87 protein-coding genes, 11 pseudogenes and 1 CRISPR repeat array (1 of these 99 cut by a window edge) are annotated in these 115,343 nt (G+C 40.1%); of the genes and pseudogenes, 58 read left to right on the top strand and 40 right to left on the bottom strand.

Features of this window, described 5'->3' with window-relative positions:
- Positions 1–84: 84 nt before the first annotated feature.
- Positions 85–978, bottom strand: a complete 894-nt coding sequence (locus WKK05_RS14960) for a transposase family protein (protein WP_341525207.1) — start codon at positions 976–978, stop codon at positions 85–87.
- Between the two features lie 66 nt (positions 979–1,044).
- On the opposite strand from WKK05_RS14960, the gene WKK05_RS14955 reads away from it, so the two are divergent.
- From WKK05_RS14955 to WKK05_RS14885, 15 genes are all read left to right on the top strand, one after another.
- Positions 1,045–3,750, top strand: a complete 2,706-nt coding sequence (locus WKK05_RS14955) for an amino acid adenylation domain-containing protein (protein WP_341531092.1) — start codon at positions 1,045–1,047, stop codon at positions 3,748–3,750.
- On the top strand, positions 3,747–8,594 hold the full coding sequence (locus WKK05_RS14950; RefSeq protein WP_341530417.1) for an amino acid adenylation domain-containing protein: 4,848 nt from the start codon (positions 3,747–3,749) through the stop codon (positions 8,592–8,594). Before WKK05_RS14955 ends, WKK05_RS14950 begins: the two co-directional genes overlap by 4 nt.
- Positions 8,591–10,003, top strand: coding sequence for a condensation domain-containing protein (locus tag WKK05_RS14945; RefSeq protein ID WP_341530416.1), 1,413 nt, complete (start codon positions 8,591–8,593; stop codon positions 10,001–10,003). The genes WKK05_RS14950 and WKK05_RS14945 overlap by 4 nt, the downstream gene beginning before the upstream one ends.
- Before the next feature lie 101 nt (positions 10,004–10,104).
- Positions 10,105–10,986 (top strand): cupin-like domain-containing protein, encoded by an 882-nt coding sequence (locus WKK05_RS14940; protein WP_341530415.1) that lies wholly within the window; start codon positions 10,105–10,107, stop codon positions 10,984–10,986.
- Between the two features lie 39 nt (positions 10,987–11,025).
- Positions 11,026–12,279 carry a diaminobutyrate--2-oxoglutarate transaminase gene (gene ectB, locus WKK05_RS14935; RefSeq protein ID WP_341530414.1) on the top strand — a complete coding sequence of 418 codons (1,254 nt, stop codon included), beginning with the start codon at positions 11,026–11,028 and terminating at the stop codon, positions 12,277–12,279.
- A 55-nt stretch (positions 12,280–12,334) separates the two neighbouring features.
- A complete protein-coding gene (locus WKK05_RS14930; RefSeq protein WP_341530413.1) occupies positions 12,335–18,397 on the top strand; it encodes an amino acid adenylation domain-containing protein in 6,063 nt (2,020 codons plus the stop codon).
- A gap of 75 nt (positions 18,398–18,472) precedes the next feature.
- A complete protein-coding gene (gene panP / locus WKK05_RS14925) occupies positions 18,473–20,152 on the top strand; it encodes a pyridoxal-dependent aspartate 1-decarboxylase PanP (RefSeq protein ID WP_341530412.1) in 1,680 nt (559 codons plus the stop codon).
- 47 nt (positions 20,153–20,199) lie between these two features.
- Complete coding sequence (locus WKK05_RS14920; protein ID WP_341530411.1) at positions 20,200–23,286, top strand: beta-ketoacyl synthase N-terminal-like domain-containing protein; 3,087 nt, start codon at positions 20,200–20,202, stop codon at positions 23,284–23,286.
- Between the two features lie 32 nt (positions 23,287–23,318).
- Positions 23,319–27,431, top strand: a complete 4,113-nt coding sequence (locus WKK05_RS14915) for an amino acid adenylation domain-containing protein (protein WP_341530410.1) — start codon at positions 23,319–23,321, stop codon at positions 27,429–27,431.
- 53 nt (positions 27,432–27,484) lie between these two features.
- Positions 27,485–28,861 carry a cytochrome P450 gene (locus tag WKK05_RS14910; protein ID WP_341530409.1) on the top strand — a complete coding sequence of 459 codons (1,377 nt, stop codon included), beginning with the start codon at positions 27,485–27,487 and terminating at the stop codon, positions 28,859–28,861.
- Between the two features lie 15 nt (positions 28,862–28,876).
- The gene (locus tag WKK05_RS14905) at positions 28,877–30,334 is read left to right on the top strand and encodes a cytochrome P450 (protein WP_341530408.1); all 1,458 of its coding nucleotides are present in this window, start codon (positions 28,877–28,879) and stop codon (positions 30,332–30,334) included.
- A gap of 226 nt (positions 30,335–30,560) precedes the next feature.
- Positions 30,561–31,928 (top strand): MATE family efflux transporter, encoded by a 1,368-nt coding sequence (locus WKK05_RS14900; protein ID WP_341530407.1) that lies wholly within the window; start codon positions 30,561–30,563, stop codon positions 31,926–31,928.
- Positions 31,929–31,953: 25 nt separating this feature from the next.
- Positions 31,954–32,826 (top strand): SDR family oxidoreductase, encoded by an 873-nt coding sequence (locus WKK05_RS14895; protein ID WP_341530406.1) that lies wholly within the window; start codon positions 31,954–31,956, stop codon positions 32,824–32,826.
- A 14-nt stretch (positions 32,827–32,840) separates the two neighbouring features.
- On the top strand, positions 32,841–33,878 hold the full coding sequence (locus WKK05_RS14890) for a methyltransferase (RefSeq protein ID WP_341530405.1): 1,038 nt from the start codon (positions 32,841–32,843) through the stop codon (positions 33,876–33,878).
- 910 nt (positions 33,879–34,788) lie between these two features.
- Positions 34,789–35,358: a PEP-CTERM sorting domain-containing protein gene (locus WKK05_RS14885; RefSeq protein ID WP_341530404.1), complete on the top strand. Its 570-nt coding sequence runs from the start codon at positions 34,789–34,791 to the stop codon at positions 35,356–35,358.
- A gap of 447 nt (positions 35,359–35,805) precedes the next feature.
- Here WKK05_RS14885 and WKK05_RS14880 read toward each other — a convergent pair whose 3' ends face one another.
- Positions 35,806–37,137, bottom strand: a complete 1,332-nt coding sequence (locus WKK05_RS14880; protein ID WP_341530403.1) for a nitric oxide synthase oxygenase — start codon at positions 37,135–37,137, stop codon at positions 35,806–35,808.
- A gap of 107 nt (positions 37,138–37,244) precedes the next feature.
- Between WKK05_RS14880 and WKK05_RS14875 the strand changes: the two genes are divergently transcribed.
- A complete protein-coding gene (locus tag WKK05_RS14875) occupies positions 37,245–38,138 on the top strand; it encodes a transposase family protein (protein ID WP_341525207.1) in 894 nt (297 codons plus the stop codon).
- A 160-nt stretch (positions 38,139–38,298) separates the two neighbouring features.
- Here the strand turns inward: WKK05_RS14875 and WKK05_RS14870 are convergent, their stop codons facing one another.
- The 10 genes and pseudogenes from WKK05_RS14870 to WKK05_RS14825 form a co-directional block, all read right to left on the bottom strand.
- The gene (locus WKK05_RS14870) at positions 38,299–38,562 is read right to left on the bottom strand and encodes a hypothetical protein (RefSeq protein ID WP_341530402.1); all 264 of its coding nucleotides are present in this window, start codon (positions 38,560–38,562) and stop codon (positions 38,299–38,301) included.
- A 114-nt stretch (positions 38,563–38,676) separates the two neighbouring features.
- Positions 38,677–38,823 (bottom strand): annotated as a pseudogene (locus tag WKK05_RS14865) (HU family DNA-binding protein); the annotation flags it as partial.
- Positions 38,801–38,941 (bottom strand): annotated as a pseudogene (locus tag WKK05_RS14860) (AhpC/TSA family protein); the annotation flags it as partial. The pseudogenes WKK05_RS14865 and WKK05_RS14860, both read right to left, overlap by 23 nt.
- Positions 38,925–39,134: pseudogene (locus WKK05_RS14855) on the bottom strand (IS66 family transposase); the annotation flags it as partial. The pseudogenes WKK05_RS14860 and WKK05_RS14855, both read right to left, overlap by 17 nt.
- Positions 39,128–39,310 carry a hypothetical protein gene (locus tag WKK05_RS14850; protein ID WP_341530401.1) on the bottom strand — a complete coding sequence of 61 codons (183 nt, stop codon included), beginning with the start codon at positions 39,308–39,310 and terminating at the stop codon, positions 39,128–39,130. The pseudogene WKK05_RS14855 and the gene WKK05_RS14850, both read right to left, overlap by 7 nt.
- Positions 39,311–39,356: 46 nt before the next feature.
- A complete protein-coding gene (locus WKK05_RS14845; protein WP_341530400.1) occupies positions 39,357–40,349 on the bottom strand; it encodes a phosphonate dehydrogenase in 993 nt (330 codons plus the stop codon).
- Positions 40,350–40,452: 103 nt separating this feature from the next.
- Positions 40,453–41,193: a phosphonate ABC transporter, permease protein PhnE gene (gene phnE / locus WKK05_RS14840; RefSeq protein ID WP_343224892.1), complete on the bottom strand. Its 741-nt coding sequence runs from the start codon at positions 41,191–41,193 to the stop codon at positions 40,453–40,455.
- Between the two features lie 272 nt (positions 41,194–41,465).
- On the bottom strand, positions 41,466–42,401 hold the full coding sequence (phnD, locus tag WKK05_RS14835; protein WP_341530398.1) for a phosphate/phosphite/phosphonate ABC transporter substrate-binding protein: 936 nt from the start codon (positions 42,399–42,401) through the stop codon (positions 41,466–41,468).
- Between the two features lie 47 nt (positions 42,402–42,448).
- On the bottom strand, positions 42,449–43,222 hold the full coding sequence (gene phnC / locus WKK05_RS14830) for a phosphonate ABC transporter ATP-binding protein (RefSeq protein WP_341530397.1): 774 nt from the start codon (positions 43,220–43,222) through the stop codon (positions 42,449–42,451).
- Positions 43,223–43,400: 178 nt separating this feature from the next.
- On the bottom strand, positions 43,401–44,048 hold the full coding sequence (locus WKK05_RS14825; RefSeq protein ID WP_341530396.1) for a class I SAM-dependent methyltransferase: 648 nt from the start codon (positions 44,046–44,048) through the stop codon (positions 43,401–43,403).
- 499 nt (positions 44,049–44,547) lie between these two features.
- On the opposite strand from WKK05_RS14825, the gene WKK05_RS14820 reads away from it, so the two are divergent.
- The 4 genes from WKK05_RS14820 to WKK05_RS14805 all read left to right on the top strand — a co-directional run bounded on the left by WKK05_RS14820 (position 44,548) and on the right by WKK05_RS14805 (position 50,185).
- Entirely contained in the window at positions 44,548–45,510 is a 963-nt protein-coding gene (locus tag WKK05_RS14820; RefSeq protein WP_341530395.1) for a phosphate/phosphite/phosphonate ABC transporter substrate-binding protein, read from the top strand.
- A 13-nt stretch (positions 45,511–45,523) separates the two neighbouring features.
- Positions 45,524–48,253 carry a response regulator gene (locus WKK05_RS14815; RefSeq protein WP_341530394.1) on the top strand — a complete coding sequence of 910 codons (2,730 nt, stop codon included), beginning with the start codon at positions 45,524–45,526 and terminating at the stop codon, positions 48,251–48,253.
- A complete protein-coding gene (locus WKK05_RS14810) occupies positions 48,250–49,689 on the top strand; it encodes a response regulator (RefSeq protein ID WP_341530393.1) in 1,440 nt (479 codons plus the stop codon). Before WKK05_RS14815 ends, WKK05_RS14810 begins: the two co-directional genes overlap by 4 nt.
- A 244-nt stretch (positions 49,690–49,933) precedes the next feature.
- Complete coding sequence (locus tag WKK05_RS14805; RefSeq protein WP_341530392.1) at positions 49,934–50,185, top strand: hypothetical protein; 252 nt, start codon at positions 49,934–49,936, stop codon at positions 50,183–50,185.
- Positions 50,186–50,213: 28 nt separating this feature from the next.
- Here WKK05_RS14805 and WKK05_RS14800 read toward each other — a convergent pair whose 3' ends face one another.
- Positions 50,214–50,810, bottom strand: coding sequence for a hypothetical protein (locus tag WKK05_RS14800; RefSeq protein WP_341530391.1), 597 nt, complete (start codon positions 50,808–50,810; stop codon positions 50,214–50,216).
- Between the two features lie 676 nt (positions 50,811–51,486).
- Here WKK05_RS14800 and ltrA point away from each other — a divergent pair.
- Positions 51,487–53,259: a group II intron reverse transcriptase/maturase gene (ltrA, locus tag WKK05_RS14795; RefSeq protein WP_341525366.1), complete on the top strand. Its 1,773-nt coding sequence runs from the start codon at positions 51,487–51,489 to the stop codon at positions 53,257–53,259.
- Positions 53,260–53,507: 248 nt separating this feature from the next.
- Positions 53,508–53,972: a hypothetical protein gene (locus WKK05_RS14790; protein ID WP_341530390.1), complete on the top strand. Its 465-nt coding sequence runs from the start codon at positions 53,508–53,510 to the stop codon at positions 53,970–53,972.
- Between the two features lie 619 nt (positions 53,973–54,591).
- Here WKK05_RS14790 and WKK05_RS14785 read toward each other — a convergent pair.
- The 3 genes from WKK05_RS14785 to WKK05_RS14775 form a co-directional block, all read right to left on the bottom strand.
- On the bottom strand, positions 54,592–54,903 hold the full coding sequence (locus WKK05_RS14785) for a hypothetical protein (protein ID WP_341530389.1): 312 nt from the start codon (positions 54,901–54,903) through the stop codon (positions 54,592–54,594).
- A 574-nt stretch (positions 54,904–55,477) separates the two neighbouring features.
- Entirely contained in the window at positions 55,478–56,641 is a 1,164-nt protein-coding gene (locus WKK05_RS14780) for a hypothetical protein (RefSeq protein WP_341530388.1), read from the bottom strand.
- 84 nt (positions 56,642–56,725) lie between these two features.
- A complete protein-coding gene (locus WKK05_RS14775; RefSeq protein WP_341530387.1) occupies positions 56,726–56,890 on the bottom strand; it encodes a hypothetical protein in 165 nt (54 codons plus the stop codon).
- Between the two features lie 182 nt (positions 56,891–57,072).
- Here WKK05_RS14775 and WKK05_RS14770 point away from each other — a divergent pair, with 182 nt between their 5' ends.
- The 6 genes from WKK05_RS14770 (at position 57,073) to WKK05_RS14745 (ending at position 60,349) form a co-directional block, all read left to right on the top strand.
- Positions 57,073–57,243, top strand: coding sequence for a hypothetical protein (locus tag WKK05_RS14770; protein WP_341530386.1), 171 nt, complete (start codon positions 57,073–57,075; stop codon positions 57,241–57,243).
- A 34-nt stretch (positions 57,244–57,277) separates the two neighbouring features.
- Positions 57,278–57,409, top strand: a complete 132-nt coding sequence (locus WKK05_RS14765; protein ID WP_341530385.1) for a hypothetical protein — start codon at positions 57,278–57,280, stop codon at positions 57,407–57,409.
- 30 nt (positions 57,410–57,439) lie between these two features.
- Entirely contained in the window at positions 57,440–58,225 is a 786-nt protein-coding gene (locus WKK05_RS14760) for an MGMT family protein (RefSeq protein ID WP_341530384.1), read from the top strand.
- Between the two features lie 170 nt (positions 58,226–58,395).
- Positions 58,396–58,590 (top strand): hypothetical protein, encoded by a 195-nt coding sequence (locus WKK05_RS14755; RefSeq protein ID WP_341530383.1) that lies wholly within the window; start codon positions 58,396–58,398, stop codon positions 58,588–58,590.
- 120 nt (positions 58,591–58,710) lie between these two features.
- On the top strand, positions 58,711–59,061 hold the full coding sequence (locus WKK05_RS14750; protein WP_341530382.1) for a hypothetical protein: 351 nt from the start codon (positions 58,711–58,713) through the stop codon (positions 59,059–59,061).
- 238 nt (positions 59,062–59,299) lie between these two features.
- Positions 59,300–60,349: a J domain-containing protein gene (locus tag WKK05_RS14745; RefSeq protein ID WP_341530381.1), complete on the top strand. Its 1,050-nt coding sequence runs from the start codon at positions 59,300–59,302 to the stop codon at positions 60,347–60,349.
- Between the two features lie 255 nt (positions 60,350–60,604).
- Here WKK05_RS14745 and WKK05_RS14740 read toward each other — a convergent pair whose 3' ends face one another.
- Positions 60,605–60,940: a transposase gene (locus tag WKK05_RS14740; RefSeq protein WP_341531091.1), complete on the bottom strand. Its 336-nt coding sequence runs from the start codon at positions 60,938–60,940 to the stop codon at positions 60,605–60,607.
- A 130-nt stretch (positions 60,941–61,070) separates the two neighbouring features.
- Here WKK05_RS14740 and WKK05_RS14735 point away from each other — a divergent pair, with 130 nt between their 5' ends.
- A complete protein-coding gene (locus WKK05_RS14735) occupies positions 61,071–61,976 on the top strand; it encodes an amino acid ABC transporter substrate-binding protein (protein WP_341530380.1) in 906 nt (301 codons plus the stop codon).
- Positions 61,977–62,351: 375 nt separating this feature from the next.
- Here the strand turns inward: WKK05_RS14735 and WKK05_RS14730 are convergent.
- Positions 62,352–62,504, bottom strand: a pseudogene (locus WKK05_RS14730) (HU family DNA-binding protein); the annotation flags it as partial.
- Positions 62,505–62,771: 267 nt separating this feature from the next.
- Here WKK05_RS14730 and WKK05_RS14725 point away from each other — a divergent pair.
- Positions 62,772–64,067, top strand: a pseudogene (locus WKK05_RS14725) (IS4 family transposase); the annotation flags it as partial.
- 45 nt (positions 64,068–64,112) lie between these two features.
- On the opposite strand, the pseudogene WKK05_RS14720 reads toward WKK05_RS14725, so the two are convergent.
- A pseudogene (locus WKK05_RS14720) lies at positions 64,113–64,256 on the bottom strand (HU family DNA-binding protein); the annotation flags it as partial.
- A gap of 486 nt (positions 64,257–64,742) precedes the next feature.
- Between WKK05_RS14720 and WKK05_RS14715 the strand changes: the two are divergent.
- The 5 genes from WKK05_RS14715 (at position 64,743) to WKK05_RS14695 (ending at position 70,659) form a co-directional block, all read left to right on the top strand.
- The gene (locus WKK05_RS14715) at positions 64,743–64,877 is read left to right on the top strand and encodes a hypothetical protein (RefSeq protein WP_341530379.1); all 135 of its coding nucleotides are present in this window, start codon (positions 64,743–64,745) and stop codon (positions 64,875–64,877) included.
- A gap of 263 nt (positions 64,878–65,140) precedes the next feature.
- Positions 65,141–66,745, top strand: a complete 1,605-nt coding sequence (locus WKK05_RS14710) for a GAF domain-containing SpoIIE family protein phosphatase (protein WP_341530378.1) — start codon at positions 65,141–65,143, stop codon at positions 66,743–66,745.
- Positions 66,746–66,749: 4 nt separating this feature from the next.
- On the top strand, positions 66,750–69,539 hold the full coding sequence (locus WKK05_RS14705; RefSeq protein WP_341530377.1) for an ATP-binding protein: 2,790 nt from the start codon (positions 66,750–66,752) through the stop codon (positions 69,537–69,539).
- A 63-nt stretch (positions 69,540–69,602) separates the two neighbouring features.
- Positions 69,603–70,214, top strand: coding sequence for a response regulator (locus WKK05_RS14700; RefSeq protein WP_341531090.1), 612 nt, complete (start codon positions 69,603–69,605; stop codon positions 70,212–70,214).
- 52 nt (positions 70,215–70,266) lie between these two features.
- Positions 70,267–70,659, top strand: coding sequence for a response regulator (locus tag WKK05_RS14695; protein WP_341530376.1), 393 nt, complete (start codon positions 70,267–70,269; stop codon positions 70,657–70,659).
- A gap of 680 nt (positions 70,660–71,339) precedes the next feature.
- Here WKK05_RS14695 and WKK05_RS14690 read toward each other — a convergent pair.
- Positions 71,340–71,477: a hypothetical protein gene (locus WKK05_RS14690; protein WP_341530375.1), complete on the bottom strand. Its 138-nt coding sequence runs from the start codon at positions 71,475–71,477 to the stop codon at positions 71,340–71,342.
- 1,117 nt (positions 71,478–72,594) lie between these two features.
- On the opposite strand from WKK05_RS14690, the gene WKK05_RS14685 reads away from it, so the two are divergent.
- From WKK05_RS14685 to WKK05_RS14655, 7 genes are all read left to right on the top strand, one after another.
- Positions 72,595–74,232 carry a hypothetical protein gene (locus WKK05_RS14685; RefSeq protein WP_341530374.1) on the top strand — a complete coding sequence of 546 codons (1,638 nt, stop codon included), beginning with the start codon at positions 72,595–72,597 and terminating at the stop codon, positions 74,230–74,232.
- 38 nt (positions 74,233–74,270) lie between these two features.
- Positions 74,271–75,539 carry an ATP-grasp domain-containing protein gene (locus WKK05_RS14680; RefSeq protein ID WP_341530373.1) on the top strand — a complete coding sequence of 423 codons (1,269 nt, stop codon included), beginning with the start codon at positions 74,271–74,273 and terminating at the stop codon, positions 75,537–75,539.
- 24 nt (positions 75,540–75,563) lie between these two features.
- Entirely contained in the window at positions 75,564–76,274 is a 711-nt protein-coding gene (locus tag WKK05_RS14675) for a class II glutamine amidotransferase (RefSeq protein WP_341530372.1), read from the top strand.
- Between the two features lie 3 nt (positions 76,275–76,277).
- Positions 76,278–77,087, top strand: a complete 810-nt coding sequence (locus WKK05_RS14670; protein ID WP_341530371.1) for a hypothetical protein — start codon at positions 76,278–76,280, stop codon at positions 77,085–77,087.
- Between the two features lie 104 nt (positions 77,088–77,191).
- Positions 77,192–78,070, top strand: a complete 879-nt coding sequence (locus tag WKK05_RS14665) for an EamA family transporter (protein ID WP_341530370.1) — start codon at positions 77,192–77,194, stop codon at positions 78,068–78,070.
- A gap of 469 nt (positions 78,071–78,539) precedes the next feature.
- Positions 78,540–78,662 carry a hypothetical protein gene (locus WKK05_RS14660; protein WP_341530369.1) on the top strand — a complete coding sequence of 41 codons (123 nt, stop codon included), beginning with the start codon at positions 78,540–78,542 and terminating at the stop codon, positions 78,660–78,662.
- A gap of 151 nt (positions 78,663–78,813) precedes the next feature.
- A complete protein-coding gene (locus WKK05_RS14655; RefSeq protein ID WP_341530368.1) occupies positions 78,814–79,122 on the top strand; it encodes a hypothetical protein in 309 nt (102 codons plus the stop codon).
- A 498-nt stretch (positions 79,123–79,620) separates the two neighbouring features.
- Here the strand turns inward: WKK05_RS14655 and WKK05_RS14650 are convergent, their stop codons facing one another.
- Positions 79,621–80,250, bottom strand: a complete 630-nt coding sequence (locus WKK05_RS14650) for a pentapeptide repeat-containing protein (RefSeq protein WP_341530367.1) — start codon at positions 80,248–80,250, stop codon at positions 79,621–79,623.
- Positions 80,251–80,418: 168 nt separating this feature from the next.
- Positions 80,419–80,655, bottom strand: a complete 237-nt coding sequence (locus WKK05_RS14645) for a hypothetical protein (protein WP_341530366.1) — start codon at positions 80,653–80,655, stop codon at positions 80,419–80,421.
- A 534-nt stretch (positions 80,656–81,189) separates the two neighbouring features.
- Here WKK05_RS14645 and WKK05_RS14640 point away from each other — a divergent pair.
- The 5 genes and pseudogenes from WKK05_RS14640 to WKK05_RS14620 all read left to right on the top strand — a co-directional run.
- Positions 81,190–82,047, top strand: coding sequence for a sodium dependent transporter (locus WKK05_RS14640; RefSeq protein ID WP_341530365.1), 858 nt, complete (start codon positions 81,190–81,192; stop codon positions 82,045–82,047).
- Positions 82,044–82,448 carry a DUF202 domain-containing protein gene (locus tag WKK05_RS14635; RefSeq protein WP_341530364.1) on the top strand — a complete coding sequence of 135 codons (405 nt, stop codon included), beginning with the start codon at positions 82,044–82,046 and terminating at the stop codon, positions 82,446–82,448. Before WKK05_RS14640 ends, WKK05_RS14635 begins: the two co-directional genes overlap by 4 nt.
- Positions 82,449–82,478: 30 nt before the next feature.
- Positions 82,479–84,833 carry an arylsulfatase gene (locus WKK05_RS14630; protein ID WP_341530363.1) on the top strand — a complete coding sequence of 785 codons (2,355 nt, stop codon included), beginning with the start codon at positions 82,479–82,481 and terminating at the stop codon, positions 84,831–84,833.
- Positions 84,834–84,982: 149 nt separating this feature from the next.
- Positions 84,983–85,387: a hypothetical protein gene (locus tag WKK05_RS14625; protein WP_341530362.1), complete on the top strand. Its 405-nt coding sequence runs from the start codon at positions 84,983–84,985 to the stop codon at positions 85,385–85,387.
- A gap of 36 nt (positions 85,388–85,423) precedes the next feature.
- A pseudogene (locus WKK05_RS14620) lies at positions 85,424–85,600 on the top strand (transposase); the annotation flags it as partial.
- A gap of 212 nt (positions 85,601–85,812) precedes the next feature.
- On the opposite strand, the gene WKK05_RS14615 reads toward WKK05_RS14620, so the two are convergent.
- Together WKK05_RS14615 and WKK05_RS14610 are read right to left on the bottom strand one after the other, a co-directional pair.
- Complete coding sequence (locus WKK05_RS14615) at positions 85,813–85,989, bottom strand: hypothetical protein (protein ID WP_341530361.1); 177 nt, start codon at positions 85,987–85,989, stop codon at positions 85,813–85,815.
- 31 nt (positions 85,990–86,020) lie between these two features.
- A complete protein-coding gene (locus tag WKK05_RS14610; protein ID WP_341530360.1) occupies positions 86,021–86,917 on the bottom strand; it encodes a class I SAM-dependent methyltransferase in 897 nt (298 codons plus the stop codon).
- Positions 86,918–87,218: 301 nt separating this feature from the next.
- On the opposite strand from WKK05_RS14610, the gene WKK05_RS14605 reads away from it, so the two are divergent.
- Entirely contained in the window at positions 87,219–87,449 is a 231-nt protein-coding gene (locus tag WKK05_RS14605; RefSeq protein ID WP_341530359.1) for a pyridoxal-dependent decarboxylase, read from the top strand.
- A gap of 342 nt (positions 87,450–87,791) precedes the next feature.
- Here WKK05_RS14605 and WKK05_RS14600 read toward each other — a convergent pair whose 3' ends face one another.
- Positions 87,792–88,214 carry a hypothetical protein gene (locus WKK05_RS14600; protein WP_341530358.1) on the bottom strand — a complete coding sequence of 141 codons (423 nt, stop codon included), beginning with the start codon at positions 88,212–88,214 and terminating at the stop codon, positions 87,792–87,794.
- Positions 88,215–88,516: 302 nt separating this feature from the next.
- On the opposite strand from WKK05_RS14600, the gene WKK05_RS14595 reads away from it, so the two are divergent.
- On the top strand, positions 88,517–88,678 hold the full coding sequence (locus WKK05_RS14595) for a hypothetical protein (protein ID WP_341530357.1): 162 nt from the start codon (positions 88,517–88,519) through the stop codon (positions 88,676–88,678).
- Complete coding sequence (locus tag WKK05_RS14590) at positions 88,679–88,810, top strand: hypothetical protein (RefSeq protein ID WP_341530356.1); 132 nt, start codon at positions 88,679–88,681, stop codon at positions 88,808–88,810.
- 136 nt (positions 88,811–88,946) lie between these two features.
- Here WKK05_RS14590 and WKK05_RS14585 read toward each other — a convergent pair whose 3' ends face one another.
- Positions 88,947–90,029: a nitronate monooxygenase family protein gene (locus tag WKK05_RS14585; protein WP_341530355.1), complete on the bottom strand. Its 1,083-nt coding sequence runs from the start codon at positions 90,027–90,029 to the stop codon at positions 88,947–88,949.
- Between the two features lie 238 nt (positions 90,030–90,267).
- Here WKK05_RS14585 and WKK05_RS14580 point away from each other — a divergent pair, with 238 nt between their 5' ends.
- Entirely contained in the window at positions 90,268–91,116 is an 849-nt protein-coding gene (locus tag WKK05_RS14580) for a CmcJ/NvfI family oxidoreductase (protein ID WP_341530354.1), read from the top strand.
- 240 nt (positions 91,117–91,356) lie between these two features.
- On the opposite strand, the pseudogene WKK05_RS14575 reads toward WKK05_RS14580, so the two are convergent.
- The 8 genes and pseudogenes from WKK05_RS14575 to WKK05_RS14540 form a co-directional block, all read right to left on the bottom strand.
- Positions 91,357–92,101, bottom strand: a pseudogene (locus tag WKK05_RS14575) (transposase); the annotation flags it as partial.
- Positions 92,102–92,190: 89 nt separating this feature from the next.
- Positions 92,191–92,681 (bottom strand): annotated as a pseudogene (locus WKK05_RS14570) (DUF6444 domain-containing protein); the annotation flags it as partial.
- A gap of 132 nt (positions 92,682–92,813) precedes the next feature.
- Positions 92,814–93,533: pseudogene (locus WKK05_RS14565) on the bottom strand (IS1 family transposase).
- Between the two features lie 227 nt (positions 93,534–93,760).
- Positions 93,761–94,997: pseudogene (locus WKK05_RS14560) on the bottom strand (ISAs1 family transposase).
- A 171-nt stretch (positions 94,998–95,168) separates the two neighbouring features.
- The gene (locus WKK05_RS14555; protein ID WP_341530353.1) at positions 95,169–96,053 is read right to left on the bottom strand and encodes a DUF1186 domain-containing protein; all 885 of its coding nucleotides are present in this window, start codon (positions 96,051–96,053) and stop codon (positions 95,169–95,171) included.
- 257 nt (positions 96,054–96,310) lie between these two features.
- Positions 96,311–96,550 carry a hypothetical protein gene (locus tag WKK05_RS14550; protein WP_341530352.1) on the bottom strand — a complete coding sequence of 80 codons (240 nt, stop codon included), beginning with the start codon at positions 96,548–96,550 and terminating at the stop codon, positions 96,311–96,313.
- Between the two features lie 11 nt (positions 96,551–96,561).
- Positions 96,562–96,837 (bottom strand): HU family DNA-binding protein, encoded by a 276-nt coding sequence (locus WKK05_RS14545; RefSeq protein ID WP_341530351.1) that lies wholly within the window; start codon positions 96,835–96,837, stop codon positions 96,562–96,564.
- A 288-nt stretch (positions 96,838–97,125) separates the two neighbouring features.
- Complete coding sequence (locus WKK05_RS14540; protein WP_341530350.1) at positions 97,126–97,263, bottom strand: hypothetical protein; 138 nt, start codon at positions 97,261–97,263, stop codon at positions 97,126–97,128.
- A gap of 49 nt (positions 97,264–97,312) precedes the next feature.
- Here WKK05_RS14540 and WKK05_RS14535 point away from each other — a divergent pair, with 49 nt between their 5' ends.
- From WKK05_RS14535 to WKK05_RS14515, 5 genes are all read left to right on the top strand, one after another.
- Positions 97,313–97,729, top strand: coding sequence for a hypothetical protein (locus WKK05_RS14535; protein ID WP_341530349.1), 417 nt, complete (start codon positions 97,313–97,315; stop codon positions 97,727–97,729).
- On the top strand, positions 97,719–97,943 hold the full coding sequence (locus tag WKK05_RS14530) for a hypothetical protein (RefSeq protein WP_341530348.1): 225 nt from the start codon (positions 97,719–97,721) through the stop codon (positions 97,941–97,943). Before WKK05_RS14535 ends, WKK05_RS14530 begins: the two co-directional genes overlap by 11 nt.
- A gap of 4 nt (positions 97,944–97,947) precedes the next feature.
- Entirely contained in the window at positions 97,948–98,943 is a 996-nt protein-coding gene (locus WKK05_RS14525; protein ID WP_341530347.1) for a hypothetical protein, read from the top strand.
- A gap of 331 nt (positions 98,944–99,274) precedes the next feature.
- Positions 99,275–99,453: direct repeats of the CRISPR family, unit length 37 nt; unit sequence ATGACCGAACCTTTGATGCCAGTAGGCGTTGATCACT.
- 210 nt (positions 99,454–99,663) lie between these two features.
- Entirely contained in the window at positions 99,664–102,000 is a 2,337-nt protein-coding gene (locus tag WKK05_RS14520; protein ID WP_341530346.1) for a response regulator, read from the top strand.
- Positions 102,001–102,526: 526 nt separating this feature from the next.
- Positions 102,527–105,907, top strand: a complete 3,381-nt coding sequence (locus WKK05_RS14515) for a PAS domain S-box protein (RefSeq protein ID WP_341530345.1) — start codon at positions 102,527–102,529, stop codon at positions 105,905–105,907.
- Positions 105,908–106,559: 652 nt separating this feature from the next.
- Here the strand turns inward: WKK05_RS14515 and WKK05_RS14510 are convergent.
- The 3 genes from WKK05_RS14510 to WKK05_RS14500 form a co-directional block, all read right to left on the bottom strand.
- Positions 106,560–107,042 carry a hypothetical protein gene (locus WKK05_RS14510; protein WP_341530344.1) on the bottom strand — a complete coding sequence of 161 codons (483 nt, stop codon included), beginning with the start codon at positions 107,040–107,042 and terminating at the stop codon, positions 106,560–106,562.
- Between the two features lie 110 nt (positions 107,043–107,152).
- On the bottom strand, positions 107,153–107,713 hold the full coding sequence (locus WKK05_RS14505) for a hypothetical protein (RefSeq protein ID WP_341530343.1): 561 nt from the start codon (positions 107,711–107,713) through the stop codon (positions 107,153–107,155).
- Positions 107,714–107,839: 126 nt separating this feature from the next.
- Complete coding sequence (locus tag WKK05_RS14500; RefSeq protein ID WP_341530342.1) at positions 107,840–108,292, bottom strand: cupin domain-containing protein; 453 nt, start codon at positions 108,290–108,292, stop codon at positions 107,840–107,842.
- Between the two features lie 181 nt (positions 108,293–108,473).
- Here WKK05_RS14500 and WKK05_RS14495 point away from each other — a divergent pair, with 181 nt between their 5' ends.
- Both WKK05_RS14495 and WKK05_RS14490 read left to right on the top strand, forming a co-directional pair.
- Entirely contained in the window at positions 108,474–110,048 is a 1,575-nt protein-coding gene (locus tag WKK05_RS14495) for an ATP-binding protein (protein ID WP_341530341.1), read from the top strand.
- 109 nt (positions 110,049–110,157) lie between these two features.
- Positions 110,158–110,529, top strand: coding sequence for a response regulator (locus tag WKK05_RS14490; protein WP_341530340.1), 372 nt, complete (start codon positions 110,158–110,160; stop codon positions 110,527–110,529).
- A 120-nt stretch (positions 110,530–110,649) separates the two neighbouring features.
- Here WKK05_RS14490 and WKK05_RS14485 read toward each other — a convergent pair whose 3' ends face one another.
- The 3 genes from WKK05_RS14485 to WKK05_RS14475 form a co-directional block, all read right to left on the bottom strand.
- Positions 110,650–112,806, bottom strand: coding sequence for an NHLP family bacteriocin export ABC transporter peptidase/permease/ATPase subunit (locus WKK05_RS14485; protein WP_341531089.1), 2,157 nt, complete (start codon positions 112,804–112,806; stop codon positions 110,650–110,652).
- A gap of 116 nt (positions 112,807–112,922) precedes the next feature.
- Positions 112,923–114,362 (bottom strand): NHLP bacteriocin system secretion protein, encoded by a 1,440-nt coding sequence (locus tag WKK05_RS14480; RefSeq protein WP_341530339.1) that lies wholly within the window; start codon positions 114,360–114,362, stop codon positions 112,923–112,925.
- Positions 114,363–114,471: 109 nt separating this feature from the next.
- Positions 114,472–115,343: the 3' portion of a hypothetical protein gene (locus tag WKK05_RS14475; RefSeq protein WP_341530338.1), read on the bottom strand. It continues 253 nt past the right edge of the window; 872 of the gene's 1,125 nt are visible here — the last part of the coding sequence; its start codon lies off the right edge, out of view; it ends in the stop codon at positions 114,472–114,474.

The following is a 115,343-nucleotide window of genomic DNA, read 5'->3' as shown; positions in this document are numbered from 1 at the left end:
ATAAGGCTTTGAGATAGTTAGTGATAATTTAGAGGCATAAAAATTAACTCCTAATTTCTAAAAATTTATGATTTTTGCTACTAGCTAAGTTGGCAGAACTAAGCTACCAATTCTTAACCTAACTAATCCGCAAACTGTTAAAATAATCTGCTCATACGTCTCAAGCTTTAAGCGAAATCTTTGTGAGGCTATGCGGAATATTTTAAGTAATCGAATCAAATGTTCAATGAATATCCGATTACTAGATAAAGCCTTATTTTCATCTTTTTGCTGTTGAGTTAATTCTCGTTTTGGTTTCTTTTTATGAGGAGTAGTGATATTCTCACCTCCTTGAAAGCCTTTATCACCTGAAAAGGGTTGAGATTTATCAAATTTATTTTGAGATTGACGAAACAATTTTATATCTGCTGTTGGCCCAGGAACACCTACTTCTACCTCTACAATATCTTTGCCTTCTGGTATGCCAATTATCAGACTTTTTAATGTATGTTGTCTCTTCTTTCCAGAAAAATATTTCTGTTGCTCTTTTTGGTCAGAATCCCTATATATTGGCTGTTCTAAGCTATCGACTAATAGCCTAAAATTTGTTAATACTTCTTGAACAAATAGTAAATCACTTTCATTATTTGATACTTGTTCTAATAAACTAGCAGGTAATATATCACGAAGAATTGGTATCCAGTCGTGAAATGTATCATTAGCTTCGGTTTTGGAAACACCAAATAGCATTCCTAATACTTGGAATGTTGGCATCTGTCTTAGATAAAATAGACATAAACATACTTGTTCTTCGGTTGATAACTTTTCGGGACGACCACCACCAGCCGCATTAATTCTAATTTTATGACTCTCTTGTTTAGCTTTGATGTATCGATTTCGTTTTAAGGCGCAATTTAGCAGTGATTGCAATTGTTCGTAACTAATCCCTAAAATCTGTTTTGTTCGTAGTGGATACTTTTGTATATAATCTAAAATCATAACTAATTGTGGAAAATGGTAAACGCCCAATCTAACGTTTTACCATTTTTCTTTTCCTAAGTTAATATTTCGGACAAGTTTAATGAGAAATTAGAGTGGCCATCAGAATCAGAAATTCAACGTCTGTGCATAGATACAGAAGAACTAGCAAACGAAACTAACCAGCCACTACAACCAGCCCAAACACCTGATGATTTAGCCTACGTCATTTACACCTCTGGTTCCACCGGCTTACCCAAAGGCGTGATGATTACCCATCGCAACGTCGTTAACGTCGTTGTTCACACAAATCAACGCTTCAATATTGGTAGCCAAGATAGAATTTTGGCTGTGACGGCTTTAAACCATGACCTGTCTGTATATGACATCTTTGGTTTGTTATGTGCAGGTGGGGCAATTGTTATACCCGATGCTTGTGGTGTAAAAGACCCGACGCACTGGGCAGAGTTGATGGTGCAGGAAAAAGTGACTCTGTGGAATTCTGTACCCGCAATGATGCAGATGTTGGTGGAATATGTTGAGAGTCAATCTGTAATCATACCTGCAAGCTTGCGTTTGGTTATTATGGGTGGTGATTGGTTGCCAGTTTCTCTACCGAATCGCCTCAAAGCTTTAGTACCAAAAGTACAAATATTGAGTATTGGCGGCCCTACAGAAACAACCATTTGGAATATTGGTTATTTAATTACAGAGGTTAACCCAAATTGGAAGAGTATTCCTTATGGTAAACCGATGGCAAATGCTAAATACTATATTTTGAACGAAGCCTTAGAAGATTGTCCCGTTTGGGTTCCTGGCCAAATGTACTGTGCTGGCGTGCAGGTTGCTCAAGGCTATTGGCGTGATGCAGAAAAAACAGCTGCCAATTTCATTACCCATCCTCGGACGCAAGAACGCATTTACTGCACAGGTGACCTCGGTCGTTATTTACCTAATGGCAACATTGAATTTTTAGGACGGGCAGATTTCCAGGTCAAAATCAGGGGTTATCGCATTGAATTAGGTGAAATTGAAGCAGTTTTGAAACAGCATCCAGGCGTGAAAGATGCGATCGCTGTTACGGTTCCAGCAGCGGAACAATCTCATCAACAAATCATTGCTTGCATAGTGCCAGAAAAACAGCAAGCAGAGACGCTATTTGAAACAGAAATGGCAGACACTGCCGACGACACACAACAGCTATGGCAGAATTTGGTTGAACAAGGAGCGAACATCGCTCAACAAAACTTGGATGCTGTCAAACCGGAAGCCTTTGCTGCCTTCTGGCAACAATATCTAGACCCACTCTACACCTACGCTGTTAGTATTGCCTTACAGAAGTTTGGAGTTTATACCCAACTAGATGAGGCGTATTCCCTCGATGAATTGATGCAGCGAGGCCAGATTAAACCCCGCTATCGAAAATGGCTGAGTCGCGCCCTATCTTTCTTAGTAGACCTGGGATGGTTGCAAATACGTGGTGACAAGTTTGCTAATACTCGACTTCTGCCTACTAGCTTTCCGACAGAATTGTTAACCAAGATTTTATCAGAAGCAGCGCCAATCCTTGACTACAACCAAAATACAGTGGCACTGTTGGTCAATTCGGCAAAAAATCTAGCAGCAATTCTCACAGAAAACATTCACTCGGCTGAGATTATTGCTACAGAAGAAATTCCTGCGCTCTATCGCAAGGAATTTCAAATTGGTAGTTTAGTGATTCGGGAAATTTTGCGTAACCTTGCCCAATCTTGGAAGTCAGCAACTAACCTGCGAATTCTAGAAATTGGGGCTGGAACTGGTGCTGTCACTAGGGAAATACTTTCGGTATTACCTCCTGAAAAAACCACCTATGTTTATACCGACATTTCACAGTATTTTTTGCAGTTAGGACAACAAGATTTTGGTAACTATTCTTTCCTAGAAACTGGTTTATTCAACCTAGAACAGTCACCCCAAGAGCAAGGCTATGAACTCCACAGTTTTGATGTAATTATCGCTGGTGGTGTGATTCATGCTACTCGCAATATTCAAGAATCTCTAGAGAATGTGCGATCGCTTTTAGCCCCTAATGGTTTACTGCTGTTTGTGGAACCAACGAAACTGCATCCATTTTGGGAGCTATTTATGGGGTTGCAGCAAGGTTTTGATCGCTTTGAAGATACCTCACTGCGGTCTAATCCTCTTCTCTCGCCAAAGCAGTGGCAAGAAGTTTTGTTAGCGCAAGGATTTACAGATTGTACAGTTTTTAGTAAGCCAGGCTCTATTGCTGACTTTTTGGGAGTTTATACTTTTATGGCGCGGGGGTCTGCATTTGTGCAGAAGTTTAAAAAGCAGGAATTCAGAAGCTTTTTAGAGAAAAAATTACCAGAGTACATGGTTCCTAGCGAATTTATTCTCCTAAATACTCTGCCCCTGACAGCGAATGGTAAAGTAAATCGCCAAGCGTTACCTCAGTTACAAAATCTGCGGACGCAATTCAAAACAAGCTATGTCATGCCGCAAACTGAAGCTGAGCAAGTCATTGCCAGTATTTGGCAAGAGGTTTTGCGAGTTGAAAAAGTGGGGATTGACGATAACTTCTTTGAATTAGGGGGAGATTCTCTACAAGCGACGCAAGTTATCTCTCGAATGCGTGAGAAATTTCAAGTTAATTTACCCGTGCAGAATTTAATTCAAGCACCAACTCTAACTAGCTTGGCGAAGTCTATTGAAGAGATTCAGCAAACAACTCAAAAACTCCAAGCTCCGATTAATGAGGCATTAGATAATCGAGTGGAGATTGAGCTATGAAACCAATTCAAGAGTTTTTATCTGAGCTTAGTAATTTAGATATCAGGCTGTGGTTAGACGAACAACGCCTGCGCTGTAACGCTCCTAAAGAAGCACTAACACCAGATTTACAAACAGAGATAGCTGCACGCAAAGCAGAAATTATCCAGTTTCTTAAGCAAGTTAACTCTGCTACTAGTTCCAGTTTGGAAACAATCAAACCAGTTCCACGGAATCAAAACTTACCTTTGTCTTTTGGTCAACAAGGACTCTGGTTTATAGACGAATTAGAAGGTGGCAGTACTGCTTATAATCAAATATTTGCGATTAAGTTGCAAGGTGTATTAAAAGTAACCATTCTTGAGCAAGCACTTACAGAAATAATCCGGCGGCACGAAATTCTCCGCACTACATTCAAAACCATAAATGGGCAAGCTTTCCAAGCGATTGCTCCTGAACCCAATTTTACACTGGCAGTAGAAACCCTGCAATGGCCAGAACTACAGCAGTTTGCTGTGGCTCAATCCCAGTGTCCCTTTAATTTGGCAGAGGGGCCATTACTGCGAGTCACCCTAGTTAAACTTGCTCCTAAAGAATATGTGTTGCTGTTTGTCATCCATCATGCGATCGCTGATGCTTGGTCAAGTACAATCATCATCCAAGAACTAGCAGCAATCTATGAGGCCTTTTCTCTAGGTAAGCCGTCACCTTTACCAGAGTTACCCATCCAGTATGCTGACTTTGCTTATTGGCAGCATCACAAGTTGCAGGAGTCATTGCCAGAACAACTACGCTACTGGGAACAGAAACTCAACGATATACCACCTGTATTACAATTACCAAGCGATGGCCCGCGATTAGCGGTGCAAAGTTTCCAGGGATCTGTCATCACCCTAGAACTAAATAAAGACTTAACTGCCAAGCTAAAACAACTGAGTCAGCAGTCAGGGGTAACTCTATTTATGACCCTGTTGACGACATTTAACACACTCCTATATCGATATACTAACCAGGCTGATATCTGCGTCGGTACAACCATTGCTAATCGCCACAGCCGCGAATTAGAATCACTAATTGGTTATTTTCTTAACACCCTCGTTATGCGTACTGACTTGTCGGGCAATCCGTCTTTTCGAGAGTTGTTGCAGCGAGTGCGGGATGTCGCTTGGGAAGCATACAATCACCAAGACTTACCCTTCGATCAGTTGGTAGCAAAATTACAGCCAAAGCGGGATTTATCCCATACACCATTATTTCAGGTGATGTTTGTCTTGGAAAATGCACCCAAACAAGAAGTGCAGCTTTCAGGACTCACCCTCAGCTTCTTGGAAATACCATTAGCGTCGGCTAATTTTGATCTCAGTTTGGCGATGCGAGAAACTGAGCAGGGGTTGTTAGCGAAGTTTGAGTACAACACAGACTTGTTTGATACTGGCACGATTACCCGAATGGCTGGACATTTCCAGACTTTGCTCTGGGGAATTGTGACTAATCAAGAGCAGCCTATCTCGGAATTAACCCTACTAACTGCAACTGAGCAGCATCAGTTATTAGTAGAGTGGAATAATACTCAGTCTGAGTATCCCCAAGATAAATGTATTCATCAACTATTTGAGGCTCAGGTAGAGAAAACACCTGATGCTGTGGCAGTAGTTTTTGACGACAAGCATCTGACATACCAGGAATTAAACCATCGAGCTAATCAACTAGCACACTATCTACAAACATTAGGAGTAGGAAAAGAAGTACTCGTAGGGGTTTATGTGGAACGCTCCCTAGAAATGGTTGTGGGACTATTGGGAATTCTCAAAGCAGGTGGAGCTTACGTACCATTAGACCCAGCATATCCCAAAGAGCGTTTAACCTTTATGCTCTCGGATACACAGGTATCAGTGTTGTTAACCCAATACAGACTGATAGATGCTCTTCCAATACATAATGCACGTGTAGTTTGTTTAGACAAAGACTGGGAAGAAATTTCTCACAAGAGTCAGGCAAATCTAGTTAATAATGTTACAGCGCAAAATTTAGCCTATGTAATTTATACATCAGGTTCCACAGGTAAATCTAAAGGAGTGATGATTGCTCATCGTAGCTTGGTAAATGCATCTCATGCTTGGGAAAATGCATATCAGCTAAGTTTCCTGACCAGTCATCTCCAAATGGCAAGTTTCTCTTTTGATGTCTTTTCTGGGGATTTAATTCGCGCTCTTTGTTCTGGTAGTAAGTTAGTGCTGTGTCCACGAGAGTGGCTTTTGGAGCCGGAAGATTTGTATGAATTGATGCAGCAAGAGAAGGTTGATAGCGCAGAGTTTTCTCCAGCCGTTCTCAGAAACTTAATTCAGTATCTAGACAGAACCCAGCAAAACCTGCACTTCATGCGGTTGCTAGTAGTAGGTTCTGATACCCTATATATTAAGGAATTTGAGGAAATTAAGCGTTTTTGCGGTTCTGAAACTCGCTTGATTAATTCCTATGGGGTAAGTGAAGCCACAATTGACTCTACGTATTTTGAAAGTACTTTAGTTAATTTAGCTGTAAATGGACTAGTCCCAATTGGACGACCATTTGCTAACACACAAATTTATATCCTTGATCAGCATCTGCAACTAGTTCCCCTTGGCGTTACTGGTGAACTCTACATCGCAGGTGTCGGTCTTGCAAGAGGATATCTTAACCGCCTCGACTTGAGCGAGCAAAAATTCATCCCTAACCCCTTTAGCAATGAACCAGAAAGTCGCCTGTACAAAACCGGAGATTTAGTCCGCTATTTAACCGATGGCAACATTGAATTTCTCGGACGGATTGACGATCAGGTAAAAATTCGTGGCTTCCGCATCGAAATCGGAGAAGTTGAGGCAGTACTCAGTCAACATCCCCAAGTGCAGCAGACAGCAGTAATTGTCCGCGAAGACCAACCAGGTAATAAGCGCCTAGTGGCTTATGTTGTACCTAAACAGGAACAAGTCACTGCAAATGAACTCCGTCGCTTTCTAAAAGAGAAACTACCTGATTTTATGGTTCCAGGAATCTTTATGAACCTGGAAACATTACCTCTCACCCCTAACGGCAAAGTTAATCGCCGTGCTTTACCTGCGCCAGATACATCTAGCCTCACGCAAGAAACTAACTTTGTACCGCCTCGCAACAGTACAGAATTGCAACTGGCACAAATTTGGTCAGAGGTTTTAGGCATCCAATCCGTTGGCATCCGAGATAATTTCTTTGAGTCAGGCGGGGATTCAATTATTGCTATTCAAATCATTGCCAAAGCTAACCAAGCTAATTTGAAGCTGACAACAAAACAATTATTTCAGCATCAAAACATTGCTGAATTGGCAACTGTAGCAGTTCCGAAGCAAGCAATCCAAGCTGAACAAGGACTTGTTACAGGTACAGTATCCTTAACACCTATTCAGCATTGGTTTTTTGAGCAGCATCTACTTGATCCACACTACTGGAACCAGACGTTTGTGCTGGAAATGCCACAAGCTCTTGACTTAGACTTATTAGAGCAAGCATTACAGCAGTTACTATTACATCACGATGCTTTGCGTTCGTGCTTTGCACGTCTCCCCTTCTCTACGAGACGCTACGCGAAGGGAGAATCGCGGTTTGAGGAAACAGAGTTTGGCTGGCAGCAGGTACTAGCCGGTTGTGATCCGACAGTGGCGTTAACACGTTTCGATTTTTCAGAATTTGCCAAGACAGAACAAGAACAAGCTTTTCAAGACAGTAGCACAGAATTACAAACCAGTCTTAACCTGTCAACTGGGCCAGTAGTGCGATTTGCTGTTTACGACTTTGGAGTGCAGCAACCGCGCCGCTTGCTACTAATCATTCATCATTTAGCTGTAGATACTGTCTCTTGGCGAGTTTTACTAGAAGATTTGCAAACAGCCTATCAACAGCTAAATCAAGGGAAAAAGGTACAGTTACCAGCCAAAACAACTTCTTTCAAATACTGGTCAGAACATCTGCATGAGTACGCAAAATCTGTTAACCTGCAAAAAGAAAAAAATTACTGGTTAACCCAGTGCCAAAAGCAAATAACCCCTCTGCCAGTAGATTTTCCTGATGGTGACAACATAGTTGCTTCTGAGCGTAACGTTGCGATCGCTCTCAGTGTAGAACAAACCCAAGCCTTACTCCAAGAAGTACCGCAAGCTTATAACACCCAGATAAATGATGTGTTACTCACAGCACTGGTACAAGCTTTTTCTCAATGGACAGGTACACGTTCTTTATTAGTATTACTGGAAAGTCATGGTCGAGAAGAAATTTTTGACGATTTAGATTTGTCTCGTACCGTCGGCTGGTTTACATCTATGTTCCCTATACTTTTAGATTTAGGAAAATCTGCTCATTCTGGGGAAGCATTGAAGACAATTAAAGAGCAACTACGAGCTATTCCTAATCGTGGGATTGGTTATGGTATTCTTCGTTATTTGAGCCAGGATGATGTACTACAAAATTTCTCAGAACCGGAAGTTGTCTTCAACTATTTAGGTCAATTTGACCAAACATTTTCCACTTCATCGCTATTTAGATTTGTCCAAAACTCTAGTGGATTAATGAGCAGTCCACGCAATAAAAGAAGCACCTTGCTAGAAATCAACGGTTTAGTAGTTAATAATAAACTGCAATTTGACTGGGCATTTAGCAAAAATATACATCGGCATTCCACTATCGAAAATCTGGCTCAAGAGTTTGTCAAAGCCTTAAAAGCAATCATCACTCATTGCCAGTCTTCTCAAGGAAAAAATTACACACCTTCTGATTTTCCAGAACTAGATTTAAGCCAAAAAGGGCTGGATCAGTTTTTGGCAAAAATTAATCGCAAAGGCAAGTCAAAAGTTATATGAATACAGAAAACATTGAAGATATCTACGAACTGTCACCGCTACAGCACGGTATTCTTTTCCATTGTATCTATGGTTCTGAAGTGACACTCTATTTTTCTCAATTGGGTTTTACTTTAAATGTACGTGATAGTTTAAATTTGGCTGCTTTTGAGCGTGCTTGGCAGGAAGTCGTGGCTCGACATACCATGTTACGTACTGGCTTCTATTGGGAAGATATAGACAAACCTCTACAAGTTGTGTATCGCCACGTCAAATTACCCATAGAGCAGTATGATTGGCGAGGAATAGAACCAACAGAACAGCAAAAGCGTTTAAATGATTTTTTAAAGAGCGATCGCGAACAAGGCTTTGATTTATCCCAAGCTCCTTTGATGCGTGTAACTTTAATTCACTTTGATGACCATACTTACCAATTTGTTTGGAGTTCACACATGATTATTGTGGATGGCTGGTCATCACCGTTAGTAATTAAAGAAGTTATCGAATTATACACAGCCTATAGTCAAGGTCAAAATATCAACTTAGGACAAGGGAGCATTTTTAGAGACTACATTGCTTGGTTACGACGACAAGATTCATCAAAAGCTGAGGATTTTTGGCGCGGGATGCTTAAAGGGTTAAAAGCACCCACTCCCCTCACCAATCTCTATGTTGATAACTTATATAACCCAGAAGAAAGATACGATGAGCCACAAATAAAACTATCAAAAGCAACCACAACCAAATTGCAGTCCCTAGCAAGACAGCATCACCTAACGATTAATGTCATCGCTCAAGCTGCTTGGGTTTTGCTGCTCAGTCGCTACACCTGTACTACCGAAGTAGTTTATGGTTGTACGGTTTCTGGCCGTCCAGTGGATTTAAAAGGCTCAGAGTCAATGGTGGGGATGTTAATTAACACTTTACCCGTTAGAGTTAAAGTAGATGGAGAGCAGTATTTACTACCTTGGCTTCAACAATTTCAAGAGCAATTAGTTGAAATTCGTCAGTATGAATACACGTCGCTCGTAGATATTCAACGCTGGAGTGAATTACTTCCAGGAGCGCCTTTGTTTGATAGTATTTTTGTCTTTGAAAATCAACCAGTAGATGATATTATTCAAGAATCACAAGAGCAAGAACAGAGCATAGAACTCAGTCTTAATCTTTACAAAACAAACTATTCTCTTAACTTAGTTGGTTATCCTGGCTCACAATTACGTATAGGAATTAGCTACGACTTTCGCAGTTTCGATAGTGCAACAATTAACGGCATACTAAGGCATTTCGAGATATTACTCGAAAACATAGCAACAAATCCCGAAGTGCGCCTTAAAGATTTGTCGTTACTGACTGAGCAAGCACGACATATCAGCTTAATGTTGGAAAAAGAAGCAACATTTAATTTCGATTTAGCTGTGTGTAATTAAGCCTTTGTTTATCTCAAACAGAAGCATAGAGATAAAGAGCTATAGATAAAGCAACTACAATCAGCATTTGGGTAATAACTTTAATAAAGTAGAAAAAAGTTATGCTGACTATTCCTTCAACTATTGACCGACGTTTTAAACTTTCAGGCGAGGAGTTTTTATCAGAGTATGTGAATAAATCTAAACCAGTGATTATTTCTGGAGTGATTCAAAATTGGGATGCCTTTACTAAATGGTCATTGCCATATTTTCAATCGATTGCTCCTGGCTTAAAAATATATGCTAAACACTTTCATAAGGGTAAAATTGAAATAGAAAATTTTACTTTTCAGGAATATGCAGATATTTTAGAGAAATACGAGCAGGGCAGAAATCAAAATCAACCTCCTTATTGCCATGATCTGCCATTGTTTAGTTTAATTCCGGCACTTGTTAAAGATGTTCACCCATTTGCTTTAGATTACTTGCCAGAATGGTATACTTATCAATGGTGGCGCTACTGCCAATTTTTTATTGGCGCATCTAACAGCCTAACTCCTCTACATTTTGATTGTCTGCTAACCAATAATCTGTTTTTTCAAATTGTTGGATCTAAACAATTTACTCTCTTCTTACGTGAAGATTCTAAATACTGTTATCGATATGACTGGCGTTGGTTTAAAGTTGATCCAGAGCATCCAGATTTAAAGCAACATCCGCTATATAAAAATGCAACTCCTATTAAAGTCATGGTGAATCCTGGAGATATTTTATATATGCCTCCTGGTACTTTGCATCATGTAAGAAGCTTTGATACATCAATTTCTTTTAATATTGATTGGCACACACAGCATAGTGTATTGCAAGGTTTAGCTGCTGGTTTAAAAGGTATGCCAGCAAAGAATGTCTATTACAACTTTTTGTTGGTACTGGGTTTAATATTTAAAGTGCCACCGCAACTAGTGTTTAGGTTTTATAAATCTTATTTGAATTACGTTTCTTGAACCCAATAATTTCATTTAATTACAGATAGGAAAAATTCAATGAATATCTTTGAAACACGAGAATCTAATGTTAGAAGTTATTGTCGAAGCTTTCCAATCTTATTTCATCGAGCTAAAGGTTCTTTTATCTATTCAGAATCAGGAGAGGCTTACATTGATTTTTTGGCAGGTGCAGGTGCTTTAAATTATGGACACAATAATGATTACATCAAACAAAAGGTTATATCATATTTAGATGCGGATGCGATCGCACATGGTTTAGACTTTCATACATCTGCAAAAGAACAATTTATATCTAAGTTTTCCGAAACAGTATTAACTCCCAAAAACTTAGACTACCGACTTCAGTTTTGTGGGCCTACAGGTACGAATGCTGTTGAAGCTGCATTAAAACTAGCAAGAAAAGTTAAAAAAAGACCAGGCATATTTTCATTCATGGGAGCCTATCATGGCATGACATTAGGTAGCTTATCCATTAGTGGAAATCGTGACATTAAAGCTGGGGCATTTGGTACATCAAATAATGTTACATTTATGCCATTTCCCTATGGATTTATGGAAAATTTTGACACAATAGATTTTATAGAATCAGTCCTCAATGATGTTAATTCGGGAATTGAAAAACCAGCAGCTATAATATTTGAAACGGTGCAAGCAGAAGGTGGAGTGATTGTAGCACCAATAGAGTGGATGCAAAGACTGAGAAATTTATGCGATCGCTATGATATTTTGTTAATTTGTGATGATATTCAAGTAGGCTGTGGTAGAACTGGGCCATTCTTTTCTTTTGAAAGAGCAAATATTATTCCTGACATGGTAGTACTTTCAAAGTCTATCGGTGGTTACGGTTTTCCTATGTCGTTATTATTGTTTAAACCAGAGTTAGATATTTGGGAACCTGGCGAACATAATGGAACTTTTAGAGGTAATCAATTAGCATTTGTCGGTGGTACTGCTGCTCTCGAATATCGAGAAATTGCAAATCTTGAACAAGAAGTTAAAATCAAAGAATCTTTCTTACAGAAATTTTTAACGGAGAAAATCGCCTCAATTAATGAAAAAATAAAAATCCGAGGATTAGGTTTAATTTGGGGTATTGATATTGCCAATTGTGGTGATGCTAGTGTAGCGAAGAAAATTAATTCCCGTTGTTTTGAATTAGGATTAATAATTGAAAAAGCTGGCAGGAACAATACTGTCATCAAAATCTTACCTCCTTTAACAATTGAAATTCCTACGTTGGAGCAAGGGTGTTTTATTATTAAACAAGCCTTTGATGAATGTCTAGCTTAAATTTACAGTTTAAGTCAAATATCTCATAAAATAATTTTCTGCAAGGTAAGAAATAATGCTTAAAATTCAAAATAGATATACGCTGGATGCCGAAGAATTATTTGCTCAAAAAATTTATTTATTGAATCAGTTATCTGGTGAGTTACCAGAAACAAACTTGATTACAGACTATGTTAGGCCGATAATTTATACTGGGAAAAATAAATCACTTAATTTCCAGATGTCGAATGATTTATCGGAAGCTATTATCAAACTTAGCAACAATTCTTATTTATCAATATATTTAATTTTATTGTCTACATTCAGTATATTAATTCATAAATATACTGGGAATACTGATAATATTATTGGTTCTCCTGCTTATCAATTAGAAAGTATGGATGCAACTTTAAATAAAATCATACCCTTACGTATTAGTGTCGAGGATAAGCTAACTTTTAAAGATTTACTTCTTCAAATTAAAGAAATAACAATAGACGCATATAGCCACCAAAATTATTCTGTCGAGGAATTAGCTAAACTCTTAAATTTACCCAGTAATCAGAATCGCCACTTATTCTGTGACATTGTTATTTTGTTAGAAAATATTCACAAACAACATAATTTTGCAGATATCACTAACGATTTGACATTTGCATTTAATACAGTTGATAATCTTATACTTGGCAGAATAGATTATAATGAAAGTCTTTTTAAAGAAGATACTATTAAATCTTTTGTCAAATACTATTTGAATGTTCTTGAGTGTGTTGTTAACAATTTTAAAACTAAGATTAGAGATATCTCTTTTTTGAAATCAGATGATCAGTACCAGCTATTAGAAAAATTTAATAATAAGACAAAACAATACCCTATCACTCAGACGATTGATCAACTATTTGAAAAGCAAGTAAAAGAAACACCTAACAGGATTGCAGTTGAATGTGAAAATAGTCATCTAACATATCAAGAATTAAATGAAAAATCCAATCAACTTGCTAGATTTTTACAGGATTTAGGAATTAAAAAAGGAGAAATCGTCGGAATTCTCAAAGAGCGGGATATCAATTTTTTGATAGGGATACTAGCTATACATAAGGCTAGTGGAGCCTATGTGCCGATTGATAGCCAGTATCCACCTGATAGAATTAAATATATGGTATCTAACAGTGAAGTCAAAATAATTTTGACAGACTCTGACTGTTTAGATATTTTTAAAGGCTTAGAAGAGAATAATCTACATTTGCAATCATTAGTCTGTTTAGATGCTTCACAAAGTAAATCTAAAATCAATGAAATCAATATATACAATCAACATGATTTTGATCATTTACCAAAGAGTAATTTAGCAGCAAGCAACACCGGAATAGCTCCAGCTTATATGCTGTATACATCTGGTTCAACTGGATTACCGAAAGGTGCAATAGTCAGGCATGACGGTGCTATTAACCATATATATGCTCAATTCGATGAACTGGAGTTAACAGCAGATTTTTGCTTTCTGCAAAGCGCACCTTCTTCTACTGATATTTCCGTCTGGCAATTTTTAGCTCCTCTTCTCATTGGCGGTAAGACAGTTATAGTAGATACGGAATCGGGGTTTATTCCTGAAAAGTTATTTAAAGTTTTACAAGAAAACAGAATCACTGTTGTTGAATTAGTCCCAGCAGTATTTGGAGGATTAATAGATTATATTTCCCAATTACCAAACAATCAAAGACATTTACCAGATTTAAAGTGGATGATGGTAGTTGGCGAACCAGTATCGGTAAAGCGGATAAATCAATGGTTGAGTTTGTATCCCTCAATTAGGATAGCTGATGCTTACGGGCCAACAGAAGCTGCGGACGATATCACCCAGTTTATCATTGACAAACCTTTACCAGAGAATCAAAAAACTGTTTCTATTGGTCAGCCATTAACTAACTTAAATATCTATATTCTCGACCGAGAAATGCAATTAGTACCAATAGGATTTCCGGGAGAGATATGTGTATCAGGAATTGGCGTAGGAGATGGCTATTGGAAAAATCCAGATAAAACAAAACTTAGTTTTGTTTCTAATCCCTTTTCTAATCCTACAAAAAAATCACCAGAAGGTAATCCAGATTTAATTTATAAAACTGGAGATTTAGGTAGATGGCTACCTGATGGCAATATTGAGTTTCTCGGACGCATAGATAACCAAGTCAAGATTCGCGGTTTTCGGGTGGAACTTGAAGAAATTGAAGCACTGCTGCGTCAGCATTCATCTGTACGGGAAACTGTGGTTATCGTCCGGGATAATACTGGTGAAAAACGTTTGGTAGCTTATCTAGTTCCTCAAACTGAAAGTCAGCATTCGCCAGAAGATTTAGTGTCAGAACTACGCCAGATGCTCAAACAAAGGTTGCCGCAGCACATGATGCCATCAGCTTTCATGTTGCTAGAAGATTTACCATTAGCTCCCAGTGGTAAAATAGAACGTCGCGCCTTACCTGCACCTGACTTTACACAACTTCAAAAAGACAGTACTTTTGTTGCTGCTTCCACTCCTATTCAAGAGATGCTGACGGGAATTTGGACGGAAGTTCTTGGTCTTGAGAAAGTAGGTATTCATGACAACTTCTTTGAATTGGGAGGTCATTCCCTGCTGGCTACTCGCGTCATTTCTAAAGTGCGCCAGCTTTTTGAGGTTGAATTGCCTTTGCGTCGATTGTTTGAGCAGCCAACAGTAGGGGGATTAGCAACAGTAATTGAGAAAGCTATCAAGACAGGCATAGGTTTAGAAGCTCCTGCTATTGAGCGCATTTCTAGAGATGAGGAATTAAACTTGTCTTTTGCTCAACAACGTTTGTGGTTCCTTACTCAGCTACAACCAGATAGCCCCTTCAATAATCTATCTGCGGCCTTTCGCTTACAAGGTCAACTTAACGAACAGGCGCTACAGCAAAGCCTCAACGAAATTGTCCGTCGTCATGAAGTCTTACGCACCACTTTCAAGACAATTAGCGGCAGACCCATACAAATCATTTCATCAGAGGCAACACTTTTGCTGCCAGTGGTTGATTTGAGTGATTTATCTGCTGATTTACAAGCAGCGAAAGTTGAACAAGTATCACAGATAGAGGCGCAACAACCCTTCAACCTCCAGACTGACTTGATGATACGGGCGAAGTTACTGCGCCTTGGTGAACAAGAATATGTGGTGCTATTGACTTTGCATCATATTGCCTCTGATGGTTGGTCAATAGGTGTATTTGTCCAAGAACTTTCCAAACTTTATCAAGCTTTCTGTACCGGGCAACTTCCTAATTTACCAGAACTACAAATTCAATATGCAGACTTTGCAGCTTGGCAAAGACAGTGGTTGGTGGAAAAAGTTCTAGAGTCTCAACTTGCTTACTGGCGGCAACATTTGGAGGGCGCATCTGCATTACTAGAGTTACCCACCGACCATACAAGGCCTGCTGTTCAGTCCTTCCGGGGTGCTAACTATGCTTTTGAAATTTCTCCAGAACAAACTGCTGCACTTAAAAGTTTAAGCCAGGAACAGGGATGTACCTTGTTTATGACGCTGTTGGCGGCTTTTAAAACGCTGCTATATCGTTATACAGGTAGCGAAGATATTGTTGTGGGTTCTCCCATCGCTAACCGCAATCGCGCTGAAATAGAAGGTCTAATTGGCTTTTTTGTCAATACTTTAGTGTTGCGAACTAAGCTTGAAGGCAATCCCACCTTTGAGGAATTATTGAGTCGAGTGCGTGAGGTAGCTTTAGGAGCGTATTCTCACCAGGATTTACCCTTTGATGTGCTGGTGGAAGAATTGCAACCACAGCGTTCCTTGAGTTATGCACCCTTATTCCAAGTAATGTTTGTGCTGCAAAATGCACCAATGTCAGAAATAGAGTTGTCAGGTTTGAACTTGAGCCTGCTGGAAAACGACAGCGCCACGGCTAAGTTTGATTTGACTTTGTTTATGGAAGATACAGCTTCAGGTCTTGTGGGGACTTTTGAGTACAGTACTGACTTGTTTGAGACTGATACCATACAGCGAATGGCAGAGCATTTGCAGACATTGTTATCGGGAATTATTGCAGATTCCCAGCAGCAACTTTGGGAGCTACCATTGTTAACTGAAACTGAGAAGACGCAGTTAGCAAAATGGAATGATACTCAAACTGAGTATCCACAAACACAGGGCATTCATCAGTTATTTGCAGCGCAAGTAGAACGCACACCCGATGCTGTGGCTGTAGTTTGTGGAGAAGAAAAGTTAACTTACAGGGAGTTAAACCAGCGTGCGAATCAACTGGCGCATTATTTGCAAAAGCTGGGTGTAGGGACAGAGGTACTGGTGGGAATATGTGTAGAACGTTCCCTGGATATGATAATCGGGCTTTTGGGAATTCTCAAGGCTGGTGGCGCATATGTACCATTAGACCCAGCATATCCACAACAGCGGTTAGCTTTTATGTTGGCGGATGCAGGAGTGTCATTTGTCATTTGTCATTCGTCATTTGTTAATAAGTTTGACAAAATGACAGTTGTCTGCGTAGATACTGATTGGAATAAGATTACTCAAGCTAGTCAAGAGAATCCTGTAAGTGAGACTAAATCTGACAATCTTGCTTATGTTATCTACACCTCTGGTTCTACTGGCAAACCGAAAGGAGTTTTGGGGTTACATCGAGGTGCTGTCAATCGTTTTCATTGGATGTGGCAGACTTATCCGTTTACAGAGGGGGAAGTTTGTTGCCAAAAAACATCTTTAAACTTTGTAGACTCAGTTTGGGAGATTTTTGGGCCATTACTGCAAGGAGTAAAGACAGTAATTGTAGGCGATCGCATTGTCAAAGATCCACACCAATTTGTAGAAGTACTTGCTAAACATCATGTCACCCGGCTTGTACTTGTTCCCTCATTGTTGCGTGTCTTGTTAGACATCAGTGGGGACTTGCAAGAAAGACTACCAACATTGAAGTTTTGGGTAACTAGCGGCGAAGCTCTCACCATTGACTTGTTACACAAATTCCGGCAGACACTACCTGATAGCACCTTTTTGAATCTCTACGGTTCTTCAGAAGCATCTGCTGACGTTACTTACTACAGTGTAACTCCTACAGAGCAACTTCCTGAGAAGGTGTTGATTGGTCGGGCGATCGCCAACACACAAATCCATGTGTTAGATCAACACCTCCAACCTGTTCCTATCGGCGTAGCTGGTGAACTATATGTCAGCGGTGCAGGATTAGCCAGAGGTTATCTGAATCAAGCAGAAATGACTCAAGAAAGATTTCTCTTGAAGGCAGAAGGCAGAGGAGAAAGCTATACTCAGCACTTTCATGATAAAAGGTTTTATAAAACAGGAGATTTAGCGCGTTATCGTAGGAATGGTAACTTAGAATTTCTCGGACGCGTTGATCACCAAGTCAAGCTGCGGGGTTTCCGCATTGAACTAGGAGAAATTACAGCAGTCTTAAACCAAAATCCTAAAGTACGAGAGGCTGTTGTTGTAATTAGAGAAGCTGAACTTAACCAGCAGTTAGTGGGATATGTTGTTGCTAATTCCCAACAAGTAATAACTATTAGCGAATTGCATCATCTGCTGAAAGAAACCTTACCAGAATTTATGGTTCCATCAGCCTTTGTGATCTTAGAAAGATTACCACTACTGCCTAATGGTAAAGTCAACTATCAGGCACTTCCTTCACCACAAGGCGTGCGTCCTGAACTAAAACAACAATTACAACTTCCTCAAACTGAGGCTGAGCAAACCATTGCCAATATTTGGCAAGAAGTCCTACGGATTGATGAAGTAGGCATACATGATAATTTCTTTGAACTTGGTGGTCATTCATTACTTTTGATTCAAGTTCATAGTAAATTACAGCAAAAATTTCAACAAGATTTTTCTTTAGTTGAGATGTTTCAATATCCCACTATTAGCCATTTAGCCAAGTTTTTGAGTCAAGAGTCGAGTTCACAATTATTTGCGCTAAAAACTACTCGTGAATTTGAAAGTAGGTCGGCATCTCTACAGCGAAGAAAAGAAGTTAGGCAACAGTATCGAAAATCTCACACAGATTCGAGCCTTATTCATACGGTAGTTCCCCCTGCTGAGGAAAGTGGCGTGCATCTGCACGAAGAGGATAAGTAAGAGAATTTGGAAGCGCCATTGAGGTAATTAGTTCTGCTTGTTGGTGGAGTGCAAAATATTTAAGGTAATATCAAGATGACATTAAGCAAACCAGAAACGTCAAAGCCCAGTTACTTTATTGAGACTGAGGAAGCATTGCATTATGAAATTGAAAAACAAGTAATGCAATTATTTGACATATCTAATCAATCAAATTCTATAGAAGCAAATATAAATGATTTGATTGATAGTTTTTCTGACACGTTTTTAAGCATTCAAGATGCTAATAGTAAGATTGATTTAGATTCATTAGCAGAGCAGTTTTGTGATAGCAAAATTCCAGGTAAGCCTGCTAATATAGAAAACTATTTAGAATACTTAAATAATTATGTAATTGCTCATTCAATACATACTTCTGCTCCCCGATTTATTGGTCACATGACCTCAGCGCTGCCCTGTTTCATGCGACCGCTAGCTAAATTAATGACAGCGATGAACCAAAACTCGGTGAAAATCGAGACTGCCAAAGCTTTGAGTTTTTACGAACGTCAAGCTTTGGCAATGATGCATCGCCAAATTTACAACTTTGCTGATAGTTTTTACAATCAACATATTCAAAATAGTCAAAGTACACTGGGAATTTTGACATCTGGTGGGACAACAGCAAATATTGCCGCTATGTGGTGCGCTCGTAATGCTGTTTTAGGTGCTAAAGATGATTTTTTGGGAGTAGAAAAAGAAGGTTTAACAGCAGCATTAAATTTCTATGGCTATAAAGGAGCCGTAATAATTGGCTCTGAGTTAATGCATTTTTCTTTTGATAAAGCAGCAGATTTGTTAGGTATTGGTAATCGTAGTTTGATTAAAGTTCCGGTTGATAGTAACAACCGAGTGAAAGTGCGATCACTACGTCAAGCTGTGGCCAAATCTCGTGAACAAAACTTGTGTATACTAGCGATTATTGGCATTGCTGGCACTACAGATTCTGGTGGAGTAGATTCGCTGTTAGATATTGCAGAAATCGCCCACGAAGCTAATGTTAATTTTCACGTAGATGCTGCTTGGGGAGGGCCGCTGGTTTTTTCTCAACAACATCGACATAAACTTGCAGGTATCGAACAAGCTAATTCAGTCACTATTGATGGACATAAACAACTTTATCTACCAATGGGCATTGGTATGCTATTTCTAAGTGAACCACAAATGGCACAATCCATTGAAAAACAAGCCAGTTATACCATGCGTAAGGGATCATTCGATTTAGGTAAACGCGCTTTGGAAGGTTCTCGTCCCGGTATGGCATTATTTTTGCATGCTGGACTGAATTTAATTGGTAGTAAGGGATATGAATTTTTAATTGATGAAGGTATCAGGAAAACTCAATATATGGCTGCTCAAATTTGTGCTACGTCTGAGTTTGAATTGTTAGCAGAGCCTGATACAAACTTGATAGTATATCGCTATATCCCAGAGTCATTAAGAGAAGCTACTGTTAAACAAAAATTGACAGAAATAGACAATTTACTGATCAGTAAATTTAATCAACGCCTGCAAAAAATGCAGCGTCAAGCTGGAAGGACTTTTATTTCAAGAACGACAAAAACAACTGAGTGTTTTGGTAAAGAAATTCCTATTATTGCCTTGCGTGCAGTGCTGGCTAATCCATTGACTACCAAAGATGATATTGATACAGTATTAAACGACCAAATGCAGATTGCATCAGAGATTTGCATATCAGATTTAGCAGATATAGAGAATATTTTTCAATTGCAGTAATGGTTGCTTTATATAGCAGTTATGCAGAATTCAGAAGGTAAAATATTATGGGTATGTCGGATGAAATAGCAATAATTGGTATGGCTGGTCGTTTTCCCGGCGCAAACAATATTGATATTTTTTGGCAAAATTTGCGAGATAGTGTAGAATCAATTACTTTTTTCAATGATGAAGAACTACTATCAGCAGGAATTAAACCAACAGTACTGAATGACGCCAGTTATGTAAAAGCGTGTGGTGTATTAGAAGATATAGAGTTATTTGATGCTAATTTTTTCGGCTTTACTCCCAAAGAAGCAGAATTAATCGATCCGCAACACCGTCTATTTATAGAATGTGTTTATGAAGCATTAGAAAATTCTGGCTACAATTCTGAAACTTATCCTGGTCAAATTGGCATTTTTGCTGGTGCTGCTTTAAGTTCTTACTTATTGAATAATTTATTTTCCAACTTTTATCCTCATTGGGATTCGCTAAAATCAGTCGACTCATTCCAAATGTTTATTGGTAATGATAAAGACCATTTACCCACACAAATTTCTTACAAGTTAAATCTAAAAGGCCCAAGCGTTAATGTTCAAACTGCTTGTTCTACATCATTAGTTGCTGTTCATTTTGCCTGTCAAAGTTTGCTAAATGGCGAAAGTGATATTGCTCTGGCTGGTGGTGTGTCTATACATTTGCCACAAAAAGCTGGTTATTACTATGAAGAAGGGGGAATTTTGGCGGTTGATGGTCACTGTCGAGCCTTTGATGCCAACGCTAGTGGTACTATTTTCAGTAACGGTATGGGTGTGGTAGTCCTGAAGCGATTAGAAGATGCTTTAACCGATCGCGATTATATTCATGCAGTAATTAAGAGTTCAGCAATTAATAATGATGGTTCTCTAAAAGTTGGTTATACAGCGCCTAGTGTAGACGGGCAAAGAGCAGTAATTTTAGAAGCACTAGCATTAGCTGATGTTGACCCTGAAACTATTTCTTATGTCGAAACTCATGGTACAGGAACTTCTTTAGGAGATCCGATAGAAATTGCCGCTCTCACACAGGCTTTTCGTGCTAGTACTGATAAAAAAGGCTTTTGTGCGATCGCTTCTGCAAAGACCAATATTGGACACCTCAATACATCCGCGGGTGTGGCTGGTTTAATCAAAACCGTTCAAGCCTTGAAACATAAACAAATACCTGCCAACTTACACTTTAAAACTCCCAATCCCCAAATAGATTTTGCTAACAGTCCCTTCTACGTCAACACAACACTCTCAGAATGGCAAACTAATGGGACACCGCGTCGGGCTGGAGTCAGTTCTTTTGGTATTGGCGGAACTAATGCTCATGTGATTTTAGAAGAAGCCACGAATTTAAGGATGCAGGAGTGCAAGGGCGCAGGGGTGCAGAGAAGAGATTATCTGTTGTGTTTGTCGGCTAAAAATCAGAAGGCACTTGAGCAAGCAACAATTAATCTTGTTACACATTTACAACAGCATCCTGAACTGGATTTAGCTGATGTTGCTTATACCCTCAGTATTGGGCGGCGGACTTTTGAGTATCGCCGTATGGTTGTTTGTCGTGATATTGAAGATGCACTCAAGGCATTAATAATCTTAGATCCACAACGCGTTTTCACTTATTACCAAAAGTCTAGTAATCGCCCAGTTATTTTTATGTTTTCTGGGCAGGGCGCACAGTATGTAAATATGGCGCGAGAATTGTACGGAGTTGAGCCAGTATTTCAAGAGCAAGTAGATATCTGTGCAGACATTCTTAAACCCCACTTGGGATTAGATTTACGTCAGTTAATTTATCCCAATGAACAACAAACACAAACAGCCTCAGCACAACTGCAACAAACAGCCATTGCTCAACCTGCATTATTTGTGATTGAGTATGCCATAGCCAAGTTATGGGTCTCTTGGGGAGTGCCTCCCACTGCCATGATTGGGCATAGCATTGGTGAGTATGTGGCTGCTACTTTAGCTGGTGTGTTTTGTTTAGAAGATGCCTTGGCTTTGGTTGCAACTAGAGGGCAAATGATGCAACAACAGCGTGTGGGAAGTATGCTGGCGGTTTCATTACCAGAAACAGAAGTACAACCCTTTTTAGGTAAAGAGCTTTCTCTGGCTGCAATTAATAGCCCATCTGCTTGCGTCGTTTCTGGGAAAACAGAAGTTGTAGAGGCGCTACAAAACTATTTAGCTTCTAAAAATATAGATTGCCGCCTTCTGCATACATCTCATGCTTTCCATTCTCAAATGATGGAGCCTATTTTGGTAGCCTTCACTGAACAAGTTAAAAAAGCTAACCCTAAGCTGCCCAAAATACCTTTCATTTCTAACCTTACTGGTACTTGGATTAAACCTGATGAAGCTACAAATCCATATTACTGGAGTCAACATCTACGCTCTTGTGTCAGATTTTCGGATGGAATATCTGAGTTATTAAAACAGTCAGAAGGAATTTTTATAGAAGTTGGCCCAGGTCGGACATTAAGCGCTTTAACAAGGCAACATTTACCAACTGATACAAAACAATTGGTATTAACTTCTCTACACCATATCAAAGAACAACAAACGGATTTTTCTTTTATATTAAATACATTAGGTCAGCTATGGATAGCAGGAATAGACATAGATTGGTCGGAATTTTACAGTCAAGCGCAACCTCATCGTGTTCCTTTACCTACTTATCCTTTTGAGCGCCAACGTTATTGGATCGAGGCAAAAATTCCATCATTATTATCAAGCAAAGAAAATCAAGATTTTTCTAACTCTGCGAGTTTAAAAACAATAGATGTACAAGAAGCAACTACGCATTATTCTAGACCAAGTATTGTTAATTCCTACGTTGCTCCTATTAATGAATTGGAAGAACTCATTGCCAAAATTTGGCAAGAAGTTTTAGGAATTCAACAAGTTGGGATTTACGATAACTTCTTGGAATTAGGGGGAGACTCTTTGATTGCAACTCAACTTGCTTCTCGGCTACAAGCAAATTTTCCTGTAGAATTACGACTCCGCGAACTTTTACTACAAGCCTTAACTGTCGCTAAGCAAGCAGAAATGATTGAAGAACTCTTACTAGAAAAAATTGCAGAATTATCTGAAGATGAAGTTCAAAGTATTTTAACAACGTAAGTACCTCTACTCTGGTTTAATAATTATTTATTATGGATAACTCTACCTTATCACCTGGTAAAAAAGCCCTTTTTGAAAAATGGAAGCTAGGTAAATTTAAAACCGAAACTATTCCTCAGCGCCAAGACTATCAGCCTGTATATTTGTCCTTTTCTCAACAAAGACTATGGTTTATTGACCAACTTTATCACGGCAGTTCTTTCTATCATGTCTCTAGTGCTTTGCATTTAAAAGGATTACTAAATGTAACGGCACTTCAGCAAAGCCTCAACGAAATTCTCAAACGACACGAAGCATGGCGTACCATTTTTGTGGCAGGAGGTGAACAGCCGACACAGATAGTTTTATCTCAATTAACTTGGGAGCTAGCTGTAATTAATGTTGAGCTTTTATCAGATAAAGATTGGCAAAAAGAAATTAAACGAATAGCTATAAAAGAAGCACAAAAACCTTTCAATTTAGCTAATGCGCCATTAGTAAGAGCAACTTTATTGCGCTTGAGTGAGGCAGAACACATATTACTTTTAACCATACATCATATAATCACAGATGGATGGTCTATGGGTGTGTTCGCACAAGAATTAGCAACGCTGTACACTGCTTTTTGTGCGGGTAAACCTTCTCCCCTCCCAAAACTCCCGATTCAGTATGCAGACTTTGCTATTTGGCAACGCGATCGCCTCAAAGGAGAACTACTTAACACTCAACTTAATTACTGGAAGCAGCAATTAGCCGGTCAGCTTCCTATACTTCAGTTACCTACAGATTATCCACGTTCTGCTATTGCTAGTTTTAAAGGTGCAAAACAATACTTTACTTTATCTCAAGAATTGACAAAAGCATTAAATGAGTTGAGCCAGCAAGAAAGATGTACCTTATTTATGACTTTGCTGGCAGCATTTAATACATTACTTTATCGCTACACAGCACAAAAAGATATTTTAGTAGGTTCTTCTATTGCTAATCGTAACCGTGCTGAATTAGAAGGTTTACTTGGTTTATTTGTAAACAATTTAGTATTGCGTAATAACCTAAGTGGTAATCCTACTTTTAGAGAACTTTTAGGTCGGGTGCGAGAAGTAACTCTCAATGCTTACGCACATCAGGATTTACCTTTTGAAAAATTAGTCGAAGAATTGCAACCTGAGCGAGATTTAAGCCGTAATCCTCTGTTTCAGGTAATGTTTATCCTCCAAAATGCACCGGATTTTGTTGAAGAAGTTTCTGGCTTAACTCTGCGTAGTTTAGAGATTGATCACGGTACATCTGAATTTGATATTTCTGTATCAATCTCCGAATCGGAACAGGAGCTAAGTGGATTTTGGGAATACAATACAGATTTATTTGATGCAATCACAATTCAAAGATTTATTGAGAATTTTCAAACTTTACTAGAAAGTATTGTTGTAAATCCTGAGCAAAACATATCAAAATTACCATTATTAACAACCAAAGAACAAGAGCAATTATTAGTAAAGTGGAATAACACTAATGCCGATTATCCTTATGATGCATCTTTACATCACTTATTTGAGCAGCAAGTTAACAGATTTCCCGATGCTTTAGCATTAATTAGTCAATCAGAACAGCTAACTTATCAACAACTCAACCAAAAAGTAAATCAGCTTGCTCATTATTTAAAAAAGTTGGGAGTAACTACCGAAACTATTGTAGCTATTTGTCTAGAACGTTCTGTAGATATGATAGTAGCGATTCTAGCGATTTTGAAAGCTGGCGGTGCTTATTTACCACTAGACCCTAATTATCCAGTTGAACGCCTTCAGTTTATGCTGGTTGATTCTCAAGTGTCATTGATGATTAGTCACACATCATTAATTAATCGTTTGGGAAAAGTAAAAGCGATCGCTTTAGATACTGATTGGGAAATTATCCAACAAGAAAGTCACGAAAATCCTCTCAGTACATCTAGCGCGAATCATCTAGCTTATGTGATCTACACCTCCGGTTCAACCGGAATTCCTAAAGGTGTTCTAGGGACTCATCGTGGTACAGTTAACGGCTTACACTGGCTATGGAAAACCCATCCGTTTGCGCCAGGGGAAGTTTGTTGCCAGAAAACAGCCATTAGTTTCGTAGACTCAGTATGGGAAATTTTTGTCCCCTTATTGCAGCAAATTCCCACCATTATTATCCCCGATGCGATCGCCAAAGACCCCCAACTTTTACTCGAAACTCTGGCTGAATACCAAGTTTCACGCCTTGTGCTTGTCCCCTCATTACTGCGGCTACTTCTAGATAATTACGGACACATCACTCAAAATTTGTCCCATCTTAAACTTTGGATTGCTAGTGGAGAAGTATTATCTATCGATTTAGTAAATAGTTTTCAACAGTTGTTACCAAATGCAAAATTAATTAACCTTTATGGTTCCTCGGAAGTCTCAGCTAATGTAACTTATTACGACACAAGTTTATTAAGTGAGAAAACTCCAACAGTTCCCATAGGTTACCCCATAGACAATACACAAGTTTATGTCTTGGATGATCATTTGCAACTTGCTCCCATTGGCGTAGTTGGAGAATTATATATTGGCGGCGATGGATTAGCCAAGAGTTATTTGCATCGTCCACAACTGACTCAAGAAAGATTTATTGATAACCCCTTTAAAAAGCCTGAAATCAGAAGTGTGAAGGATGAATTGGATCAATCAGATAGACTTTACAAAACTGGTGATTTAGTACGCTATCGTAACAACGGTCAACTAGAATATTTCGGTCGCCATGATGACCAAATAAAAATTCGTGGCTTTCGTGTAGAGTTGGGAGAAATTGCAGCAGCGATCGCTCAACATCCATCTGTGCAAAATTCTGTTGTTATCGCTCATAATGATGCTCAAGGGGATAAAACTTTAATTGCTTATGTAGCCACACAAGAAAAAGATATAATTCCACAGTTACAAGAATACTTGCAGCAGAAATTATTAAATTTCATGATTCCATCTGCTTTTGTATTATTGGATGAAATACCGCTTACACCAAATGGTAAAATAGACAAGCAAGCACTTTCAACTCATGATGTAATTCGTCCCAAATTCAATAAATCTTTTGTTGAGGCTACGACTTTTACAGAATTAGCCTTAGTAAGAATCTGGGAACAACTTTTCAACACAAGCCCCATTGGAATTACAGATAACTTTTTTGAATTAGGAGGGCATTCCTTTTTAGCTGTGCGCTTAATGGCACAAATTTACGAGCTATTTGGACATAACCTTGCCCTATCTACCCTTTTTGAGAATACAACAATTGAAAAACTCGCAAAAATTGTTAGCCAACCAGTAAGTTTAAGTTCAAATTCCCTATTAGTAGCAATTCAATCTTCCGGTTCCTATCTTCCCTTCTTCTGCGTACACGCAGCTGGGGGAGATGTTAACAACTATTTAATTTTAGCCAGTAAATTAGGTAGAGAACAACCATTTTATGCTCTAGAACAACCCCCTCATCGGCAAGAATTCCATACTCTTTCTGTAGAAGAAACAGCAACTTACTACCTCAAAGAAATTCGTACTGTACAACCCAAAGGGCCTTACCTTTTAGGAGGTTGGTGTTACGGTGGTGTAATTGCCTTTGAAATAGCACAACAACTACAAAAACAAAATGAAACCGTTGATTTACTGGTGGTAATTGACGCAATATTGCCAAAAACTATCATCCAGCCAACCAAAGATGATGATGCTAAATTAGTCCTGCGTCTGGCTGAAGCTATAAAAAACTGGTTTGGCATAGAATTTGCAGTTTCATATACTGAACTGCGAGATTTACCAATAGATGAGCAATTCCATCTATTATTTAGCAAAGCGAATCTCAAAATTAGCGATGCAGAAATGGAACAACATCTGCAAAGTTACAAGCTATTTAAAGCGCATATCCAAGCCATGCGTAATTATACTCCCCAGATTTATCCTCATCAAATTACATTATTGAAAGCCAGCGATATAATTGCCCACGACTTTGAAAGTCAAGAGTTCCATACAGATGATCCTTTATTAGGTTGGGGTAAATGTTCTCAACAACCCATCAATATGATAGAGATTCCTGGTAATCATTTTTCTATCTTTAGTGAACCTTATGTCCAAGAACTAGCCAATAAATTAAAAAAATCTCTCATTCATGCTCAAAAATTCTAAATCATTCCTCAACAACTTCTTATCCTCTTTGCGCCTCTGCGTAAAATTTCAAAATGAAAATACCTGAAGTAAATTATATTCCTCTCTGGCTAAACATTATTAAAATAGCCAATGATCCTCTAAATCATCTCGATGCTATAGCCAAACAATATGGCGATATTTTTATCATAAAATTTGGTTCTACACCAATAGTATTTCTTAGCAATCCCCAAGCAATTAAACAGATTTTTACCAATACAAAAGAGATTAATTCTCCTGGTGAATTAAACGAAGAAATGGCATTAATCACCGGAAACCAAGGCTTACTACAGCTCGATGGCTTACGTCACAAACATCGACGTAAACTGATTATGCCAGCTTTTCACGGTATTAAAATGCAAGCCCAAGGAAAGCTAATTTGCGACCTGACAAAGAAGGTCATGGATCAACATTTGGGAAGAAAAACCTTCATAGCCTATCCCACCATTGAAGAAATTACCTTACAAGTAAGCATGGAAGTTGTGCTGGGCTTACGTGAGGGAGAACGCTACGAAAAACTCAAGCACCTACTTCCTAACATACTTAAGAGTATGCGATCGCCCATCATGCAGATTACCTCCATTTTCCCATTTCTGCAACGGGATTTAGGAAGATGGAGTCCGTGGGGATACCTCATGCACCTCCGTCAGGAGATTTTTCAACTGCTCTACGCCGAAGTTCAAGAACGTCGCCAACAAGCAGACACTTCCCGCACAGATATCCTATCCGAGTTAATATTTGCTCGTGATGAGATGGGTGAACTCATGACAGATGAAGAAGTACGTGACCTGTTACTCTCACCCTTATTCGCTGCTCAAGATGCTTCTGGCGTTGCAATCACTTGGTTATTGTACTGGGTTCATCACCTACCTCAAGTTCGTGAACAATTGCTCCAAGAACTTGCTAGCCTTGGTGACTCTCCTGACCCCATGAGCATTGCCCAACTTCCTTATCTCAGTGCTGTTTGTAACGAAGCTCTGCGGATTTACCCAACTCAATTATTCACCTTTCCCCGTCGAGTAGAATCACCAACTGAACTTATGGGCTATGCCTTGAGTCCAGGAACTCTACTCATGGGCTGTATTTATCTCACGCATCAGCGTCAAGATTTATACTCACAACCCAAACAATTCCAACCAGAACGTTTTCTCGAAAAACAATACTCACCCTACGAATTTTTCCCCTTTGGTGGCGGCGCTCGTACCTGTATTGGCGCAGCCTTAGCCGTATTTGAAATGAAACTACTATTAGCAACTATTCTCTCAAACTATCAATTAACACTAGTTAAAAAACAACCAGAGCAACCTAAATTTGAAGGTCTCATGTGTTATCCAGCTAGCGGTGTCAAAATGCGTATCTCTGCAAAAACTCCGCGACCCTCTGCGGAAACCTCTGCGCCCCTCTGCGTTTAAAAAATATAACCCACTATGAATCTACCTCAAGGCCCAAAACTCCCCGCTTGGTTGCTGAGAATGCAATTTGCAGCCGATCCCCTTAATTTTCTAGATAAAATGAACCAACGTTATGGTGACATTTTCACTATCATGTCTGATTCTACACCCCTGGTATTTGTGGGTAATTCTCAAGGAATGAAGCAGATTTTTACCAATACAACAGAAATTATCGCCTCTGGAAAATTGAACGAAGAAGCAGCGCCATTAGTGGGGAAAAACGGATTACTTCTGCTCGATGGTTTACGCCATAGATATCGGCGCAAACTCCTGATGCCTCCCTTGCACGGTACTAAGATACGAGCCTACGGACAAGAAATTTGTGACTTGACAGAAAAAGTCATGAGTCAGCTGCCCATTGGCAAATCTTTTTTAGCCTACCCAACCATGCAAAAAATTACCCTTGAGGTAATTATAAATACTTTATTCGGCTTACATGAAGGCGATCGCTACGAGAAATTTAGGCAATTGCTTGCTAATTTAATGAATTATGCGCGATCACCCTTTGTGGAAATACCCTTATCCTTTCCCTTCTTGCAACAAGATTTAGGGCGGTGGAGTCCGTGGGGTTACTTTCTTTATCTGTGGCGACAATTTGACGAGCTACTTTACGCCGAAATTAGCGATCGCAAAGCGCGTCCTGCGCCTGACTCTCTTTTAGGGAGTGGGGGCTGTCCGAACGAAGTTCGGACAGGGGCGCATACGGGCGATCGCCACCAGCAACCAAACTCTTCTGCTAATGATGTCCTCTCCGAGTTAATATTTGCCCGCAACGAAACGGGTGAATTGTTGACAAATGAAGAAGTACGCGATTTATTTCCTTCATTATTATTCGGTGGTCGGGATGCTTCTGCAACTGCAATAACTTGGGCATTGTACTGGGTTCACCGCCTACCCACAGTCCGCGAACAATTACTCAAAGAAATCAAAAGCTTGGGTGATTTTCCCGACCCAATGAGCATTGCCGAACTCCCTTACCTCAATGCTGTATGTAATGAAATCTTGCGGATTTATCCAACTCAAGTGGTAACATTTCCCAGGAGAGTAGAATTACCAACTGAGCTGATGGGCTATAACTTGAGTCCTGGAACAGTCATCATCGGCTGTATCTATTTAACACATCACAATAAATATTTATACCCGGAGCCACAACAATTCCAACCAGAACGTTTTTTAAAAAAACAATATTCTCCCTACGAATTTCTGCCTTTTGGTGGCGGCGCTCGTCGTTGTCCTGGGGAAGCTTTGGCTTTCTTTGAAATGAAACTAGTATTGGCAACTATTCTTTCACACTATCAATTAGCGTTGACCAATACACAATCAGAAAAACCCCAGCCACAAGGTGCAAACTATCCTCCAGCTAGCAGATTAAAGATGATGTTGTGCGAAATTAAACAACATCAAGAACAGCAACAACAGGGAATTCGTTGTTAATTACAGCAGTTTGTAAGAAAAGGCAGTGTAATATCTGAATTTAAAATCTAGATATAAAGACTTTTTAATTTTGACTTCTGAAGTCTGCTGTAAATTGAGCATCTAAAGATGGGTTTTAATCCAAATTTTATGCAATTATACAAATTACAAATACTTTATACTTTTGTAATTCAAAAAAGCTTCAACTACCAAGACTTGCATACTAAGTCACAAATTAGCAGCTAATATGACTACCGAACCGCAATCAAAAATTGCTCATGAAATACTAAATAGTAATCTAATTCAATTGATGGTGAAATTCACTATCCCCGGTATTTTAGGAATGCTATTGATTGGTTTTAATACTTTTTTAGATGTCTTATTTGCTGGACAACTGATTGGTGAAACTGCGTTAGCAGCCATCTCTTTAGCACTACCACTTACTTCTATTGTAGTTGGTTGCGCTCATTTGGTAGGAGTGGGTTCTGCCTCAGTTCTCAGCCGAGCGATGGGAGCAGAAGATGTCAAAACTAAGTCCAGAATTTTTGGTACTTTAGTAATCATGAGTGTGATTATTGCCTTTTTTATCACCATCTTAGGCTACTTTGGTAGTGAATCATTAATTGCATTCATGGGAGGAGAGGGTGAAGTAGCAGCCTCTGGTGCAGAATATTTTCAAATTTATAGTCTTGGATCAGTGTTTTATATCTTAGCTGTAGCTTCTAGTCAGTTGATTAAAGCAGAAGGTAAAATCCGGTTGTCTATGATTTTTGCCGGAATCTTTGTGATTGTTAACGCTATTTTAAATCCGATATTTATTAGTGTTTTTAACTGGGGCATTCGAGGAGTAGCACTTGCAACAGTAATTGCTATGTTAGTTTATAGTATTTTGAATGCTATTTATTTTCTCTCAACTAAAAGTTCAATTCCTGTTTCCATTCAAAAATTGACTCTAGCAATAGACTTAGTGCCAGCAATTCTATCGGTAGGATTAACCGCCCTATTAATGGAAATAATTAGCTTAGTAGAACAATCTGTAATTTTTAAATCTATTGCTCAATATGGAACTGATCACGATATTGCCGTTGCTGGTGCAACGCTGAGAATATATGCTTTGGCATTTATTCCTATAGAAGGTTTTGTGCAAGCTTTACAGCCAATAATTGGCATGAATTATGGAGCAAAAAACTATTCCAGACTCAAGCAAGCATTTTTCACTTTTGGAATTGGTGGAACATTATTTTTAGGATTAATTTGGTTGCCTTTACACTTATTGCCAGCAACATTTTTAGGTATATTATTACCATCAGTAAACTTTAGTAATGATGATTTAGTGAACTTTCAAATTATTAACTCACTACTACTAATTTTGCCTTTAGGTTTTTGTAGCGTCACTTTATTTCAATCCATTGGTAATGGTAAGGCAGCAGGTCTATTGATTTTAGCGAAAACTCTCTTTTTTCTTATTCCATTTGTATTGATATTATCAGCATATTTAGGTGTTAGGGGTGTGTATTATGGAATGTTATTTTCAGATATTTTGGTAGTTTTAATTTCTTTATTAATCACTTGGCTAGAGTTTAAAAAACTTGGTAATGAAATCCGATTAGTATAAGTAAAATTCAACATTAGAAAAATAAATGAATCAAAAAAAAGAAGGTGCTGTAGTAATTACAGGAGCATCTACAGGAGTGGGCCGAGCAACTGCACTCTTGTTAGATAAGCAAGGTTATCAAGTATTTGCAGGAGTTCGTAAAGAAAGAGATGCTGAATTAATTAAGCTAAATTCATCAGTTAATTTAACACCAATTATTCTCGATGTAACCAAAATAGAACAGATTAAATCTGCCACAGAAATTGTCTTATCAACCATTGGAGAAAAAGGATTACTTGGATTAGTAAATAATGCCGGAATATTAGTAGATGGGCCATTGGAATATCTGGCAATAGATGAGCTAAGATGGCAATTTGAAGTCAATGTAATTGGACAGGTAGCTGTTACCCAAGCTTTTTTACCAATGATCCGCCAAGCCAAAGGACGGATTATTAATATTGGCTCTGTTTCTGGCAAAATTTCTTCACCGTTTTTCTCAGCATTGTGCGCTTCCAAGTTTGCCTTAGAAGCACTGACTGATTCTTTAAGAATGGAATTACATCCTTGGGGAATTGAAGTGATTTTGGTTGAGCCTGGCTCAATCGCTTCCGCAGCGCCAGACAAAGTAGAAGCAAGTTTGCAAAAAAAACTAGCCAATATGTCACCTATAGCTAGAGCTATGTACGGTGATATTTACAAGTTTTCTTTAGAGCAGTTAATCAAGTCAAATCGGATGGGAATAGCACCGGAAGAAGTTGCAAATGTGATTCAGAAAGCTTTAGAAGCTAATAAACCTAAAACTCGCTATTTCGTATCTAAGGAAAAAGTGATTTTAAATTTGCTCTTGATGTTGGCGAAGATTCTTCCAGACAGGGTTTGTGATGCAATTCAACTCCAAGACTTGGAATTAAAAAATTAATAACGAGGTTAGTCATGACTGTATCAGAATCTATATATGCACCTAGCAATACACCATTTCAAATGTCTGCAATGGAATGGATACACGCCTACTGGATGTCTCGATGTGTTTACGTAGTGGCTAAACTTGGTATTGCAGATATACTTAAGGACGGCCCTCAGCACTGCGACGCTTTGGCGACTGTCACCAATAGCCACAGCGATGCACTTTATCGCATATTGCGAGCCTTGGCGAGCGTTGGCATTTTTGCAGAGATTAAGCCGCGTTATTTTGTGCTAACTCCACTAGCAGATTGTTTGCAAAGCAACGCCCCTGACTCGGTTCGGGCAATGGCAATTTTGCGGGGTGAGGAGCATTATTACAAAGCTTGGGGAGATTTAATGTACAGTTTGCAGACTGGAGAAAGTGCCTTTGAGCGTTTGTATGGCATGGATTTGTTTCAGTATAATGACCAAAATCCTAGCCAAGGTGAAATTTTTGATCGAGCGATGGCAGAGTCAGAAGAGACAAATTCCTTGGTTTTAGAGGCTTATGATTTTTCTTCCATTGGTAAGTTGGTTGATATTGGTGGTGGTAAAGGCCGCTTACTGGCTATCATTCTCCAAGCTTACCCTAGTATGACAGGGATGCTATTTGACCGACCAGATGTGATTGAGCGAGCTAAAAATTCTTGGGATTTAGCCGTAAGCGATCGCTGCGAATTTATTGGGGGAAGTTTCTTTGACGCTATTCCCACGGGAGGAGATGCTTATATTCTCAAGCATATTATTCAAGACTGGGATGATGAGCGATCGCTAGCTATTCTTCAACGCTGTTATCAAGTTATGAAAACGCAAAGTCGATTATTGGTAATAGACTTTGTAATTCCTCCAGGAAACGAGTTTTATGGCAGTAAATTTATAGACGTCAATATGTTAACAATGTGTCCTGGTGGACGTATTCGTACTGAAGAGGAATTTCAAGAGCTATTTAAAACCGCAGGGTTCAAAATTACTAAAATTATCCCAACTGAATCAGAGGTTAGCATTATTGAGGCAGTTAAAACTCTGTAGGTTCAAGGGGCGACAATCATCACAAAACCAAGCCAGATAAAGGTTTTGGAGGTACAGACCCCCTGAAAAAATCGGCTGCTTATTGAGAATGAACTGTATGAGGGTAGTAGACCAGTCTATGGAAATCAGTTTTGTGGTAAAAAAGAACGGTCTCGTAATTTGACTAAAACCGTCATTATAATGCTGGCATCATTCTACCAAAACTTTTTAGAAAAATACCTGAATAAAGCACAGTTAATCACCCTAAAGATGTTGGTGTGGTTACTACTCTCATCAAAAACAAGTGAAGATTATTGACTGGCAGCGACACTACCATTACCAATACAACAAAACAGTCGTAGACGGTATTTACAAAGATTTTTAACACTGAATGCCTTGAGTGTAGTATTGTTATGGTTTCCAATTATTGAAGCCCTAATTAACCAACATTTTAAACTGGGGTCACAATTAACCATTGTGATGGATAGAACACATTGGAAAGAAAATAATGTGTAGATGGTGAATGTGATTTACCAAAAAAGAGCGTGGTCAATATATTGGTGTTTGTTAGAGAAAGATGGTTGCAGTAACCTCACTGAACAGAAAAAAGAGTAACTTTAATTATTTATTGAGTAAGAGCTTGTAACGAAGCAATCTTACTTTTTTGGGTGAGAAATGCTTTCTCAGTAACCTTTATAGATAGAAAATTGTAGAAATTGTTTCTTGCCAGGTTCTAAGGAGAAAAGAGGTTCATGAGAAAATGTAGATCATCAAAATTTCATAATCAAGTTATTTTTATAAAGAAATATCAACATCTAAGGATAAATACTTAAACCTTAACCTTAACACTCAATAATGTGGTTTGAAATCAAAATATGTCTTCAGACAAGATACTTCTGAATCATAACTCAACAAATAGGAAGATATTCTGATGAAATTGCAACAATTTGCTTCCATAGGTGCGATAGTTCTAGCAACGATACTCTTTATGAGTGACAAGAGTCAGGCGTTTACAATAATTAGGCAGGATGCGAAGCTTGCAACGCCTGCATTAGGAACTCCTGTAATTGGCGAAAGCAGCGACGCTGGGCTGTCTAAGCCCGGTGATGTGGCAACCCTTTCTTATACACCAAGTTCTAGCTCCTCTGTGTATGCTAAGAACGACAGTACTTACAATTTCACCAAGTTTATTTACACCATTCTGCCTGGGCAAGATGCTTTCTGGGATGCCGCTTCCACGTTTGATTTTTTCAGCAGCAGTGAGGTTTCCGCTGATGGCAAAACTCTAACATTGAGTGATGGAGTATTTAGCGCTGGGGCAACAGCCCTTTTCAGTGCAGTCAGCCTTACCAATGATCCTTTGAATGCTAGGACTCCGACCCTAGTTAATGTGACTTTTGATGGTACACCTGTCCCTGAGCCCATGACAATTATAGGTACTTTGGCTGCGGGTGCTTTTGGTGTTGCATTAAAGAGAAAAAAGCTAGCTCTTACTAAGTAAAGCTTAGATGAACATCAGAGAAGCAGGTCTATTGCAAAAGCTAACTGCATAGATACACAAGCAATACAACCCTTATGCAGGAAATTTCTAACGCCTATATGAGGGTTGTTAACATAGATACAGAATAGGCTTGTTAATTTTCAATTTGCGTGGAATCATCGAGCTTGTCATTTGCCGTCACTTAACTCTTCAACTAAAATCTATAAGTAAAACCTCATAATTGAAGTTCTGAAAGGCTTTCAGCGATTGGTTTCTCCTAAAGTGGCAGAAGAGAGCTAGATTTGTCTATCCAAATCTAGCTCATTTCTATAAAAACTGCTCTTCCGTTTCCCAGTCTACCCCGCTATACCTTTGCCACTCTTGTAGTTCATCGCTCTGGGCTTGCGTTTCTTGAGAGGGATTAGTGTTGTGCTATACAAAGGCGTTTACGAAATAAGCTTGAGAAATTTAGACACTCAACGGTTGCGACTCCTCAATTGCTGCTTGCTCATTGGTTGATTGCTTGACTCTATTAAGCCATTTTTCGGCCTTTGAGTAATTATCTTTTTGTACCTGCTTGATTACTTGCTGGAAGTGTAATTGTACACCCCAAACATCTGCATGGAAACGGTTCTCTTTCTTCATTCGCTCAAAGAATTCTACCGCTTCAATGTGGGAGAGTTCACCAACCGTTTTAGCTATCACTAAAAACACCTCAAACACGTCATCAGCCATTTTGGCATCACCACAGACGTAGTAATTACATTGCGGATGATTCAAGAAATCCCAGATTTGTTCAGCTTTTTCTGCCATTAGCCCCTGAACATAGACTTTTCTATCTGTCAAGCGCGAAAAGGCAACTTCTAGGTTAGTCAGCACACCTTGATTCTGCCAATTTCCCAGTTGTTCGCCATAGAGAAAGTCATCATGATTGCGACAGCCAAAGTATAAGCAGGCATCTCCTAGCTGTGTCCCCTGGGTCTGTATAGCTTCACGATATTGGAGGAAGGCAATTAGCGGTGATACTCCTGTGCCAGGCCCCACCATCAGCATTGGTGCTTGTGGATCAGCAGGAGGACGGAAACCAGAAGTGCGAACGCCAATCCGCACTTTTGAGCCAGGTTCTAGCCCCGCTAGGTAGTTAGAACAAAGCCCTTGCCGCACTTTACCTGTGTCAGTTTGAATTTGCAACACACCAACTGTAATTTGAATCTTTTGAGGATGGAGAAGTGGACAAAACCGGACGTGTTCTCCCAGTTCGCGGAACATTTCATCTGGGTCGGTGACGTGACGGCGATCGCGCACTACCATATTATTCCAGGCAATCCGCCCTACACACTTGGAAGCATTACGCCAAGCTAACTGTGTCCCATAGGCCAATTCTTCGTAAGTGTGAGTATAAGTGCTTGTAGCTTTCACTTCGTCCTTAATTTCTTGCCATCGCCGTTCCTTATCTTCTAGTTCCCAAGCTTGTTCAGATGCAATTACCTCTAAAAATTGTTTTGCTTTTTTAAGTAATCGTTCATCATTAAGCTTAGGCAGCTTAATCACATTAATGACTCGCTCCATCAACGTTGCCCAACCCTGGCTCAACTCTGGTGTAAAGTCTGGGATATGCTTTTCCATCAAAGCAATCATGCAGTCTGTAATTGCCGGATAGGCGCAGGTGGGTACATCGGCACTACCATGTACCTGCCCCAAGAAGCGCAGTTCACGCAACATCTCATCGCTACTGCCACTTTTGAGGCAATTCACCAGAAATTCTAGTGCCTGGAACAAGTGGAGCGAAAGATAATCCATCCAAACCTGCCGTGCTTTTACCCAATAAACTTGTCCGAAATATTAACTTAGGAAAAGAAAAATGGTAAAACGTTAGATTGGGCGTCTACCATTTTCCACAATTAGTTATGATTTTAGATTATATACAAAAGTATCCACTACGAACAAAACAGATTTTAGGGATTAGTTACGAACAATTGCAATCACTGCTAAATTGCGCCTTAAAACGAAATCGATACATCAAAGCTAAACAAGAGAGTCATAAAATTAGAATTAATGCGGCTGGTGGTGGTCGTCCCGAAAAGTTATCAACCGAAGAACAAGTATGTTTATGTCTATTTTATCTAAGACAGATGCCAACATTCCAAGTATTAGGAATGCTATTTGGTGTTTCCAAAACCGAAGCTAATGATACATTTCACGACTGGATACCAATTCTTCGTGATATATTACCTGCTAGTTTATTAGAACAAGTATCAAATAATGAAAGTGATTTACTATTTGTTCAAGAAGTATTAACAAATTTTAGGCTATTAGTCGATAGCTTAGAACAGCCAATATATAGGGATTCTGACCAAAAAGAGCAACAGAAATATTTTTCTGGAAAGAAGAGACAACATACATTAAAAAGTCTGATAATTGGCATACCAGAAGGCAAAGATATTGTAGAGGTAGAAGTAGGTGTTCCTGGGCCAACAGCAGATATAAAATTGTTTCGTCAATCTCAAAATAAATTTGATAAATCTCAACCCTTTTCAGGTGATAAAGGCTTTCAAGGAGGTGAGAATATCACTACTCCTCATAAAAAGAAACCAAAACGAGAATTAACTCAACAGCAAAAAGATGAAAATAAGGCTTTATCTAGTAATCGGATATTCATTGAACATTTGATTCGATTACTTAAAATATTCCGCATAGCCTCACAAAGATTTCGCTTAAAGCTTGAGACGTATGAGCAGATTATTTTAACAGTTTGCGGATTAGTTAGGTTAAGAATTGGTAGCTTAGTTCTGCCAACTTAGCTAGTAGCAAAAATCATAAATTTTTAGAAATTAGGAGTTAATTTTTATGCCTCTAAATTATCACTAACTATCTCAAAGCCTTATAATTACGTATTTACGAAGATATCAAAGTTTTGCCCCAAAGCTTTGAACAGTCTGGCTTTGGAATTTTCGGACAAGTCTAATGATGAGGGCGCATTCCTATATCTGCGAAAAACTTGCCGTAGTCCTCAACGGTTTTGAAACCATGCGATCGCTCTGGTGGCACACCCATTAGCGGTTCTGCCACAATGTTTTGAGTCTCAGGTTGAAGTTGGTGGATGGAGCAGTCTAACAACTCATAGAAAAAGTCTGCTACGCTATCGAGTGCTTCTCCAAACATTTCACTAAGGTAGCAAGGCACAGAGCGACTGCGCTTCCATAACATCTGCAAGCCAACACTCACGTTCCCCCTGTCATTGCCCCACGCTGCCTTTATAAGAGCGATGGCTGCGCCAACGCCAAAGGCGAACGCTACAGCTTTGCAGTGATTCGATTGCTAGTGGTAAAGCCAACGCATCTATGGTGCTACTTTTTCTTTGAACAGCTTCCCAGGAGAAAACGCAGGAACTTTGGTAGCTGGGATAGTCATTGGCTCATTCGTTTTGGGATTACGCCCCTCACGTTGGGAGCGATCGCGTCGTTCAAATGACCCAAAGCCAACGAGCCAGAATACCGCGATCGCGATGTTCGTAAATTAATTGTCCTTCTTCATCAAATAGAAAAGTTCCACCTCGTTGCGTCAAATAAGATGAATCTGGGACAGCCTGGTTTTCTTTTAGGATGTAAGGATTCTTCTTGGGGTGGTACTTCTTTGTTTTTGCTCTTTTTCAGAATGTCCCTAGATGGTGGTTTCGATGAAGTCTTGCTATCTAAATCTCTGCTGACTTTTAAACGTTCTACTTCTTGCTGTAGTTCTAAGATGATTTTCTGTAATTCACGTATTACCTTGTTCTGCTCAATAATTATTTCTACCAGTTGTTCTTTTGATAACTCTTGAGTTCATCTAATAAAGCTATGAAGTTCTTACCACTTTCACCCTGCGGGTTCGCAGTCGCTTCAAGTCGGCAAAGCTGCCCAACGCGCTGCTCACCATATAAACTATCTGTCAGTACTAAGTTAAAGTTAAAACCCATTGATTCTAGTTTTTTCATCAAAATTGTAGTCTTTATTGCTTAAGTATTCTCCAATTTACTAATTTTAACTTGGACAATTGATTGCTCCTTGAGGAGAATGACCTTGTAAGGCTTGTAAAATATTTTGAGATGCTTCTATAGCGATGTCATATCGTAAATCATCCACCGCCGATCCTAAATGGGGAGTAAAAAAGGTTTTGTCTTGTTTCTCTAACAAAGATGGAGGAATTTTCGACGGGCGATCGCTCCGGGCCCAATCTTCTAGTTCAAAGACATCAGCTGCATAACCTGCTAAATGTCCAGAGGCTAAAGCATCACTCACCGCTTGTTCATCAACTACTGAACCGCGACACGGATTGATTAAGAAACTCCCTGGTTTCATACGTGCTAAAGATGTTTCATTTATCAGATGAAAGGTTTCTGGTTGCAGAGGAACCATTAGGACAACAAAATCACTGGTTGCCAATAGCGTATCTAGGGAAACCTGTGACAAGCACCAAGCGGCTACTTTTTCCTTGGGTAAAGGTATCGCATCGGTGTAAATCAAGTTCATTTCAAAACTGGAAAGCCGTTGAGCGAGGGCTTGCCCTAGACTGCCCATACCAACGATTCCCAGTGTCCGGTTTGCTAATCCCATACCGTATAGATGGGGTCGCCAACCTGCAAACGTGCCTTGACGAATCAAGCGATCGCCTGGCAACATCTGACGGGCTAATCCGATAATCAGTCCAATGGTCAACTCAGCTGTTGGCACAGCCAACAAACTAGGTACGATAGTGAACCAAATACCTTGACGAGTGCAGGCATCAACATCAAAGTTATCGTAACCCTTCAATGCTCCGGCGATAATCTTCAATTTTGGACAAGCTTTCAGAAACGCCTCATCGATTCGATCTGGCATAAAAACCATCAAAGCTTCAGCATCCTGCGCCAACTTGAGAATTTCTTCAAGCGGTAAAGTCTCTCTAGTTGGATTTGCAACGACCTCACAATACTCACTTAAGTTTGTAATAATTTCCGAGTGAACCCAGTGGGTAATAACAACTTTGGGTTTCATCAGCAACCTCCTAGTACCGCAAAGCGGAATTAAAAATTAAAAATGAATACAGCATAAGCCTTTTGTTAATTTGGAATGAGTGGTTTATTTATGCCGTGCTGTACTAAACTAAACGTTTTCTAAGATAACTACTAAAACCATCAACCAGAATGACCATAAACAAAATTACTAGCAACACTGCTGAAACTTCCCGATAATTGATCAGGCGAAGTGCGCCAATTAGCTCAAACCCGATGCCACCAGCCCCTACTGCTCCCATAACCGTGGAGGCACGAAAATTATATTCCCATCGATAAAGGGTCAGATCCATCATTTGTGGTAATACCTGCGGCAAAATTCCGTGATAGATCACTTGCACCTTGTTGGCTCCAGCAGCCCTTGCTGCTTCTAGTGGTGCTTCGTTGACCAGTTCAATATATTCTGCAAAGAATTTGCCGACCATGCCAATCGAGTGAAATCCCACCGCCAAGGTTCCGGGTAATGCCCCAAAGCCAACAGCTGCTACAAAGATAATACCCATAATTAGCTCTGGCACAGAGCGCAAGCCGTTGAGAATCAGCCGTGAAACTTGAAATAGCAAGGGATGGGGAGTTGTATTATGAGCCGCTAATAAAGATAAAGGCATCGAGAAGACAATAGCGATCGCTGTGCCTGCAACGCTCATCGCCAGCGTATCAAATAAAGGTTTGACCCAGTTTCGGGCATCACTAAAATCTGGAGGCAGCATTTGATGCAGCAAGTTTAAGATACTGGGAATCCCATCCGAAAGCCGTTTCTCGTCCCAAAGCCCAACCAGAAAGCAACATATAGCTATGGCCAAAAGTGCGATCGCCCAGGTTACTATCGTTCGATACCATTGCCGCCGTTGTTGTTTCAGTAGGTGATCAAAAGCTGGTTGGGAATTAGGAAGTGTCACGTCGCTTCGCTCCAAATTCAAAATATCAGAATACAGAATTCAGAATTCAGAATTCAGAATACTCTACTCATAAAGGGATAGAGTTTCAATCAAGAAAACTATTTATAACAAAGTAGTGAGTAAAAACAGAATTCATACTGAATTCTGATTCACTTCGACTAAGCTCAGTGACCACCTGAGTTCTGAATTCTTCTTATAAATTACTTCTGCAACTTGGCGATATCAAGATTAAGAAGTTTTGCTAAGTCTCTGATGCTATCATAATCTTTATCTTTCGCGGCTCCAAAACCATCAGCTTTGAAGGGTTTAAGAACCTCTTTATCATTCAATGCAAGAAAGGCTGCACGAATTTTTTCTTTTAGTGGCGGTGCTAAATCAGAACGCATTGTCCAGGGATATTCAGGATACTCTTTAGACTCTGCAATCACCTTGACTTTACTAGAATCAATTACTTTGCGTTCAATTAAGGATTCAAAGATGGGTTTACTCAAGCCACCAACTTGAGCATTACCATTTTGAACTGCCAATGCTACAGCATCATGTGAACCTGTGAACGCCTCTTGGTAGTCTTTTCCACCGGGTTGCAATCCGCTAGTTGCCAGCATTGATTTAGGAATCAAATGACTGGAAGTAGACGCTTGGTCTCCAAAGGCTACTGTTTTACCCTTGACTTCTGCTAGTGACTTGACACCGCTAGCTGTGTTAGCAATGATCACAGACTGATAAGTAGTTTTACCGTTTTTCTTCAAAGCTGCAAATGGCTCAATATCACTCTTTGTTTTTGCCAAAACGTAAGAGAGTGGCCCAAAATAAGCTAAATCAATACGCTTGTTACTTGCTGCCTCAATCATCGAGGAGTAGTCAGTTGTAACGACAAGTTCAATATGTTTTTGTAGCTTTGTCTCAAGATACTTTTTAAATCCTTCATTTTTTTTAATCAAACTTGAAGGAGATTCATCAGGTAATAAAGCTACTTTTAGGGTTTGAGGGTCAGCCGAATCTGATGCGACTACTGGACTATTGCCAGAAGCTGATTGCTTATTTGCAGATTGGTTGCTGGGACTTTGACAACCGATTAAGGTAGCCATGATTAGTGTCATTGAGACAAGCGATCGCTTATTTAGTAAAACAGTCATTGAGGTTATCCTAAATTAATATAAAAACAGTACAGGAAATTTAGCCATCAGGAATTAATAGTTTCCTCAAAGCCTTGATCGTGAGGACTATCTTTGTCACTATAAAGTTGCTTTAATTCGTAGCTACTGATATCTGCTGGCTTACCATCTAAGGCAACCGTTCCCTGAGATAACCCAATAATTCGATCCGCGTAAATTCTTGCGAGATCGATCTGGTGCAGACTGAGGATTGCGGAAATTCCATCTTCTTGACAAGTCTGACGCAGAAATGAGAGGACTTTATGAGCGCTAGTAGGATCGAGACTAGCAACAGGCTCATCGGCCAAAATCAATTGTGGTTTTTGTGCTAAGGCGCGTGCGATACCAACTCGTTGCTGTTGACCTCCGCTAAGAGCATCCACTCGTGTTAAAGCTTTATGCAAAAGCCCAACCCGGTCTAAACATTCTAAAGCAATATACTGATCTGCTTTGGGCAAAGGAAAGAAACTTCGGAGTGTTGAATGGTACGCTAAACGACCCACTAATACATTCCCAAGAGCCGTTTGCCGACTAATAAGTTGATGCTGCTGAAAAATCATCCCTGTGCGCTTGCGATGTTCATACAACACCTTACAATTATGTAGATTTCCTAATCCTTCAACTATCACAGTACCAGTTGTAGGGCGATTAAGATAGTTAAGACAGCGCAGTAAAGTTGATTTACCAGAACCAGATGCTCCCAAAATAACAGTGAATTGCCCTTTGATAAAGCTAAGAGAAATAGGTTTAATTCCTACTACTCCGCCTTTATAAGTCACACTTAAGTGGTCAAGCTGAATCATATTTCCTAGCCATTTTAGGGACAAAACCTAAACTTTATAGTCAACTATAGGAATCGTATTTGATTTTTGAAATTATCTACGTGGGCGGGGAGTCGGGAATAAGGAATTAGGCTTTTCGATATGTACCGGGCTTTTTCAGCAATCAATTATTAGTCCTATATTGTTATAGAAAATTGGTTTAAGTTTTGACTTTAGCTGTAGCTACCATCAATCCCCATACAACACCAAAGCGAATTTTGGTCGCACGACAAACCATAAAATTTTCATCATTAAGCAGGTAGTGAAACTGATTTTGGGTATAACACTGCTTATAAGCCGGATCAAAAACCTTAAGTACTAAATCACAGATTTTACAAACTAAATAATCTTTACACCAATCTAGAATAATGACTTTACCATCAGCCTTTAAGACACGTCTCATCTCTTTTAATACAACAAGTGGCTCATCAAAATAATGAAATGAATTAGCAGACACAATCACATCAAAACTATTACTACCAAATGGCAACCTTGATGCACTTGCCGTCTGAAATGATACTTGAGGATAAGCACTAAATTTGAGTTTAGCGTAGGCGTAGCCCGTCGTAGACATCGCCAGCATTTCCTCTGAAATATCTATACCGACAATTTGTTGCGATGAATACTCAGTTAGTAGTAAACGTTCAAACTCACCAGTACCACACGCAATATCAAGTACAGTATCTGTTGGTGATATTTCTACCCAGGTTTTAAGGAAAGACAGTGTGTTAACTATATAATTTCTCCAACGTAGATCGTAAACGGCGGCTAATTGGTTGTACTGTTTGCGAACTGTGGTTTCAGTCATGCTGGTTTCTATAATCAGGGTTTCAAGTTGGCTTATCTTTTTAAGAATTGTATTGTAATATACACCGTATTGGTTTAACAGAAGTAATTCCTATTAGGCAATCTCAATATCATTGAAGAAGAATTCAAAAGCCAAAATTCAGCAATCTTGACTTTACGTTTGTTTTGAGATGGTAAGAATAATTAACGCCTTCAGAAGAAAGGAATTAAAATGATTTTCCAACAGAATCGCATAACGCTTCTCCATTTACCAGTAGTGTGAAAAACACTGAGCGATCGCTAATTTAATTTGGGTCCTGAGTGCTGTAAGCGGTAGCGGGAAGTTTAGCCAGTGCTAAGTAAAAAATACTAGTCTATAATCCCCAATCCCTTGTTGATGTGTTCTGGTGTATGTAGTTCATGATGGCTATTTACTTTTCAAGTGGGAGAATGTACACCATTTTGGGATTAATAAATGTGAAACCTCTCTGAACAGAACAGGCTCCAAAAGGATAAAAACCATGCACCAGCAACTTTTTTACAAAGTTGTAACCAATATTTTTGGTAGAAAGACTACTTTTTTTACTTCAGTATTAGCGATCGCCATATTTGGCATGGCCTGTACTCCAACTCGTGAAAGTTCATCTGCAACTCAACCAAATACTGCTCAGTCGCCTGCTAGCACGACCACCGGAGAAGAACAAGCAACCATTACAATGGCGGTGATTCCCTGGCAGGTTTCAGCCGAACAAGAAAAGAAACTCGAACCTTTGGCTGACTATTTGTCTAAGGCACTAAAACGACCCTTTAAATTTGAAATTACTAAAGACTACGAAACAGCAATTGATTTATTGGTTAAAAAAAAGGTGGACATTGCCTACCTTGCACCTACCAGTTATATCGAAGCTCATCGCCGCGATCCTAATGTTGAGCCATTGGTTGCTCAGATTAATAAAGAAACAAAGCGACCTTGGTACACAGCTGTAATTATTGCCAACAAGACAAGTGGGATCAAAACCCTCAAGGATTTGAAGGGTAAGCGATTTGCTTTTGTCACCAAGTTATCGACATCTGGATACGTCGTACCAACAGTTCATTTTCAGGAAATAGGTATTAATCCGGAACGAGACTTTAGCTCAGTAATCTTCGCTGGCAGCCATGATAAAACAAAACAAGCTTTAGTCAGTGGAGAAGTAGATGCGATCGCAGATGATCGCCGCTCTTATACCGATCAAGTCAATGAAGGGAAGATTGATCCCAAAAAATACATAATTGTCTGGGAATCTGTCCCGCTTCCTAGCGTGCCTCTTGTTGCGTCTAGTAAAGTCTCCACCGAGTTGAAAGATAACTTGAAAAAGGCATTGATTGACGCTCCAGCCGGTCTTGTAGACCCTACAGGCGGTATTGGAGTTGGCTACACTTTGGTGCAAGACGGAGATTACGACATCGTTAGAAAGTTGCAAAAACGAGTTTCCAACAAATGAGGCTAACCAAGATATGCGGATAACGACCAAATGTATTGGGTCCTCTGTGATCGTTCTGGGATTGGTTGCCTCTACCCAAATTGGAGGCGACCTCTTTATCAGGCAAGCAGAACAAAAATCACAAGATACCCAGGCAAAAACTACTCAGGCTTTGACGACTATCCTGCAAATAAACGTCTCTTTGAATAACGAAGTAGCCGCGCTTAAGGATATGATCTTGCTCAGACGCGATGCTTCCAATCTAGTGAAATATCAGGAAGCTCTATCTGGATTTACTAAAAATTTGGCTGAGTTAAAAAATTTAAAGCCAGAAATAAATTCAGAGTTAGTCAAGATCAGCGATCGCCATAGCTTGCTTGCTAATCTAATAATCGAATTAACTAATCAATCTAACACAGATAAGCCCTTAGAATTAGCTGAATCCCAACAGGATTTTCGAGTAATCAACGCTTTTTCTCGCGATATTGAACTCTACTTAAAGTTATTAACTCAAAAGCTTCAGCAACAGGATACTTTAGCGAAGCAAGAATTTAATAATTTTAAACAGACTACTCAACTTGCCAGACAAATTCTGCTTTTGTCCATTCTTCTAGTTTTTGTAGGTCAGTTATTGCTAATCCTTTTACCAGTAATTCGCTCGATTCAAAAGCTACAACAGGGAGCAGCAAAAATTGGAGATGGAAATTTAGAATACCGCCTGAATATTCACACCGAAGACGAAATTCAAGAACTTGCAGAAGCTTTTAACCGAATGGCAGGAACTCTAGCTGAGTCCTATCGCTCCCTAGAGTTAAAAAAAGAACTTGCCGATACGGCAAATCGTGCCAAAAGTGAGTTTTTAGCTAACATGAGCCATGAGTTACGAACTCCTCTTAACGGTATCCTGGGTTATGCTCAAATTCTCCAACGAGATAAAACTTTAACTGATAAACAGCAAGACGGCTTAAGAATTATTCACCAATGTGGTTCACACCTATTAACACTAATTAACGACATTCTAGATTTATCCAAAATAGAAGCCCAGAGAATGGAACTTTACAAAAGTGACTTTCATTTTCCAGCGTTTCTCCAGAGTGTAGTAGAAATTTGCCGTATTCGTGCTGACCAAAAAGGCATTTCATTCATTTACCAACCAACTTCAGAACTACCTATTGGCATTTGGGCAGATGAAAAACGATTGCGACAAGTCTTAATTAATCTACTAGGTAATGCCATTAAATTTACCGAGAAAGGAGGAGTGAGATTTACTATTAGTTTTGTTGACCAATTCTTAGTAAATGAAAGTGATCAAAAACCAATTCATAAAATTCGATTTCAAATCATCGATACGGGAATTGGCATGAGTCAAGAACAAGTAGCAAAAATATTTTTACCATTTGAGCAAGTCGGAGAGGTTAAAAAGCAATCAGAAGGTACTGGATTAGGTTTAGCTATTAGTCAGCGAATTGTGCAATTAATGGATAGTACAATCCAAGTAAAAAGTGAAATAGGTCAAGGCAGCACTTTTTGGATTGACTTGGATTTGCAAGAATCAGTGGATTGGATGGAATCAGCTAGAGTCATGTCTGCTGACAAAATTGTCGGAATTGCCACTGGTCAAAGGAAAATCTTAATTGTGGACGATAAGTGGGAAAACCGTTCTGTTGTTATAAATCTACTAGATGAAATTGGATTTGAAATTATAGAGGCAAGTGACGGCCAAGAAGGCTTAGATAAAGCTATGCAATTTCTACCTGATTTAATCATTACAGACCTGACAATGCCCGTAATGGATGGCTTTGAATTAACACGCCGCCTCCGTCAGCAAGAGGAGTTTCAGGAGTTGATCATCATAGTTTCATCTGCTAGTGTGTTTGAATCTGATCAACACAAAAGTTTAGGAGTTGGTGCAGATGATTTTCTACCTAAACCTGTACACACTGATGATTTACTTCAGAAGTTAGAAAAATATTTACAAATTAAATGGGTTTATGAAACTGTACCAGAAAAACCTGTAAATGGGACACTAAATACTATCCATAACAAAAATAGTTCTATCGTAACTGCTGAAAGTACAATTGTTGGGATTACTGGCAATAAGCGGAAAGTTTTGATTGTAGATGACAATGAGGAAAACCGTTCTATTATTGTTAATTTATTAAGTGATATTGGTTTTGAAATAACCGAGGCAACTAATGGTCAAGACGGCTTAGCTCAAACAGTCGAGTTTAAACCTGATTTAATTATCACTGACTTGTTTATGCCAGTCATGAATGGCTTAGAAATGATCCGTAACTTGCGTATGTTGTCATTTGATAATTTACCAATAATTGTTTCATCTGCCAGTGTATTTGAATCTGACCAGCATGAGAGTTTAGAAGTAGGAGGCGACGAATTTCTGCCTAAACCAGTGCAAGCTACTGAATTGTTTCAGAAGTTACAGAAGCACTTAAAATTTGAGTGGATTTATGATTTTCCCCAGAGTCAAGAAGGAGTAAAGGAAACCCAAAATCTAAAAGTTATTTCTGCTGATTCCTCACTATCAAATACTTACTTAATTTCTCCACCACCTGAAGAAATCGAGAAACTATTTGAGTTGGCGATGAGAGGTAATATCAAAGGCATTCGAGAGCAAGCCCAAAAATTGAAACTTTTGGATGAGAAGTTTATACTATTTGCCGAACAATTAGAGCAACTTGCTAAAAGCTTTCAAATTGAAAAAATTAGGGAATTTATCCAACCATATCGAGGAGAAGAACAATGAATATACCTGTTATGGAGACAGGGGTAATTTTGATTGTGGATGATAATCCCAATAATTTGGAAGTACTATCTGAAACATTAATGGATACAGGTTGGGAGATATTGATTGCTGTGAATGGTGAAGGAGCGATCGCTCAAGCTGAATACGCTTGTCCTGATATCATACTTTTAGATGTAATGATGCCTGGAATTGACGGATTTACAGCCTGCCAGCGTTTAAAGTTAAATCCTGTAACCTGTGATATCCCCATAATTTTTATGACAGCTCTCTCTGAAACTGTCGATAAAGTAAAGGGTTTGAGTTTGGGAGCAGTAGATTACATTACTAAACCGTTTGAGCATGAAGAAGTACTGGCTCGTATCAAGACACATCTACAAATCCGTAATCTAACTAAGCAACTCCAAATTCATAATCAGCAACTTCAACAAGAAATAGCCGACCGTCTTGCAGTCGAAACCAAGTTACAAAAGCTAACTCAGGAGTTAGAGCAAAGGGTAGATGAACGTACTTTTCAACTATCTCAAGCACTTCATAATTTTCAGCAAGCTCAGGTTCGTCTGATACAACAAGAAAAGATGTCAACCCTTGGTGAATTGGTTGCTGGAATTGCTCATGAAATTAACAATCCAGTTAACTTCATTTTAGGAAATCTTAATCACGCCTCAGAATACACCCAAAATTTTATTGATTTATTTAAACTTTATCAACAATATTATCCCAATCCTGAAGGAGAAATTCAGCAAAAAATAGATGAAATTGATATTGATTTCTTAATGCAAGATTCTCCGCAAATTATGTCATCTATGTACAAAGGAACAAAGCGCCTAGCACAGATGATTCATTCACTTAGGCATTTTTCACGTCGGGATGATTCAGTAGTACAACCTATAGATATTCATGAAGGTATTGATAGCACGCTATTGATTTTACAATATCGCTTAAAAGCCAACTCAGAACGTTCTGAAATTCAGATTATTAAAGATTATGGAACTTTGCCACCTGTAGAATGTTTTCCAGGCCCACTGAATCAAGTTTTTATGAATCTCCTTGCTAATGCAATAGATGCTATAGAAGAGTCATTGATAACTAAGAGCAACTATGTTGCAAACCTTCCCCAAATTGCAGCAAATGGCGTTAATTTGTTATCGGTAGAGGATAACGGAAAAATCACGATTCGCACTGCTATACATCAACAAAGTTCAGTTGTAGTAATTAAAATTGCCGATAATGGCATCGGTATGACAGAAGAAGTCAAACAACGGTTATCTGAACCAATGTTTACTACCAAACCGGTAGGAAAGGGCACAGGGTTGGGTTTATCTATAAGTCGGCAAATTATTGAGGAGAAACATGGTGGGACTCTTTCTTTTGTCTCTGAGCCGGGGAAAAGCACAGAATTTTGTATTGAAATTCCTGTACTAAGTCAAAAAGCATAAATAACTACGCAGTTACAAAACAGTATAATCAACGTCGAAATACGGCGTGATCGCGAATCTCTACTTGGGGGATTTCTAGGATCGTTACATTATTATAGATACAGAGGCAGCTGATGATAATGAGAGTGAGTCAGTAATCGAGTCGGTTAAAGCCGCCTCTGTTGAATTGTACGCTAGTGAATGTCAGGCATCGCTAATTCTGTTGAACTCTCCCAAACTGAACTCAAAAAGCTGCAAGATAAACGTGCCAAAACCAAAACTGACTACCAAAAGCTTGTTGACTCATTGGGTGAGGCTGTTGGCTGTGTTTGTGGCTGCTTGTAGGGAAGGGAGGAAGCTGGAGGCGCAGCAGGTAAAATCTAGTGTGGTTGCTTGGTTTGAATGGGCAAGGCAGCAGCGGATTGTGAAAGCGATGTCAGGTGAGGTGGTGTATACGCCAGAAGGTGAGGCGGTGGAGTTGCTTTCGATGATGCGGCGGTATCCAGTGCGGGAGTGACATCAAAAGTTTCTAGCGATCGCTCTTCTCAATAACGACAATAAGCCAGGCTGCTTAATCTAGGAGTATTTGCTAAGTCAGTATTGGCTATCCAGCCATTACCTGATAACTCTCCAGGGAAACTTCTAGAAAGGTCGATTTCTACCCAAATATAATTTTCAGATTTGTATGACTTAACTATATTACCTGTAACCAAGTTCACAAACACGATTGTGTTTGGAGAAAGTGTTGTAATAAAATCACCTTTTGTACTTGGTTGGCGACGTATAGTTTTAGTTTGTAAAATTTGCCGACATACACTGCCAATAGTAGGTTTACTCAAAAGGTTTTGAGCGTTATTATTCGTCTGACAATATTTCAGCACAGCAGTTTGAATAAACCCTGAAGTCGGAGATTTAATTCTAACAAATCTATCTATCCTAGCTGGTATATATGCTAAAAAAATATTTGTTCGTGCCGATAATATTCTGATGGCATTGGATAATACTGAAGGTTCTTTGAAAATTGGAGTATCTACTTTAGTTGCACGACAATTCGATTGTGAGAAATTAGAGGGAATCTGTGTGATTTGAGCAAATACAGGTACATTCAGAGCGAACGTAGCAATCTTTACTAAGATAAACATATATAATAACTTCTGAAAATTCACGGTTTGTCCTTAATATCACTTACGGAAGACTGTACTTTATATTTGCAGTTCGCTAGTGTGATTCGTTCTGTCGAAACGAATAGAAATAATCGGGGATGACAGGCAAGGGAAATATTCGGGAGAAATTCCGACAGAACCTTGACAACTCAATTTTTCGTGATGGTGTAATTCCATCCCTCCAAGTGCAGGAGTGAAAGCAAGTCCCCCATTTCAGCAAAGGGGTTCTTTGTTGGGATGAAGCGGGGAATCATGGCGGTAACTGCAAGCCTAATGTGGAATCCCGCCTAGCATAGCTGGTCATGGGTAGGAATACGAATCTCTTGACTGAATCATCGTAATGCAAAACAAGCCAAAAGGCTGTCAGGCTTGTCCCAAAAGGGAAAGGATAAGTGGTTGGCTGATTAAGCGGCAGACCAATATGCACTCACAATAAACCCGGTGAAGAGAGAGAACCCTAAAACCAGCGACAAACGAAAAATTGGGAACGAAGTAACCCCCTGATGCGCTCTCAGGAAATGGTCGATTTCCTGAGTAGGTAGCCAGCCGCAAGCCTTCAAGGGGAAGGATTGCCTCAGAAGCCAAAGCCTTTGGGAAAGCCAGAGGATATGCAGACGGAGGCACGGTGACTTGGATTGTAGAGGTACTAGTAGCAATGTACACATCTAAAACGAGTTTCAAGACTACGGTGGAATGGAATGCTATCCCCTGGCGAAAGCTGGAAAGGAAAGTATTCAAGTTGCAAAAGCGTATCTACAAAGCCTCTCAGCGTGGTGATGTCAAAGCAGTTCGTCAACTTCAAAAAACGTTGTTGCACTCCTGGTCAGCAAAGTGTTTGGCGGTTCGTAGGGTAACACAAGACAACCGAGGTAAGAAGACGGCAGGAGTGGACGGGTTGAAAAACTTGTCCCCAAAAGCACGTCTTATCTTAGTACATTCCCTGAAGCTAGGTGAAAAAGCCGCTCCCACTCGAAGGGTGTGGATACCAAAACCCGGCTCAAAGGGAGAAAAAAGACCCCTTTCTATACCCACTCTGTACGACCGCGCCTTGCAATCGCTAGTAAAACTAGCCCTAGAACCTGAATGGGAAGCTCGCTTCGAGCCAAACTCATTCGGTTTTCGACCAGGAAGAAACGCCCATGATGCGATTAAGGCAATATTCAACACTATTAAGTTTAAACCTAAATATGTGTTGGATGCCGATATTGCGAAATGTTTTGACAAAATTAATCACAATGTTCTGCTGTCAAAATTAAATACATTCCCTACCATTTGCCGACAAATTCGTGCATGGTTGAAAGCGGGAGTGATTGATTTCTCTGAATATGCTTTAAGAGAGAAATCTGACAACATAACATCAATGGGTGTTCCACAAGGGTGTACGATTTCGCCATTATTAGCGAATATAGCCCTTCACCGCATGGAAAATCGAATTAAACAAGTTGCTCTTACTTTACCTGGACGTAAAACAGGGAATTGTAAAGCAATAAGCTTAATCCGGTTTGCAGATGATTTTGTGATTCTGCATAAAGACCTTGCCGTTATCCAAAGATGTCAGCAGATTATGGCAGAGTGGTTAAACGAATTGGGGCTAGAATTAAAACCAAGTAAAACCCATATTTCTCATACACAAAATATGTATGAAGGTAACGTTGGTTTCGACTTTTTGGGTTTCACTGTTCGACAATTCCCGGTAGGAAAATATCATAGTGGTAAAAGCTCAAACGGAAAATTACTTGGTTACAAAACTCTTATTACTCCAAGCAAAACAAAGCTGAGGACACACACGCAGAAGATAGGTAAATTGATTGATGGGCATAAATCAGTACCACAATCTGATTTAATCGCTCATCTGAATCCCGTCATCCGTGGATGGACAAACTACTACTCAGGTGTCGTCAGTAAACGCATATTTAATCAGGCTGATACAACTTTATTCAGCCAGCTAAAAGCATGGGCAGAACATCGTCACCCTAATAAATCTTCCCGATGGAGTTGCCAAAAGTATTGGCAAACTGTAGGGTCTGATAATTGGGTATTTAAACCCCATAACCAGAAGATTCGCTTACTCAAGCACCGTGAAACTCCTATTGTGAGACACATACAAGTGCAAGGAATCCGTAGCCCATTTGATGGTGACTGGGTGTACTGGAGTTCCAGAATGGGTAAACATCCTGAAGCGCCAACAAGGGTGGCAACACTTTTGAAGATACAAAAAGGAAAGTGTACTCATTGTGGACTGTTTTTTCACCATGAAGACTTGATGGAAATCGACCATAAAATCCCCCGCTCCCAAGGCGGTAAGGATAGTTATGATAACCTTCAATTACTTCATGGACATTGCCATGATGCTAAAACGGCAGCCGATAAAGTTGCTGTTACAGTTCCAGAAATAGATGAGGATTATCTCAACTGTAATCCCTTTTAACTTGGAATTTATAGGTGTGTTTGTCAAGCACCAAATCATCGAGGAGCCGTGTGAAGTTAACGTTTCATGCACGGTTTTGTAGCCGAGTCAGGGGGGTGACTTCCTGGCTTAGGCATCCCTCTACTGAGAATACCTGAAAGTGAAGGCGTTGGAGCGATCGCTATAGTAAATTTTTAACAGTCTGTTAGCCCCATCTCTTCAATATCCACACTATGAAAATTACTTAATTGAGCAACTTAAGTATTTTCTTGATTTACATTGCAAAGTTGCCAACGCCAAGGATGTTGATGGATTTGTTCGCTGGAGTTGAGGTGACGGGAACTGAGCCGGTTGTTCAAGTGGTAAGCGTTAGCCATGCCGTTAGGCTTATCGCCGATTTCTCAAAACGCAATGCATCTCATATTAAAGGTATCTTAAATCTCACCATCCCCCTTGACGAGTCCCCAATCTGGATTTTAGGGCAGTATTTCTCACAACTTGGTTTATCTACCGAATCGCGGCGACCTGTGGAATCCGGGAAGCGTGTTAGGTACTATCGGCTCAATACTGAGGATGTCGTGTTTACTCAACAGGTATTGGAGTACCGCCAAAGGCAACGGGAAGAGAAGGAACTCAAGCAGCAGCAGGAGCAAGAGCGTCATGCAGCTTACGCAGCTAGGATGCAAGCTCAGTACGGAGGCAGGGGAGCAGGGGGCAGGAGGAAGAAAACATAGCAAAAGGAAAAACTTTACCGCAAAATTCTCTCCCTTGCTCCCTGCCCCCCGCCCCCTTGCCTGATTTCGCGCCGTCTATACCCCCCAATAGTGAAGATGGAAGCAATAATTGGGGGGGTATAGACGGACAATCAAACCACGAATAAATACTTAACGATAATTGGTGGAACAGAGTAAAATATTACGCTCAATTAGTGACTAAGTAAGTAAAATACGGAATGCTCACAAGTAACCAGCAGTGGGGTGTGATGCTTGAGTTCGAGGAGGTCAGCCCAGACAGATTTGCTCAACTGGTGTCAGATGCGCCACAGTGGATGGAGTGGATAGCTTGATCTGCACCAGGTATAGACTAATTAACTATTGTTGGTCGGCGTATCCATTACGAACGATATAGTTTGACCTACTTTGCCTGTTAAACACGCATCATCAGCAGAATTTTTCACCGTCGCAAGAGCGACGGTGAAAAATTCTGCTGGTTTTTAGAATCCGATAAATCAACTCGGCATTAGCTTCCGAAAGGGCGGTATACGCATTGCAAAAAGCCTTTTGTACTGGTTGGAGTATTGCTAATGGCAGTTGGAAAAAACAACTGCAATCTTTTCCAGCTAACATTTTAAAGCTAGTTATTTTCAATTTCTTTGACACATCCCAATTTTATTTGTAAATCATTTCTATAACTGTCACACAGATGACCAGATATTGCCTTCAAATGAGCTTTGAAAGCTGCTTTCCTTTTGATATACTCTTCAATCCCAGTAACGCTTTCTCTCAATTTCTTTAGCTCTTCCACTTCTTGCTGAACATTTACTGTTTCTTTGTAATCAAAAACTGTATTATTTGCTACTATTTTTACTGATTTTACTTGAGTAAACTGCGTCCACAGTCCTGACTGATTGGTAAGCTGTAAATTCATTGCATTTACATTAGTCATGGTTTTCTTAACCAAATCTGGAGAGAGTTTTTACTTGACAATAACTTACAACTAACAGTTTATTTAACAGCCTGTCAACGATTTTAAAAAAGCTCCTACTTTTCCTACTTTTCCTACTTTTCTCCTCTTTTGGAGTCGCGGCAGCATTTGCACTGCTATTAAGTGTGCTATCACAATCAAATTTTGCCAGATTTCTAGACTTTTTAAAAATATCGTTTATTCCTTAAGAGTCAAAACACTTTTAATGTAATTGCGATCGCCATATTCGCCGTTAAACACAGTGTTAAATCCAGCATTCCGCACTTCAAGATATAATCGGGAGTAGAGGTGACAGCAACTGAGCCAGTTGTTGAAGCGGAGAAATTTACTCAGTTGGTGACAGCTGCTCCCAATTGGGTGGAGTGGATGGGGTGAAAAATTTGGTTATTATTGCGATACACTCACTTGTTCCTTATAGCTAACTTAAATTAGTTCCCCAAACCCTCACTCTACAGCAAGGGTTTTAAGTTGGGTAAGGTCACCAAATAACTATTGCGACATTAATTCAACATTACTGATTAGAAAACGCCTAGTATTACGGGGACGGAACCGCTACTCGATTGCTAGGAACAATTTGTGGCTGATATGAAAATACTTCTCGGCTACGAGGATCGACACCCACCTTGAGCCACTGTACGTCGTTGGTGCCGTTTCCCTGATTGTCGCCAAATGTCTCAACGCGAGTGAAATTCTCTAGCCGTCTTCCTTGAGAATCTAGAAATGGCTTGTCTATGCGGAAGTAATGCGAATCGCCGTGTACATATGCAACTGGCTTACGGAAAGCAATCACCTCATCGCGCAACGCTAATAAAAAGTCTTTGAAACCATCAGGCTGCCCATCGGTTTGCACGAGCGTCCTTGGATTACGCAAAGGCGCTCTGGTGGAGTCGCTCAGATCCCACCCCGGATCTGCCTGAGAGATTAACATCACCCCAGCTGAGTTACGTTCTTTTGCCACTCTAAAAGACTCTTTGAGCCATGCAATATTCGCTGCGTTTCGCGCCGCGTACTCCTCTGGGTCAGGCACACTGTCGCATAGATTGTTGCACGAGCCTTGGATGTTGAATGTCGCATAGGTTACCCTGCCAACCGTCCAGCGGCGGTTTTCAACACAGGGTACTGCACCGTTGACACCGAGGCACAGTGGTAGCGTCTGCACCTCCTGAGCTAGCCGACGTTGCCCCAGAGAGAAATTCGTATTGAAAAATACCTGACGCTCGTAGTCAAGGCGCTCTAGTGAGTTAAATCCGCCATTTGAAGGGCGATCGCAGTCTGTCCAATCGTTATCCCCTGGAGTGAAGGCTGCTGGTGCCTCCAGAGTGCTGAAGTAACCGAGCGCCTTGGTGTACAGTGCGTTGTCACAAAGGCTATTAGAACCGGCTTTAAGATCACCATCATGGACAGTGAAAGAAAGTTTCTGCGAATTCATGTCCTCGATTAGTCTTGTTACCCCAACTTCCTGCGCAGCTGAGTAGGGTAAATCACCCCAAAGTCCAATATAGTATGGCGCGTTCGCGTTCGCGTTCTCGTTCTCTCCAGCTACTACCAAATTGCTGCTGACAGATGTCAAAAACGGTAAGGTTAGACCCAGTAAACACATTTTCCGTAGCAAATCTACAATACCGATGCGTCGAAACACTGAGTAGTTAAACTTGGCCATCATCATATCCTCAATATATTGCGGAATCCGTGAGAGCATTTTGGATAAATAGTTTTTGCACACACCATTCCAATCAGCAATTTAGACTACCGGATTGTTGATAGCAGATAGGTTATGAATGGGTTATGAGTGGGATATAAGGGAAGAGCGATCGCCCGCCCGAAAGTTAGTTATTGAGGTCAATTGGATGAAAGCTTGGCTGTCTGACACTAACGAGTGATCAGCAGTGGGGCGTGATGTTAGAGTTCGAGTCGGTTGAATCGGAGAAGTTTGGTCAATTGATTGCATCTGCTCCTGATTGGGTGGAATGGATGGGGTGAGAAAGCCCTTGCTACAAAGAAAGCTGCATCTCCGACAAAATAAGGAATCGCGTTGTCTGTTTACTTGCTTTTCACCAACGACTGATAATTAAATCTCTACTGGTTCTTGGTCAAATTTTCGCATCGATAGAGAAGGTAGGATCATACACATTGCCCAACAGAACGGGGCGAATTGCTCCCAAAAAAGCGACTAACCCTTGTCCCAATGCACTATATGTGCTAGAGGTGTTTTTAATTGAAGGCCCAATTACAGAGGAATTTGCAGTTCTAAATCTAGTGGTTTCTCGAAAAATTGAGATTGAAGGCAGCAATACTTTGTAGGATCTACATAAAATTATTTTCAAAGCATTTGACCTTGTTTATTGAAGCACGTACTATTCAAACTACTCTGTGGAATTTTATCATCGGACAGCAACATCCAGAGAGTCTTGAGCGTTTAGAAACTAGGCTGCAATGGCTTCACACTCGTTTCCGTGATTGTTATTAATTTATAAGTTTTGAAACTGAATAATTATTTATGCCTATTGAAAAGGGTTCTGTTTTAAATCTTTTTGTTAAACAGCAACATAAAGCAGCAATGAAAGAAGTTGAGGAAATCAACTTAAAAAGAGGTCATGGTATTGAAGGAGATATTAATGCAAATCCTAGCAGCCCTAGACAAGTCTTAGTTATAAGATATGAAAATATTGTAGATTTGGCAATTCCACCAGGAGGATTACGAGAGAATATTGTCATAACTGGGATAAAACCTGAGAATTTTGCTCCTGGTTCTCTCATAAGTTTTGATAGTGGGGCTGCTATTCGTTTGACTTTCCATTGTGAGCCATGCAAACATATAGCCCATTTGGTTGATTCCTTAAAGCGTCTTCAAGCTAAAAGAGGCATTTTAGGTGTGGTTATCAATTCAGGTATAATTAATGTTGGAAATCATGTTCAGATTCAAACTGATAAATTTCCTGCCTTGCCTGAAAGTCCTTATGCACGATTTCTTGAATTTATCGTCAAAGTACCAGCAGGCAAAGTAGTAACTTACAAACAGATAATTCAAGCTATCGGAGTAGATAACAGCTACCTGAGAGCTATTCCTATTTATCTGAAAAAAACATCTGCTGATGATTACCCAATTCATAGAATTTTAGATTCTCAAGGTTATTTAATAAAATATACTCCCAATCAAAAGCATAAATTAGAGTCTGAAGGTATTCAAATTCTGAATAAATTAGATTTAGCTACTAGTTCAATTAGATATTCTGTAGATTATAGTAAATATTCAAACAAAGATATAAACATTTATCTTGATTAAAAATATAAGTTACTTTTAAATATCGATATTAACTAATTTAGAAAAATATAAAAATTTAATCATGGGAAACTATAGATAAGTTCGACTAATTCTAATTCTACACAATTTTTGTTTGCCAGGATTGAGACGATGTTATTAAGATTGCTATAAATAAAATAAAAGAGAAAAGTATGATTGACCATAATCGCCTCTTTAAAGAATTATTATCTACATTTTTTATTGAGTTTCTCAATTTATTTCTACCTCAAGTAGCCAGCCAAATAGACCGCGATTCCATTCAGTTTTTACCCCAGGAAGTATTTACTTATGTTACCTCTGGAGAGAGAAAAGAAATTGACTTACTCGCAATCTGCTGTATTTTTTAATTCACGTTGAAAATCAGTCTTATACTCGGTCAGAATTTCCCAAGCGGATGTTTAAATATTTTGCACGTCTTTTAGAGAAATATGATTTACCGATTTACCCGATGGTAATTTTTTCATTTGATGAACCACTACGCGCCGAACCTCAAAATTATCGTGTTACGTTTGCTAGCGACGCTTAAGTTAGACCCAGCACGTATGCAATTGATTTCTGAATTTGTTGATACGTATTTACGGCTGGATGATACCGAGAAACAGGTCTTTCAAGCGGCAATCAGTACAATGGGGTTAGAGGAACAGGAGGAAATTATGGAGATTGTCACCAGTTGGCAACAGGAAGCTTTGGAAAAAGTTGCAGTAAACTTATTGCGCGAGGGTATAGCAACTGAAGTTATTGTGCGAGTCACAGGGTTAACTTTAGAGCAAGTGCAGCAGTTACAGATACAGCTGTCTCAAGAAAATCAACCTCAGTAAACTTTTTGTGCTAATTTACACCAAAAAAAATACTCTTTTGTGTTTCCAAGACTGATATCACTCGAAAGCCGCCGATTCGTATACTTACTTATGGCGGACACTCAGATGCTTTGATAAAAAAAAACTATAAAAAGCTTAGTATTGGGCTGCGGTGTATGATCATTGAGGTGTCTTTTTTCGCATTGTCTTAAGTACTTTGAAAGTTATATTTTAAACTTTAAATTTACATACGTGTTTCATGCCTCGAAAAACTACAGTTTCATCGCAATCAATTAAAGCAACCCCCCTGGCTCTGTCTCAATTACATATCCGCTTAGAGTTTCTGGAAAAAGAACACCAATCGCTACTTAAGCAGATCAAGAGAAAGCGCACAGAACTAAAGAACTTTGTCGAACAGATGCGTTGTTTTGGCACAGAATTTATCAATAGAGCTACTCCCAATTTCCAAAAAATGGCTGAGTTAGACCAGGAAATCCATGCTCTGTTTGAGGAAATTTTTACTACTAGAAAGTTTGGTAAGCAAACCCTTAAGAATATAGAAGCAGTTTACCGTAACTTACAGATAACTGGAGTCATCACTGTAAAACCCAATAGCCAACAGTTAGATACAGAGTTAGACGAATCATTTGAAAATGAAGATTCCCAATCAGATTTTTCAAGCTCTACTAGTGAAGAGCAGCATCAATATTGGCAATCGCAACAGCCTGTAGAATCTCCCTCTGTAGCCAGAACAGATGACCAAAGAAAAATTCGTCAAACATTTTTGAAATTAGCTGAAATCTTTCACCCTGATAAAGCCAGAGACAGTGAAACACAGAAGTATCACACAGAAATTATGAAATCAATCAATAAAGCCTACCAAGAGGGGGATTTAGCAAGACTTCTTGAAATTGAACGAAGTCACCAATCTGGGGAAGTAATTGACAATAATAGCGAGGATGATTTAACTCGTAGATGCCGAACTCTAGAACAGCACAATCAAATTCTCCTGGCTCAATACGAAAACTTGAAACAGGAACTGCGTTTGACAAAAAATACTCCAGAAGGAACGATGGTTACTGATTCTCGGAAAGCTGCTAAAAAAGGTATTGACGCTATGGCTGCGATCGTAGAAACAATGGAATCTCAAATTAACGTCGTTTCTGGGATTCGGGATTTTGTTAAGGATTTTAGAGAACAGAAAATCACTATTAAAGAATTTCTCGCTGGCCCACCACCTCTGTACTCCTTAGACGAGTCAATTATGGAAGATATTTTGGAGCAGATGTTGTCACAATTAATGAGATAGTAATTGATTTTTACTAAAAATTAAGAGGATGTTTTAAAAGCGTGGGTTCTTGTACAAAAGCTCACATTGATAATGTGGTAACAAGCGCCAATATTGACCATCTAGCGGCACTGTTCATAATCTATACTCAGGCTAGGAGAATTGATAACTCTTAGTTAGACGCGATTAGATAAATAAAAAATCTATGTAAATATAGCTGAGACAACTTGCTAGATGTTAGAGGATGTCTGAAAAGTTTTTAATGGGTGATTTTAATCACGCAAGTTGTTTGAGCATCAGACGAATCATCGCAATGTCAACAAAAGTTTCTGTTGTTTCTGGTAAGATTTCATAATCCTTACTTAATCGCCGACACCAGTTAAACCAACCAAAAGTCCTCTCAACAAGCCAGCGTTTAGGTAATACGACAAAACCCTTCTGTTCTTCGTGGCGGGTAACAACACTTAAAATCCATCGATAGGCATCAATAACCCAATGCTGAAAATTTTGCCCCCGATATCCGCCATCAACCCAAATCTTGATTAAACGACGGAAGCGATGGCGGACTTGATCGAGTTTGGAAAAAACGAGTTTGGCACCTGCTTGATAAATAAGTACTTTACCTGATAATAATGTAAAGAATAGTTGCTAAATAACCTTATTAGATACCAGATAGTGATAACTTCTTGAGCTTGATATATTAAGATTTGATTTTTGAAAAAGCGAGCTACTATTAAAGCTGATGTATAAAAAAATTGCTATTCCTATTTTAAGTCTCATGTTTACAACGCTCATGCCTAATCTGGTAACTGCTGAGACTGTGATGCAAAAAGTAGCCAGAACAGGGGTATTAACAGCTGGTACTAGTAGAGATGCGCTACCTTTTGCTTATGTGGATAGTCAAGGGAAGTTAAATGGTTATTCTATAGATATGCTGACTCTGATTAAAGAGCAATTAGAAAAAGACCTAGGAAAAAAAATTAAAGTGCAATTAGTTGGTCTTAGCCCTTCTGAGCGGATTTCTAAAATAGTTAAGCAACAAGTTGATATTGTGTGTGATGCTAGTAGTTTTACATGGAAGCGAGATAAACAAGTTGACTTTTCTGTCAGCTACGGTGTGACTGGAACCCAATTATTAGTTAAGAAAGGAAGTAATCTAGGTTCTCCTAAATCCCTTATTAGTAAGCGAATTGGTGTGCTGGCGGGAACCACAAATGAGCAGGCGATCGCTCATGTACAGCCCCAAGCTAAGCTGGTGTATTTTAAAACTAGGGCAGAGGGATACACAGCTTTGCAACAGGGTACTATTGATGCTTTCTCATCCGATAGCATTCTTTTAGAGGGATGGCTACAACAGCAAAAAAATCCAGATGCTTTTGTGATTGTACCTGCTCGCCCCTATTCACAAGAAGGGATCGCTTGTATGGTACCAGAAGATAACTCGAAATTCTTGGATACAGTCAACTATTCTCTAGTCAAGTTCATGCAAGGATTCGTCAATGGTAATCAGCGATATGTCGCTATTTTTGACCGTTGGTTTGGATCTCAAGGCGCTGTAGCGCTCAATCGAGATTTACGTGATTTAGTAGTGGAAACTATGCAATTGGTTATAGAATTTCGGGAGGAAGTTCCCAAAAGTGACTTGTGAAATAATGGGTTTTTCTGACCCAACTTCTTCATCCGTTAGATCATTACGAACCGCTACATCATGAACTTTCTTAAGAGAATTGCCTGATAAAATTCTTTTCAGTTCCAAATTGTACACCTAGAGCGATCGCTTGGAATCGTAGAAGCACAACAAGCGCGTTCGCACTTACAGCCCTTCTCAAGACAGTAGACGCTCCGCGTCGGTTGCTTCCAGGGGGACAGGCATCAAGAAGGCAGGGGTTGGCGTAGCCATCGCTATCCATAACATCTGCAATTCAACACTTACGTTTGACCCCTACCGTTGCCCTATCTGTCTTGAGAACAGCGAGTGCTACGTCTTTGCAGTGATTAGATTGCTAGTGGTAAAGCAATTCATCTATGGTGCTACTTTTTCCCGAAACTGTTTCCCAGGAGAAAATGCAGGCACTCTAGTAGCTGGAATGGTCATTGGCTCATTGGTTTTGGGATTACGCCCTTCACGCTGGGAGCGCTCACGTCGCTCAAATGACCCAAACCCCATCGGTGAGAGGTTAGAATAAAGTAAATTTTGTCAATCAGTTAAAATACTCAAAAAAACTTTAATGAAAATGATAATCGTGCGTGGGGGAGGGGAAGGAGGCGAGCGACACTCGCCTCCTTCCTCTCTATTTGATTATCATTATCTATAAGTTTTTAACGGCTAAAATGTGAGGCAAAAAAGTATTGTAACGAGAGAATAAATTTTTCAAAAGTGAGTTTCATTATTATTGTAAATTCAGTAATCAAATGCGGTAATGAAAAGTGCTTGTTGACTACTATGCCCAAAGCTGCAAAACGAAACTCCGACCACGCGCAAAAGCATAATACTCCTACCATAGATAATGAAGCGATTGCGTCGCATTTAGAAGAGTTACTAACTCCAGCTATCTTTGCTCAACAAAAATACTATAAGCAGTTAGGTTTACGAGATAGAATTATCAACCTATCCTTCATGGTAGCAGCAGTATTAACTTTATTGTGGCGACAAGTTCCTGGAGTTCAAGAATTAACAAGGCTTTTAGCAAGAGAAGATTTATTGTGGTGTCGTTCTAGAATAATTGCTCAACAATCTCTTTCTGAAAGATTTTTAGTATTCCCATCTGAATTATTTGAGCGAGTATTTAAAGATTTACTACCTCAGTTACAACTTAATTGGCAACGACGGCTGAAGCGACCACTTCCTGATAGTGTTAAATTTGCACTTCTTAATTTTGAACGAATTTGGATAGCTGACGGGTCTACATTAGAAGCCTTATTCCGAAAGCTAAAAAGCCTAGAAGACTTGAAAACAGGTCAATTAGCAGGAAAGATTTGTACAGTTATTGATTTAGTCAATCGCTTACCTATTGAAGTTTGGTTTCACACTAATCCTGCTGCATCAGAAACTAACTTTGAAGCTCCATTGCTGAAACTACTACCTGCTAAAACTCTGATCTTACTTGATAGAGGTTTTTATCATTTCCACTTTTTACAACAACTCATTAACCAAGAAGTTCATTTTATTACTCGTTTAAAAGCCAAAGCATCTATTAAGTACTTAAAAATTTTCAGCTATGACCATTCAGTTAAAGACCGATTGATTCAACTTGGAACTGTTCGTCGTGGTGCACCAGTGCTTACTTTACGTTTAATAGAAATTAAGGTTGGTAAAACTAGCTATTCTTATATTACTTCTGTCCTCGACCCACAAATCTTACCTCCTTACGTTGTCGCAGATTTATATCGCCGAAGATGGAGAGTTGAAGAAGCTTTTTACGTGGTCAAGCGTTTATTGGGACTGTCATATTTATGGACTGGTTCTATTAATGGTGTGAAGTTACAAGTGTGGGCAACTTGGCTCTTTTATGCAGTATTGGTTGACTTGGGAGATGCGGTTGCAGACGAATTATCTTTGCCATTTGACCGCATTTCTTTAGAGATGATTTTTCGTGGTTTATATCATTTTAGTGTCGCCTATGATAAAGGTAAGGCGGATGACCCAATTAAGTACTTCGCTGCCAAAGAAAATCAAGATTTAGGAGTAGTTAAAGCCCTGCGAAAACCAGTCTCCAAGCTGGATTTATCGCCTTTTCCCGCACCCTCTTGACAAAAGTGCAATCACTCTAACCTCTCACTGATGCCCAAACCCAATGAGCGTTACCTTATCCCCATTCGCTACAGCCTCAGTAACGACTGACAAAAAAGCATTGATCACTTCATCAGCTTGCTTTTTTGTGATGTTGGTCTTAGCTGCTACAGTATCCACTAATTCGCCTTTGTTCATAAATCACCTTGAAGTATTTTTTTGAAAAGTTGGGAGTAGAGAAACCTTAACACACAAGCTTTTCGCTGCAAATAAAGGAAATATAGCATTACTAAGAAGGCATAAGGGGAAAACATCAGCTAGAAGTCCTAATCTCCATCATTGCATCTGGGGTACTACTAGTAAAAATACTGAGGCATAAGCAAGTTACTAAATATAAGATGGTTACTTAACAGCTAATAAGGCTAGTAACCCTGTTGAATTAATATTAACTACCCAAGCTAATATCTGAATGCTAATGAACTCCTGAAGCTAATTACAACTTTATCGATCAAAAAAAGTATAATCCGTTGGTGTGAAAGACCACTAACTATGTAAAAAAAAGCAGCGACAGTAGCTAACTTGGATAAAAAATCCGCCTATAATCTCCGGCTAGCAGTAGACGAAGTTGCTACCAACATCATTCTTCATAGTTATCAGAAAGTGCGATCTTAGAGGCACATAAAATTGCAAATAGATATTGATGAGCAAGCCCTAACTATTTACATTGAGGATACTGGTGCAACATTCGACCCCCTACAGGAATTGAGTGTGCAGGAGGAACTAATTCATAAAGCTTCGAATCTAACGATGACTTCTTAGCAAAGTGGGAGAGTATTTAGCAATTGAATGTGTCCATCAGTTACTTTTTGAGCGGACTGAAAGTTTTAGTCAAAAGCCTGATTTGTGAATAGATAAAACTTGCTAATTACTGATAGCTAATAGGTGATTTATAAAGTAAATTTTAAATATTATTATCGCTGAAACTTCCATAAAAACTATTAAAAAATGTATATATTTACATAAGTATGCTGAAGTTCAGCTAGATACATAATGTCATTGACAATTAATAACTCAATATTTATATGATTAAGATCAGTTTAAAAAAACTTGTTTCTAAAAAAGAAGTGATCTCTATCATTAAAAATTCTATAGATGCTCTAGACACCCCTATAAATATCTTAGATATAGATGGCAAATTACTGTTTGGCGAAAAAATAGATAATCCTTTGGGTAAATATCTTGTAGAGCTTGGTAGTGAGATGGTTGGAGAGGTCATTGGCGGCGAGAAAGCTTCTTTGATCGCATCTCTACTAAGCGATTTAGCAACCCAAGAAGTTGAGAAAAAATCGCTAACAGGTGAACTTCTAGATAAATATCGGGAAATCAGCTTGCTGTATAAGCTTTCTGAAAATCTATCTGGCAACTTAGAAATACAGAAAGTTGCAGAATTAGTCATTGAAGAGGCTTTAAAACTCATAAAAGCAACGAGTGCATCAGTTATGTTGCTAAATAATGAGATAAAAAAGCTTGAAATAATAGTAACCTTTGGTACAAGCTACAACCGACAAACAACTATAGAACCTAATCAAGGTATAATTGGCAGCGTAGTTCATACAGGAAGGGCAGAAATTGTCAATGATGTCTTGTCTGATCCCAGGTGTGTTGAGAGTGAGAATAAAATAAGCTCCTTGATTTGCGCCCCTCTGAAGATTAGAGATGAGGTTATTGGTGTAATTAACCTCAGTAGTGAGTCACCTGTTGAATATACATCAGCAGACTTTAAGCTCCTCACTACATTAGCTTCACAGGCTGCTTCTGCGATTGAAAATGCCATCCGTCATAAAAACCAGATCAAAGAGGCAATGGCTCGCACTGAGCTAGAAAAAGGACGGCAAATTCAGACAGATTTTTTGCCCGACCAAATAATACAGGTGCTAGGCTGGGAGACCGCTGCTTTATTTGAGCCTGCCCGTCAAGTTGCCGGAGATTTCTATGATACTTTCATGCTTCCCGATGGCTGTGTAGGACTAGTTATTGCTGATGTGTGCGATAAAGGCGTAGGTGCAGCGCTGTTTATGGCACTTTTCCGCAGTTTCATCCGCGTCTTTTCCGGTCAAACCTCCTTGCAAGGGTTGACCATCCTCAACAATGAATTACTTACCACTTTGAACGCTTCTATTGACCGGACAGAAGAAATCAACATTACCCAAATCCATGCCCTAAGAGCGGTTGAACTCACTCACAACTACGTCGCCCAAAATCATAGCAACTTGAATATGTTTGCCACACTCTTTTTCGGCGTGTTAAATCCGGTCACTGGTTTGCTAGCCTACGTGAATGGCGGACATGAGCCTTTAGCTATTCTTGATGCCTCTGGTGTCAAGCAGCGTCTCATGCCTACTGGCCCTGCTGTTGGTATACCGTCCAATAAAGAGTTTAAAATTCAGCAGGTGTACCTCCAACCGGGCGACATCCTCTTGGGCTATACAGACGGTGTTACTGATGCTCGCAGCCCAAGCAAGCAGTTCTTCACTGAAAAAAAATTACTATCTCTATTACAAGAGCCAGCAGAGTCAGTAGCAGCTTTGATAGAGCGCATCAAAGTGAGCTTAATCACTCATATTGCTTCTGCCGATCAATTCGACGATATTACGATATTAGCTATACAACGAACTCCAAGAAGATAGTGCAATGAGTCCTAATACTTGGGTACGAAAAAGATGGCGGAAGACACGGAGCAAATATCAGCAACAATTGCAACCCCGCCGTTTCATTCCGTTTTTGATCCTCGGTAGCAGCATTTTAGCGGTAGCAGCAATAAAAATTACTAGTTATAAGTATCTTCGCAACCTCATCCTCGAAAGCTTGGAGTCAAATGCACAACTGCAAGTGCATATAGCAGTGGTTAAAGTTGATGATTGGCTTGCTACTTGGAAGGCAGAAGTAGAAACAATCGCCAATACCCCCGAAGTCCGTTCGATGAAATGGACGAGCGCAAAATCTTATCTGCAACTAGAGCAGAAGCGGTTGCCAGGTTTTTCGTTTACGATCGCAAATCTTGATGGCTCTTTTTACACTACAGATCGTGACTTTGTTAAGGGCAAAAGTATAAGCGATCGCGCTTACTTTCCACGCGCAATAGCGGGAGAAGTCTTTGTCGATAATCCCGTGATTTCACGCACGTCAGGCAAGCGCGAAGTGAATGTTGCAGCTCCGATATTTTCGATTCCCACTACCTATCCCAGTCAACTCTCAGCAGAAAGCGCTGCCAGTGATACTTGCAATCGCGAAGAGTTGAAGTCGGTTGCAGATTCACAAAATAGACCTAAACCTATTGGTATACTGGTGGGTTCAATTTCTATAGACCAGATTTCAAAGGTTCTTGCTAAAGCAACCGAGGAAGAAGGCAGTTATGCATTTGTCCTCGATTCTCAAGGCTCACCCATTGCCTATGACTACGAATACGGTGAAAAATCGATTCACAAAACGCAGAAAAAACCAAGCTCCTATTTACAGGGTATTGGTAGAGAAACTGACAAGTGCAAAAAAATAGATATACACAATGTGGAAATTGAAGGTCAGCAGGTTTATGTAGCCTACGCCCACCTCAAAAGAGCAGGCTGGTCTATTGCCTTGGTTCTTCCCAAATCTAATTTGGAGCGAAAACTGAATTCTCTTAACCATCTAGTCTTTGTGTTCGCAATACTCTTGGCTGTAGCAACTTTAATTGCTGTGCAGTGGCTCCTATCATTTGAGCGTACCCGCATCCGTGCTGAGCAGGAGGCACTTTTTAATCGCCTTAGCAGGCGCATTCGGGAGTCTTTGGATCTGCAAACCACATTGCAAACAACGGTTGATGAAATTGCTAGTGTCCTCCATTTAGACCAGGTGATTTTTGGCAGGTATGATCAGGATGACCATAGCTTAGAAGTTGTTTGCGAACATAGGCAACCAGATCAACAGACTTTGCTGGGAGTATTGAGTCTCGAACCGCTTGGTGACTTAGCTGCTTATCTGGAGCAAGGCAAAATTGCGCGTTGCAATGATGTCGTTACGGCACCTGATTTGTCAGCAACGGTGCAAGCAGCCTATTTACAAATGGGAATTATTAGTTATGTAGCTTTGCCCGTATTGATTCCTGACGATGAAACCCCTAGTTATTTAACCTGCATTCGCAGCAGTCCTTGGAGTTGGCAAATCTGTGAAGTGGAACTGTTGCAAGTAATTGCCGACCAGTTAGCGATTGCCATCAAGCAGTCACGGTTATATGCCCAGACCGAGAGACAAGTCCAGGTTGTCAGCACCCAAGCTCAACAATTAGCAGCCACCTCGACTCAATTGCAGGATGCCCTTGGCCGTGTAAACGCCATCATTAAGAGCCTAGCAGATGCCTTGCTCGTCGTAGACTCAGAAGGTAAAATCACCCAAGTTAATCCTGCCTTGCTCCACCTATTCGATTTGGAAGATGCCAAATTAGTTGGTCAAGACTGTCAAGCAGTGCTTCCAAGGGCGTTCGTAGACCTTTTAACGCAGACCAAGAGGAATACTGAAGAAGTTGTTACCTCTGAAGTAGAATTAGCTCATCAACGGATTGGCGAAGCTGTTGCCGCTGCGATTCTCAAAGACTCCGACCCCACTGTAGAAGAAAAAAATCTTTTGATTGGCTGGGTGATCCTGATCCGGGATATTACCTTCGCTAAAGAAGTAGACCGAATGAAGACGGACTTTATTTCCACTGTTTCCCACGAATTGCGGACTCCTCTAACTTCAGTGATTGGATTTGCCAAGCTTATCAAGAAAAAACTAGAAGAAACCGTATTCCCCTTAGTAACGACAGACAATAAGAAAGTCCAGCGCTCAGTTCAACAAGTGTCAGATAACATCAACATTATCGTGGAAGAAGGAGAGCGGCTGAAAAACCTGATCAACGATGTCCTCGATCTTGCCAAGATGGAGGCTGGGAAGGTGGATTGGCAGATGAATCCCCTGTCTGTTAAAGAACTTCTAGAACGGGCGATCGCAGCTACCGCCGCTTTATTTGAACAGAAACAATTAGAACTCATTCAGGAAATTGAACCGGGATTACCAGAAGTTATTGGCGATCGCGATCGCGTGATTCAAGTTGCGATTAATCTCATTTCCAATGCAGTTAAATTTACAGACGAAGGTTATATTATCTGTAGAGCTAGGCGGACGGGTCAAGAGACTACAGTCAGTATCATTGACACCGGCATGGGAATTGCCAAAGAAGACGAGCCAAAGGTGTTTGAAAAATTCAAACAGGTAGGCGACACCCTCACCGACAAACCCAAAGGCACAGGCTTAGGGCTGCCGATTTGTAAAGAAATTGTGGAACATCATGGCGGTCGGATTTGGGTTGAAAGCGAATTTGGCCGAGGCAGTAACTTCTCCTTCACCTTACCCAACCTGATTGAGCCTCAGCCAGGGAGCAAAACAGTAGACGTAGAGACATTCCTCTAACAACTGCAATCGCCGCTGATCAAAGCCGCCAACTCTACTGAAGGTCAAAAAACTATTTTGGTTGTGGATGATGAAGGCCCAATTCGGGAACTCCTCAGACAGAATCTCAGTGCAGAAGGCTACATAGTTCAAGAGGCAAAAGATGGTTTAGAGGCAATCCAACAGGTAAAGCTTGAACTTCCTGACCTATTGATCTTGGACGTAACAATGCCCATAATGAATGGGTTTGAGACTGCGGCAGTTCTGAAAAATGACCTGCAAAGCATAGACATCCCCATTTTAATTTTATCTGTCGTCGAAGAGCAAAAGCGGGGTTATGCTCTCGGTGTTGACAGGTATCTTACCAAACCGATTAACACCGAAGAATTGCTTAAAGAAGTTGCTGCCCTCACCTCTGAAAGTAGAGCCAAGAGAAAAGTTTTGATTGTGGATGAAAATGTGCCTGCTGCTAAGATAATTACCCAAGCAATACAGTTAAGAGGGTTTGATACTTTTGAAGCCTCAAATGGTCAGGATACTATCGAAAAAGCGCTTATAACTAAACCCGATTTGATTATTGTTGATTCCATGATTTCAGATAAGCATAATTTAATTAATACATTGAGAGTTGAAAAAGACTTGAAACACATATTCTTTGTTTTGTTATCAAAGCCAAAAACAAATAGCAGCCATTAGTTAGAAATAGTTAATCACCAAAAAGCAATTATTTTTACTTAGAAAGGAATGTATGGGCAAAAAAATATTAATCGTAGATGATGAATCTCACATTAGGAGTTTGATTGAGCAAGCACTTGAGGATCTCGAAGACGAGGGGGTAGAGTTACTAACTGCGAAAAATGGAGAGGATGCTTTAGAACAAATTAAGTCTGATCACCCCAACCTCATCTTCCTTGATGTGATGATGCCGAAAATGAGCGGTTTTGATGTTTGCCATCAAGTTAAGAAAGTTCTTGGCATGAAAGACATTTATATTATTATGCTAACTGCTAAAGGACAGGAGTTTGATAAACAGAAAGGAGAAGAGGTAGGCGCAGATTTATACCTAACCAAACCTTTTGATCCTGATGAAGTGTTATCAAAGTCGCAAGAAATTTTAGCAAGGAAAACAAAATTAACTTAACCGTGTTTTGTCACTATCGGAAAACAATAATCAAAGCAATGACAGAAAATAATCGTAGGGGTAATTGAAAGGTCAAATGCTTGGGTAGAGCGATGTAAAAGTTTAGTCAAAAATTTTGAACGTACACTTGAGCGTGCCAATGCCAAGCTCAAGCTTTGTTTCATCAGATTGATGCTCAAAAGACTAGCCGCTAGCTAGAAAAAAGATATCAAATGGGTTCTATAAGTAATGTTAAGAAAATGCCGCTGAAGTAAAAGAGATGGAATCATGACTAAGCCATCCTCTAAAGTTGCTTTTCGCTTCCTGACTCACACCTCCCCAACCCAGGCTTCGGGCTTCGATTGCTGCTCAAATACGCTGTGTTTTCTCGTTTAAATAGGGCAATAACGAATCATACTTATCTTGAATGCTTTCTACTATCTGTTTATCAAACATCAATACCTTAGCCAAAAAAGGAGTATGAAGAGAGAGGGCGGTCTGTAGTAGAGTTATTGTCTTCCACAACGACAACTCAGAAGCTACAATTCGCCCATGTTCGATATCCTATCACTCTTACAATGCCTATTGCCCCAGATAAATGCTACGACGATGCGTCAGTTGAACCAGTCCCAAGCAGCGTAAATAGACACCATCAGTTAGATATTGGGAAGTAATAGTTCCCATTTGCCCATAAGAGTGCATCATCCGAAGTAGCGATCATCAGCTGCTTGCGGGACGGTTGTGGCAAGGGCAGAGGAGAGGCGATCGCTCACAGTACGCACACTCTCACAAAAATACTCTACCGAGTTATTCACTTGGGCAGAGTATATAATAACCAATGCTTGATTTACCAATATTCAATTTATATAAAAGTAGATATTTATACATCTGTATAAGTACTGTAAACCTTGACCATAGAGATTGCTTTTAAGGCAGTGGATCAGCGCCATTGCTTATGACTAATAAGCTAAGTAAAGGATATTATAGCTTCACTACTGAGTCAAACACATCGCAATCAAACAATGACAATGGTACAGCAGCCCTAACCATACTCCTTTCAAAAGAACCAATGTTATATATATTACTTTTCACTTACTAAGTTGCACATATCGTGGAAAGATCGAGAGCAAATACCGCAGAAAGCAACAATGTGATTAAATACTTACACTGTTTGTATTATATATTACTATATTCAAGCTCAGCTGTATAATGTACTACTTTCTTTTCAGTTTTCAGAAAATTTAATGCACTTTTCTGTATTTACTAACACTCATATATCAAGTTTAATAGAATCAATTAACAGATTATTTATCGTTTCAACAGCAACAGATTTATGTCCTCAGCTCATAAACTGCTAAAGTCAAGCCTGCTCAAGTAATTGCAATTTTTTAAGCATTCCTCACAATAACAGAGGGATAAAATCTCCGGACACTGAAACAATATTGGGTTGTTCCCACAACTGTACTGTATCTGATCCTGGTTGGTGTGGAATATAACCTCAGTCTATGTTTTTTCGTGCGTCTTGGGAACAATTTCACGCGGCATTCTTGGCTACATTAGCGACTAATACATTCATTTGAAGAGCAATCGTCCGCAGTCAGTATTGACTGACAGGGCTGCATGCTTTTGTGCGTCACCCATGATAGGGGAGATGGAGATCCAAGAAATAAAATGCAAGCGCCCCTTCTCCTGCGGAGACGTCAAGGCGAACGGAGTGACGCTCCTGCGTCGCTAGCGCTTCTGTACGAGAGGCTGCGCCAACACTAACAGCAGTCACTCATGGGGGAAACCCCCAACTCTTGGAGATGCTCCGCGCTGGCGGAAGCCTCTCACGAGTGGGAGAAGACCGCGCAGAGGAACGCTCGTTCCTCGCTAACGCTGTGCTAACAAGAGGCGGAGACGCTCCGCCTCTGCACCGTATCAATAATATTTTTGGCAAAACCGAGAATTTAGGCGATGAAAGCCCTTCTCCCAAGGGGAGACGCTGCGCAAATTGGGCGAAAACGACGGTTCGTCCTTGAAGTAAAAAATAACAACATTAAAACACTGCTAATTATGTCATTTCATAGTTCTATAGGCGACAACGAAGAGTTATTTTCTTTACGTAATAAGCTTTTTTCTGAACTCAGCCATTTTTTTAGTTCAGCTAAACTCGAAGGTGTAAAAAATTGTGCTATCAAACTTCAAGAGGTGCTTCCTATACAATCCTCTCTTGAACAAAACAAAGTTCTTGTAGCCTATGGAGGAGGGAAAGACAGCTCTTATATGCTTACCTTTGTAAGGTTGGTGCAACTCATTCTATTCAAATGGAATGGAGAAACCTTTCAGATACGTGTAGTAACTAACCGCCACGCTGGTATGCCAACAAGTGTAATAGAAAATATTCATCGAGTGTATTGCGCTTTACAACTCTATGACGACCCGGATGTTGAACTCCTACTTATCGACGGCAATAAAATCAGTCTTTTTGACCGTTATCTTCCACTTCCCCATAATATCGTTAGTCAGAATCGGCAAGACATCTTAATGACTGGACATCGAACTCAAGCAAGTTCCCGCCCTACATTCTGCAATGCTTGTAACATCAGTATGGTTAACTCTTTTGGAATCGCTTCTTACTATGACGGTGGGGTAGATGTAATCATTACAGGTGATTCTAGAAAAGAACAAAGAGCTTATATGGTTTGGGTTAACCGTCTTGTTCAAAAAATTAGTCCAGATTTATTACCTAGCGGACATGGATTTAGGGATTTTCTTAAGAACTTAGATATAATTTCTCAAAGCTATTTTCAGGAAATTTATGGTGATAAGGCTAATCATGAAATTGAAGAGCATAGAATAATTAATAATGACATAAATTTAGATCCGTTATTCTTTTCTATATATAATTACACGGAATACTCTGCTGGGAATCACTGGGAGCTACTGACAAAGTATTTAGGGTTTGAGTTTGATGAACTTGCGTTCAGCTTTTCTGAGTCTGACTGTGCAAATCCTGCGCTAATGGCCCACTTACGTGGGCTTAAATGTGAACACGTTTATGGTAGAAGTTACGCTGAAGGCATAGAAGAATATGTCAAATTTGCCATATCCTTGATGCGTCAAAAACAATTTCCTGAGTTCCTCATAGATCAAATTACCCAGCGGTATAGTACCGCCGAGTTAATAACACTGATGCGTAAGAAGATAAATGATTTTGCTTTTGAAGCTTTTGGCATAACTGAAGAACAGTTAATTTGTATGGTTTATGCTCCATTTTCCGAAAAAGGCAGAAACCTTGAAACATATCTTTTAAAAGAACAGCCAAAGCTTTTATCTAATCTCCACAATATTCACCAAGTTCTTGATAGGGGAGAAAAGGAGAAGACATCACAACAATCTAGCGATATAGCTAGTAATTTATATTGTATAAGTGGGCTGACATTAGAGCAATTAAGGATATGTTATGATTCTCCACTGCTAGGGTTTAATGATAAAAATGCAAAACTTGAACTAGTGAACTTAATTTTAGAGAGAGATCCTCATAAAGGCATAATAGAAACTCGTCACAGCCCAGGTGGCCCGACTATATATGAAATGATTTCTGGCAGATAAATATAATTAAGAAGAATGATGTTATCTAGGAGTAAAATATGTTTGTCCAAGTCGGAGCAACTCGCGATGGATTAGATCCCTATTTAGATGCATCTTTACGTCGGGGTATGAAAGCAGTTCTCATTGAAACACCAGACTATCTCCAATGGCGTAAAAATTTAGGACGGCGGACTTTTGATATTGAATTACCTATTAACCAGCCTAATGATCCTAACCAAATTCTCAATATATTAGGTGACTTAAGCAAGAATGTAAAGTTAATCCTGCCTGGGTTTGAACGTTATGTTGAAAGTGTGTATGCTGTAGCTGAAAGATGGAAAGTTCCACCGTGGCAAGAGATGATATATCCTCATTTTGTTCCTCCTAATAAGTGGGAACAAAGAAGACTTTTATCTCAAAAAGCTTCTCTAATTTTACAGCCAGCTTACATGATACTTTCATTGCAAGATGTTAATGCAAGTTCCTTAGTAAATCTCAAATATCCTCTTGTCATTAAGCCTGTTAATGGGGGTGGTGGGCTTGGAGTTTTTTTAGTAGAAAATTTTTTGCAGTTAGAGAAATCTTTAGCTGAATTGAAAAAACTAACAAATTATGACGGTAATGTTTTCGATGAAATTATTGTTGAAGAATACATTTCGGGAGTAGAATATTCTGTTCAAGGCATTTCTCAGGAAGGTATGGTAGTAATTATAACAGTATGCGAAAAGTTTATTTTGAAAGAACATATTCTCGGAATTAATAATATCTCTGGATTTCGAGAAGTTGGCCATATAGCAACCTGTGGAAGTTGGAGCAGTTCAAGAATTCAGCAGTTTGCTCAGTCATGTATTGATGCTGTTGGATATTATAAAGGCCCATTTCATATTGACCTTATACAAAACGACCAAGGACTTTACTTTATAGAAATGGGCTTCCGACTTTCGGGTGGTGGGCTAGTCAATCTTATTGAAAAAGTTACAGGAATTAATTGGGGTGAGTCTTCCTTTGCTGTCCATTTAGAAAACCGCTTTATTCTACCATTTTCTTCTAATGGAAACAAATTTATGGGTCAAATTATAGCCCTATCTCCTGAAGAAATGGTAATAGCTAAACATTTATATAGTATAGGATTACCGATTACTATTGAAGAATTCCCGGCTTTAAAACCCTTATCTCAACCACTTAAATTTATTCCTAAAAGTTTAGCTGCTGATGTTATGCGCCATGCCGGTTCTTTAGGACGAATTACAGTTTCGGCTCAGAGTTTAATAGAGGTAAAAAATTTACTTCAAAAGTGTATTTCCGTGCGTTTAAAACGTCAAAATTAATATGAATGTTGCATTATGTGCCGAATGATTCTTGCTCTAGGTAGCTTTTCAACACAATCTGTACTCAACGCAGCCCTTTCCATGAGTGAAGGTATAACAGCATCTCATGATGGCCCTATTTGCCGTCATCCAAATGGATGGGGTGCTTTATGGAGAAACAGTTTGTCTCCTCACGGATTATCTGTTCATCGAGATACACGTTCTATTAAAGAAAGCCTTAGACAATCTTTACTTCACGAAATTGAAACTGACTTTCTTACAGTTCATGTAAGACATGCAACCCTTACACACAATCAAGGCATAGGATGCACTCATCCTATTACACGACAAGGAATGCCTGTCCCTTGGTATCTTTTCCATAACGGTTTTCTCCCTACTGTTTACCAAAAGCTGGGACTTGAACGCTCAACCTTTGATTCTGGAGAGTATTTTGATTATATTATCCCGCCAACACAGGATAAATTTTCTGATCACCTTGAAATCATAAAAAAGTTAGAAAATCTTGCACCTGGAGGAAGCTCTGCTAACGCTATAGTAGTAAATCCAAAAAGAGCATATGTAATTCATTGGACTCCTAAAAATACTCGCTTTCCTTCATATTTCACAATGTATAAAGTGCAAACAAAGTCTGCATTTTTCATTGCCTCTGAAATTATTTCTGAAATTGCTCCTTATGAATGCTGGCATCCCCTAACTCAAGGGGAAATTATAGAGCTTCCACTGACACATAGATAAGATATGAAAAATATAGAGAAGGCTTGGAAAGAAATTATTTATAGTTCTGGCGATCATCCATTAGATATTAATGCTTTAAGGGGGATTGCTGAAAGCAAATTTGCAGCGATTGTTCTCAAAAATTTTCTTGATGAGAATATTCTTGACACTACTATTCAAATAATACAGCGTAACCTTGAGCGAGCAATTGTTACTCAATATTCTAACGGAAGTCTTACTACAATAGGTTCTTATCTTGCAAAGGATTTGAACCAACCAGATAAATATTTTAGGGAAGCTCAAGCAAACAGTTCATTATTTCCAATGCAGTTTGATATATCTATTTATGTAAGACAAAAACTACAGCATATATTTAATTTACACAGTCTAAAAATAGCACAAGAACCAGATGGGCGAACATATGCACCCTTTATTGTTAGAATCCATTCTGATGGAATTATGAATCCTCTCCATAATGACAATATTATGAGAGATGCTAAATCAACAGATTTATTAGTTGCTAAACTTAAATATCAGCTCAGTTGTATTATCTGCATTCAAGAATGTGACAATGGAGGTAATTTACGTCATTATATGAAATCATGGAACCCAGATGACGAACAGTATAAAATAAAAAATGGAATAGGATATGATTATGAAGTTGTAAAAGAAAAGCCTTGCTTTGTTTTTAAACCCAAGGTAAGTGATATTTATCTCATAAATCCTACTAATTACCATGAAATTGATCGAGTATCAGGTCAAACGCGTATTACTGTAGGTTTTTTTATTGGTTTTTTTGACGATGACTTTAAGAATGGTATAGTTTGGAGTTAATAATAATTAATTTTTGACTTGCAGACTTTAACCAAAATCTAATAATTTTACCTCACGAAAACTAGTACATATTTTAAGTAGCCTATTTGAGAGGAATAAAATAATTGAAAGCTAAAGATACATTTCTTGCAATACTTGTTGCCTTGATTTGGGGGCTTAACTTTGTTGTTATCAAGGTTGGACTGGATTCATTTCCTCCACTTCTGTTCTCATGTCTTAGATTTACTGTAGCAGCCTTTCCCGCTGTAATCTTCTTTAAGAGAGGACAAATCTCATGGAAATGGATTTTGGCAATAGGTTTTACTTTAGGTGTTGTTAAATACTCTTTTCTATTTATAGGTATTAAAGTTGGGACACCCGCAGGACTGTCTTCTCTCCTGATTCAATCGCAAGTTCTTTTTACTTCTCTTCTCTCGGCTAGAATATTAAATGATGCTCCAGTATTATGGCAAAAAATTGGTATTGGTATTGCTTTTAGTGGGATTGGACTAATTGCTTCTAGTATGATTAATAGCGCTAATTTATGGGGTTTTTGCTTAGTCTTAATGGCATCTATAGCTTGGTCTTTCGCAAACATTTTCATAAAAATGGCAGGAAATGTTGATATGTTCAGGCTTATGATATGGATGAGCATTATTCCTCCACTTCCACTACTTGCTTTATCAACAATTTTTGAGGAAGGGCAGAAGGATGCTCTTGCTCATATCAACCTTCTTGGGATAGGAACTATTTTTTACACAGGATTAATCGCTACTGTTCTTGCCTTTGGTATCTGGGGATGGCTATTAAGAAGGTATTCAGCAAATATTGTGACACCTTTTGCATTGCTTGTTCCTGTCTTCGGATTTGTTTTTTCTAACTTGTTCCTCAATGAAAAAATTACTACAATAAATTTAGTAGCATCACTATTGATTTTAATTGGCTTAGTTCTTATTGTTTTTGGAAGAAAAACATCAATTAAGTCTTTTACAAGTAATATATAAAATTGCCAAGCTTCTTCTAACTGCAATTTTTTAATCTGAATATGGTTAACGCTTTTACAGGCTGTAGCGCAATATTCCGGTTACGGCAAGTAAACAACGCACTGCACGTAAATTTCAATTGCTGACAATGGGTGCTTGACTCTCTTGAGATCACTAGTACAATGAAAAACTGCCCGTTTTGCATGAATTCCAGAGCAGTGAATGAAAAAGGGAAATAAAATACGGGACTTTTAAACGTTGTCCCTTGGTTTACATATAATTCGTTTGGTATGTAATATTCTTCAGCTAGAGTTTTATGTTTTATGCAAAAAAACGAAAAATCTTGAAACTGCCGTCACACAAGAGTTAAGCGCCAGCATCAAGACCGCCCCCGATGTAACCCAGTCAGATGCGTGACAATCATTGGTTTACATTCGCTACTGAAGCGGCATACCATCACCGCCCCGAATAACTCAATGCAGGGACAATTATGTGCGACAGCCGTAGGCTTAAGCTTCGCTTATTGCTCCCAAGAGTGAAGTGCGCTCAAGGCTGTCGCGAAGTACCGCAGACTACTACAATGATGGCGATCGCAATTGCAGCCGTATTTTAAGGGAGCCAGTGTACACAGCATAAAAATGCTTTTTGCGGGGAGCAAAACTAGTAGTCTAATAGCAAAAAGCTATTCAGACTGGAGACTGTTGCTAAATTAAAAAGATTTTTTATTGTAATGATTATGCTGTTAGCAAAAAAGATTTGTTTGTATGAAACGCTTTCATATTGCTCTTGTGGTAAATGATCTTCAAGCATCGATTGCTGATTACAGTCAGCGGCTGAGGTTTGACCCCACTGTAGTTGTCCCTGGAAAGTATGCAATGTGGCGAACCGATTTGCTCAACTTTTCGATTAATCAAATGCCAGAACGCGCTGGGGAACTACGACACATTGGTTTTGAAGATGAAGCGGTGCAAGGATTTTCTAGCACACATGATATCAACGGCATTGAATGGGAACTTTTTTCACCTCAAGCGCAAGACAAAAAAATTGTGGAAACCTATGGAACACCATTTTAGCCTGCTAAGGCATCTGCCAGAGGTTAAGATAATTGCATCTGTGGCATCCCAGTGGTTGCTTTCGGTATCGCACCAATAGGTACATTAATGGCGATCGCCAAAATCACAGTCAGAGATAAGTACAATCAGTAGACCGAAAAGTTTTTTAGAAGCCTTACTAATCCTTAATTTCTCCTTAGGAATGCAATCCGCTCAAATCAGTTTTTAATCTACCTTCCAAGCACCTTTGTTCTGGATGCACGAATAGAGCATCTCGACTACAAGCGATCGCCTTTTAAGAAATATTAGAGATTGCCCCAGATTCCTCTCTTCGCTCGGAACTCCAGTACAAGTCTACAATCTCACTTCCCGACAATGGCAAAGAGGAGAGGAGCTTGGGTGTCGGTGCGCTGTCTTAGGCAGGGGCTTTTATGTGTTCGGTGGGGAGTATATCGCGGTGGAGAGTTGGGGGAGGTGGGGAGAAGTAAGATTTACTGGAAATTAGAGTATAAATTAATGCTATGTACTTTGATTTTGTTCTAGTAAAGCTTGAGGCACATTTATTGCTGTTTCCCCTACTCGCACATCTTGCCATCTTGTATTCTCATTCCAAACAATTTTGGTGAGGTTAGTATATTCGAGGTTAGCACCAGACAGGCTAGCACCATCAAGATTAGCAGACTCAAGGTCAGCATACTCAAGGTTAGCGCCATCAAGGTTAGCGTTTGTTAGGTTAGCCCTAGACAGGTTAACGCCAAAAAGATTAGCGCTCTTGAGGTTAACCCTAGACAGGTTAGCGCTAGACAAGTTAGCGCCATCAAGGTTAGCGCCAAAAAGGTTAACGCCAAAAAGATTAGCACTATCAAGGTTAGCGCCATCGAGATTAACGCCTTCAAGGTTAGCGCCATCGAGGTTAGCACATGAAAGCTTAGCACCTCTTAGATCAGCACCTCTTAAGTTAACGCCATACAGATTAGCGCCTCTTAAGTCAGCGCTCTTGAGGTTAACGCCATCAAGGTTAGCACTATTGAGGTTAGCCCCGCTAAAATCTGTACTTTGGATATCTGCATAACTAAAGTTTGCCTCAGACAAGTCTTGACCTTTGAAAGAATGACCTCTCTTGTTTTGTCCGGAGAAGTTAAGGGGCATGGCTAATATACTGAAAGCGAGGTTTGAGATGGATACACCTTGAGTATCCGCTTTTACAGACTCTAGCGCAATCTGACTCTTGCGGCAGGTAAACAACGCACTGCACGTGAATTCTGTAAGCCGAGTCACTTTTGAGAACACATGGATAACTATAAACTAAATCAATTTTTATTGATATATTTGATTTAGACAAATTCGATAATTCTTTCTGAAGTTAGAAATATTCAAGACAAGTTGTGTTTGACGCTTGCGAAACGGCGTCGCGGAGTGAATGCCAAACTTACGAGCTTCATAACTGGCTGCTGCAACTACGCCTCGTTGATTCGGACTGCCACCAACTACTAACGGTTTACCTCGATAGCTAGGGTTATCCCTCTGTTCCACCGATGCGTAGAAGGCGTTCATATCAACGTGAACTATCTTTACTCTCCGTTTAGTTTACAAAACTTTACGAATTGGTTCCATTTTGGACATATCTCGGTTGATATCCAAATTGCTTCCTACATAAGGCATAAACTATTTTTGAAAAATCTAACAGGCTGTAAATTATTCTGGACAGGGCTTTCACGAACTTTATTAATTCCTTAGCGTACAGTTTTCCCGTTTTAGCACAATAGTTCCAACTTCTTCAATTTCTTTAGGAGGATGCAGAGTGATTTATTTCTGTTTATAAATCAGCTATGAGTACAGTTTGATAGATAAATTTCTATGTCTATTGAGTAACTTCAAGAATTCTTCAGCAGTCATCAGATGAAATACACAAATATTCATTATTTACCTGCCCATACATTAGAGGAACTAACAGAATATGAACATGCATTAGGAATAAATTTAATTGGTAGAATCTGTTAGTTTGCTGGCTGATTGTTGTCCCGCTTTAGCGCAATTTCGGAATATTTTAGTGATTTTTCCCCATCCAGGATCAGTCATTTGAAAACCATGCACCATCCCTTATTACTGATTCTCGTTAAAGTCACTATTTTTTCTCTAATGTTAGCCATAGGGAGCAACGTCTCCTTTGAAAAGATGCTCTCCTTCTGGCGAAAACCTGCCTTAGTATTCCGTGCGCTTCTAGCCGTTGTTGTGCTAGTGCCTCTGGTGGTTATTCTACTGTTGAAACTGTTGAACTTACCACCGGAAGTAATGATAGGATTGACCTTGTTGGCAGCTTCTCCAGGTGCGCCTCTGACTACGAAGCGATCGCAAAAGGCTGGAGGCGGCTTCCAATATTCAGCGAGTCTTCAGCTAACTCTGGCAATACTTGCAGTTTTTTTTACTCCCCTCACCTTGGAAATTTTTGCTACCTTATTTGAGAATATTTCACAAAAGGTGACAATTTTAGAAGTTGCCCGGCAAGTGATGATAGTGCAGTTATTGCCTGTCAGTCTCGGTATTTTAATGCAAAAGTTCGCCCCTAAATTTGCCCAAAAGATTGCCCAGCCCTTGACTTTTATTGCTGATAATCTCTTTTTAGTGATGGTTGTTTTAGTGTGCATCTTAGGGCTGCCACTGTTTTCCAGAGTTTGGCAATTACCACTCGTAGCGATCGCAATTATGGTGATTGCTTCTCTAGGGATTGGACACACCTTAGGCAGACTCGATGATGATATGCGAGCTACCTTGGCAATTTTCTGTATTGCTCGTAATTTTGGTTTAGCTTTGTTTATCGCTATTTTGAATCATGTACAGCAGCAGGTGATTCCGACACTGGTAGCTTACCTAATTTTGGGAGCTTTTATAGGTGTTCCCTACTCAATCTGGAATAAACGCAGATTTGCCAAAACTAACCCATTATGAGTCATTCTACCAATGATTTAGCGGTAGATCGTACCGAAATGGCCAAATACCGCAGTCGGGCAGCAGCAGATCGCACCTTAATGGCTTGGATACGCACGTGTCTGTCGTTAATTGGGTTTGGCTTTGGTATCCCCACCATCGTGAGAACCATTGAAAATACTCACCAGAGTCATAATCTTAACCCAGTGAGATTTTCGGTTATTGTTGGGCTGTCTTTTATTGGCACAGGAATGTTGGGCATGGTTTTAGGATTAAGAGAACATCATCAGCTACTCCAACAAATTCAAAGCGATCGCTATACTTACAAAACCTCTCATAGTGCAGAAATTGTTGGGGTGGCTTTGCTAGTAATTGGCTTAGTTAGTTTTATCGGTGTAGTAATTAAGTCTGGGAATTTTTAAGTATTGCATATTCATTAGGAGTTTAGGTATATGTCGCTGCGTGAATACAAACCTGGAAATGCTTTCCCTGGTGTAATAGAACGGACTGTTGATCGTTCCAGTCCTGCTTGGCCAGAACCTTTACGAGCCAAAGAAGGCACACCAAACGTACTATTTATCGTCTTCGATGATACGGGCTTTGGCCAATTTGGGAGCTACGGAAGTTCCATCAAAACACCCAACCTAGACGCACTAGCTGCCAATGGCTTGCGCTACAACAATCTACACACGACGGCGTTGTGTTCACCCACCCGCTCTTGCCTTCTAACTGGGCGCAATCACCATTCCAACGCTATGTCTTGCATTACAGAAGGGTCTACCGGTTATCCAGGTAGTAATGGGAATATCCCCTTTGAGAATGGGTTTCTCTCGGAGATGTTACTACAGAAGGGTTATAACACTTATGCGATCGGAAAATGGCATTTAACCCCCTCAGACCAGATATCTGCCGCCGGCCCCTACGATCGCTGGCCTCTCGGTCGCGGTTTTGAACGTTTTTATGGTTTTCTAGGAGGAGAAACCCACCAGTATTATCCAGAATTGGTTTATGATAACCACACCGTCAAGCCAGAAAAGACCCCCGCAGAAGGCTACCATTTGACAGAAGACTTAGTAGACAAGGCAATTAGCTTTATCGCTGATGCCAAGCAGATTGCCCCAAATAAACCCTTTTTCATGTATTTCTGTCCTGGTGCGATGCACGCCCCTCATCATGTACCGAAAGAATGGGCTGATGCCTACGCAGGCAAGTTCGATCGTGGTTGGGAGGCATACAGGGAGGAAGTTTTTGCCCGTCAGCAGCAAATAGGGATCGTCCCTGCCGATGCCAAACTCTCCCGCCATGATCCCGACGTTCCCCACTGGGATACTCTCTCAGCAGCAGAAAAGCGGCTCTATGCCCGGATGATGGAAGTATTTGCAGGCTTTTTAACCCATACTGACCACCACATTGGTCGCTTACTCGACTTCCTCAAAGCGATCGACGAGTTCGACAATACTATAATTATTGTCATCTCGGACAACGGGGCAAGTTCGGAAGGTGGAGCTACTGGTTCAGTTAATGAAAACTTGTTTTTTAACAATGTGCCAGAATCCCTAGAGGAAAATCTCAAGGCACTGGACAAGCTAGGCAGCCCAGAAACCTTCAACCATTATGCTTGGGGCTGGGCTTGGGCAGGTAATACGCCTTTCCGTCGCTGGAAACGGGAAACCTATCGGGGTGGAATCAGTGACCCCTTGATAGTCCATTGGACTCAAGGCATTGAGGCAAAAGGTACAATTCTTACTCAGTATGCCCATGCCATTGACCTAGTGCCAACAGTACTTGAGCTACTAGAAATTGAACCACCAACAACAATCAAGGGTGTCACCCAATCTCCCCTAGAAGGTGTCAGCTTCGCCCATACTTTTAATAATGCTGACGCACCCACTAAGCACCTTACCCAGTATTTCGAGATGATGGGACATCGCTCTCTTTATCATGATGGCTGGCGGGCAGTTTGTCCTTGGCCTGGTGCTTCATTTACAGAAGCAGGTCAGTTTTTTGGTACACCAATCTCAGCCCAAACTTTGACAGACCTAGATACCTATCACTGGGAACTGTATCACGTCGCATCAGATTTTGCCGAAAATTACGACATTGCTGCTGACAACCGCCCTAAGCTGATTGAGATGATTGCCACTTGGTATGTAGAAGCGGGAAAATACAATGTTTTGCCTGTGGATGGAAGGGGTGTACAACGATTTGCCGAAGAACGTCCTCAGATTGCTCTCAATCGTAGCCGCTATACTTATTATCCTGATACTCAGGCAATTCCAGCAAATAGTGCTGTCAGAGTCTTAAATCGTCCCCACAGTATTACGGCTGATGTCGAGATTCCCAGAGGTGGCGCACAAGGAGTATTACTTGCTCATGGGGGTAATGATAGTGGCTACTCCTTTTATCTCAAAGATGGTAAACTGCACTGGGTTCATAATTATGTAGCGCGATCGCTCTATCATGTCGAGTCTGTCTCATCAGTCCCGGAAGGTCGTCACCAGTTGCGCTTTGAGTTTAAAGTGACCGGTCAAGCAGATTTAGCCAAGGGGAAAGGAACACCGGGTCGCGCCCAACTGTATATCGATGAGAAATTGGTTGGGCAAGCCGATGTCCCGGTGACGACTCCCTTAGCACTAGGTCTGACCAGTGGCGTAACCTGTGGCATAGCCCCTGGCGCGCCTATAACACCCGATTATGAACCGCCCTTCAAGTGTACGGCCAAGATTTATAGTGTGATAGTGGATGTTAGTGGAGATTTGATTCAGGACAGAGAAGCCGAAGTGCGTACTATTATGGCACGACAATAAACTGATATTGCGACCGTAGTTTTTTATTTCTGCTCACCTGCTGCTAAATGGATTAGTGGACAGATTATGTTTATCAACTTGGTGGGTGTTGGGTACTTGAGTGCGTTCCATAATTCTTTAAGGACGAACGCACTCCTATTCAAATAACTTTGTGGAGGCGAATTAATGGAAACGACCGGGGATTAGCTCTGCGATTGCCTTTGGCATTGGCGAAGCCAATCACAGCGATAACCATATCTCTTCAACAGCGGTGCCTGGAGTCCAACAGTAAGGAAAAAATTTTAGAACACCTGATGCTCCTACAGCAACACAGCGGACAACAGTATCGAGGTACTCAGGTGGAATCTGCAATGCTGGCTCTCGTCGCCGTAACTACTCCTAGTAGTCTGCCAAGACTACTTTGCGTTGTGGTCAGCAAGGGAGGCAGGGGGAGAATTGGAGGAGATACTGCTATTATCATTGATTTTGCAACGCCAGCCTCCCCATCTTCCCCCGACCCCAATTCTTCCCCTGCTCCAGAAAGCTCGACCTACACAGCAATTTTGGGTTGGTGAACTACTAGGGTAGAGCCAGCTCCTATTGCTTGCAGTTTTCAGGTTATTACTTGACGATGGATGGTAGAGCGAACTCTCGGTTGGTTAGGACGGTATCGACGATTGAGCAAGGATTATGAGTATTTACCAGAAACTAAAGAAGCCTTTATTCAACTAGCTTACGTACTTTACTTCAGAGATTGGCATAAATTTTACTTTTCAGACATCCTCTAACCTCGACTTTATCCAAAATTAAAAACTCGGTTTTATTATCCGGCAAAAACCCTGGCTTTTTGGCAAATACTTTTTATATGTCACAGTTCATCGATGAAGTCAAAAAAGTAAAAAGACCGTCCCACAGTGGTTTCAGCGATAGCGATCGCGTTGTCAAAAAAATGGATAAAGTCGAGCTAACTCCTGAATTCTGTTTTGATAAAATTATCTCTTCATTCAGCAACGCCGTATTTCTCCGTTTGTAAAATGTACCACTCGTACTCAGGTCTATTACGCACCCAAGCAATTTGGGAACCATCAAATAAGGGAATTTCTACTTGCCACCACTGCCCACGCCGCAGACGACGATACCAACGAAAGTTTGAGCAAGTCCAATCTAACAGTTGCATATCAAAACTTGTGGATAAGTAAAAGCAGATGCTAGCTTCTACAGGTATGGCGTGAGGCTACACACATCAGCGATAAGGCGGCTTGTGGTGAATTAGGATTGATACCAGAGCATAATTGAGCTAAGCGATACTTCTTGTCAGATTTACCGTAACGGCCTTGGAACACTTGTGCGCCAACTGTATGGTTATGCGGATAAACATTAACACTAAAGCCAAGCGGCTCCAGAATTTTGTAGTAAAGCTCTGGCGTTACTCCATGTCCAGGTCGGTGATGAACCTCACTGGCTAAAGCCCAAGTTTGCTCTGCTGCTGAGGTATGACCTCCTCGTTTGATTAGGCGATACAGCCATAAACGTAAATTCCATAACCACAAACCGAATCCTTGGAAGTTCCAAGCAGTTAATTGAGGGTCGTGATCTGTGATTAGAATACCGCCTGGACGGACTAAACGTGCTGCTTGTGCCAACACTTGATCCATGTATTCGCAATGGTGAAGTGTAGCATTAACTGCAACAATATCTGCAAACTCATCAATAAATGGTAAATTGTGAGCATCTGCAAGCACTGGTGTATAGCCAAGACGTTGAGCCATTTTTAATGACCCATAGCTAATATCTACACCAATTAACAATTGTGGTTTTCCCCCAAGCGTTGCATACAAATTGCCCGGGCCACAACCAATGTCTACAACAATTTTATGATCCCAACTCCCCGTAGCCGCCTGCCAGCAAGACTTGAAAACTTGATCCCGATGACAGCTTTCAAAGTAGTTTTTTGCCCATTCAGAATGGCCAAAGTAATAACTATTCGCTTTGATGGCTGCACTAGAAGTAGAAATAGGACAATTTAGGATGTCTTGTTCATCTAAATTCACTCTCACATCAGCAGCAATATAAGGTTTAAGAAGTGAACATGAAGAAGTTGGCATAAGTATCACTTGTATTAATATCCTGCTTCAGTTCGCTACAAACTCAGCAAACCTCATCCTAATTTGCTATTGACAGTATAGTTGCTTTATACAAGCAGTTCTTCATAACATATCTGCTTTTTAGTTATTTAAAATCTGTCTTCATGTAGATGAATTTCTCTTGAAATAGATAACAAAGTATAAAAATATACTAACCAAGCTAGACAGTATGGTTTTGAAAAACATGTGTCAGATTGGAATGGCACGCTTGAAAAGCTATAAACTATACCAAGTAAGAATTTCAACTTTTAATCAATGAACAGTGAGTGGGCAAGTAAAGGTTTTGGCGTTTGATAATTTAGTTTGTCTTTTCCTCAAAATCCCTTTTTATATTGCCGCTACTGTGGGAACAACTTCATCTCATGCCATAGATCCATTGACACAAATAGGTGCGATCGCTCAAGCACATAATATTTGGCTCCATGTTGATGGTGCAATGAGCGGTACAGCAGGTATATGTCCTGAGTATCGCTGGATTCACCAAGGATTATAACTAGCAGACAGCTATTGTTTTAATCCTCATAAATGGATGCTGACTAATTTTGATCAATACCTTTGCCAAAATAAGAGCCTAGATAAATTTTGGCAAAAACGGCAAAACTAAGCATATATAAGCAGTTCGATGAAAATGTGATTTAGAATCTGAAACCCTTATCCTGCCCTCAATACGTTAAAAAACCCTTGTGTGAAACCTTAAAGGAATTTTTAGGACTGATTGTTTTTGCCAACCCTCAAAGAAATGGGAGTTAATGCTTAAAGTATCATCATCTCACCCTCGTAAATTGGCAAAGGTTTTGATTGTTTTCGGAGATGTCTATTGGCATCTGTCCAGGCATCACGATCGCGCTGGGGGTAAAACTCGCTCTACTTTTTTAAATCCAGCACGTTGTAAAGCTAATTGTAAAACTATACCAGCAGTAATCCCATCTGCATCTGAGTCATGTAGTATTACTAGTTGCTGATCTGGTTTGACAACTGCAATAAAAGCTTTGAATGCATCCTGTGCCGCTTCTAAAGAAGTTGATGTCACTCCATCTGTATGGGCATTAGTTACTTGTACTTGGCTGGTAGGTTCAGGCAACTTGCCTATTTGAGATAAACGTTGCACTGTTTGCAGAGTATCAATTTCTTCAGGCGGCTTATCATCTCGGATGCGTAATATTCGAGGAAAACGCAGAGCATACCCAGTTGAATGTCGCTTGGACGCTTTGCCATAAAAAGCACCTGCCAAGATGACAATCGCAATCGAGGGCGGCATCCAGTACACAATTTTAGAAAATTAAGTCCATGAAAATAAGAATCAGACCGACCAAAATATGTAATAAAGAAAAGATAAATATAAAAAGCCCTTTTGCTGTTGACAATTTGTTTTTGAAATTGCTAACCTTTAAACCGCCTACAACCCAGGCAATCAAACCAATTATTATAAGTACTAACCCAATCCTGGTTGGAGTAATAACCATTTAATTAAATCCTCTAACCACAAAAAATTTCTCAAAACAATTGTAAAACTTTATGTGAGATGCAGTGTATAGGGTATTGAGCCTATATCCATAACTTATGAGCAAAACCGAAACGGATAATTTAATCCTCTATCAACAGGCGGCTTTGTTTTTCAATAACATTATTGTCAAAAGTGCGATCGCGCAACCACCAGCAGGGAGAGCGAACACTGCCACTTGGACAGTAATCCGGTTCATTAAATCCCGTGTTGGTCTATAGGTGCGTTCGAGTGATGGCGCAAGCGATGGCTTACGGCGGACGCTTTGGCTGAATCTGGTGCAAGTTCCTAGACGTGTAGAAAACATTCAAGAGCAAATTTCTACCTCTGCTAGTGCCTCGTTGCAGAGGTAGAAAGACTAGAAATTGCTAATTTCACCTTTTTTAATTATGTGTAATCAAATCAATTCAGTTGAGCAGACTGACAAAGGTAATTGACAGTCTGCTGCAAGAGGCTTTTCAGAGATAAATTTTGGTTTCAACTGTTAACTTATGATTTAACTTGTAAAGAAGCAGTCACGGCAAGGAATTCTTGTATCATCTTTTGGATCAGCTCGCCTGCCGGCAGAGCTTCGGCTAACGCTGCTCCCTGTCCTGCCCACATACTGACAAAATCTGGATTTGATTTTTGAGCAGAAGTTTGACGTAAAACCCGCCCTATAGACATCTGAGCCGGGAATGGCAGTACTTTGTCCGTGTGATTCTCCATTTCACGTATAAATCGATTTCGTATTGCTCTGGCGGGTCTGCCGGAAAATGCCTCAGTAATAACCGTGTCTTCATCTTTACAATTAAGTACCGCCTGCCTATAGACTTCCGGGATATTGTTCTCAGGACAGGCAAGAAAGGCGGTTCCCATTTGTACCCCGCTTGCCCCAAGTGCAAATGCTGCAACGATTCCACGTGCATCCATAATTCCGCCCGCTGCAACGACTGGAACCGATACCGTATTAGCTACTTGCGGCACTAAGGCTGCTGTTCCAATCAATCCATTTTCATAAGGCACAGCAAAAGTACCGCGATGACCTCCGGCTTCAAAGCCCTGGGCTATGATCACATCGACTCCTGCTTCGACCAAAGCTTTTGCTTCACCAGTTGTCGTCGCGCTAGCTAACACAATTGACCCTATGGCGTGTATCTCACGAATTGCCTCAATTGGTGCAGGCCCAAAGTGGAAACTAAATACAGGTATTTTTTCCTCAAGCAGGACAGTAAATTGTTCTAGGAATGGCCCTACTATCGGGATTGGTTCGGGAACAGGCCCTGCGTCAAGCTCGTTATGCCACATCATTAATAGCTCGGACATGGGGGAATGCTGCCCAGGGGCAAGTTCATACGCTTCAACTGCTGGTGCAAACAAATTAACTGCAAAGGGTTGGTCTGTCAGTTCTCGGATTTGCCTGATCAAGGAGCGAAGTTTGGCTGGTGGGGTGGCTGCACCGCCGTAGGAACCAAGACCTCCTGCATTAGAAACTGCCGCAACCAACTCGGGTGTGCAAGCCCCGGCCATTGGAGCCTGAATTATTGGGTGTCTAATCTTGAGCAAATCTATCAGTTCTGTCTTAGGCCACATGAGTATCTCCCAGACTTGCTAATACAAGCAAGATATGTGTCTTTAAGTGTATGACCAATGAACTCACTCGCTATCAAGGCGTAAAGTAGTTTAGCACTAACCAATTAATGAGGGATTCCAATTATTCAAAACAGCAGAATTCACTGTTAAAATACGACCACTCCGCTCACTCAAACCGGACACACAGCTTATAATTACTCAAATTTAAGTATTTAAATATATTAAAAAAGGATGTTTTATGAGCCTAGACAGTAGTTTTTTACTTGAAGAGCCGCACGTTGAGGTATTCCTTACTTACTTGACGCCAATGGCAGAAAAACCTGTCATCTATACCTATGAACGACCACCAGGGATTCCACCATCCAACCGGAAGTTCGAGACACACTTGATGCCAGTCCATAACATCCGGGCGGTTTCACAAGACATATCCCTAGATCGAGAAGGCTTTAGACTTGTTGTAGCTCATAGCAATGTCTGCAATTTTTATGACGAAGATCAGATCCTTCGTATCTATTATCCTGAAGCCGAGCAACTTTTGAAAGAGGTAACAGGTGCAACTGGGGTAGTGATATTCGATCACAATCTCCGCAACGCTCAACGCTCTTCATCTGGTGAAAGCGGGATCAGTGAGCCGATCAAGCTTGTACATAACGACTTTACGGCCAAATCTGGCTATACTCGCGCACGCAAAGAGTTGAAAGCACGGGGGGTAGATAACATTGAGCAATTGTTACAGCAAAGGTTTGCTTTGATTAACATTTGGCGAGCGATCGCCCCAGTTTTTGAGTCACCATTAGCAGTGTGCAACGCTCTTAGTATCGCACCAACAGACCTAGTAGCTAGTGACATAGTGTACCGCGATTACGTTGGTGAAACCTACCTAATAACCTATAACCCAACACATCAATGGTTCTACTTTCCCCAAATGCAACCCTCGGAGGCATTATTGTTTAAGTGCTTTGACTCCGCAGACGACGGACGGGCAAGATTTGCTGCTCATACTGGGTTTGATGACCCTACAAGCCTAGCAGATGCCCCAACTAGAGAAAGTATTGAATTACGGGCGCTGGTTTTCTATCCTACATAAGGATTGAGAATCATCAAAATCCGAGATGTAAAATCGCATTGCTTCTTAGATAAACATCTATAGTTATGCTCAGTTTTTAAACTGAACTGTTGAACTGTTGAACTCACATTTCATGACAGCTTATCTTCGCTAGTTAACAACAGTTTTCGTAACAATCACTGATACAATAAAAAAGTACTATGACAGTATAACAAACAGTTATTTCACGTTTTTAGCTAGATGGGGTGTAAGGATTCAGGTCTAATATTGAGGAAGTAAAGAAGGGCGAGATAGAGAATTACTAGAATCAGCAATTAGAGCTTGTGTAAAAAAATCAATGACAGACCTACCTTGACGGCGAGAAGTCTGCACCACTGTCAGCAAATTAGCAGTATGTTGAAACCGCTCCATCGAACGGGAACCACCACTAACTTTACGTTTGGTGACAGCTAAACGCAGCGTTCGCGAAGCGTGTCCGAAGGACTCTCGTTCAGCCTGATTGTTATCAGGAGGCACTTCAGGGTTATCTAAGAAATACCACCATTGATGAGCTTTATCGCGCAAAGAACGTAAAAGCTGCCCGGCTTTTGCTCCGGCTAAGTTAATCCATTGATCAATAGAGGATTGCAACTTGAATTTGAATTCATTGACCCAATCGTTGTAAAGGCTGGAATTAAGAGTTTCAAACCCGAAGAGCGTAATTTCTAAAAGCTTCATCAATTAAATTAACGAATGCTTTACCAATAACTTGGTTGTGAAGACCTGGAAGTTGAATTAATTTCTTGAAGTGACGGCGTAGATGTGCTAAACATTTCTGTTGAGCAACAGCTTGATAGCCGTTGTAAACGCTAAAATCATCGCTGCTGAGTACGCCTGTATATTTAGTGCCTAAAATTGTTTCTAACTCGGATCGTGAACGAGTATCAGCCGCAGTAAATAGGCAGAATTCAGAATTGGCAACTACCCACAGCCACTCTTTAACTCCCTTGACTGACCAAGGGCTTTTGGGTGTGGGGTGTGGGGTTGCAGGTTTGGGAAATCAAGAAAATGTTGAACTCCTTGACGCAACTAAAGTTTAATTGTCTTAAACACCACACCCAACACCCTACCCCCAACACCCTGCCAAGCGCGAGATTTCACGTTTTCAAGCGTGACATTCTATTTCTATGGGATGTTCCACTAATTGCGCTACTGACTGTTTTTCTACTTTTAATGCAAGAGGAGCAAATGCTTTGTGACCACAACAGACACAGTTGCCAGGGCGTAAAATTTCATAACGAGCTACTCTGCCAAATCCCTTACGGGTTTTGCCTTGATGTCCTGGTTGCCCACCCGGTTTCTTCTTCGGCTGATTTGATTCCTCTTGTGGGGGTGCTTTTTTGTTTTCACTCTTCTTGTGGATGTCCCCTGATGGCGGTTTGGACGAATTAGAACTGCTCTATTTCTCTACTGACTTTTAAACGCTCTATTTCTTGCTGTAATTCACGTATTACCTTGCTCTGCTCAATGATCATGTTTACCAGTTCTTCTTTCGATAACTGGCCCAAACTTTCTCTCTCTACTTCTTGAGGCAGGTTTTGGTTCATATTTGTGATACTCCACCTCAACTGTCCCCTTTGTCAATACTCTGTTACCTGAATCCTTACAAATTTTTCTATCTCAAATGTACTTTTTCTAGATAAAAGTAATTTTTTGGCGTTGCTGAATCAAAATATGAATTATGCGATCACCTCAAGCTTGCGGGCGCTATGCGCCCGCAGCGCATCATCACCGTACTGAAGATAATGTATTACTAATCGAATAGAATACCTCAGCATTTTTTCTGATTTGGAGTAACACTCATGTTTTACGATGTAAGCGAGCCAGATAATGTCTTAGACGACTGTTTTCTCCCTCTACTCTCGTCATATAAGTCTTACTAACAATATGGTCTTCATTACTGATAAAAACAGGATAAACAGTATATCCATCAGTAACATAAAAATAAGACTGCCAACATCTTATAATCTGCCACAATATTTTAAAAGTTTCTGAACTCCTATCGCCTAAAACCCAAGATATAATTCCCGCAGTACTATGATTTACGGCTGTCCACAGCCATATTTTGTTTTTTTTTACCGATGAAAGTTTCTAGTTCATCAACTTCTGCAACTTCTGGTATTTCACTTCTATCAGGCGTATCTGTTAAAGCCATCCCAACTTCTTTCACCCAATTTATCACAGTAGTATGATGTACTTTTTTAACTCTTTCTATAGCTCGAAATCCCAAACCGTTAACGTACATCTCTAAGCACTCACGCTTAATATCCTCTGTATATCCTTTCTGATCATAAAACTCAATAAACTGACGTTTGCATTGAACACAGATGTAATGAGAGTTTACCTCTTTGTTGACCATTCTTACGAATGTGAGTTGATGCACACCTTGGACATTGCATAGCGATCGCCCTAATTCATATTTCTATTCTGCAACGCCAATTTTTTACTCTTTCTTACTAAATTTACTTCCGTAATAACCGATTGTGACAGTTAAGGGTGCGGAATGTGAGTTGTATATTTTTAACTAAACACTAGTGTTCAATTTCAAAAGCCCTGAGTTTTATCAGGGCTTCCTCCTGTGACCCATCATTTGCTAATGTATACCAGGGTTAGCGCGTCTCAAACCCTATTGACAGGCGGATAATAGTACGGAATCAGAGTTTGAGACAGCAGCGGCCAACACAGAAATCATATACTGATCGTTCATCGCGGCTCGCCGTGATTTTTGGCGAATACTGCGATGAAAAGATGTTTCTCGTTCTAAGGCATTGAGTGCAATTCGACGTAGTAAAGCAAAATTTTGTGGGCTGTGTAGAGAATGAACTCGGCACTCATCTTCACCGAATGTGACATCTAATGTCCAATGAACAGAGTTTTCAATCCCCCAATGTTGTCGAATTGCACTACCAATCTTGTTAGCATCACTAACAAGACTAGTGATGTAAAATTGCACCTCATTGGTAGTCTGATTCCAATGCTGAATTGAACGTACTACCATCACGACTGTTTTCAGTCCTACCCACAAATCTTGTTCATGTAATACAGGAACTTCTGTGACTGGCACAGTGTAAACTTGACGATTTTCGATTCGGTGATGCCCTTTTTCTATGCGTTGACTAATATTCACATCAACACTTTTAAATCCCTGTGCCAGGTTAGTTTCAAACCAATTCTTCAGTTGTTGGTGCAGTGTCGGATGATTATCTTTGAGGCTCAAAACGTAATCAGCATTTGCTGCTATGATTTTTTGGGCAATCAATTTTTGGGTACCCATTGCATCAATGGTGATGATACAGCCAGATATATCTAGCATTTCTAACAGTGCGGGAATCGCGGTGATTTCATTGGATTTCTCACTGACCTTTATTTGTCCCAAGACCAAACGGTGTTCACGCTTACCATGCACTGACAGTGTGTAGGGCTTTTAGCTGAGATGCTCTGTCATATGACCCCCTGTGAGTTTTGCCATCTATAGCTACTACTTCTACACCCAACTTCTCAACCAATGATTGCACCCACTGCCGAAAACATTGCTCAAATTCTTTGGGATTGATTTTCTCGAATACTCTTCTAAACGTATCTGGACTGGGTATTCCGAATGGTAGTTCTAGAAACGTCTCTAACCACTCTTGTTTATTAAGTCCATACTCCTCGATATCTTCCCAACCTTGCGCTCCTGCTATTACTCCCAAAATCGCTATGGTAATGATATCAGTGAGTAAATGATATCTCGTCCTTTCCACTCTGGGGTCTTTCACTTTTGTGAAGTATTCCTGAAACCTACTGGTAATATCAAAGCTATCTACGCTGGCTGCAAAAGATGTTTTAGTTTTACTCTTCTTGTTCTCAAATCCCGTTGACATTACTTTGAGCTAGCATCTTGATGAATTAAATCTTACCCTACCTCGGATGGTGCCACTTTGTTTCCCACCTGATTGCTTATCAGGTAAGTCCTTTTGTCAATAGGGTTTGAGACGCGCTAACCCTGGATTTTTACTAAAGTTGTTACTAGAAAAGGCGGAGTCATTGAATACTCATTTTTTCTTAGAACGATTTTTTCGACGAGATTGGGACTGCATTTTTCTTTTTTTCTTCACTTGAGCTTTAGATTTTTTAGGCTTTGGAAGAATAAAGTCTTCTGGGGCAATCAATCTGTAATCCAAATCTTGAGGTTTTTCTTGATAAAAACATACCCAATTCTCCATTTCTGATATGACATCTTCAATGAAAGAATAATGTAGATTATCACGCAATTGATTGAAAGCTGCTTCCCTTCCCTGTTCAAAATACTCGTTGACATCCTCCTGATTAATAAAAAATTCATCAACTAAATCTTTTTCAAAAGCTTTATCAATATGTTCTCTCAGTTCCACTGCACAGAGCTTGGCACTATAACTTACTAAATTAGTCCAAATATATCCAGTTTCATCTTCAATTGCTTTTGAAAATAATTCTTCATAATATTGAATCACTTCTTCTCTAGAAATAACTTCTTGAGCTACTAGAACCAATAAAGATTCTATAGCCGCATCTCTTACGTACTCATTAGCTTTTTGATTTTCTATTAACTCTTTAATTGGTTCAATATTTCCGTTACTAACACTAGCAAGGATTCTACATAAATCCTCAGTCACTATATCCCCTGTTACATCTAGCGAGATATCCCCAACTGAGAAAAACTTGATAATCACAGGATATGCTAATGCTTCTCTAAATTGCGCTAGTAAATATAAAGCATATACGTGTAAAATATATTCTTCTTTCTCTAATAGCTCCTCCAGATTATTACTTAATTTTTCTAAAGTTGTTAATAATACAGGAGTAATAGCTGAGCGTTCCTCAATCGCTCTTTCTAAAGCTAAACGAGGAAACTTCCCGGTATTGTTTTCTAATTCCGATAAAATTTCTTCTAATTGCATCTTTTCAAACTTACCTGTCTTTTTAATCAACAGCAGTGATTCTGCTACTTAATTTTCCTCCAATCAAAACTAGTCTACCAAGGCTTGTACCTCTATACATTAGGCTTTCTTTACCAAGAAGGAACTGACGTTGCAAGTACCAAAGAAAACCTTAAGAAAGGAGTCAGAATACAGAAGTGGTGAACACTTTACCCATGAATGGATAGAGTTTTTACAGCAATTACTTTGGCTTTCTAAGCAATATCAGAGCGGCTCAATTAGTTCCTGGCTTGATAATTAACCTTGGGAAGCTCAATGGAGGAGGTAATTGGCTGCGGCTTTGAGCCAGGGATAATTGCATTCTCTTGCCAGTGAAGCGTAACCGCTTTTTTTACATCTGCAATTACACATTCACGTCCCCCCTGCTGTTGCCCCACGCTACCTTGAGAACAGCGATGGCTGCACCAACGCGCCTGGGCAATCGCTACGTCTTTGCAATAATTACATTTCTTAACCACTTGCAATGCATCTATGGTGCTACTTTTTCTTTGAACTGCTTCCCAGCAGAAAACGCAGGAACTCTAGTAGCTGGTATAGTCATTGGTTCATTCGTTTTAGGATTACGCCCCTCGCGCTCGGCACGTTCACGCCGCTCGAATGACCCAAACCCAACTAGCGTTACCTTCTCCCCATTTGCTACAGCCTCAGTCACTACTTCTAAAAAAGCACTGATGATTTCATCAGCTTGCTTTTTTGTGACGTTGGCTTTTGCTGCTACAGCATCCACTAGTTCACCTTTATTCATAAATCACCTTGAAGTATTGCAAGTAAAGGAAATTTACTTTACCATGACTAACTTTCGTGAGGCTAGGGGGAAAAGGACTAATAATCACACAACATACCAAAGTTAACAATGCATGACTACTGCTGTGGCGACTTTGAACTAAGGGTTACAGCCAGTTGAGTTTCAGGAGAGCATCTGCTGTAGCCAAACGGTCAATCTACAGTTTGCGCTTTTTTCATGCGATTTCTGCGGATTTGCACAAGGTTGACTAAAGCTCTTGCTCAAGTATCACCTACAAGCCCTAGCTATCTAATTGGTATACAAAGCAGGTAAGCTGAGGAAAGTACCTAGCAGCAGTAAAAAATTAGTGATAGTAAAGTTGCCTCGCCATCGTCCAGAACGAAAATTCAGTAATGCCAAACGAATAATTTTAGAATGTTCGCTCATCGAATGTGTTCACTGTGGGGCAGAATTAGCGCTACGCAGACCAAGGCATATGCGAAAAACCATTCAAACAATAGATGGTGCAGTATTTGTGGCAGGCAAGAGTAAAGAATGTATCAATCTAAGTTGCACACATTTTGGTAAACATTACTACGCTACTGGCGTGCTAAAGTACAGCCTGCCTTACAGTACCTACGGGCTAGACGTGCTGGCATTTATTGGTTGCGTAGATGAACATGAGCATCAACAGTTAGTAGAAATTAAACGAGAATTAAACCAGCGCGGTATTGAAATTAACGAGAGTAATGTCGGTAAATTATATCGTCAATTTTTGGCACTGTTGGGTGGAACGATGGCACATACGCCAGAGAAATTAGCTGCCACAGCAGTTGAACATGGTGGTTTAATTTGGGCAATTGATGCCTTGCTTTCCAGTTGGACATGGGAGTTTGTTATACGTGTTATATGAAGTATTAAGTGGCACGCCAGTAAGTGGAATTCAATTACCACAGGCACAAGCACAACAGTTAATTGAGTGGCTGCAACCATATCAACAATTGCCATACAAAGTACTGGCAACTCTGTCAGATGGGGAAAAATCAATCATCGCGGCAATAAATTCAACTTGGCCAGATGCACCACATCAACGAAGTCGCGGCCCACTTTCTGAGCAATTTAAGTGAAACTGTGCTGCCAGTAGATGCAAAGCTACGGCAACAATTAAAAGCAGATTTAGATGGACTACCAAAGGTTCCTGAGTACTCTGAAAGACCCCAAGACCCAATCCAGGAACAGCAGCCAGATAGTACCCCCCTTTTTCAGCAATCCCCTATAATGTCACGAGACGCAGAGTTAGTGGCCGTTGAAGCCCAAATTCGTGCTGCTATTCGAGATTGTGTCAATCGCACAAGTCGTAAACCTTTCCGATGGGGTGGCTTAAGCGGCTACCAGCAACTAGAAACAATAGGTTCGATACTACGTAGTTTACCATGCCAAGAAATTAATACGGATTACTTGTCTGTGTTATCAGTATGGGTTGACCAAGCTTTAAGTAACAATCTTTGCGTAGCGTTGGATTTGTCAGAGGCGCATCAATGCTTGCGACGAATTGCTGATTGTTTGCACTACCCCAAATACTCCAAGACTTGCAATAACGATGTAACTGATGTTACAGATGCTTACAATTCATCCTTAACAAGTTTTCAAGTTCGGCGCGAGATGGAAAAATTATTAGAGCAGTTTCAACCAGACCCAGGGCAAAATCCGGCACAGTTTGCCTTGAAGAAGAAGTTACAACGTTTATGGGAGAAATACGGGACTAACTTATTGCACTGCTATGATATCCCAGGTTTGCCGCCAGATAACTTGAAAATGGAAGCTATGTTCAGCCATTTGCGTCGCCATCAGCGGCGCATTAGTGGGCGTAAATCAACTGTTGAATTGCGTGACTTTGGGCAATATCAAGTTCTCTTTTTTGCTGAAAACGAAAAACAGTTACTTACACAAATTCAGCAAGTACCTTTAACGGAGTATAAAACTCAACGTCGTAGATTAGCAATGGCTTTAGCTCCTCGCCAACAAAAACGTCGCCTTCATCGTCATCCAGCTAGCACAATACAAGCTTTAGTCAATCAACATCAGGAACTTCTTACTGTGCTTGATTTTCAAGCTCTTAAATACTGATTAGATAGTCAGGGCCTACAAGCCCATTTCTTACCAAGCATTTACTGAACATATATAATTTGACATGGATCTCTGAGTGTGAACCTCGAAGTAGAAACACACAAGAATGAAACCATCATGGAGCTTGCTTTTCAAGCTTTTTACGTGTGTTATAGGTGCTTGCATTTTCCTTTAATGGCTTGGAAGCCTGTTCATACAAGGATTTCAATTTTATTTACATTTAGTAAAAATACGATTTGCGGTAAATATTAGCTATTCTATTGCTTAATCAAGGGAGGTGCTTGTAATATCGAATTTGGAAGCTTTTATAGTGTGCGTTTCAGCGTTCGCTATGACCGAACCTTTGATGCCAGTAGGCGTTGATCACTATACGGGTTCGGGAGGGTTGCAAAAGCCTAGCTGATGACCGAACCTTTGATGCCAGTAGGCGTTGATCACTCCCCTGGTGATTGAAATCCGATTGAATTCCTCACATGACCGAACCTTTGATGCCAGTAGGCGTTGATCACTTACCCCAAGCGCCGCGCATTGCCTTGCGATCGCCCCGTGGTCGATTACGTAAATTATTGCTAAATTGACCCTGATACTAAGCTAATGAGCATTTAAGTTGCATAACATCAGGGCTGAAGTTCTTACTACAAGCGAATCAGTCTGGAAAAATGAATGACCATTATTATTCATATCTGGATTCAAAAAATTTTATTAGTAGGATAGGTTTAGATGAGAATCTTGCTGATCGAAGATGACGAAGTTTTAGCGAGTGTTTTGTTGCAGTCTCTTACCCAACAACACTATGCTGTTGAAATTGCACGAGATGGACAAATTGGCTGGGAATATGCCCAAGGTACGAACTACGACCTGATATTAACAGACGTTGGACTGCCGAAACTCGATGGCATTACTTTATGTCAGCACTTACGTTCTAGTGGCTGTTCCACTCCTATTTTGTTGATCACAGCAAAAGATGAAACTAGCGATCGCATTCGTGGACTCGATGCTGGAGCAGATGATTATCTCATCAAACCTTTAAATTTGGGAGAACTCCAAGCAAGGGTACGGGCTTTGCTACGTCGTGCCGATACTTCCCGTCCTCCAGTGCTAGAAGTTGGCGCATTGCGGTTAGATCCAAGTATTTGCGAGGTAACATACGATAATCAAGTTCTGGATTTAACACCCAAAGAATATAGTCTGCTGGAGTTATTACTGCGGAATCCATTGCGGGTTTTTAGTCGGGGAGATATTATCGAACATCTCTGGACTTTTGACGATCCACCCCAAGAAGAAACTGTTAAGTCCCATATTAAGTGGTTGCGACACAAGTTAAAAGTAGTTGGAGCCGTAGACTGGATTGAAAACGTTTATGGTTTGGGATATCGCTTAAACTCCCAAAAAGCTACTAGTAGTAGAAATAGCGAAAAAATAACTAAAAAAAATCCAGAGCAGAATTCCTCCATACCCGATACTTCCCCATCCGTTGAACAGCAATTTAACCAAGCAATGAGCGGGTTGTGGAGCCAATACCAGGGACTAATGACACAGCGAATGGAGGTACTGCAACAAGCAGCAACAGAACTCTCTAGCGGCACGCTAACTATAGAATTACGTGAATCGGCAGGACGAGAAGCGCACAAGCTAGCTGGTGTTTTGGGAATGTTTGAGCAAGAAGCAGGAACTCAAATAGCGCGGGAAATCGAACAGATTTTAGACAAAGATGGAGAGCTAGTACCAGCCCAAAAACACCAGACAATATCGCTGATCCAAGAGTTAGGCAACTTGTTAAACCATACGAAGGTAGTTAATCAAACTGTTACCTCAATTGGGGAAGAGATAAGTCCGAAGTTACTGCTAATTGACCCTGATTTACAACTGGGTTCACAATTGCAACAACTGGCATATTCTACGGAAATGCGCTGGCAACAAATAACAACGTTAGAAGGTGCAAAAGACTTCTTGCAAACCACATCACCAGATTTAGTGGTACTGAATGTAGATGAGATCGGGCAGCGAGAGGAAAGCTTGGCACTAATGTTGGACTTAGCAACACATACCCCTACTGTACCTGTTCTGGCACTGGCTGTTACCGATCGGCTAGTGGATCGCGTGACTTTGGCTCAGTCTGGGGCGCGGGGTTTTCTCGCAAAGCCTGTCACAGCAAGTCAAGTTTGGGAAACTGCATCTCAAATATTGCAGTTTACCCGTTCTTTAACAGTAAATGTATTAGTAGTTGATGATGACCCACTGATTTTAGCGGCATTAGGCCCAATGTTAGAACCTTGGGGAATGCGAATAACCGGATTGGACGATCCCCGACGTTTCTGGGAGGTATTGCAATCTACTGCACCAGATTTGTTGATTTTGGATGTAGAAATGCCCCAAATTAGTGGTATAGAACTTTGCCAAGCAGTTCGCACAGATCCTCAATGGCAGGAATTACCAATTGTATTTCTGACTGCTCACCGGGAGATGGAAACGGTGCAGCAAGTGTTTGCTGCTGGGGGAGATGATTATGTGGTTAAACCTGTTATGGGGGCAGAACTGCTGGCAAGGATTACCCATCGCCTAGAACGCAGTCGCCTACTACAGTCACTCTCTACCAAAGACCCCTTAACGGGACTAGCAAATCAGTTACAGTCTAGCCGCGACTTACAGCACCTGATTGCTCAAGCTGAGAAAAATCAGCAATCGGTTTGCTTAATGATTTTGAATATCAGCAATTTACGCCAAATTAATATCCAGTATGGGCATGAGGCTGGTAATCAAGTATTGCAACGATGGAGTCGTCTATTCCAATCGGCATTTTGCGGTGGTGAAATATTGGGTTATTGGGGTAACGGAGAATTTGTGGTTGGAGTTTCTGGGTTTACTGAAACAGAACGGCTTGTCGTCCAACATCGCCTCAGTGACATTTTAACCAAGCTCCGCCAGCAAGTTTTTACAGCTCCCAATGGTGATCGCTTCCAGGCAATTTGTAATTTTGCTGTAGTTGAGTATCCTAATGATGGATTAAACATCCAATCTTTATACCAAGTTGCTAATTCCATGCTTAAGCAAAACTAAGGGACTTTTAGCTAAAAAATATCCTATTGCGGTGTAGTGTCATTTGAAAAAAAAAATGAGATTTTAACTCATGATATTCTTCAAAATGAGTATCTCAGTTTATCCTTCACCTTTTATATTCGAGTTTTTTACTAATAATGATTATTGTGTAGGGGATGGGAGGAGGGAGAAGAGCGTCGCTCGTTTCCCTCCTCCGGCTTGATTATCCTCTTTTGTTACTTTCAGAAAACAATAATCGAAGCAATATTCTGAAACTTTTATGTAGTCGAGCTTTGAGCCTTTATTTTCTAACAGTAGCTCAATTTTGTAGCCAAAAGCTGGAGGATGCAAGCCCTGAAAGGCTTTCATTTATTGGGTTCTACCAAAGTGTCCCTCTAGCTTTTAGAATGCTAATATCTGCATATTTGCCATAAGATTTAAAGCCAATATGTAGTTTTGCTGTAGTTAAATATCCTGACGATCAACTAAAGATACAATTGCTATACCAAATTGATTTATCTATCTAGGAGATTTTAAGGAGTTGGTGATGAGCGCTAAACAATTGGAGCAGGTAAAGCAATTGCAAGCTACCCTCACCAAAATGGAAGTAACATTAAGTGCGATCACTGATGCTGTAGTCTGGGTAGGAGAAGATCGATGCATCCAATGGTGCAACCCTAGCTTTGAGCGTTTGGTGAATCAACCCCACAACACTGTATGCGGTGCGAAGTTAACTGACTTACTACCATTAGCACAAGCAGGACAACCAATTGCTTTACCCTGCTATCCTGATGTGCGGATACTCAATGGTGAGTACGAAACAGCAAACTACCAGTTCCAGCAGTATGAGCAGACTTTAACACTGGACATCTCCGGTAACTGTACCGGGCTGAGTGATTATCAATGTGCAATACTGGTGATTCGGGATATTACGCTGGCAAAACAAACTCAAGAATCCCTGCAAGAGATTGAGGAGCGTTTGCAGACATTAATTAACGCTACACCCGATATTATCTGTTTGAAGGACAGCGAGGGAAAATGGTTGCTATCAAACCAGGCTAACCTAGAATTTTTACAGCTACAAGGCGTTGATTATCAAGGCAAAACAGACTCAGAACTAGCAGAATTTAGCAATTTTTATCATGATGCTTTGATCAACTGCGACAAAACAGATGAACAAGCTTGGCAATTGGGATGTGTGCATTGGGTAGAAGAAGTTATACCCCGGCCTGATGGCACAGTGAGCAGTGTAGATATGATTAAAGCTCCCCTATTTCACCAGGATGGTAGACGCAAAGCTCTGGTGGTTTTAGGGCGGGATTTGAGCGAACGCAAACAAACTCAAGTTGCTTTAGAAAACTCTTTATCTCTGTTAAGCGCTATCTTTGAATCGATTCAAGACGGTATCTTAGTAGTCGATAGCTTAAGTAATATCACTAGTTACAACCAAAAGTTCTTAGAAATGTGGTCAATTCCACCAGAACTTTTGACAGAACCAGATCATCCTAAGCGGTTGGCGTATCTGGCAAATCAGTTAAAAGACCCGGGTGTGTTTTTGCAACGAGTCCGAGAATTATACTCACAACCTGAACTAGTTAGTCACGACTGCTTAGAACTGCAAGATGGCAGAATATTTGAGCGATACTCCTGTCCTCAGCGCATCGGCGAACAGATTATTGGTAGAGTGTGGAGTTTCCGCGACATTACGCAGCGCCAAAGAGCAGAAGAAGCACTACGACAAAGTGAGCTACAATACCGCAGTATTTTTGAAGCTATCAATGATGGAGTCTTTATTACTGACATGGAAACCGAAACAGTTGTGGAACTTAATCCTGCTGCATGTCAGTTGTATGGTTACACTTACGAAGAATTAATTGCTTTGCATCTATCAGCCTACATTCACCCAGACTCACATTCAGTGTTTCGTGAGTTTCTTGAAACAACGCGAACTGGTGGGCAATTTTATGGACAAGCAGTCGATATCCACAAAGATGGTACTTTGATCGATGTGGAAGTTACAGGAACGACTTGCATTTACAATGGCAAACGACACATCTTGGTAATGGTGCGGAATATTACCGATCGTAAACGCACTGAGGAAGCATTACGACAAAGCGAAGTACAGTACCGCGATTTAGTGCAAACAGCCAACTGCATTATTCTGCGTTGGGATAGTAAGGGCGACATCATATATTTAAATAACTACGGTCAAAAGCTTTTTGGCTTCTATGCTCAAGAGATTACAGGACGCAATGTTGTCGGTACAATTGTCCCTAAAACCGAAACTTCTGGGCATGACTTACAAACATTAATGGTTGATATTTGTCAACACCCAGAAAACTATTTATTTAATGAAAATGAAAACTTGTGCAAAAATGGCGATCGCGTCTGGATAGTCTGGGCCAATAAACCCATTTTAGATGCACAAGGAAACTTAATCGAAATACTTTCAGTCGGGACTGATGCCACAGAACGCAAACGCGCTCAAAAAGCCCTCCAGGAGAGTGAGTTAAAGTTCCGTACTATCATCGAAAATGCCAATGACCTGATATTTGTCCTCACCCCTGACGGAACCTTTACTTATCATTCGCCTAATGTTACCCCAATCCTGGGATACAGCCTGGCAGAAGTGGAAGGTCATTCTATGATGGAGTTCGTCGAGCCTAAAGATTCAACAATTAGTATGTCAGCCTTACAAAGGAGTGTGACTGGAGAAAAGCTGACTGATATTGAGGTGCGATTAAGACACAAAGACGGCAGCTGGCGATGGTTCAACTTTAACACTTCGACAATCAACACTCCCAGTGATGGAATTGCGATCACAGGTGTGGGGCGTGACATTACTGAACGTAAGCAAGCAGAAGAAGCTTTGCGTTGTAGTGAAATGAAATACCGCAACATCTTTGAAAATTCCCAAGTGGGGATTTTCCGCACCTGCCAAAAAGATGGATTGATTATCGATGCTAATCAACGTGGGGCTGAGATATTAGGTTTTACCTCTGCTGCTGACTTAATTGACAAGTATTTCACAACTGACTTATATGTTAATCCAGACGATCGCACGCGGATGTTAGCAGAGTTAGAAAAGGACGGTGAAGTTCGTAATTTTGAAGTAGCACTGCGCCGGCTTGATGGTTCGCTTGTTTGGGTACTATTGTCACTCCGTCTCAACGCAGAAGAATCCTGTTTGGATTCTGTTTTTACAGATATTAGCGATCGCAAACAGCAAGAACAGGCTTTACGCTTAATTGTTGAGGGCACAGCAGCAAAAACAAGTGATGAATTTTTCAATTCCTGCGTTCGTTACCTTGCCGAGGTGTTACAAGTTCAATATGCCTTAGTTACTGAGTTTGGTGATGAGCCAAAAACTAAAGTCCGCACTTTGGCATTTTGGTGTAGCGGGGCTATTAACATGCGGATGCCTATTATGAACGGTTACGATGCAACTAAAGAGATTAGAGCCAGGGAAAGAAGTACAGATGCAAATTTTCGCACTATAATTATTGCCTTAACTGCCAGTGCTTTTGAAGAACAACAGGCAGGTATCTTAGCCGCAGGTTGCGACGACTTGGTTCGTAAGCCATTCTGGGAGCAAGTGATTTTTGAAAAGATAGCTGAATATTTGCAGGTGCGTTATATCTGTGCAGAAGAAAGCAGTGAAGATGGAACAGACAACAACCTAGAGAGTAGTCAATTTTCCATCTTGGATCTTCGCTCTGCAATTACCATTATGCCTACCCAATGGGTAATAAAACTTAATCAGGCAGCTGTTGAAGTCGATGCTGAAAGGATTTTCCAATTAATTGAGCAAATTCCACCAACACATTCTGCTTTGGCAGAAAAATTGACAAATTTAGTCCGCAGCTTCTGCTTTGATGAAATTATCAGTATAACGGAGGATAACTTGTCAATACCTTTGCCAAAATAAGAGCCTAGATAAATTTTGGCAAAAACGGCAAAATTAAGCATATATAAGCGGTTTGATGAAAATGTGGTTTGGAATCTGAAACCCTTATCCTGCCGTCAATACGCTAAAAAACCCTTGTGGGAAACCTTAAAGGAATTTTTAGAACTGATTGTTTTTGCCAACCTTCAAAGAAATGGGAGTTAATGGTTAAAGTATCATCATCTCACTCTCGTAAATTGGCGAAGGTATTGAACTTGTAATTCGTAATTAATCAAGTGAGATTTAATTAGTGATCGCAGTCCTAATTTTAGAAGTTTTTTGGCAAATAAGAAACATGAATTCGACGAACCTCTTTCTGCCTTGAACTCAATACAGTTCAGATAAGACCAAAAAACTTGTAGAGACGGCGATTTATCGCGTATCAAAAACCCAAAATTTTTGCCAGTAGCCCTTAACCCAAGCGTATTGGTCTTGAACTAAAGTTCGAGTCTGTCTCTCTCCGATTCGGAGAGGAACGGTTTTGCGTAGTAAAATCTCTTAGTGGTCTTTTTATTCAGCTAATTAGATGGACATTATATGAGCCGTCTAATTCCCGTTAAAAAGTAGAAATAGAGAAAAGTAAGCGTTTAATTTGTATGGACTGCAACCATGCAAATTGAACGCTTAAAGTTGATTAATTTGTGGCTAAAGCTGGTTCTGCCAAAAAATATTTCAGATTTTCTTGCTGAGTGGCAAATTTCAAATACTGAGATGCCATTTCTGGTGTTAATAGTTCTATCATTAATCTATTTTCCACCCAGAACTCAATCACATCAAAGAAAGAATCGCGGCTACAGCGCACTACACGCCAACCTTCACGGACACCGATTTGTTCAATTTCTTTCTGACTACTGGGTACAGAAATAGCTGCATGAATACCTGTATACATAGAGATAATTGCAGTATGCACAAATACGCATTCTTCATCATTTTCACCAGGTTCAATTTGAGAACCTAAAGGATAAAGTTCAATGGCTGTACCGTATTCATCAAAAGGTATAACCATATAGCTTCCTGGGTTAGGAAAAAAGGGAACAGCTTGCGCTTTTAGGATTTCTGCCAGAACTTGAGCAACATGGCTAGGGTTTCTAACAGCAATTGAAATATGGTGAATCATGGGATAACCTCAGTTTGATATTTTGTAGATTAGAAAATAATCGGGGAAAACTAGGGGAAGCAAGAAAGAGTGAGGAGAGAAAAATCCTTAACTCTTGAATGCTTATTAGCTTATTGAGGTCGCCCGTAATGAGCTTTGCCCTGCCCATCAGTGGTCTCAAGCACCAGAACCTGCTGCCCGTATTCGTTCGTCTCAACCGACCACTCGTAAGTCTCCGGCTTTGCTGAATTGCGGCTAGAATAGGTGCGCCCACTATTACAGATTTGCCCTTTGGATGTGCTGTCACTAGGTTGGAAAGTAAAGCGTTGACCCTCAATCTTAACTTTGCCTTTTTCCTCTATGAAGAGGTTAGAAGCACAGTTGTAGGTGTTAATCTGAAGCAGTCTATTTCGCTTATAGTTTCCGTTAGATGCGAGTTGAAATTGATCGCTTGAACCATTTGGGGCTGCTGACTGCCCTGTGTAGCTGTCTTGGTATTGGATGGACGAGATTCGACCGTACCGCCACTCGCCTTGGAGTTCGGTAGGCACTCCAGTGTCGTTTTTACCCGCCTGACTCGCGCTTGGGTAAAAAACAAGGCTAGCGGTGAGGCCCAAACTCAGGGCACTAGAAGCGAAAAGGCGAACAGCTTTTGGCATGGAATAGAGTTGCTTGTTTGTTATTGAGTTCATAGGACTTTTCTAGAAATAGATTTATTTACCAACTAAAGCAATTTAAGACGCGAAGTCTACGTGTTTATATATAGCCGTTAACACTAGAGCGCATAGCTAGCTGTGCGCTGCATCCAAACAAAATGTTCACGCAAGGAATCGCAATCCATATTTGTTCAAAACAGGTTGCACTTTTTCCATGTTTAACGATGAACTATCTGCTACTTGACTCATTTTTTCATAAAAGTTTTTCGCGCCTTGAGGCGAAATTAAAACCAGAAATTTAGCAGTAGCAGAACGAATCTTGAAGGCGTGTGGTGCATTGTGAGGAATGTTAATGAAAAAGCCTGTTGATGCCAAAATTGTTTCTGTACCAACTTGGATGTCTAGTTCACCTTCGAGAATATAAAATGCTTCTTCCCAAGGGTGAGTGTGCAGTGGCGGCCCATTTTCTTGTGTATCTGTAACTTCATAAATTATCCAAGCTTGATTTGTCTCTTCTTCGGTTGCTTTTGTTGTAAATTGTCCACCAAGAATCGAGAATTGCTTACCTTCTTTTGGTGCTAAAATAATTGGTTTACGTATGGTTGAAGTTGGCATATAAGTTACTCTTTGTTATGTTTTAGTAAGCGTCAGCTACTAATTTGATTTGATGTTTTTAAGATTAAAAATTAATCGGGGAGAACTAGGGGAGATAAATGGGTAATTGATATGTTTTTGTAAATGATTATTAAGATATGGAACTAAGGTTAAAATCTCTAAGAAGAATTAGTAGCCTATTTTGGCTAAAGTCGATATTGCCATGCCTAAAGAGCCACTCAATTTGCCAAAAGCAGACATACTGGTGATTGATGACACGCCTGAAAACCTGAACCTCCTATCTGCGATGCTGACGGAACAGGGATACAAAGTTCGCAGCGTAACTAAAGGTTCTACGGGGTTACGGGGGGCAAATGCAGTTCCCCCTGATCTGATTTTGTTGGATGTGAATATGCCGGAGATGAATGGTTATGAAGTCTGCCAACACCTAAAGGCAAGCGATCGCACCCGCGAAATTCCGGTAATTTTTATCAGCGCTTTGGGTGATGTGCTGGATAAAGTGAAGGCGTTTGCAGTTGGTGGAGTAGACTATATAACTAAGCCTTTTCAACTCGAAGAGGTTTTAGCACGAATTGAAAATCACTTGACGATTTGGAAACTGCAACAACAACTCCAAGCCCAAAATGAGCGGTTGCAGCAGGAAATTCACGATCGCGCCAAAGCAGAAGAGAAGTTTACTAAAGTTTTTCGCTCTAGTCCCAATCCGATCGTGATCGCCACCATTTCTGAAGCACGGTTTATTGATGTCAATCCTAGTTTCTTGAAGATGAGCGGCTATTGTCTAGAGGAAGTGATTGATGATACGGTTGCTGAACTTAATTTAGGTAAGGATGCAGTAGCGATCGCCAAGGCCATCCAACTTTTATCTGATACTGGGCCACTCTATAATCAGGAATTTGAATTTTCTACCAAGTCTGGAGAGGTCAAGATTATACTGCTATCTATCGAATTGATTGACCTGGGTGGGGTGCAATGCGCTTTATTGATTGCCAACGACATCACCGAACGTAAACGCTTGGAAAACGAGTTTATCTCTCTAGTTAGTCACGAATTACGTACACCTTTAACCTCTACAATGGGAGCGTTAGATTTGTTGGGTGCAGGACAATTAGGAACTCTAACTGAACAGGGACAAAAAGTTCTGAGCATTGCTACTACTAATACTGAACGGCTGATCCGATTGATAAATGATATTCTCGATTTAGAGCGGATGAAATCAGTCAAAATTTTCATGCAGAAGGTGAAGTGCAACGCTGCTGACCTGCTGATTATGGCAACAGAAACAATGCAGGCAATGGCAGATAAATTGCAAGTTAAACTGATTGTCCATCCTCTAGCAATTGAACTTTGGGCAGACCCCGATCGCCTACTGCAAACTCTGACCAACTTAATAAATAACGCTATTAAGTTTTCTGAACCAGGTGATACTGTGTGGGTAAGTGCCACACTCGCAGAACACAAGGGTGTTGAGTTGGGAGAAAACGACTATTCTTCAACACAAAGCACTCTATTACCCAGTTTCCTGCTGATTACTATTCGAGATGAAGGGCGAGGAATTCCTAAAGATAAATTACAAATAATCTTCGAGCGCTTTCAGCAGGTAGATGCATCCGACTCCCGCAAGAAAGGAGGAACAGGTTTAGGATTGGCTATTTGCCGAAATATTGTCCAGCAACATAACGGTAAAATCTGGGTTGAGAGCATTTTAGGTGAAGGTAGCACGTTTTATGTACTGTTACCTTTGGCAGCTTTCTAATAAATAGCTTCTAACTGTTTAATTCTCCCCTGCTTTTCCCCGATTTAGCTTTAGAATATCTCAATAGCGATCAAGCAAATCAGCACATACATCGTGCAAGAGTGTCATTATGAGCAAAAATATCTTGATTGTTGATGATGAAGAAGATGTGCGAGCGATCGCCAAGTTGGGATTAGAAATGGGTGCTGGTTGGAATGTTTTGACAGCTAGTTCTGGTCAAGAAGCCTTAAACGTAGCTGTTAACCATAAACTAGATGTCATCTTACTAGATATGATGATGCCTGATATGGATGGGCGTGCAACTCTGCAACAACTGAAAGCTAACCCCGCCACTAAAAAAATTCCAGTAATTTTATTAACAGCCAAATTTCAGTTATCGGATCGAGAGAGATTTACTGATTTGGATGTTGCTGCTATTTTTGCCAAGCCTTTCCGTCCATTAAAACTGGCGGAGCAAATCAGTGAAGTACTGGGCAGTTAGCGTGACTTTGATGAATTCCTGAATTAGTGTTTACTTCTCGATGAGATATTAAGATAAAGTGCCTTTTGTCAATCAGCTAAAATACTCAAAATAGCCGTTCTAGCAACACCAAATAAATTTTTAACTTGTCAGGTCTAATTGAATCAATTTTGCATAGGGGCTATTAATCTGTAACATTTCTTGATGGATACCTCGCTGTATTACCTCACCTTTTTCTAGAACAATGATTTCATCACAGTCGCGGATGGTACTTAACCGGTGAGCAACAATAATGCAAGAACATCCGCGATAACGCAGATTCCGGTCAATGATTCTTTCTGTCTCTGCATCTAAAGCACTAGTCGCTTCATCCATGACTAAAATTGTCGGTTCATTGACCAATGCACGAGCAATTTCTAAACGCTGGCGCTGTCCTCCACTCAAATTAGCTGCACCCTCAAGCAAGTTGCTATCATATCCTCCAGATAAAGCTAGGATTTCTTCATAAATCGCAGCATCTTTACAAGCCCGTACTAATTGAGAATTGAGTACTGTATCATCCCATAAAGTCAAATTATCTCTGACAGTGCCAGCATATAAAAAAATCTCCTGTTCTACCATTGCCAAAGAATTAGATATTACCGACCTGGGAATTTTCTCTCTGGGAATACCATCAAAAAGAATTGCCCCCGACCAGGGTTGGTACAGCCCTGCTAACAATTTAGCAACTGTTGATTTACCTGAACCGCTAGCACCAACAAGAGCAACTCTTTGTCCTGGCTGTAGCTGAAAACTTAGGTTTTTAATTAAAGGCTCATCCATTTGCGAATAACCAAACGTGACATTTTTTAATTCCACGTATCCCCGGAGTTGGCAGGATGAAGCATATTGTAGTGTGTTGATATGTATATTTTGACTGTCTAATTCTGGATCGGTTTGGTTTTGTAACACATCATCTAAAAGATTCAAATCGCCTTCTAGTTCTTGTAGAGTACTACCAAAATTGACTAGAGAGTTGACTGGGGCCAGAAAACTATTCATTAAACTTTGGAAGGCAACCAACATCCCAATGCTGAGATGTCCATCCATTACTCGCAGCCCACCGATCGCTAAAATTGATAGTGAACTTAAACTAGTTAAAAATGGCGGTAAAACCCCTAATAGTTGATTTGTAACGCCTAATTTCTGCTGACTATTAATTAATTTTGTGTAGTAACCAGACCACCGGGAGAAGAAATCAGACTCTAAGGCTGATGCTTTCAGGGTTTCCATGCTTTGCAGCGCAGCAATTTCTGTACCTGTGACTTTACCCTGGTTTTGTAAGTTTCGTGTATAAATATCTCTACGCTGCCGCGCAACCCACTGTAATACCAGCATATTAATTGCGGCAAAACAGACACTAATTGCAGTCAATACGCCATCATAAGCAAGCATAACTATGGCATAAAATATCACCATTACTGCATCAATTACTGTCCTAGCTAACTGCCTTGATAGGACTTCTGCCACTTTGGTATTAATATTAATCCTATTGCTGATTTCTCCGGCAAATCTTTGAGCATAAAATTCTATTGGCAAGCGCAAAATATGCTGTAGAAATTGGCTAGACATTTCTACTGATAACTTAATATTTAATTTTCTTAAAAACCGTCTTTGCAAAAATGTTAACCATCCTTGAATAATTACAGTGATTGTCATTCCCAAAATTATGGGACGCAACCAATCTGTACGATTTTCTACGAGAACTTTATCGACAAAAATTTGGTTGAATACCGGCAACACTAATCCTGGAATAACAAGAAAAAATCCTGCGAGTAAACAATAGAAAATGGCTCCCCAAGAACTCTGTACCCTGTCAAGCAATGAGCCAATTAAACTAGGTTTACGACCTCCGCGTTGAAATTCAGATCCTGGTTCCATAACCAGGACAACCCCTGTATAAGCTTCATCAAACTCTTGGTAGTAAATTCGTCTTGGGCCTGTGGTTGGGTCGTTAAGATAAACCCAATTTTGCTTAAATCCTTCTACTACGACGAAATGATTAAAATTCCAAAATACAATGTATGGAGGGCGGAGTTTTTGTAATTGCGTTAACTGCTTTTTAAAACCTTTAACCTGCATCCCGTAACTTCTAGCTGCTATGAGAATGTCAGAGGCTTTGCTACCATCACGGGAAACACCGCAATTTTGTCGCAGTTCTGCCAAGGGGACAATTTTGCCGTAATAGGCCAAAATAATACCTAAAGCTGCTGCCCCGCACTCCACAGCCTCCATTTGCAGCAAGGTGGGAGTTTTCACACGAGGGGGAATACGACTCTGTGGTGTGCCTAATTCTGGGGATGGAGTTTTTTTCTGAAAAGGATAGAGTTTTTTAATGAAGGATATTAACTGCACAAGTTCGCTGCTCTAAAACTTTAATTTATTCCAGTAAATTCACGTAGAAACGGTAATATATATGTAATTGGTGCTTGCTCTGATACTTGAACGCGCAGACTTGTAGTTGTTCCCGGAGAAATTTTTAATTCTGGCCCTTGGGAAGAAGACCAACGATAACCATTAAAGGTAGAAGGATCGAGCATCATTTCAGCGCGTACTTCTATATCTCCACCACCGTTTGGTAGGATTTTAGCTACTAAGTCAGGATTACCAATGACGGAATTTGCTCCTGACTTTGTGACGGGTAGGGGGGAGACAGAAGTAACTTGACCAATGATGCCACCAAAGCGTTCTCTTTTTACAGAATCGGGAGTGATTTGTACCTTCATCCCTGATTGAATCTGTTTACCATCTTTCACGTCAAAGTAGGATATTACAATAATTGGGGTATTTCTGTCTCCAGCATTCACGCTAAAAAGAGGACTTCCGGGATTAGCGACTTGTCCTACAAAAGCAGACACTTCTAATACACAACCACTGCTAAGACTAACAATTTGGCTGTTATCTAATATTTGTTGTTCTAGTTGAGCGATCGCTCGATTAACTTCCTGAATTTGATTAGCTTTATTATTAATAGTTTCTAAGTTTTCTTGCTCAATACGTTTACCTCTAGTATCTAAGTCTTTTAATTGTGCTTGCAGTTCTCCCAAGGAACTGAGATTGCCTAAATATCTTTGCTGTGCTTCTGTTTCTTGCACATCCAACTGCTGTAGTTGAGCGCGGATATCGTATACAGTTTGTAGTCCTTGTTTGTATTCTAGGCCTGCTTGTAACAATGTATCCTTGGCGATCGCTCCCGCATCTAATAGTTGCTGGCGTTTATTTAACCTATCTTTGAGGATAGGTACAAGGGCGATCGCATCATTCAGGCGTTGCTGCAAACTTAGACGTTGCTGATGAATGGCTTTTAAACCTTTTTCATAAAATGCGGGTGTGAGAGCTTGAGTATCCTGCAAACGTTTGACAAGACTTGCTCTAGCAGAAGCGATCGCAGCCTTTTCTGTGGCAATGCGTTGTCGCTGTAGTACGATTGAACCTTGTTCCTGTTTCTGCAATTGCGTTAGTTTTGAGTGTTGCGATCGCAACTGTCGCCTGAGATCGCTGGGATCGATTGTCGCGAGAAGATGACCTTTTTTAATACATTGTCCTGGTTTAACATTCACGCTTTTCAATTGTCCGGAAATAGGCGACTCCAAAGTCACAACTTGATGGGGTTGAATGAGTATTCCCTTCCCTGTCACCGTGATGGGAATGCGTCCCCAAATACTCCAAACTATCCCTAATACAATAAAACTACCTAATGTAACCAAAGGTAGCCAATCCAGGGGATTAACTATCTGCATTAACTGATCTAATCTCTCTGGAGAAGATAAACGTTCCAGCGATTCTTTACGGAAGATACTGTCTTTTTCAGCCATTCATATAACAGGGAGTAGGAAAGCAGAGGAGATTAATTTATAACAAAATATCCAATTTAAAAATCTAGATTTTATATACTTTCTTAATAATGAATTATATGGTTATTCATTAGCCAGTAACTGCGGCTGGTTTCTGCTGTTTTTTGGGTGACCAGTAGTGTTCAACTAATATATAGCCCTTAGCTTGTAGTAGAGAGTTAGGACTATAAACTAGCTTAATATGGTTAATATCCCTAATGATAGTACTAATAAAATTTCCTTGGAGTAATTCAGCTGCCGTTAAGAGATGTTGAGGCCAAAATTCTTGGGTATTTCTCGTATTATATCCTCGCCATTGTAGAAGAGCATCGCTTTTGGCAGGCGTACATAAGTTATTTTTGACCAGATATTCTAAAAATTTATTCAATTTAGGGTTCTCGCCAGTTAGCGTAAACGAATCAAAATAGCACTCTACACCAATCTTAGAATTAACTGTTGTACTCACATCAATATCAAGAGCTAATCTGTCAACTAAATCAAAAATATTTAGCAGCTCTTGGGAAAAATTACCACTGATATCTTCCCAGCCAATACTATATAAATATTCTAAAATTTCCGTGCCAGAAAGACCAGAAAGGCATAATCTCACAGAGTTAGTAGTTCTCGCCAGCATTAAACCGATGTGGAATATTCTGCCTTCGTTGGGAACTTTCGTGAAACATTCCCATACCTTGGATTTTACGTCTGTTGGTAATTGACGATCCAACATTAAATCTAACAATGACTGCTCAACCCATTGGTAGTAGTTATCAGGTTGGGAAATTTCTTGACGCAGATTTTTCACACCAATAAAAAAACTAGGAACAGGAATATCAGGGTTTTCTTTATCAATATCAAATTCTAGACAAACATTATCTACTTTTTGGCTCAGCAGTGAATTTGGTTGAGTCCAAAGACTAGAAAAGTTACGAACTTTCTGCCAAACTGGATTTGTGAAAAATC

The organism is Nostoc sp. UHCC 0302, from assembly GCF_038096175.1.
GTDB lineage: Bacteria > Cyanobacteriota > Cyanobacteriia > Cyanobacteriales > Nostocaceae > UHCC-0302.
This window is presented reverse-complemented; position numbering and strand designations above follow the sequence as displayed.

Excerpts from the sequence above, each read along its gene's own strand:
- WKK05_RS14960 (WP_341525207.1), bottom strand. The coding sequence starts at position 978 with ATGATTTTAGATTATATACAAAAGTATCCACTACGAACAAAACAGATT.
- WKK05_RS14950 (WP_341530417.1), top strand. The coding sequence starts at position 3,747 with ATGAAACCAATTCAAGAGTTTTTATCTGAGCTTAGTAATTTAGATATC.
- WKK05_RS14945 (WP_341530416.1), top strand. The coding sequence starts at position 8,591 with ATGAATACAGAAAACATTGAAGATATCTACGAACTGTCACCGCTACAG.
- WKK05_RS14940 (WP_341530415.1), top strand. The coding sequence starts at position 10,105 with ATGCTGACTATTCCTTCAACTATTGACCGACGTTTTAAACTTTCAGGC.
- ectB (WP_341530414.1), top strand. The coding sequence starts at position 11,026 with ATGAATATCTTTGAAACACGAGAATCTAATGTTAGAAGTTATTGTCGA.
- WKK05_RS14930 (WP_341530413.1), top strand. The coding sequence starts at position 12,335 with ATGCTTAAAATTCAAAATAGATATACGCTGGATGCCGAAGAATTATTT.
- panP (WP_341530412.1), top strand. The coding sequence starts at position 18,473 with ATGACATTAAGCAAACCAGAAACGTCAAAGCCCAGTTACTTTATTGAG.
- WKK05_RS14920 (WP_341530411.1), top strand. The coding sequence starts at position 20,200 with ATGGGTATGTCGGATGAAATAGCAATAATTGGTATGGCTGGTCGTTTT.
- WKK05_RS14915 (WP_341530410.1), top strand. The coding sequence starts at position 23,319 with ATGGATAACTCTACCTTATCACCTGGTAAAAAAGCCCTTTTTGAAAAA.
- WKK05_RS14910 (WP_341530409.1), top strand. The coding sequence starts at position 27,485 with ATGAAAATACCTGAAGTAAATTATATTCCTCTCTGGCTAAACATTATT.
- WKK05_RS14905 (WP_341530408.1), top strand. The coding sequence starts at position 28,877 with ATGAATCTACCTCAAGGCCCAAAACTCCCCGCTTGGTTGCTGAGAATG.
- WKK05_RS14900 (WP_341530407.1), top strand. The coding sequence starts at position 30,561 with ATGACTACCGAACCGCAATCAAAAATTGCTCATGAAATACTAAATAGT.
- WKK05_RS14895 (WP_341530406.1), top strand. The coding sequence starts at position 31,954 with ATGAATCAAAAAAAAGAAGGTGCTGTAGTAATTACAGGAGCATCTACA.
- WKK05_RS14890 (WP_341530405.1), top strand. The coding sequence starts at position 32,841 with ATGACTGTATCAGAATCTATATATGCACCTAGCAATACACCATTTCAA.
- WKK05_RS14885 (WP_341530404.1), top strand. The coding sequence starts at position 34,789 with ATGAAATTGCAACAATTTGCTTCCATAGGTGCGATAGTTCTAGCAACG.
- WKK05_RS14880 (WP_341530403.1), bottom strand. The coding sequence starts at position 37,137 with ATGGATTATCTTTCGCTCCACTTGTTCCAGGCACTAGAATTTCTGGTG.
- WKK05_RS14875 (WP_341525207.1), top strand. The coding sequence starts at position 37,245 with ATGATTTTAGATTATATACAAAAGTATCCACTACGAACAAAACAGATT.
- WKK05_RS14850 (WP_341530401.1), bottom strand. The coding sequence starts at position 39,310 with ATGAAAAAACTAGAATCAATGGGTTTTAACTTTAACTTAGTACTGACA.
- WKK05_RS14845 (WP_341530400.1), bottom strand. The coding sequence starts at position 40,349 with ATGAAACCCAAAGTTGTTATTACCCACTGGGTTCACTCGGAAATTATT.
- phnD (WP_341530398.1), bottom strand. The coding sequence starts at position 42,401 with ATGACTGTTTTACTAAATAAGCGATCGCTTGTCTCAATGACACTAATC.
- phnC (WP_341530397.1), bottom strand. The coding sequence starts at position 43,222 with ATGATTCAGCTTGACCACTTAAGTGTGACTTATAAAGGCGGAGTAGTA.
- WKK05_RS14825 (WP_341530396.1), bottom strand. The coding sequence starts at position 44,048 with ATGACTGAAACCACAGTTCGCAAACAGTACAACCAATTAGCCGCCGTT.
- WKK05_RS14820 (WP_341530395.1), top strand. The coding sequence starts at position 44,548 with ATGCACCAGCAACTTTTTTACAAAGTTGTAACCAATATTTTTGGTAGA.
- WKK05_RS14815 (WP_341530394.1), top strand. The coding sequence starts at position 45,524 with ATGCGGATAACGACCAAATGTATTGGGTCCTCTGTGATCGTTCTGGGA.
- WKK05_RS14810 (WP_341530393.1), top strand. The coding sequence starts at position 48,250 with ATGAATATACCTGTTATGGAGACAGGGGTAATTTTGATTGTGGATGAT.
- WKK05_RS14800 (WP_341530391.1), bottom strand. The coding sequence starts at position 50,810 with ATGTTTATCTTAGTAAAGATTGCTACGTTCGCTCTGAATGTACCTGTA.
- ltrA (WP_341525366.1), top strand. The coding sequence starts at position 51,487 with ATGTACACATCTAAAACGAGTTTCAAGACTACGGTGGAATGGAATGCT.
- WKK05_RS14785 (WP_341530389.1), bottom strand. The coding sequence starts at position 54,903 with ATGACTAATGTAAATGCAATGAATTTACAGCTTACCAATCAGTCAGGA.
- WKK05_RS14780 (WP_341530388.1), bottom strand. The coding sequence starts at position 56,641 with ATGCTCTCACGGATTCCGCAATATATTGAGGATATGATGATGGCCAAG.
- WKK05_RS14775 (WP_341530387.1), bottom strand. The coding sequence starts at position 56,890 with ATGCAATCAATTGACCAAACTTCTCCGATTCAACCGACTCGAACTCTA.
- WKK05_RS14760 (WP_341530384.1), top strand. The coding sequence starts at position 57,440 with ATGCCTATTGAAAAGGGTTCTGTTTTAAATCTTTTTGTTAAACAGCAA.
- WKK05_RS14755 (WP_341530383.1), top strand. The coding sequence starts at position 58,396 with ATGATTGACCATAATCGCCTCTTTAAAGAATTATTATCTACATTTTTT.
- WKK05_RS14750 (WP_341530382.1), top strand. The coding sequence starts at position 58,711 with ATGAACCACTACGCGCCGAACCTCAAAATTATCGTGTTACGTTTGCTA.
- WKK05_RS14745 (WP_341530381.1), top strand. The coding sequence starts at position 59,300 with ATGCCTCGAAAAACTACAGTTTCATCGCAATCAATTAAAGCAACCCCC.
- WKK05_RS14735 (WP_341530380.1), top strand. The coding sequence starts at position 61,071 with ATGTATAAAAAAATTGCTATTCCTATTTTAAGTCTCATGTTTACAACG.
- WKK05_RS14710 (WP_341530378.1), top strand. The coding sequence starts at position 65,141 with ATGATTAAGATCAGTTTAAAAAAACTTGTTTCTAAAAAAGAAGTGATC.
- WKK05_RS14705 (WP_341530377.1), top strand. The coding sequence starts at position 66,750 with ATGAGTCCTAATACTTGGGTACGAAAAAGATGGCGGAAGACACGGAGC.
- WKK05_RS14695 (WP_341530376.1), top strand. The coding sequence starts at position 70,267 with ATGGGCAAAAAAATATTAATCGTAGATGATGAATCTCACATTAGGAGT.
- WKK05_RS14685 (WP_341530374.1), top strand. The coding sequence starts at position 72,595 with ATGAAAGCCCTTCTCCCAAGGGGAGACGCTGCGCAAATTGGGCGAAAA.
- WKK05_RS14680 (WP_341530373.1), top strand. The coding sequence starts at position 74,271 with ATGTTTGTCCAAGTCGGAGCAACTCGCGATGGATTAGATCCCTATTTA.
- WKK05_RS14675 (WP_341530372.1), top strand. The coding sequence starts at position 75,564 with ATGATTCTTGCTCTAGGTAGCTTTTCAACACAATCTGTACTCAACGCA.
- WKK05_RS14670 (WP_341530371.1), top strand. The coding sequence starts at position 76,278 with ATGAAAAATATAGAGAAGGCTTGGAAAGAAATTATTTATAGTTCTGGC.
- WKK05_RS14660 (WP_341530369.1), top strand. The coding sequence starts at position 78,540 with ATGTGCGACAGCCGTAGGCTTAAGCTTCGCTTATTGCTCCCAAGAGTG.
- WKK05_RS14655 (WP_341530368.1), top strand. The coding sequence starts at position 78,814 with ATGAAACGCTTTCATATTGCTCTTGTGGTAAATGATCTTCAAGCATCG.
- WKK05_RS14650 (WP_341530367.1), bottom strand. The coding sequence starts at position 80,250 with ATGCCCCTTAACTTCTCCGGACAAAACAAGAGAGGTCATTCTTTCAAA.
- WKK05_RS14645 (WP_341530366.1), bottom strand. The coding sequence starts at position 80,655 with ATGAACGCCTTCTACGCATCGGTGGAACAGAGGGATAACCCTAGCTAT.
- WKK05_RS14640 (WP_341530365.1), top strand. The coding sequence starts at position 81,190 with ATGCACCATCCCTTATTACTGATTCTCGTTAAAGTCACTATTTTTTCT.
- WKK05_RS14635 (WP_341530364.1), top strand. The coding sequence starts at position 82,044 with ATGAGTCATTCTACCAATGATTTAGCGGTAGATCGTACCGAAATGGCC.
- WKK05_RS14630 (WP_341530363.1), top strand. The coding sequence starts at position 82,479 with ATGTCGCTGCGTGAATACAAACCTGGAAATGCTTTCCCTGGTGTAATA.
- WKK05_RS14615 (WP_341530361.1), bottom strand. The coding sequence starts at position 85,989 with ATGCAACTGTTAGATTGGACTTGCTCAAACTTTCGTTGGTATCGTCGT.
- WKK05_RS14610 (WP_341530360.1), bottom strand. The coding sequence starts at position 86,917 with ATGCCAACTTCTTCATGTTCACTTCTTAAACCTTATATTGCTGCTGAT.
- WKK05_RS14600 (WP_341530358.1), bottom strand. The coding sequence starts at position 88,214 with ATGCCGCCCTCGATTGCGATTGTCATCTTGGCAGGTGCTTTTTATGGC.
- WKK05_RS14595 (WP_341530357.1), top strand. The coding sequence starts at position 88,517 with ATGAGCAAAACCGAAACGGATAATTTAATCCTCTATCAACAGGCGGCT.
- WKK05_RS14585 (WP_341530355.1), bottom strand. The coding sequence starts at position 90,029 with ATGTGGCCTAAGACAGAACTGATAGATTTGCTCAAGATTAGACACCCA.
- WKK05_RS14580 (WP_341530354.1), top strand. The coding sequence starts at position 90,268 with ATGAGCCTAGACAGTAGTTTTTTACTTGAAGAGCCGCACGTTGAGGTA.
- WKK05_RS14555 (WP_341530353.1), bottom strand. The coding sequence starts at position 96,053 with ATGCAATTAGAAGAAATTTTATCGGAATTAGAAAACAATACCGGGAAG.
- WKK05_RS14545 (WP_341530351.1), bottom strand. The coding sequence starts at position 96,837 with ATGAATAAAGGTGAACTAGTGGATGCTGTAGCAGCAAAAGCCAACGTC.
- WKK05_RS14540 (WP_341530350.1), bottom strand. The coding sequence starts at position 97,263 with ATGAGCGAACATTCTAAAATTATTCGTTTGGCATTACTGAATTTTCGT.
- WKK05_RS14535 (WP_341530349.1), top strand. The coding sequence starts at position 97,313 with ATGCGAAAAACCATTCAAACAATAGATGGTGCAGTATTTGTGGCAGGC.
- WKK05_RS14520 (WP_341530346.1), top strand. The coding sequence starts at position 99,664 with ATGAGAATCTTGCTGATCGAAGATGACGAAGTTTTAGCGAGTGTTTTG.
- WKK05_RS14515 (WP_341530345.1), top strand. The coding sequence starts at position 102,527 with ATGAGCGCTAAACAATTGGAGCAGGTAAAGCAATTGCAAGCTACCCTC.
- WKK05_RS14510 (WP_341530344.1), bottom strand. The coding sequence starts at position 107,042 with ATGATTCACCATATTTCAATTGCTGTTAGAAACCCTAGCCATGTTGCT.
- WKK05_RS14505 (WP_341530343.1), bottom strand. The coding sequence starts at position 107,713 with ATGAACTCAATAACAAACAAGCAACTCTATTCCATGCCAAAAGCTGTT.
- WKK05_RS14500 (WP_341530342.1), bottom strand. The coding sequence starts at position 108,292 with ATGCCAACTTCAACCATACGTAAACCAATTATTTTAGCACCAAAAGAA.
- WKK05_RS14490 (WP_341530340.1), top strand. The coding sequence starts at position 110,158 with ATGAGCAAAAATATCTTGATTGTTGATGATGAAGAAGATGTGCGAGCG.
- WKK05_RS14480 (WP_341530339.1), bottom strand. The coding sequence starts at position 114,362 with ATGGCTGAAAAAGACAGTATCTTCCGTAAAGAATCGCTGGAACGTTTA.